A 112,172-nucleotide genomic window follows, 5' to 3' on the forward strand; every position below is an offset into this window, starting at 1 on the left:
CGCGAAAATTGCGTGCAAAGCACCCCATGAAAAAGCGCAAGTCTTCGTCCTCCCCTTCAGCCTCGTCCTCGACCCCCTGCATCCGCGTTTCGCAAAGCGGCATCCATGGGCTCGGCGCCTTCGCCACCCGCAACCTGCCGGCCGAAGCCTTCCTCGGCCTCTACGAAGGGCGCCGCTACACGCCCGCGCAGATCGCCGCCAAGGACTGGAACGACCAGCTCACCTACCTGTTCAACCTGTCCAACGACGAAACCATCGACGGTGCCAAAGGCGGCAACGCGACGCGGCACCTCAACCATTCGTGCGACCCCAACTGCGAGGCGGTCGAGGAATACGACGAGGCCGGCGAGCTGGTGCTCAAGTTCCAGACGCTGATGGCGGTCGAGGCCGGCGACGAGCTGTTCATCGACTACGGTCTCACCGCCGACGAGCGCTCGCTGGCCAGCGACTACGTCTGCCACTGCGGGGCTGCCAACTGCCGCGGCACGATGCTCGCGCCGCCCGAGACCGTGCCCGACGATGCCTCCCTGCCCGCAGCCGAGCTCTAAGATCGCGCGCATGACCGCTCCCGTTTCCCCCGCCGCGCCGCGCCGCTTCTGGTCGCAGCTGACGACCCGCGATTTCGCGGCGCTCGACCCGGCGGCCACCGTCGCCGTGCTGCCGCTGGGAGCCACCGAGCAGCACGGGCCGCACTTGCCGCTGGGCGTCGATTCGGTGCTGGTCGACGGCATCGTCGCTGCCACGCTGCCGCTGCTGCCCGCCGAACTGCCTGCACTCTTCCTGCCCAGCCAGCACATCGGCCTGAGCCCCGAGCATGCGAACTTCCCGGGCACGATCACGCTGTCGGCCGAGACGCTGATCCGGCTCTGGCGCGAGATCGGTGCCGGCGTGGCGCGCGCCGGCGTGCGCAAGCTGGTGCTGTTCAACGCGCACGGCGGGCATGTCGGGGCGATGGACATCGTGGCGCGCGAGCTGCGCGCCGCGCACGGGCTGATCGTCTACAGCGTGAGCTGGTTCAACCTGCCGCTGGGCGAGGCGGGCGCGCAGTTCAGCGCCGACGAACACCGCTTCGGCGTGCATGCCGGCGAGATCGAAACCTCGATGATGCTGGCGCTGGCCCCCCATCAGGTCGCGATGGCGGCGGCGCGCGACTTCGGTTCCACGTCCCGCGAACGTGCGCCCGACTACGCGTTGCTCGGCAACGGCCGCAGCGCGAAGCTGGGCTGGGCGATGGAGGATTACAACGCCGACGGCGCCGCCGGCAACGCCGCCGCCGCCACGGCGCCGCGCGGGCAGGCGGTGGTCGATGCAGCCGCCGGTGCGCTGGCGCGGCTGCTGGCCGAGGTGTCGCGCCTGCCGCTCTCGATGCTCGGCACGCCGAACAACGGCTGAGCCGTCAGCCGGCGATCACCGGCCCGGCCGGCACACCTTCGTCGATGCGGATGGAACCGTCGGGCCGCTCGCAGGTGCCGATGAGCAGGCCGCTGGCCATCGCATGTTCGCGCAGCGCATCCACCACCTCGTCGCGCCCCGGCGTCTCCGAGAAGACCGGCACGGCCCGCAGCGCGTAGAGCTGGAATGCGTAGCGGTGCACGCCATGTCCCGGCGGCGGATCCGGCGGCAGCCAGGCCGCCTGCAAGTACGAGTTGCGCCCGACGTGCAGGCCGGCGCCTTCGTTGTCGGCGCTCGGCATCGCGCCCTCGGCCAATGCGCCGTCGCCCGTGGGGAGGCCAACGACGATCGCATGCACCAGCGGGCTAGGCGTCGGCGAATCGGCGTCTTCCACCAGCAGCACCAGCGACGCGGCGTCGGCGGGCACGCCGGTCCATTGCAGCGAAGGCGACAGCCCTTCGCCGTCGGCCGTGTAGCGCGCGGGCAGCGGCGCGTGGTCGGCAAAGGCGAGGCTCGTCAGCGCGAGCGACGCCATGCCCTCGCGAAGGCCCAGCGTGTTGAAGACGATTTCGTCGAGGCCGGCGCGCACGCCGTGCAGCGCATGGCCGATGACATCAGGGAGTTTTTCAAGCATGCCGACGGTATAACGCGCTCTTCTCCGTCAACGTGTAGGACGCTGCAGGACAGCCAAGCGCAGCTCGCGGCTGCAGAATCTGCGCTCACTCTGCGGTCATCCTGACCATTGCCCTGCACATGCCCGACGCGCCGCCCTCCACGACCCCAGATCATCCCGCTCACCACGCGCAGCCCCGTGCGAGGACCGGCATTTCCGGGCTCGACACCGTGCTCGGCGGTGGGCTGCCCCGCGGCCATCTGTACCTGGTGGAAGGCACGCCGGGGGCCGGCAAGACGACGCTCGGACTGCAGTTCCTGCTCGAGGGGCGTGCGCTGGGCGAGAAGGGGCTCTATGTCACCTTGTCCGAGACGGCCACCGAGCTCGGCATCGTGGCGCAGTCGCACGGCTGGATGCTCGACGGCATCGAGGTGTACGAGCTGGTGAACGAAGAGGGCCTCAGTGCGTCGGCCGAACAGTCGATCCTGTACCCCGCCGAGGTCGAACTGGGCGAGACGACGCGCGACGTGATGGCCGCCGTCACCCGGCTGTCGCCGACGCGTGTGGTGTTCGACAGCCTGTCCGAGATGCGCCTGCTGGCGCAGGACCCGTTGCGTTATCGCCGCCAGATCCTCGCGCTCAAGCATTTCTTCGCATCGCGCGAGTGCACGGTGCTGATGCTCGACGACATCAGTGCGCAGGGCGGCGACCTGCAACTGCACAGCATCGCCCATGGTGTGCTGGGCCTTGACCAGGCCATCGGAGAGTACGGGCCGGTACGGCGGCATCTGCGCATCGTCAAGATGCGGGGCGTGCGCTACCGCGGCGGCGAGCACGATGTTCTTCTCGATACCGGCGGCCTGCAGGTGTACCCACGACTGATCGCCGGCGAGCATCACAGCAGCTTCGAGCCTGCAAACGTCTCCACCGGAACGCATGCCTTCGACCTGTTGCTCGGCGGCGGGCTGGCCCGCGGCAGCAACACGTTGTTCATGGGCCCCTCCGGCGTCGGCAAGACGACGACTGCCATGTCGTCGGTCGTTGCCGCCTTGCGGCGGGGCGAGAAGGCGTCCTACTACCTCTTCGACGAGGGCATGGGCACGTTGCTGCTTCGCTGCCGGGCCCTGGGGCTTGGATTGGACGGATTCATCGACAACGGGCAGCTTGAAATCCGCTCGCTCGATCCGGCCGAGATGTCGCCCGGGCAGTTCTCGAACATGGTCCGGATGGCGGTGCAGGATCGAGGGGCCAGCACGATCGTGATCGACAGCCTGAACGCGTACCTGCAGGCGATGCCAGGCGCCAAGTTTCTGCTGATGCAGATGCACGAACTGCTGAGCTTCCTCAACCAGCAGGGCGTCGTGACGCTGATGGTGCTGGGCCAGCACGGCATCGTCGGCGACGTGCGCAGTGATCTCGACCTGTCGTACCTGTCCGATTCGATCGTGCTGTTCCGCTTCTTCGAGTCGCGCGGCAGCCTCCTCAAGGCGGTGTCGGTGGTCAAGAGCCGCACCAACGAGCATGAACTCAGCATCCGCGAGTTCCGTCTGGGCGAGCAGGGCGTGGAAGTCGGCCCGGCGCTGACGGATTTCGAAGGCATCCTGGGGGGCGTGTCGACTTACCGTGGCGACATCCCGCTCCTGGGTGACGCATCGCTCATCGCCAAGGCCTGAGGTGGAGCGCCGGGTTCTCATCCACGCACCACGGGGGCGTGACGCTTCGGTCGTGCAGCAGGTGCTGCAGGACATCCAGCTGGTGGCGGTCGTCTGCGAATCCGCCGACGCCATGCTCTCCGACCTCGACCGGGGTGCAGCGGCGGCCATCCTGACCGAGGAGTCGCTGGTGCAGGTGCCAGAGGCGCCGCTTCGCGCCTGGCTCATGGCGCAGCCGAGCTGGTCGGACTTTCCCTTCATCGTGCTGGCCTCCCGCGACGCCGGCGGCCGATCGCGACAGGCGCTCGCGTTGCTCCAGACGCTCGGCAATGCCTTTGTGCTGGAGCGCCCGGTGCACACCGAAACGCTCGCGCGCGCCGCCGATGCGGCCGTGCGCGCGCGTCGTCGCCAGTACGCCACCCGGCTGCACCTGCAGCAGCTCGAAGACACCCGCGCCGAGGTCGAGCGCCTCAACACCGAACTCGAAGTGCGCATCGCCTCGCGCACCCGTGAACTGGCTGGCGCCAACGACCGGTTGATGGCCGAGATCGCTGAGCGCGAGCGGGCCCAGGCGGCGCTGATCCAGGTGCAGAAGATGGAGGCGATCGGCCGGCTCACCGGCGGCATCGCGCACGACTTCAACAACCTGCTGCATGTGGTGAACATGAACCTCGACCTGGTCGCACGCGTGGCCAAGGACGAGAAGGTGCTGGGCATCGCCTCGCGCGCCAAGGGCGCGGTGGGGCGGGGCGCCAAGCTCACCGGGCAACTGCTGTCTTTCGCGCGCAACCAGTCGCTGCTGCCGCGCCTGACCGATGTCAACGCACTGCTCGAAGGCATGCGCGAGCTGGTCGGGGTGTCGGTGGGGCCGTCGGTGCAGGTCGAGCTCGCGCTGTGCGCTGAGCCCGCCTGGGCCGTGCTCGATGCCAACCAGCTCGAGATGGCGGTCCTCAATCTGGCGGTGAACGCCCGTGACGCCATGCCCGGCGGCGGCGTCCTCTCGATTGCCACCCGGCTGTGCGGCGGTGTCGGCGAACTGCTGCCCGGCGACTATGTCGCTGTGTCGATTCGCGACGACGGCGTGGGCATTCCGGCGCACCTGCTCACCAAGGTGTTCGACCCCTTCTTCACGACCAAGGCGGTCGGCAGCGGTACCGGCCTGGGGCTGAGCCAGGTCTACGGCTTCGCGCGCCAGTCGGGTGGGCTCGCCACGTTGCGCAGCGAGGAAGGCCACGGCACGCAGGTCGAGATGGTGTTTCCCGCGTCGCGCGAGCGAGAGACCGCGGGCTGCGCGGCAGCCCCCGCCGAACCGCAAGACCAGGCATCGCGCCGCCAGCGGGTACTGGTGATCGAGGACGACGCCGAGGTCCGCCGCGCGATCGTCGAGAGCCTGTCGATGCTCGGCTACGTGGTGAGCGAAGCCGCCGATGGTGCGGCTGGCCTGAGCGCGTTGAGCGCGGCACCGCAGGATCTGCTGGTGGTCGACTACGCCATGCCCGGGCTCAACGGCGCCGAGGTCATTGCCCGGGCGCGCGAAATGGTCGGCGACATCCCCGTCATTCTGGCGACCGGCTATGCCGACATGGCCGAGGTCGGACGGGTGCTCGGCACCCAGTCGATCCTCATCAAGCCCTTCGACATCTCGACGCTGGCGAGCGCCGTCGCAAAGGCGCTGCCGCAGCCCGCCCCGATATCATGAGCCGGCGGCCCGGCCATCACTTTTTTCACTCCGCCCACCGCTTCACTTCAAGGGAATCACCATGAGCATCGTCTGGACCATTCTGATCGGCTTCGTCGCAGGCCTCGTTGCGCGTGCGCTCAAGCCGGGCAACGACTCGGCCGGCTTCATCGTCACCACGCTGATCGGCATCGCCGGCTCGTTGATCGCCACCTACCTGGGCCAGGCGATGGGCTGGTACACGGCGGGGCAGGGCGCAGGCTTCATCGCGTCGGTCGTCGGCGCGATCGTGCTGTTGTTCATCTGGGGCATGCTCAAGAGGAAGTAGCCCACCCCCGAAGCGCCTGCGGCGCCTCCCCCTCAAGGGGGCGATACCAGCGGCCCGGCGAAGCCGGTTCCGCGGTATCCCTGGCTCATGCGGGGCCTATCGGATCGCTGAATGGCACGGCGCCCGCACTACCACGTCTATGTCGTCGCCCTCGACGATCAGGTGTGGAATGCCGCGCGCTTCCGCCGGGCCAACCCTGGCTATGTGCTGGGCAAGCCCTTCGTCTATGTCGGCATGACCGGGCTCGATCCGGACATGCGCTTCGACAAGCACAAGGCCGGGCTGCAGGCCAATCGCTTCGTGACCGACCACGGGCTGCATCTGCTGCCGGCGCTCTACGAACGCTACAACCCCATGCGTTACGACGAGGCGAGATCGATGGAAGTCGAGCTCGGCATTCGCCTGCGTTCGCTCGGTTACGGGGTCTGGCAGGCGTAGCGGCGGCGCGTCACGCGTAGCTGACCATCTCTTCGTAATCCGGCCCGTCGAGGTGCGGCAGGGTGTTGAAGGTCAGCAGCATGTGCCGCTTGGGCGTGAACACAAACTCCGTCACGGCTGTGTTGCGGATGCGCATGTTCAGCTCGATCGTCGTCTCTGGGCGGGTGCCCAGCACATGCCCGACCGCGGTGCTGATCGGCCCGCCGCTCGACACCACCAGCACCTTCGCGCCATGGTGCTCGGCGCGCACGTGGTCGAGCGCCGTCGTCACCCCGGCCAGGAAATCCACATAGCTCGGCATGCCGACCGGGGCGGTGCGGCCCTGCATCCAGGCGCCGAGGCCGTCGCGCAGCAGTCGAAAGTGGTGGCGGTAGAGCTCGGGCGTGTCGGGCTTCTGCAGCTTTTCGGGGTGAATGGTGGCGATCACCGCCTCGCTGTCGTACTCGTTGAGCCCTGGCCAGGGCAGCACGTCGTGGGTGTCCAGGCCGAGCCCCTCGGCAATGCCTTCCCAGGTCTGCCGGTGCCGCTTCAGCGTGCCGGTGATCACCGCGTCGAAACGCATGCCGCGCTCCCGCCAATAGTGGCCCAGCCGCACGGCCTGGCGCCGGCCCAGTGCACTCAATTGGTCGTAATCGTCGGCACCGAAGCTGGCCTGCCCATGGCGCACGAGGTAGAGATGTCCCATGCGGCGATTGTGGCCAGAACGTTCGCCTGCCACGTCACGGCGGCGACCGCTGCTATCGCTTCGGGAGCAAGCGCTCGCAGGAGGTCTGTGACCTTGGTGCGACATTGTCGTGACAAATGTCACGCGATGGTGCGCAGAAGCACCTTCGATACGAGGACCAAAGTATTAACTATGAAAGAATTGAACACTTTCGTATAACAGTGTTCCTTCGGTTCTGCACCGTCATGGGGCGCGCTTCAAAGAAGAGTCTACCGTGAACAAGTCTTATCGCAGTGTTTGGAACCGCGCCCTCGGCGCCTGGGTCGCCGTGTCCGAAGTCGACCGTGCACGCAGCGGCCGGGGTGCCTCCGTCGTGGTGCTGGCTGCGGCCCTGCTGAGCGCCGGCGGCGCTGCCGTCGCGCAGCCTGTCTATGCCGATGGCGATAACAACACCAACCCCCTGACCCTGGCGCCGGGGAATACCAGCCTGAACGTGGCCACCGGCGTGGCGACGCAGTCGGGGGTCATCGACGGCATCGGCGGGGGCTTTACCAAGACCGGTGACGGTCTGCTGATTCTCGGCAACCGCCTGTCGTTGACCGACCCGGAGATCGTGAATACCTACACCGGCAGCACCACGCTGGAGCGCGGTGCGCTGGAAGTGACCTCCGGCGGTTCGCTCGGCACAGGCACATTGACGATCACTGGCGGCACCCTGCGCGGTGGCGTCACGCTGAACAACGCCGTGGTGGTCAATGGCGACTTCACCGTCGATCCGCTCGACACGATGGCCAACTCGCCCAACCCGGCCTTGAACTCCCAGCCGCCTTCGCGCGAATACGGCCTCACTCTCGCCGGCCCGGTCACCCTGAACACCGACGCGACCATCGGTTTCGGCGGCCCGTCCTCCGTGGCTTACCTGCTGCGCATCGGCGGTGTCATGTCGGGCAACCACAGCGTGATCTTCGAGGCGCCGACCAACCCGAACTACTGGGGTGATGTCGACTTCGTCGGCAGCCAGTCGAACACGTACAGCGGCCTCACGACGTTGCGCGGCAACCTGGTGATGGGCCTGTTGCGCACCGGTGGCGCCACGTCCATCGCCGGCGACCTGACCGTGGAAAACAGCGCGACCGCCGCCATCGGCGTGAGCGAGCAGATCGCCGACACCTCGATCGTGACGGTGAACAGCACCAGCGGCCCGACCGTGAACGGCGTGCTGCTGCCAGGCCTGGCATTCATCAACCCCAACCTGACCGAAACCGTCGGCACGCTGAACGGCGTCGGCACCATCGGCCTGGGGTCCAGCACGCTGCGCACCGGTGCCGGCGACTTCTCCGGCACGATCTTCGACGGCGGCGTCGCGGGCGGTGACGGCAAGATGGTGAAGTACGGCCCCGGCGTCTTCACGCTGTCGGGCGTCAACACCTATGCCGGTGGCACCACCGTCGAAGGCGGCACGCTGCGCGTCGCCAACAACAGTGCGGTCGGCACCGGCGCCGTCTCGCTGGCCGGCGGTACCACGCTGGCCTACGACAGCACGCGCATGACCCAACTCGCGAACGCCATCACGCTGACCGGCAACGCCGCGCTCGACGTCGCGAGCGGCAACGTGCGCCAGAGCGGCGCCATCGGCGAAAGCGGTGGTCGTCGGTCGTTGACCAAGACCGGCGCCGGCACGCTCGAACTCACGGCCGCCAACACCTACAGCGGCGGCACGGTCGTCCAGGGCGGCGTGCTCGACATGAACGGCGCCAGCGCGCTGGGCAGCGGCGCGGTCCAGGTCGACGCCGGCGCCGGCCTGCGCATGAGCAATGCGGCCACGCTGGCCTCGCAGGCGGTGACCAACCAGGGCAGCGTCGACGTGTCGAACGTCACGGCGGCCACCGCCATCGGCTCGCTCAACGGCAATGGCGACGTGCGTCTCGGCGCCCGCACCCTCACGGTCGGCGGCCTGAACTTGAACGACACCATCAGCGGCGTGATCCAGGACGGCGGCGTCGTCAACGGCACGGGCGGCAACTTCGCGAAGACCGGCACCGGCACGTTGACGCTGACGGGCGCCAACAGCTTCACCGGCAGCACCACCGTGGCCAGCGGCACGCTGCGCACCGGCGACGTCAACACACTGAGCGCGGCCTCGGCGCACACCGTGGCCGCAGGCGCCACGCTCGACCTGGCCGGCGCGAGCCAGACGGTCGCATCGCTCGCCAACAGCGGCACGGTGTCGCTCGTCGGCACGGCGCCCGGCACGCGGCTGACCGTCACCGGCGCCTACGTCGGCAACGGCGGCACGCTGCGCCTGGGCACCGCGCTCGGCGACAGCAACAGCGCGACTGACCGCCTGGTGCTCAACGGCGCGGGCGCCAGCGCCAGCGGACGCACCACGGTGCAGGTGACCAACCTCGGCGGCCTGGGCGCACGCACCACCGGCAACGGCATTGAAGTGGTGAGCGCGCTCAACGGCGCGACGACCACCGCGCAGACCACGAAGAGCGCGTTTGCGCTGGCGGGTGGACATGTGGATGCGGGTGCTTTCGAGTACACGCTGCACGCGGCGGATGCCAATGGAGCCGGCGAGAACTGGTATCTGCGTACGAAGGCGGCTGCTGCTCCAGCATCGCCGGTTCAGCCGATCGAAAATCTACCCGTCAGCGAAACTGTCCCTGAGGTCAACCCCTGCAAGCTGGCAGACTGCCGTGTCGAAGTCCCGCTTTTGGCCGCGCTCCCGCAGCAGTTGCGCCAGGCCGACTGGGCGATGCTCGGCAACCTGCACCAGCGCATGGGCGACGAGCCGGTCGCCGGCGCCGCCAGCGGCGGCACACGCAACGCCTGGGGCCGCGTCATCAGCACCGGGATCGAGGTCAAGCAGCAGGGCGATGCGTCGCCCGACAGCAAGGGCCGCCTCGACGGCTTCCAGGTCGGCACCGACCTGTGGGCCGACGGCAACTGGCATGCCGGCATCTACGTCGGTCAGCTCGATGGCGACATCAGCGTGAACGGCTTCGCCAGTGGTGTGCAGCGCGGTGTTGGCCGCAATGACCTGCGCTCGCGCTACCTCGGTGCTTATGCGACCTGGTACGGGAACAACGGTTTCTACGCCGACGCTGTGCTGCAGGCCGGCGACCATCGCTACACCGCGCAACCGCAAGGCAACCCCTTTGCCTCGGGCAAGGGTGACAGCCAGACCGCGTCCATCGAGATTGGCCAGTCGCTCGCGCTGGGCCAGGGCTGGACCATCGAGCCGCAGCTGCAGCTCATCTACCAGCGCGTGGACCTCGACGACGTGTCGATCTCCGATGGCGGGGTGCGGCAGGACAGCGACAACGGCTGGGTCGCCCGCGCCGGCGTGCGGGTGAAGGGCGCGATGAGCACCTCGCTGGGCGCCCTGCAGCCCTATGGCCGCCTGAACTTGTACCGCGCCTCGAGTGGCACAGACATCACGACCTTCACGTTCCTGGACAGCAAACCCACCGACATCGCCACCCGCACCGGCGGCACCTGGGGCGAAGTGGCCGGCGGCCTGACGCTGGCCCTCAACCCGACCTGGAGCGTCTACGGCGAAGTCGGCCAGATGTTCGCCGTCGGCGGCGACGCGCGCATCAAGAGCGGCGTGCAGGGCTCGGTCGGCGTCAAGGCGCGCTGGTAAGCACGGGGGCGTCAACGGCGGCGGTCGCCGGTCAGGGCTGCCGCCGCCGGACGTCCGTTCGTAAGTTCACGCGTATCAGCGCAAGCCCACCTGCCGATCCGCCATGTTCACCAGTTGCACCAGCGTCGGGCCGATCGTCTCCAGCAGATCGGCAGGCTTGGCGCGATAGCCGGGCACGGCGCAGTTGAAGAGCAAACGCCGCGACCCGTAGCGAATGTTCGAGGCGACACCCACCGCCAGAACCCCGAGCCCCGCGTCGCCCATGTTGATGGCGAAGCCGCGCTTGGCATGGTGGGACAGGCTGTCTTTCAGCCCCTGACTGCTGCGCGCGTATTCGTCCGCTCGCGCCTGCTTCGTGCGTGCAAGGAACCGGTTGCGCTCGACCGCGGTGAGTTGCGCCAGCCAGGCGCGGCCCATGGCCGTCTCCACGATGCCGCGGACAGCGCCGACGCCGGGACGCTTGAGCGTGCCGTGCTCGTGCGCGCAGGTTTCCACGTACACCACGTCCAGGTCCATGGCCACGCCGACCGATACAGCCCCCTCGAATCGATCCGCCGTGGACTGTAGGGCGGGCCGTAGTTGCGCGAGCAGCGGCGTATTGATCACATAGGGGTAGCCCAGGGTGACCGCCGCCGGCCCGATGAAGTAGCGGTCCAGACGATCGTCGTGGTCGAGAAAACCGAGCGCCTGCAGGCTCCGGCAGAGACGGCTGACGGTGGGCCGGGGCAGGCCCAGGCGTTCGGCGAATTCGCTGTTTGCATGGGCCCGCGGGTCGCGCACGAAGCACTGCAGGATCATCAGACCCTTGGCGAGGGTGCCCGAGAAGTCGGGGTCTTGCTCCCGCACGCGTTGCAGATCCTGCTGGTCCTTGAGCTGATGCACGGGTCGGGTGTGTCGCATCGCAAGATTGTCGGCGCATCGTGCCGCAAAGAATCGTCGTTCCGATATATGGAATGCGTGTTCGGCCTTCGAGGCGGTCGCCCTACAGTCCGCCGCATGATTCGCCAACCTGCCCAGCTCGACGCCCTGCTTGCCGACACACGTGCCTTCGTGCGCGAGCGGTGGCATCCGCTCGAAGATGAGATCGATCTCGCCGGCGAGATTCCGCCCGCCGTCGTCGACGAACTGCGCGCCAGGGGGTTCTTCGGCTGGAGCATTCCCGAGGCCTACGGGGGAAGGGGCCTCACGGCCGAGGAACTGGTGCTGTGCGCGATGGAGCTGTCGCAGTCCTCCGTGGCACTGCGTGCGCGGGTCGGGACCAACACCGGCATCGGCTCGGAGGCCTTGGTGGCCGACGGCACCGAGGCCCAGAAGGCCCGCTGGCTGCCGCGGATGGCGCGCGGCGAACTGACCGGCTGTCTGGCGCTCACCGAGCCCGATGCGGGCTCCGAGGCCACCAACATCCAGACCACCGCCCGCAGGGAGGGCGATCACTATGTGCTCGACGGCCTCAAGCGCTACATCACCAACGCGCCCGTGGCGGACGTGTTCACGGTGATCGCCCGCACGGCGGAGGGCACGCGCGGCAACAAGGGCCTGACGGCTTTCCTGGTGGAGCGCGGTCCGGGCCTGCGCACCGGGGCGCCCTACCGGAAGATGGGGCAATCCGCATCGCCTGTCTCCGATGTCGTCTTCGAGAACTGCCGCGTGCCGGCGGACCAGGTCATCGGCGAAGAGGAGGGCGTCGGCTTCCAGACGGTGATGAAGGTGCTGAACAAGCAGCGGCTCCACCTGGCTGCGTTGTGCACCGGCCCGGCCATTCGCATGCTGGAGCTCGCCATCGAGCACACCACGCGCCGGCAGCAGTTCGGACAGCCGGTCGCCAGCTTCCAGCTGGTGCAGGCCATGATCGCGGACTGCCGCACGGAGATCTTCGCGGCCCGCTCCATGATTCTCGAAGCCGCGCGCGCGCGCGACCGGGGAGAGGACGTCGCGCTCTCCGCGTCGATGTGCAAGTACTTCGCCTCCGAGATGTGCGGCCGTGTGGCCGACCGGTGCGTGCAGATGTTCGGCGGCGCCGGCTACATCGCCGACTTCAGCCCCATCGAGCGCTACTACCGTGATGTCCGCCTGTTCCGTCTTTACGAAGGCACCAGTCAGATCCATCAGCTCAACATCGCGAAGCTCGCGTTGCGTGAGCATCAGGGTGACGCGGCATGAAGCTGATGGAGGCGGAGCGCGACCCCGTCCTCGCTGTGCTGCGCGAGCGCGTGCGGCACTTCGTGGAAACGCATGCGATACCGAGCGAGACGAATGCGCACGTGGGCGACCCACCGAGCCTGGATGCCGCGCTCGCTCGATTGCGGCCCGTCGCCCGTGCGCTGGGGCTCTACCTGCCGCAGTTGCCGCAAGAGCAAGGCGGCATGGGCTTGACCTGGGTGCAGCGCACCGTGGTGCTGGAAGAGGCCGGCCGCAGCTACCTCGGCCCGGGCGCACTCAACTGCGCCGCCCCTGACCAGCCGAACATGATCAGCCTGCTGCGCCAGGGTACCGCCGCGCAGCAGCGCACCTACCTGGCGCCGCTTGCCGCCGGAGAGATTCGCTCCTGCTTCGCCATGACGGAGCCACCGCCCGGTGCGGGGTCGGACCCCTCGATGCTGCTCACCCGCGCGGAGCGACGGCCCGGCGGCTGGGTCATCGATGGGCGCAAGTGGTTCATCACCGGCGCGGTCGGCGCGCGCTTCGCCATCGTGCTGGCGAAGGCGACCGAAGGGCCGACGCAGTTCATCGTGGACACCTCGAACCCGGGCTTCCGCCTGCTGCGCGCGATCCCCGGCATCGACCCTTTTGCCATCGGAGGCCACGGCGAGATCGAGTTGAAGGACTGCTTCGTGCCCGACGAGGCGGTCTTGGGCGACGTGGGCCAGGGCTTCGTCTATGCCCAGCAGCGCCTGGAGCCCGCACGGCTGTCGCATTGCATGCGTCTGCTGGGGCGTGCGCGACGGGCGCTCGAGCTGGCGCAGGCCTACGTCGGCGAGCGCCGTTCCTTCGGTGCGCGGCTGGCCGATCTGCAGCAGGTGCAGGCGATGGTGGCGGATTGCCACATGGACCTGCACGCCAGCCGCCTCATGACGCTCGACTGCGCTGCGCGCATGGATGCCGGGCTGCCGGTCAAGACGGAATCGGCGATGACGAAGGTGTTCGTCTCCGAGGCCCTCTACCGCGTGGCCGACCGGGCGGCGCAATTGATGGGCGCGCTCGGCATGTCCGACGACACGCCGGTCGCGCTCATCCTGCGCGAACTGCGCCCGTTCCGCATCTACGACGGTGCCTCCGAATTGCACCGCGCCACGCTCGGGCGCCGATTTCTATCCACCACAACAGGAGACATCCCATGAACAGCCCCCTCTTTCTGCGCACCGCCCTCGCGCTGGCCGCCGCACTCGGCGCCGGCGCGAGTCTCGCGGCCTATCCGGATCAGCCGATCAAGCTGATCGTGCCCTTCCCGGCGGCAGGGAGCACCGACCTCGTGGCCCGCACGGTGGCGGTCGATCTGGGGGCGGCGCTCGGTCAATCGGTCGTGGTGGAGAACAAGGCGGGCGCCGGCAGCCTCATCGGGTCGGAGTTCGTGGCGAAGGCCGCGCCGGACGGCTACACGCTGCTGATGGCCGGACTGACCAACGTGTTCCTTCCCTACGTCCATCGCGAGCTGAAATGGAACCCGGTCGACGACTTCGTCGGCATCGGGCTCGTGGCCGACCTGCCCAACGTCATCGCGGTCAACGCCAAGACGCCTTACCAGACGTTCTCCGACCTGGTGGCGGCCGACAAGGCCAAGCCGGGCTCCCTGTCCTTCGGCTCGGCCGGTGTGGCCACGCCATCGCACCTGGTGTGCGAGATGGTGTACCACCGGATCAAGACCAAGCTGCAACACGTTCCCTACAAGGGCAATGCGCCCGCCGTCAACGACCTGATGGCCGGCCACATCCCGGTGATGTGCAACAACCTGGGCGGCACGCTCCCCTACATGCAGAGCGGGCAGATTCGCATCCTTGCGCAAACCGGCAAGACACGCTCGGCCTCGGTGCCCGACGTGCCCACCTTCACCGAGGTCGGCCTGCCCGGTCTGGATGCCGGCTTGTGGGTGGGGCTGGTCGCCCCCAAGGGCACCCCGAAGGATGTGATCGACACGGTCAACCGCGCGCTCGTCAAGGTGCTGGCCACGCCTGCCATGAAGGAGAAGCTCGCCAAGCTCGGCGCGACCACGCTCAACCCCAGCGCTGCCGCGTATGAAGAGCGCATCAAGGCCGATCGGGCGGCCTGGGATCCGGTGCTCAAGTCGATGGACCTGCGGACCAACTGATGCAGCAGACCGGCTACCCCCTGCGCGGCACCCGCATCCTGGACATGGCGACGGTGCTGGCGGCTCCCTTCTCGGCCACGCTCTGCGGCGACATGGGCGGCGAGGTCGTCAAGCTGGAACTGCCCCGTGGCAACGATGCCCTGCGCGGTCTGGCCCCGGTGCACGAAGGCCATGCGTTGTTCTGGAAGACGGCCAACAGGGGCAAGAAGGGCATCTCGCTGGACGTGCGCAAGGCCGAAGGTCGTGACCTGTTTCTGCAACTGATCGAAGGCTTCGACGTGCTCGTGGAGAACTTCCGCACCGGCACGCTGGACGGCTGGGGGCTCGATCTCGCGACACTGCACGCACGCAACCCCCGCCTGATCGTCCTGCGGCTCACGGGTTTCGGGCAGACCGGGCCGTATGCGCGCAAGCCCGGCTTCGCCCGCATCTTCGAGGCCATGAGCGGCTTCGCGCATCTCACCGGCGAGTCGGACGGGCCCCCGCAGCACATGAACTATCCGCTGGGGGACGCCGTGGCGGGTCTGTTCGGCGCGGTCGCCATCGCCACCGCACTGGCCGAGCGCAACGCCGTGCCGCGCGATCAGCAGCGCGGCGTGGAGATCGACCTGTCGGCGACCGAGGCCATGATGCGCCTGCTGGACCCACTCGCCGCAGAGTACCGGTTCTCCGGCGTGGCGCGCGAGCGCACGGGCTCGCGCGCCGGGTACACGGCACCGTCCAACGTCTACAAGACCGCCGACGGCGCGTGGGTGACGCTGGTCGGTTCGTCCGACCCGATCTTCGTGCGCCTGGCGACGGCGATGGCGCAGCCGGCGCTGGCCACGGACCCGCGCTTCACGACCAATGTCGAACGCACGCGCCACCATGCGGCGATCGACGACATCGTGGCCGCGTGGTGCGCGGGGCTGTCTCTGCAGGCGCTGTCGGCCGCGCTCGAGCACCACGAGGTGCCGTTCAGCAAGGTCTACTCCATCGCCGATGTGGTGGAGGATCCGCATTACCGCGCGCGTGGTGCGATGGTCGAGCTTCAAGACCCCGAACTCGGCGCGATTCCCGCGCCCGCCGCGGTTCCCCGCTTCGTGGGCCGGACGGCGGAAACGCCCACCGTGGGGCCGCGTACCGGCCAGGATAACGAGGCGGTGTTCGGCGAGGTGGGTGTGACGCCAGACCGTTTGATCCGCCTGCAGGCGGATGGTGTGATCTGACGGGGGAGTGAACTGCCTGCCGAATCTACAAAGCACGGTTGCGGGCGCTAGGTGCCTTTGGATTCGAGCGTGACGGTGCCGCGCGGCGTCTGCAGCACAGCCACGAGGTTGGGCGGGCCGGCCTTCACCGGCACCTGCGTCAGCCCCATGGCCGCGTGCGCGGCCTGCAGCATCTCCGGGCGCGGGTGCGTCGCATGCAGGCCGGTCAGCGTGACGCCCGACGGCGGCATCGTGTCGGCCGGATGCACGGGCCCCCACTCGATCACCGTCGGCAGCGCGCCATAGAAGAGGCGCTGGCCGTCGTCGCGCACGCTGATCTTCCAGTCGAGCCGGCCGGCCGCCGTGTCGCGCGAGGCTTCGACGAGCGGGCCACGGTCGATGGGCGTGGGGCCCGCGGCGAGCGCGTGCAGCGCCGCGGCCGCATCGGGCACGCGGGCGACGAAGTGGATCAGCCGCGGCCCGTGCTGCGCCAGGTCCGCTTGCAGCGCGGCGTCGTCGAGGTCGAACCAGCGATGCAGTCCATCGCCGCGCGTCGGTTGCTTTGCTGGGTCGATCGCGAGGACCTCCAGGTAGACCTGCGGAAACGCATCGGTCGCCACCGAGATCAGCCGGTTGTGCGTGCCCATCAGCGGGTGCGCGCCGCCGGGGCCGGGCGTTACGCCCAGCGTGGCCTCACACCAGGCCACGCCCTCGTCGAGCGTGCGGGCCGCGACGACGAGGTGGTCGGTCTGCGCGCGGTCGTGCGATGTCCTCACAGGTGCACGCTGCCTTCGATGCAGGTCACGGCATCGCCGCCGACCCACACCTGGCCATCGGCGTCGCGTTCGATGTGCACCCGCCCGTCGCGGCCCATGCACTGACCCTGGCCGGCGACGTAGCGCTCGGGCACGTGGCCGTCGGCGATGAGCCACTGCGCGATGCTGGCGTTGAAGCTGCCGGTGACCGGGTCTTCCTCGACGCCGATGGGCGCCGCGAAGGCGCGCACCTCGAGGCCGACCGGCGCGGGCTGCGCGCGGGCGCCGAAGGCGCGTGCTTCGCGGTTGGAGCGGCCGATGAGCGCGGGCGCTTCGTCGGGCGCGTTCGGCACGGCGGCCACGCCGACCTTCTGCCGCAGTTCCTTGAGCGCGCGGTGGTCCGGCTTGAGCGCGAGCACGGTGTCGACGTCGTCGAGCAGCAGGCCCAGCCAGACCGGGCCGTTGTCGAGCATCTGCGCCCCGCGGATCTGCGCCGCCTTCAGGCCGAGCGCGGCGGCCACCCGCGCCAGCACGCTCGGGCTCGGTGCGCTGCGCGTCACCGGCGGCGCCGCGAAGGCGAGCCGCTCGCCGTCACGGCGGATCGCCACCAGGCCGACGGCGCTCTGCTGCACGATGCGGTCGCCCGACTTCGGCTGGCCGCCAGCGCGCAGCCAGGCATGGCAGCTGCCGAGGGTCGGGTGGCCGGCGAAGGGCAGCTCGCTGCCGGGCGTGAAGATGCGCACGCGGTAGTCCGCGGCCGGGTCGGTCGGCGGCAATAGAAAGGTGGTTTCCGACAGGTTGGTCCACTGCGCGAAGCGCTGCAGCTCGGCGTCGTCCAGGTCCGTGCCGTCGAGCACCACCGCGAGCGGGTTGCCGCGGTAGGGGACGGCGGTGAACACGTCGACTTGCTGGAAGGGGCGATGCTTCATAGGACTGGATAAAAAAGAGGAAGAGCCCGCCGCCGGGCCGCCCCAAGGCGGGCTGCGGCCCCCTCGGGGGGCAGCGAGTACACGCAGTGACGGAGCGTGGGGGTCATGTCATTCCAATGGGAGGTCGAGCACGCCGCGTGCGGCGGAGCGTGCCTTCAGGTCGGCGAACCAGCGCTCGACGTTCGGCCAGACAGGCCGGGTGTACTCGGTGGGCGGCAGGCCGAACCATCGGTGCGCCTCGCAGCCGAGCGGGATGTCGGCCATGGTGAACGCGTCGCCGAGCATGAAGGCGCGCGTGGCCAGGTGCGCGTCGAGCAGCGCGAACAGCGGCTCGGTGGCGCGCACCGAGCGTTCGATGACCGCGCTGTCGCGTTCGGCCACGGGCGTGCGGATCCATTGCTTGAAGGCGCCGGCGCTCACCGGGTTCAGCGCGGTCTGCTGCCAGTCCATCCAGCGTTCGGCGTCGAAGCGCTGGGGCAGCGGTTCGGGGTAGAGCGTGCCCGATGCGTGCTTGGCGCAGAGGTAGCGCACGATCACGTTCGACTCCCACAGCACCACGCGTGCCTCGCCCTCGCCGTCGTCGATGCAGGGCACCAGCGCGTTCGGGTTGAGGGCCAGGTAGTCGGGCGTCTGCACCACGCCGAACTTTCCGCCGGCCTCCGTGCGCTGGAAGTCGAGCCCCAGCTCCTGCGCGCACCAGACCACCTTGCGCACGTTGATCGAACTGATGCGGCCCCAGATGTTGAGCATGTGCGTGTTCCTCAGGTGGCCGCGAGTTCGCGCTGCACGCGGGCCGCGGCATCGTGCGCCAGCTGCTCGCGCAGGGTCGCCGCCAGGGCGGCGATGGCGGTGTCGATCTCGTCGACGCTGGCCGTCACGAAGGACAGCCGCAGCGTGCGCGGGTCGCCCTGGCCGTCGGCGTAGAAGGGCGCGCCGGGCACGAAAGCCACGCCGCGCTCCACCGCCTTGGGCAGCAGCTTCACGGTGTCGATGCCCTCGGGCAGGCGCGCCCACATGAACATGCCGCCGATGGGCGCGTTGAACGTCACGTCCAGGCCCTTCATCTCACGCGTGAGGGCCGCGGCCATGGCGTCGCGCTGGCGCTTGTACAGCGCGCGAATGGTCGGCACGTGGCGCGCCAGGAAGCCGTCCTTCATCACCTCGACCACCATGCGCTGCGTGAAGATCGGCGTGTGCAGGTCGACCGCCTGCTTGGCCTGCAGCAGCTTCGGGTAGATCGCCTTCGGCGCCACCAGGAAGCCCAGGCGCAGCCCCGGCGCCAGCACCTTCGAGAAGGAGCCCAGGTAGATGCAGCCCTCGGGGTTGCGCGCGGTCAGCGGCAGCGGCGGCGCTTCGTCGAACCACAGGTCGCCGTAGGGGTTGTCTTCGATGATCGGCAGGTTGGCGGCTTTCGCGGCGGCCGACACGGCGGCGCGGCGCGCCTCGCTCATGGTGCGGCCGGTGGGGTTCTGGAAGTTGGGCAGCAGGTAGATGAAGCGCGCGTCCTTGGCTTTGGCCACCAGGTCATCCACGATCACGCCTTCGTCGTCGCTCGCCACGCTCACCGGCGTCGGCTCCATCGGCCCGAAGGCCTGCAGCGCGCCGAGGTAGGTCGGCGTCTCGACCAGCACGCGGCTGCCCGGGTCGATCAGCACCTTGGCCACCAGGTCGAGGCCCTGCTGCGAGCCGGTGGTGATCAGCACCTGCGCCGGGTCGACGTTCCAGGGCAGCATGTCGGCCACCGCCTGGCGCAGCGGGCCGTAGCCTTCGCTCGCGGCGTACTGCAGCGCGGCTGCACCGTCGTTGGCCAGCACGTGGGCGCAGGCCTCGGCGAAGGCGTTGATCGGGAAGGTCTTGGGCGAGGGCAGGCCGCCGGCTAGGCTGATGATGCCGGGCTGGTCGGTCACCTTGAGGATCTCGCGCAGCACCGAGGGGTTCATCTTCTCGGCGCGGGCGGCCATCTTCCATGTCGTCATGTTGCTTCCTTGGATGCAGAGCGTTGTCGTTGTCTGGGGCTGAACTGAAAAGTGTGCCGCGTCAGCGCGCGGGCTGGGAGAGTTTCTTGCCGATCAGCACGGTGGCGACCACGGCGAGCGCAAAGCCGAGCGTGACCACGTCGAGCGGTTCGCCGAGCAGCGGCACGGCCGCGAGGATCGACAGGAAGGGTTGCAGCAACTGCGCCTGGCTCACCCGCAGCGCACCGCCCATGGCGAGCCCGCGGTACCAGGCGAAGAAGGCGATCCACATCGAGAACACGCCGACGTAGGCCAGCCCCGCCCAGGCCGTCCACGCGACCGGCTGCGACGGCCAGGTGAGCAGGGCGCCGGGCAGCGTCACCGGCAGCGCCATCACGCAGACCCAGCAGATCACCCGCTCGGCGCCGAGCGCGGGCGTGACCTGCGCGCCGTAGATGTAGCCGAAGGACGCGGCGAGCACCGCGCCCACCAGCAGCAGGTCGGCCCATTCGAAGCCGAAGCCGTGGCCCTGCTGCCAGGCCCGCAGCAGCGAGAAGGCCACGACCAGCCCGCTGCCGATCACGGCGCAGACCCAGAAGCCCAGCCGCGCCCGCTGGTGCAGCACCCAGGCCGCGATGGCGGCGGTGGCCAGCGGCAGCAGGGCGGTCACCACGGCCGCATGGCTGGCGGTGACGGCGCGCAGTGCATAGCCGAGCAGCAGCGGGTAACCGATCACGTTGCCCAGCACGGCCATGCCGAGCGGCTTCCATTGATGGCGCTCGGGGCGCGGCGCGCGCATCGCGCCCAGCACGAGGATCGACAGCACGCCCGCCAGCGCCGCGCGCCCGAAGGTCACGAACCAGGGCGAGAGCTGCGGTGCCGCCTGGGTGCCGGTGGCCATGCGGGTCATCGGCAGCGTGACCGCGAAGAGCGCCACGCCGAGCACGCCCAGCCACATGCCGAGCGTCTCGCGGCGCATGCCGAGGGGGCGGTCTTCCACCGGCGTCGCGCTCATGCGTTCACCATCCACGCGGCCGTGAGCACGAGCAGCGCCGCCATCGCACGGTTGAACCACAGCAACCGGCTTCCTTCGGCCAGCCAGCCGCGCAGCAGCGAGCCGACCAGCGCATAGACGAAGTTGCTCGCCAACGCATACACCACCATCACCGGCGCGACGATCGCGTAGCGGTGCCATGCATCCGGATGCCCCGCGATCCAGCCAGCCACCAGCGTCAGCGCCAGCAGCCAGGCCTTCACGTTGAGGAACTGCAGCATCACGCCCTGGCCGAAGCCGACCCGCACCGAGGCGTCGCCGGTCTGGCCGAGCGCGCCGCTGCGGCTCAGCTTGAAGGCCAGCCACAGCAGGTAAGCGATGCCGAGCGCCTTGATCACCCACTTGAGGGCCGGCTCGGCCATCACCAGGGCGCCGACGCCCGCGGCGCAAAGCGCCAGCAGCAACGACCAGCCGACCGGCACCGCCAGCACGAAGCGCATGGCCCGCGGCAGGCCGCCGTTGGCCGCGAGGGTGGTGGACAGCGTGGTGTTGGGCCCGGGCGAGAAGCTCATCGCCGCGGCCATCACCAGCAGCGCCGTGAATTCTTGCCAGTTCATGGCACACACTCTAGACTGATGACCATTACAGTGCCGGTACAGTTATGCAGACATGGATGTCGACTGTATCGGCCGGTTGCACGACACAGAGCCTGCGATGCTGACACGAACCTCCACCCAGTCCCTGACCAGCCAGCTGGCCGACCGCTTCGCCGAGCGCATCCGCACCCGGCTGCTGCCGCCCGGCGCGCGCCTGCCGTCGGTGCGCGAGTGCGCGCGGCAGCAGGGCGTGAGCCCGCACACCGTGGTGGCCGCCTATGACCAGTTGCTGGCGCAGGGTCTGGTGGAAGCAAGGCGCCAGCGCGGTTTCTTCGTGCGAGACGCGGCACCGGCGCCGGCGGCATCGGCGTCCGCGATGGCGCCGCGGCCCGCGCGCGACGGCATGCCCGTCAGCACCGTCCGGATGGGTGGCGTGCCGGCCGACGCCAGCTCGCTCATCCGCGGCATGTTCCACCGCCAGAGCGACAAGCCGCAGCCCGGCATGGGCGTGTTCCCGCCCGATTGGATGGACTCGACCTTCATGCCGACCTCGCTGCGGCGCCTGACCGGCACCCGCGCGCTGCAGGAGATCTCGCTGCAGTACGGCGAACCGGCGGGCGACAGCGCGCTGCGCCGCAGCCTGTCGCAGAAGCTGATGGGCATCAACATCCCGGCGGCGCCCGAGCAGATCCTCACCACCATCGGTGCCACGCATGCGCTCGACATCGTGAGCCGCACCCTGCTGCGCGCCGGCGACCCGGTGATGGTCGAGGAGCCCGGATGGGCCATCGAGTTCGCCCGGCTCGAGGCGCTGGGCATGCGCATCCTGCCGGTGCCGCGACGTGCCGACGGGCCCGACCTGGCGGTGATGGCGCAGTACTGCGAAACCCACCAACCCAAGCTTTTCGTCAGCGTGAGCGTGCTGCACAACCCGACCGGCTACAGCCTGTCGCCGGGCAGCGCGCACCGGGTGCTGCAACTGGCCAACCACCACGACTTCCACATCGTCGAGGACGACACCTACAGCCACCTCGCGCCCGAGCACGCGACTCGCCTGTGCGCGCTCGACGGGCTGCAGCGCACGATCTACGTGAGCGGCTTCGCGAAGATCCTCGCGCCCAACTGGCGCATCGGCTATCTGGCGGCCGCGCCGGCGCTGTTCGGCCGCCTGCTGGAAACCAAGCTGCTGGCCACGCTCACCACACCGGCGCTGTTCGAGCGGGCGCTGGCCTGGTGCATCGACCAGGGCCAGCTGCGGAGGCACGCCGAGCGGGTGCGCCTCCGGCTCGACGGCGCTCGCGCCCGCACGGTGAAGCTGGCGCTGGCGCACGGCTGCCGTTTCGAATCGGAACCGGCGGGGCTGTTCGGCTGGGTCGACACCGGCGTCGACACCGACGCGCTGACCCAGCGCATGCTCGACGAGGGCTACCTGCTGGCGCCCGGTTCGCTGTTCCATGCGCGCCGGCCGCCGAGCACGCTGATGCGCATCAACTTCGCGACGGCGCAGGACGCCACCTTCTGGAAGGTGTTCGCGAAGGTGCGTGGCTGAGCCGCTGCGGAACGATCAGGTGCGGATGCGCCCGTCGCCCGTGATCATCGACAGTTCGACGAACTTCGACGCCACGTGGTTCTTCGGCGAGAAGGACACCTCGAAGCCGCCGAACTGCTGGCGGTCGATGGTCTCCAGGCCCTGGATGAGGCCGTCGCGGCTGAGCTTGCCCGGCGCGCGGCGCAGGCCTTCGGTCAGCACCTTGGCGGCCAGGTAGCCTTCCATGCTCGAGAAGTTCGCCTTGGTGGCGCCGCCGCTCTTCTTCGCGGCGTCGCTGAATTCGCGCGTGATGGCGTTCGCCGGGCTGTACGGCGAGGGCACCACCTGCGTGACGACGACGCCGGCACCGTCCTTGCCGAGCGCATCTGCCAGCGCCTGGGTGCCGACGAAAGACACGTTGTAGAAAGTGCCGCCGTAGCCCGACTTGCGGGCTTCGCGGATGAAGGCCGCGCACGAGTTGTAGGCGCTGACCTGGATCACCGCGTCGGGCTTGGCGGCGGTGATGGTCTTGACGGCAGCGGCCACGTCGACCGAATTGCGCTCCACCGTCGCCAGGGCGGCAGGTTGGAGGCCGAGCTGCGTCAGCGCCAGTGTGGCGCCGTCCAGGCCGGCCTTGCCATAGGCATCGTTCTGGTAGAAGACCGCGATCTTCTTCAGGCCCAGGTTGGTGAGCTGCTTGACGATCAGCGCGGTCTCGTCGTTGTACGAGGCGCGCAGGTGGAACACGTTGCGGTGGAACGGCTCGCGCAGCGCCATGGCGCCGGTGAAAGGCGCGATGAAGGGCACGCGGTCCTTCACGGCCAGTGGCAGGGCGGCCAGGCTGGTCGGCGTGCCGATGTAGCCGAACAGCGCGAAGGCGTCGTCAGCGATCAGCTTCTGCGTGTTGGCGGCGGTGCGGTCGGGCTCGTAGCCGTCGTCCAGGAACTTGATCTCGACATCGCGGTGACCGGGCACGGCGTTGTACTGGTCGAGGTACAGCTTGGCGCCCTGGTAGAACTGGATGCCCAGTTGTGAGGCCGGCCCGCTGAACGGGGCCGACTGGCCCAGCACGATCGGCATCTCGCTCTGCGCGCGTGCCAGCTGAAAGCCACCGAGTGCGGCCGCACCGGCTGCCACCGAGAAATGTCTGCGATTGATCATCGAAACGAACCTCCGCGCGTGCTCGCGCCAATATCAAGGACTGGAACTAGACTCGGCCGATGGTCGCTGCCACCGCTTCTTCTTCGACGTCTCCCACAACCGCCATCACCGTGCTCGGCGCTTGTCCGCACGACTGCCCCGACACCTGCGCGCTGGTCACCACCGTGCAGGACGGCCAGGCCATCAAGCTGCAGGGCAACCCGGACCATCCGCACACCGGCGGCGTGCTGTGTACCAAGGTGTCCCGCTACCTCGAGCGCACCGCCCACCCCGACCGGCTGCTCTACCCCATGAAACGCGTCGGCCCCAAAGGTGCCGGCCAGTTCGAGCGCGTCGACTGGGACAGCGCGCTCGACGACATCGCGCGCCGGTTGCAGAATCTAACAGAAGGTAACAGTTCAGAAACGATTTTGCCCTACAGCTACGCCGGCACCATGGGTTTGGTGCAGGGCGAATCGATGGACCGTCGTTTTTTCCACAAGCTCGGCGCCTCGCTGCTGGACCGCACGATCTGCTCCACCGCAGGGGGTGAGGCCCTAAGTCTGACCCTGGGGGGCAAGGTGGGCATGCGGGTCGAGTTCTTCGCCGAGGCGAAGCTGATCCTCATCTGGGGCAGCAACTCGATCGCCAGCAACCTGCACTTCTGGCGCCACGCGCAGGCGGCGAAGCGCGCCGGCGCGAAGCTGGTGTGCATCGACCCGCGCAAGACCGAAACCGCCGACAAGTGCGACGAGCACATCGCGCTGCTGCCGGGCACCGACGGCGCGCTGGCGCTCGCGCTGATGCACGAGCTGATCGTCCACGACTGGCTCGACCACGACTACATCGCACGCCACACCGTCGGCTGGGATGCCCTGCGCGAGCGCGCCCTGCAATGGCCGCCGGCCCGCGCCGCCGCGGTGTGCGGCGTGCCCGAGGCGCAGATCGTGGCGCTGGCCCGCGACTACGGGCAGACGAAGCCCGCGGCCATTCGTCTGAACTACGGCATGCAGCGGGTGCATGGCGGCGGCAATGCGGCACGCGCCATCGCCTGCCTGCCGGCGCTGGTCGGCGCCTGGCGGCACCGCGCGGGCGGCCTGCTGCTGAGCAGCTCGGGCCTGTACCCGATCGACCGCGCCGCGCTGCAGCGGCCCGACCTGCTGGCTGGCCGCCGGCCGCGCACCATCAACATGGTGCGCATCGGCGATGCGCTCACCGGCGACGCGCCTGCGCTGTCGAACGGCCCGCCGGTGAAGGCCGTGGTGGTCTACAACAGCAACCCGGTCGCGGTGGCGCCGGAGTCGGGCAAGGTCGCCGCCGGCTTCGCGCGCGACGACCTCTTCACCGTGGTGCTGGAGCAGTTCCGCACCGACACGGCCGACTACGCCGATTACCTGCTGCCGGCCACGGTGCAGATCGAGCACTGGGACATCCACACCAGCTACGGCCACACCGACGTGCTGCTCAACCGCCCGGCCGTGGCGCCGCGCGGCGAGGCGCGCAGCAACGCCTGGGTGTTCCGTGAGCTGGCACGTCGCATGGGCTTCGACGAACCCTGCTTCTCCGACGACGACGAGGCGCTGTGCGCCGCCGCCTTCGCGCCGGGTGCGATCGACGTCGCGCAGTTGCATGCGCAGGGTTTCACGACGCTTCGCCTGCCCGACGCGCCCTACGCCGAGGGCAACTTCCCGACGCCCTCGGGCCGTTGCGAGTTCTTCAGCGAACGCCTCGCCGCCCAGGGCCAGGATGGTCTGCCGAACCATGTGCCCAACCACGAGGCAGTGGGCAGCTCGACGCAGTTCCCGCTCGCGATGATCTCGCCGCCGGCGCGCAACTTCCTCAACTCCACCTTCGTCAACGTGACCAGCCTGCGCGCCATCGAAGGCGAGCCGCTGCTGGAGATACACGCCGACGACGCAGCCGCTCGCGGCATCGCCGACGGCGCGATGGTGCGCGTGTTCAACCAGCGCGGCGAGCACCGCTGCCGCGCCGAGGTGTCGCGCCGCGCGCGGCCGGGCGTGGTGCATGGCATGGGCATCTGGTGGCGGAAGCTCGGCTTCGACGGCACCAACGTCAACGAGCTGACGAGCCAGCGCCTGACCGACATCGGGCGCGGACCGACCTTCTACGACTGCCTGGTTGAAGTCGAACAGTCCGATGCCAGCTGAGGCGATGGCGCGTCGCGTTGCCGCTGCTCTCATGCTGGGGGCTGCCAGCCTGCTCGCCGGCTGCGCCGACCTCGGCTACTACTGGCAATCGGCCAGCGGCCACCTCGACGTGATGCGCGCCGCGCGGCCGGTGCCGCAGTGGCTCGACGACCCGACCACGCCCGCCGCGCTCAAGACCAAGCTCGAACTCACCCAGCGCATCCGCCGCTTCGCCGTGACCGAACTGCACCTGCCGGACAACCCCAGCTACACCGGTTACGCCGACCTGCACCGCAACGCCGCGGTGTGGAACGTGGTGGCCGCGCCGCCGTATTCGCTCACGCTCAAGACCTGGTGCTTCCCGGTCGCGGGTTGCGTGGGTTACCGCGGTTATTACGACGAGGCGCAAGCAAAGGCCGAAGCCGACGCGCAGCGCGCGCAGGGGCTGGAGGCCGCCGTCTACCCGGTGCCGGCCTACTCCACGCTCGGCTGGCTCAACTGGGCCGGCGGCGACCCGCTGTTGAGCACCTTCATCGGCTACCCCGAAGGCGAGCTGGCGCGGCTGATCTTCCACGAGCTGTCGCACCAGCAGCTGTACGTGGCGGACGACACGCTCTTCAACGAGTCCTTCGCCACCGCGGTCGAGAGCATCGGCGGCGCGCGCTGGCTGGCGACGCAGGCCAGCGACGCGGCGCGCGCCGAATACGTGCAGTACGACGCGCGGCGCCAGCAGTTTCGTGCGCTCACCTTCGCGACGCGGCGGCGGCTGCAGGCGGTCTACACCTCGCCGCAGGCCGAGGCGAAGGATTGGTCGGCGGTGGAGGCCATGAAGCGCGAGGCGATGGCGGCCTTCCGCGCGGACTTCGCGTCGCTGCGCAACGGCTGGCCGCCGCAGCGACAGGCCGCATACGACGCCTGGGCCGCACGTGCCAACAACGCGACCTTCGGCGCCCAGGCCGCCTACGACGACCTGGTGCCGGGCTTCGAGGCGCTGTTCGAGCGCGAAGGCCGCGACTGGCCGCGCTTCTACGCGGCGGTCAAGAAGTTGGAGTCGCTGCCGAAGGACGAGCGCCACGCCGCGCTGCAGGCGGTGGCTCCGCCGGCGCACACGGCCGACATGGCCAACAGGGCGAGGCCCTCAGCCGCGCAGTGACTCGATCAGCTCGACGTACTTCTGCTTCGCATCGTCGGCCGACAGGCCCTTCTGCGCTGTCCAGGCGTCCCATTTGGCGCGCGCCACCACGTCGCTGAAGCTCGGGCGCTTGGCGGCGTTGTCGCCTTCGGTCGCCTGCTTGAACAGGCCGTAGATCTTCAGCAGCGTCGGGTTGTCCGGGCGTTCGGCAAGCAGCTTGGAGTTGGCCTGGGCGGCCTCGAAAAGGGAGTTCAGGTCGGACATGGGCGGGCGTTGGCGAATGGGCTGGGCATCTTAAGTGACGCCCACCGCGCGCTGCCGTCAGTCGGTCAGCCCGGCGCGGGCGAGCTCGACATCCAGCCGCTCGCGCGCGTCGGCCGGCACCACCGCCGCGGCGCGTTCGTAGAGGTTCATCGCGTCGACCAGCCGCCGATCGCCCTGCAGCATCAGCAGGCCCCGCGCGTATTCCATCCAGCCGCTGGCCGACGACGGATTCAGGGCCAGTCCGCGCTCGAACAGCGCGAGCGCGGCCTCGGCGCTCACGTCGTAAGTCATGCGGCCCACCAGCGCACCGACCTTGTCGATCACCTCGGCGTGGAAGGCGCCCAGCGCGATATGGGCGTCGGCGTGATGCGGCTCCAGGGCGATCACGCGCTCCAGCACCGTCTTCACGCGCGTGCCCAGCCCCTGCGCCAACGCGCGCGCCACGCTGATGCCCTGGGCATAGCGCCCCAGGGCATAGGCTTGCCAGAACAGTGCGTGGGCGTTGTGCGGCTCGACGGCTGCCTGCCCGGCGGCGCGCTCGGCCACCTGCAGGAAGAGCGCGAGCCGCACGGCTTCGCGCGGTTCGACGTAGTTGGCATAGATCGCGGTGGCCTGGTTGGCCAGCATCAGTCCTTCGGCGCCGTGCTGCAGCCCGATCGCGGCGGCGCGCTCGAACTCGCCGTTGTGGTAGCAGACCCAGCCCTCGGCCAGCGGCCCCGGCGCAGGCGGCGGCAGCGGGTTGCCGGCATGCAGGCGCGGCCAGGCGGCGAGCAGGCGCGGCGTGTCGAAGCACGGCAGGTCGGCGTAGGGCAGCGGTGCCCACCGGCCGGCCTGCGCGGTGGGCGCATGGCAGCCGGGCGGGAGCAGCGACACGGGGCGCAGATCGGGAGTCATGGTGTCGTGCTCCTGGTGGGGGCGGGTGGGGCGTGTGGGTCGCGGCCGGTCAGGCGGCCATCGCCAGATCGTCGCGCTCGTAGGCGCTGCTCAACGTTAAGAGATGCCGCCGCTGCTCGGGTGCGAGGTAGGGCGCCATCAGGTGCAGCGTGTGGTGCGCGCCGCGCATCAGCGCGCTCTGCGCATGGGCCGGCTCGAGCGCCTCGCGCGGATTGCGCACGTACTCGTAGCTCAGCCAGTAGGTCAGCACCACCACCATGCTCTGCGCAAGCGTGTCGACCTCGCGCGGGTCGATGTCCAGGTGCCCCGCCGCGCCCAGGCCGGCCAGCAGCGTGCGGATGGCCGCGGCCTTCTTCTGCAGCACGAGCTGGAACTGCGTCTCCAGGTGGCGGTTGTTGCTCAGCAGGTCGTTGAGGTCGCGGTAGAGGAAGCGGTAGCGCCACAGTAGCTCGAACAGGCTGTGCATGAAGAACCAAGCGTCTTCCACGTCGTGCACGCCTTCGCTCGCGTGCAGCAGTTCTTCCAGCTCCACTTCGTACTGGCTGTAGAGCCGGTTGATCAGCTCGTCTTTGGCGGGGTAGTGGTAGTAGAGGTTGCCGGGGCTGATGTTCAGTTCACCGGCCACGAGCGTGGTCGACACGTTCGGCTCGCCGAAGCGATTGAACAGGTCGAGCGCTGCTTCAAGGATGCGCTCTGCAGTGCGGCGCGGCGCCTTCTTGGCCATGTGGGAGCCCCGGTTGTCTCTTCAGGGCCACTCTAGCGCAAAGGGGCCTATGTGGGCATGCGGGTCGTGCCCCCTAATCAGGGCCAGCAGAGGCTGGATCAGGGTTTGTCTGCACGCGGCGCGCGGCGGCGCGACGGCTTCGCGGCCTTGGCGGCTGCAGCACCGGCCTTGGCCGTGCCGCGGCTCGGTGGCTTGCGCGACGCTGCCGCCGCGGGCTTCTGCGTGGCCAGCCGTGCCTCGAGCGCTTCGACGCGGGCCTGCAGCGCCGCGAATTCGGCCGCCGAGGGCGCGCCCAGATGCGCCAATGCCCGTGCCACGCGTTCTTCGAAGATGTTCTCGAGTTTGCCGAAGCCGCCACTGGCCTTCGCGCCGAACTCACTGGCCAGCCCGGCCATGCGGGTCTGGGCCTGGCTCATCGTTTCTTCGGCCGCCTGCTGCGTCTTCTTCTGAAGACCGGCGCCGTCCTTCACCAGCGCCTCGAAGGCCTTGCTGCCCTCTTGCTGCATCTTGGCGAAGGCGCCCAGCCCGGCCAGCCAGATCTGCTGGGCCGAGTCCTTGATGGGGTCCTTGGGCTTGTCGTCCTGGGTGGCCATGGGAATGCCTTCAGTCTTCGCGGCTGACCGCCACGCTGTAGCCGTGCTTCTTGAGCAGCGAATGCTGGCGCGCGGCCTCGAGGTCGTTGGCGACCATCTCGCTGATCATCTCGTCCAGGGTGATCTCGGGGATCCAGCCCAGGTCCTGCTTGGCAAGGGCCGGGTCGCCCAGCAGCGTCTCGACTTCCGCCGGGCGGAAGTAGCGCGGGTCGACCGACACGATCACGTCGCCTGGCTTCACGCCGGGCGCGTCGGCGCCCTCGATGCTGCGCACCACGGCCTTCTCTTCGACGCCCGTGCCAACGAAGTCGAGCGTGATCCCGAGTTCGGCCGCCGTCTTGCGCACGAAGTCGCGCACGCTGTACTGCACGCCGGTGGCGATCACGTAGTCCTTGGCGGCGTCCTGCTGCAGCATCATCCATTGCATGCGGACGTAGTCCTTGGCATGGCCCCAGTCGCGCAGCGCGTCGAGGTTGCCGACGAACAGGCACTGCTCCAGGCCCTGAGCGATGTTGCAGATGCCACGGGTGATCTTGCGTGTCACGAAGGTCTCGCCGCGACGCGGGCTCTCGTGGTTGAACAGGATCCCGTTGCAGGCGTACATGCCGTACGCCTCGCGGTAGTTCTTCGTGATCCAGTAGGCGTACAGCTTGGCCACGCCATAGGGGCTGCGCGGGTAGAAGGGCGTGCTCTCGCGCTGGGGGATTTCCTGCACCAGGCCGTACAGCTCGCTGGTGCTGGCCTGGTAGAAGCGGGTCTTGTCCTGCATGCCGAGCAGGCGCACCGCTTCGAGCAGGCGAAGCGTGCCGATGGCGTCGACATCCGCGGTGTATTCGGGCGCCTCGAAGCTCACCGCCACATGGCTTTGCGCGCCCAGGTTGTAGATCTCGTCGGGTTGCACCTGCTGCACGATGCGCGTCAGGTTGCTGGTGTCCGTCAGGTCGCCGTAGTGCAGATGCAGCTTGCGGTTCTTCTCGTGCGGGTCCTGGTAGAGATGGTCGATGCGATCGGTGTTGAACGACGAGGCCCGGCGCTTGATGCCGTGGACCTCGTAGCCCTTTTCCAGCAGAAATTCGGCGAGGTACGAGCCGTCCTGGCCGGTGATGCCGGTGATGAGTGCTTTCTTTGCGGTCATGGCTAACGTTATTTGGTTTTGGCGGTGATGGGGGTGACACGGCCGTAGGTGTCGTCGAAGCGGACGATGTCGTCTTCGCCGAGGTAGCCGCCGGACTGCACTTCGATCACTTCGAGCATGATCTTGCCGGGGTTCTCCAGCCGGTGCACCGTGCCCAGTGGGATGTAGACCGACTCGTTCTCGCGCACGAGGATCGTCTCGTCGTCGCGCGTCACCTTGGCGGTGCCCTTGACCACCACCCAGTGTTCCGCGCGGTGGTGGTGCATCTGCAGCGACAGCTTGGCGCCTGGCTTGACCGTCAGTCGCTTGACCTGGAAGCGCTCGGCCGCGTCGACGCTGTCGTAGGCGCCCCAGGGGCGGGCCACGCGGCGGTGCTCGGTCGCTTCGAGGCGGCCCTCTCGGTTGAGCATGTTCACCACATCCTTCACCTGTTCGGCGCAGGCGGTGCTGGCGACCAGCAGGGCGTCTTGCGTGTCCACGATGATCAGGTCTTCGGTGCCCAGGGCGACCACGGGCCGGATCGGCGCATGCACGAAGGTGTTGTGCGCATTCAGGGCGCTGGCCATGCCGCTGAGCCGGTTGCCGTCGTCATCGGCCGGGTACAGGTCGGCGACGGCGTTCCAGCTGCCCACGTCGCTCCAGGCGCCGGCAAACGGAATCACGGCGATGTGGGTGTGCTTTTCGAGCACGGCGTAGTCGATGCTGTCGCTGCGGCAGGCCTCGAAGGCTTCGCGGTTCAGGCGCACGAAGCTGCCGTCGACGTCCGGTGCGGTGGTCGCCTGCTGGCAGGCGGCCAGGATGTCCGGCGCGTGCTGGCGCAACGCGTCGATCAGCACGCGTGCCTGCACCAGGAAAATGCCGGCGTTCCAGAAATAGCCGCCCTTGAGCAGCAGGGCCTGCGCCACATCGGCGGTCGGCTTCTCGACGAAGCGAACCACCGCGCGCCCGACGCCATCGGCTGCACCACCAGCCAGCGCCGCGCCGGACTCGATGTAGCCATAGGCCGTGCTCGGGAAGCTCGGCACCACGCCGAAGGTCACGATGTGGCCAGCCAGCGCCGCATCGATGCCGCTGCGCACCGTCTGGGCGAAGAGGGCGGCGTCGGGGATGTGGTGATCGGCCGGCGCGAAGAGCAGCAGGTCGTCGGCGTCTGCGAGCAGGGCGGCTGCAGCCATCGCGGCCGCGGTGTTGCGCGCCACGGGTTCGAGGAGCTGCTTGCCCTGGACTTTGGCGGCGTCCAGCGCCTCCTGCACCAGGAAGCGATGCTCGTCCGACGCCACGCAGCAGATGTCGCTGTTGAGTTCGCGCAGCCGCTCCAGGGTGAGCTGGAGCAGGCTCTTGTTATCGATCAGCGGCGCGAACTGCTTGGGCAACGCCTTGCGCGAGAGGGGCCAAAGCCGGGTGCCGCTGCCGCCGCACAGGACGACAGGATGAATGGAGATGGTCATGGTGTGAGCCTGGGCTCGCAGGCCCTGGAAACGCCGGACGGGATCGTGGAGTCACGATGCACCCGATGGCGGGATTAAAACTAAAGCTAACAGACTGTAGCGCGGGATTGTTTCCAATCGTATTGGCCGTGGGGTCGAGGATGTCGCATTTTCGTGGCTTTGTACCCAAATCACGGGGCTTGGCGGGGGCGTTTCTTTCGGCTACACAGATGTAACGGTCGGCACGCCGCACCTGTCATGTGTCCGTCATGCCCCATGGATAATCGCGAGCTGCCCGGGAACGGGCTTCATCAACGGACCAAGACCTCCCACATGATCCTCGTCACCGGCGGCGCCGGCTTCATCGGCGCCAACTTCGTACTCGACTGGCTTGCACAAAACGACGAGCCGATCGTCAATCTCGACAAGTTGACCTATGCCGGCAACCGCGAGACGCTGGCGTCGCTCGTCGGTGACGCCCGTCATGTCTTCGTGCAGGGCGACATCGGTGACAGCGCGCTGGTCGACCAACTGCTGGCCACGCACCGCCCGCGTGCCGTTGTGAACTTCGCCGCCGAGTCGCATGTGGACCGCTCCATCCACGGGCCCGAGGATTTTGTCCAGACCAATGTGCTCGGCACCTTCAGGCTGCTGGAATCGGTGCGCGGACACTGGAATGCGCTCCCTCCGGACGAAAAGGGCGCCTTCCGCTTCCTGCATGTGTCGACCGACGAGGTGTACGGCTCCCTGTCGGCCACCGATCCGGCCTTCACCGAAGAGAACAAGTACGAGCCCAACAGCCCCTATTCGGCCAGCAAGGCCGCCAGCGACCACATGGTGCGCGCCTGGCACCACACCTACGGGCTGCCGGTGGTGACGACGAACTGCTCGAACAACTACGGCCCCTACCACTTCCCCGAAAAGCTCATTCCCCTGATGATCGTCAACGCCCTGGCCGGCAAGCCCTTGCCGGTGTACGGCGATGGCATGCAGGTGCGCGACTGGCTCTACGTGAAGGACCACTGCAGCGCCATCCGCCGCGTGCTCCAGGACGGCCGGCTGGGCGAGACCTACAACGTCGGCGGCTGGAACGAGAAGCCCAACATCGAGATCGTCAACACCGTCTGCGCGTTGCTCGACGAACTTCGCCCCCGCACCGACGGCAAGAGCTACCGCGAACAGATCAGCTACGTGACCGACCGCCCCGGCCATGACCGGCGCTACGCCATCGACGCGCGTAAGCTCGAGCGCGAGATGGGCTGGAAGCCCGCCGAAACCTTCGACACCGGCATTCGCAAGACGGTTGAGTGGTACCTGGCCAACGGCGAGTGGGTGGCCAACGTGCAAAGCGGGGCTTACCGCGACTGGGTGCAGAAGCAGTACGAGGCGCCTTCGGCCAGGGCGGGCGCATGAAGCTGCTGTTGCTGGGCAAGGGCGGGCAGGTCGGATGGGAGCTGCAGCGCAGCCTGGCACCGCTGGGCGAACTGGTCGCCCTCGATTTCGACAGCACCGACTTGCACGCCGACTTCAGCCGGCCTGACCTGTTGGCCGACACTGTCCGCAAGGTGCGCCCCGACGTGATCGTGAACGCCGCGGCGCACACCGCCGTCGACAAGGCCGAAAGCGAACCCGAGTTCGCGCGGACGCTCAACGCCACGTCGCCAGGCGTCGTGGCCCAGGCCGCCCATGAGGTTGGCGCGCTGATGGTCCATTACTCGACCGACTACGTCTTCGACGGCAGCGGCAGCGCGCCGCGAACGGAAGACGACCCGACCGGCCCGCTGAGCGTGTACGGGCGAACCAAGCTGGAAGGCGAGCAGTTGGTCGCGCAGGCCTGCCCACGCCACCTCATCTTTCGCACCAGCTGGGTCTACGCCGCACGCGGCGGCAACTTCGCCAAGACCATGCTGCGCCTGGCCAAGGAGCGCGACCGGCTCACCGTCATCGACGACCAGTTCGGTGCGCCGACCGGTGCAGAGCTGCTGGCCGACGTCACGGCCCACGCGATTCGCGCCACCGTGAACGACGCGGGGAAAGCCGGTCTCTATCACCTCGTCGCCGGCGGCGAAACCACCTGGCACGGCTACGCACGTTTCGTGATCGAGCACGCCCGCGCGGCCGGCGTCGACATCAAGGTCGCTGCCGATGCGATCGCGCCGGTGCCCACCACCGACTTTCCGACGCCGGCCCGGCGGCCGCTCAACTCGCGGCTGACCACCACCAAACTGCAGTCGGCCTTCGGGCTGGTGCTGCCGGCGTGGCAGACGGGCGTGGCGCGGATGCTGCAAGAAACTCTCGGATAACAAGGGACATCACGAATGACAAAACGCAAGGGAATCATCCTGGCCGGCGGCTCCGGCACCCGACTGCACCCGGCCACGCTGGCCATGAGCAAGCAATTGCTGCCGGTGTACGACAAACCCATGATCTATTACCCCCTGAGCACGCTGATGCTCGGCGGCATGCGCGACATCCTCATCATCAGCACCCCGCAAGACACGCCGCGCTTTCAGCAATTGCTGGGCGACGGCAGCCAATGGGGCATGAACCTGCAGTACGCGGTGCAGCCGAGCCCGGACGGGCTGGCGCAGGCTTTCCTGATTGGCGAGGACTTTCTTGCGGGCGCGCCGAGCGCGCTGGTGCTGGGCGACAACCTGTTCTACGGACACGACTTCGCCCAACTGCTCTCCGACGCAGACGCCCAGCCTTCGGGTGCCACCGTGTTCGCCTATCACGTGCAGGACCCGGAACGCTACGGCGTGGTCGCGTTCGACATCGGTGGCAGGGCCAGCAGCATCGAAGAGAAGCCCACCCACCCCAAGAGCAGCTACGCCGTGACGGGCCTGTATTTCTATGACAACCAGGTCGTCGACATCGCCAAGGCCGTCAAGCCCAGCGCGCGCGGTGAGCTGGAGATCACCGCCGTCAACCAGGCGTACCTGGACGCCGGCGCGCTCAATGTTCAGATCATGCAGCGTGGCTATGCGTGGCTGGACACCGGCACCCACGAGAGTCTGCTGGAGGCCGGCCAGTTCATCGCCACGCTGGAGCATCGACAAGGCTTGAAGATCGCCTGCCCGGAAGAGATTGCTTGGCGCGCCGGGTTCATCGACACCGAGCAGCTTCGCAAGTTGGCTGCACCGCTGCAGAAGAATGGCTACGGCAAGTACCTGAACCATCTGCTGGCAGAGGGGGTGCGTTCGTGAGGATCGTCAACACATCGATCCCTGATGTATTAATCATCGAACCGAAGGTTTTTGGTGACGCCAGAGGCTTCTTCTTTGAAAGTTTCAATCAGGGATTGTTTGAAGAAGCTGTTGGAAAAAAAGCGGATTTCGTTCAGGATAATCATTCCAGATCTTCCAAAGGTGTGCTCAGGGGGCTGCATTACCAAATCAAAAAGACCCAAGGCAAATTGGTTCGGGTGACGAGCGGTTCGGTCTTCGATGTGGCTGTTGACATCAGGCGATCATCATCCACATTTGGCCAATGGGTTGGCGCTGAGTTAAGCGAGCAAAACCACAGGCAGATGTGGGTGCCCCCGGGGTTTGCTCACGGATTTTTGGTGTTGTCCAATACGGCCGATTTTCTCTATAAAACAACTGATTACTACGCCCCCGAATATGAAAGATGCATCATTTGGAACGATGGCGATCTCAATATCGATTGGCCTAATCTGGGTGGCGAGCCAGCGCTCTCGAAAAAAGACAGTGTAGGAGCGCCCTTCAAGCAAGCGGAGGTCTTTGACCGTATTCCATAGGGCTCTCAAGTGCGTGTAAGCCTTTCGGCTGAGAGCGCTTTCGAAGTTTTTCCGACGAAGATTGATCCCGTATGCGCTCTCGAAGAAAATAATGAATCCGAGAACAAAATTTGGTGAGTGGCTGCGAACGATTCGCGAGCATCGTTACAGATCTCTGCTCAAGCAATCACACCTGTTCGATGCTAAATGGTATCTAGAACAAAACCCGGACGTGCCTGAGAATGATGCGTTCGGTCATTATCTTCGATATGGCGGCAGGGAGGGGCGGGCGGCCAGCGCGGAATTTGACTCTGCTTGGTATATGAGGCACTACGAGGATGTCAGATCAAGTGGAATGAACCCGTTGATTCACTATCTGGTCCGGGGTGCGAGCGAGAATCGGAAAACTCGCGACGGTCGGGGGAGCGCTGAAATTCCCAATCCATACGCAGTAGAATCAAATGCGCCCTTAAGTGAGCAAGAACTTCGAGACATTGAAACGCTGAAAAATACTGAGCTGTTTGACCCAAGGTATTATTTGGATCAAGTCTCCGGCCGTGAAGGTCTGGACCCGTACCTTCACTTCTTGCGTTACGGCGGGTTTGAAGGGCTAAAGGCTAGCGAAAATTTCGACTGTGGGTGGTATAACGCGATATACCCGGACGTGGTTTTGCACAAAGTTAATCCTTTGCTTCACTACATTAATTACGGGATTAAAGAAGGCCGTTTGAACGGAATATCGCCTAGGACTGCTGCTGTCGTTAGGCGAACTGTCAGTGAGCTAACGCCGCTTGATCCCGAAATCGAGTCATGTCATCCACTTCATGAAAAGTACCTGCGACTTTGGCAGAATTTCAGTATCCCATCTGACGAGTTCACAGCTGTATGGAGTCAGATATTTCATGATCTGCCGAGTGGAATCCGGCACATTCTATTTATGCCGTGGTTGGTAAAGGGAGGCGCTGACTTGGCTGGCGTCAATATGCTTCGGGCAGCTCAGGAAGCCTTGGGGACCGATGCTACGCTGTTAGTGCTAACCGACTATCCCAACATCGATGCTTTCGATTGGCTTCCCTCCGGGTCTCAAGTGCTTGTCTTGTCCGACTACGGCGAAAAAATAAGCGAACGAAATAGGCAAAGAATTGTCGAGGCGCTGATCTTTGTTTTGCGACCTGCGTCAATCATGAACGTCAATAGTCGCGCTTGCTGGGATCTAATCGTTGAAAAGGGCAGAGCGATCCGCACGATTTGCCGCGTTTATGCGGCGTTGTTCTGTCGGGATTTTACCGCGGATGGAAGAGGCGCTGGGTACGCGGATACGCATCTGCGCACCGCTATTAAAAACATCGATGCGATCTACTTCGATACAAAAGTTTTTATTGAAGAAATTATTACTCGATATGGCTTGCCCAAATCGATTTGGGCGAAACTTCAATTTCTGCCTCAGCCTGCACTGAGCGACTTGGGGGATTTTTCAGCGAGCGCGATCGCTGGTTCTTCTGGCAAGCTGTTGTGGGCGGGCCGCTTTTGCTATCAAAAAAACACTGAACTTCTCGGTCGGATTATCAAGACGTTGCCGGATATTTCGCTAGACATCTATGGGGTAGGCGAGATCGATCGGGAGGAAGAACTCAAAAAATTAGCCAACCGGAACCCAGGCGTGAGCGTTCTGGGGGAATTTGCTTCCTTCAGCAGCCTCCCGCTCGAAAAATATTCTGCTTTCATCTTTACCTCGCGCTTTGAAGGAATGCCTACGGTGCTCATCAATGCTGCGTCTGCTGGAATTCCAATCATAGCGAGCAATGTAGGTGGCGTGTCTGAACTGGTGACGAATGAGACCGGATGGTTAATCGACGCAATAGAGGACGAGAATGCGTATTGCAACGCGGTAATTGAAGTTACGTCCAATCCATTAGAAGTCGCCCGCCGGCAGTTGGCAATGCGCGAAAAGCTTGGCTCGGAACGCTCGTGGAAGAGTTTTAAGTATAAACTCACTTCTTCGGTTTTTAATGCGGAGCCTCACCGTCATGCATAAGGTCGACGTTACCGCCATCGTAAATGCTCACAGAGAGGGACTGTTGCTCAAGCCAGCGCTGGAAAGCGTCCGCACTTGCTTTAAGTTGGCGCGACAAAGCGGCGTCACAACTGAACTGTTGATTGCGATGGACCGTTCCGATCAATTCAGTGTAGAGGTTGTCGAGAATTGTGTATCTGATATTGAAAACTCTCGGATAGTGCCGATGGACTATGGCGACGTAGGCCATTGCCGGAATGAAGCTGCAATCTTGGCGAACGGCGAATACGTCGCCTTTTTGGACGGGGATGACTTATGGGGGGGGAATTGGTTGACCGACGCGCTTTCAATGGCGCGTTTAGATGGTCGAGAGTTGGTGCTCCATCCAGAGGTAAATGTCTACTTTGGACATGACCCTCATGTCTTCGTTCACGTCGACTCTGAGAGTAGTGCGTTTAGTATCGGGCCGCTGGCGTTGGTGAATTACTGGACATCGTTGTGCTTTGTACGAAGGAAATTTTTAGTCCAACATCCTTATCCCGAAACTAACTTGGTCGCACAAATCGGTTATGAGGATTGGGGTTGGAATTTGAAGACGATGTCGGCGGGGGCAATTCACAAATGTGTCCCTGAAACAGGTCATGCTATACGGATGAAGCAGATTTCTTTGGTGCGGCAAACAACCTCTGCTGGATGTATCGCCGCACCAAGCGAGATTTTCGAGCAGTACCTTCAGCGAACAAAAAAAAATGCTCAGAGCAAGCTTCGTGTTGCAGTCTGAGCCAAGCGAAAACCATTCGAAATTGGATTGCAATGAATAGCCTGAAAGGTGTTGAACTTGTGTTCTGGGATCGTAGGAGTGTGAGGCTCCTGCTTATAGTTTTTGCCATCGCAGTGCTTTCGAAGGGAGAAGTTCTTTCTCGAGGATTTGCAGTCGATGACTACGTTTTTGCGCAGGGTCTAAAGCAAAGCGACTTTAATTTCCTTTTAACGCAGGGTCGATTCTTACTGGGGGGCTTTGCAAGGTTAATCGACTCCCTCGGTGCAAACCTGAGCGATCTTTATTTTTCCTTTGGATTTCTAGCACTACTTCTTCAGTCGGCGTTGGTCGTGGCGATTTTGAGGTTTGTCGGCGTCGTAAATTCGCCTGCTGCAGTGCTGGCAGGTCCGTTGATGGTGGCGCATCCTTATTTAGCCGAAATTCTGACTTTTCGGATGGTTCTGCCAGGGTATTGCATCGCTGCGGCGCTTTCGATTTTGGCATTTGAAATGGCTGCCGACTGCAGGTCGGACGCCAGACGGTACTTGACTTCATTTCTCGCGGTGTCGGGAATGCTTCTAATTTACCAAGGGTTTTTGAACTATCTCGCAGCTGCTATTGCGTTTTGCTTTTTGTTTGGGGCATTTGAGAGGGCGCGTATTGGACGTAATGCGGCCTCGGCAGCTGAGCATTATCGGCGGGCATTCGCTTTGTCCGTTATATGCGTTGCAAGTGCTGCATTCTTCCTCTTGGCGATCTATATCCTAAAGCGGCTTGGAGTCATGGAGCCGACCGGAAGAGCGAATTTTATCGGTTGGAAGGAGGTGCCGTTGCGTCTCGAACTGATTGGCGAACTTCTGGCGCGCGTCTATTGGAAGGGTGAGCCAATTTTTCCGCGGTGGCTAAAGGCCATTGCTTTGCTAGGCATCTTCGCATCAGGGATCTGCGCTTTGTATGTTTTTTCTAAAAGTGTCATCTCGCGGCAGGATGGTTTTAAGAGCGCGCTCGCATTATTGTTGTCAATTCTGCTTCTTATCCCGGTAACGGTTGGTGTGATTGCCCCTTTCAAAGAGTGGTGGCCTGTGCCTAGGGTTCTGCCGCAAGTTCCAGTAATTTACGGGCTATTGCTCGTCTTTTTGTATCCGGGAGTTATTGAAATTGCCAAGATTGTTGGCTCCAATCTCTCCACAAAAGCTTTTTTTGTTGTCGCGGTTGTTCTCGTTGCGTCGTTCGTGGTCATCAACAATCAAATATTCGCCGATCAAAAAAGATTGAATGCGTGGGATGGTTTTGAGGCGAACAGGGTTGTCGCTAGAATCGAGCGGCTGACTGGGTTCAAATCGGATTCACAGCCGATTTACGTTGGCGGCGGCAGTTGGCGACACTCGGCAACGCTAAATACAATTCAAGGGGATATGAATATCTCTGCGTTTGCTCCGGAAAACTCGAAAGTCCCATTGTTGATTGAAGTTTCGGGCTATAACTTCAAATCGGCTTCAGGTGACGAAATCGTTGCTGGCCGTGAGCACTGTGCACGTGCTCGCGCTTGGCCACATGAGGAATCTATCTCTGCGATTAATGGGTTGGTAGTCGTTTGTTTGCCGCAGTAGATCGAGTGGTTGAGTTTATCGTGCGTGGTCGTGCGCGCATCTGCGTGATGCGATTTGTGTAAATTCGGACTCACAATTAATGGTTTGTAATGATTGCTCCGCAAAGAATTTCCGTTGTTATTCCCGTTTATGGTGGCGAGAAAACACTCCCTGTGCTAATCTCCGAACTTCGAGCTTTGACGGAATTGCAGGTTACGGCAGATGGAAACAGATTTTTTCTATGCGAAGTCCTGTTGGTTCATGATTGCGGACCGGATCGGTCGGACATAGTCATATCGGAGTTGGAAGGGGAGCATGATTTCGTGCGCGCTATTTGGTTGTCGCGGAATTTTGGCCAGCACGCTGCGACGATGGCTGGAATGGCTAGCGCCACGGGCGATTGGGTTGTCACGATGGACGAAGATGGACAACAGGATCCGCTCAGCATTGGGGCATTGCTAGATCACGCCACGCGCGAGGCGCTTCAGTTGGTTTATGCACAACCGCTTAATTCGCCGCCGCACGGCAAATTGCGCAACTTTTTCAGCGGCGTAGCAAAGATCATCAGCTCAAGGGTACTAGGAAATCGGAAAATTGGACGCTTTAATAGTTTCAGGTTGATCGATGGGGAAATTGCTCGAACTCTTTCTGCGTATTGCGGCAATGGCGTGTATCTCGATGTCGGGCTTTTCTGGATAGCTGGGCGCGTCGGCCACAGCCCTATTCTTCTAAGGCGCGAGTTTGAGCGCCCTTCCGGCTATTCATTCTTCTCTTTGGTTAGGCATTTCTGGAGTCTTGTGCTGACCACCGGGACGCGTCCGCTGCGGTTAATAACAATAGTCGGATTCTTTTCGGTGCTTCTTGCGATTGGATTTGTGGGTTATGCAATTTACGAGAAATTCACTGGGAGGGTGTCCGTCAGTGGCTGGACTTCTCTTGCGGTGGTTGTGGCATTTTTCTCAGGCGTGATCTTGATGGCCTTAGGTGTCATAGCTGAATATCTAGCGGTAACGATGGGGATTGTGATGGGGAAGCCGCTTTATGTCGTCACATCCAAGCCGAGTCGCGGGAGCCGTTCTTGATAGCTGCTTGGGTCCTGGGGGCGGGGGGTCTTCTCGGGTCCGCGCTATCTCGTGCGCTTTTAGGTGATGGGGTGAAGCCGTTTTCACCAGCTGAGCGCTTCAACTGGGTCGACGAAGTGGCCCTTCGATCTCAATTGTCAGCGGCCGTAACTCGGTTCTCTTCCGCGGCGATGGGTGCGAGCGTGTGGCAGATTTATTGGGCTGCTGGAGTTGGAACAATGAATGCTACCGAGGACGCTCTGCGTTCAGAGACCTGCGCTCTTGCGTGCCTCTTGGAGTTAATTGGTGCGGACAGAAGGCTAATGCACATGAAGGGCGTATTTATACTTGCAAGTTCCGCGGGTGCTATATATGCTGCGTCGAAAGATGAATTGATCACTGAGCTTTCGGTGCCGGCGCCAAATAGTGCGTACGGCTTTGCGAAAATACGGCAGGAGAATTTGGTCAGCGCGTTTTGCGCGGGCAAGCCAAAAACAACAGCTCTACTTGCTCGAATTTCAACATTGTATGGTTCGGGTCAGGCGAGAGATAAATCTCAAGGGCTGTTGACTCATATTGCGCGCAGCATTATCTGTAACAAACCTGTAGGTATCTACGTTCCGATTGACACGATAAGGGACTACATTTCGGTTGACGATGCGGCTGAGGCGATAGTGCAAACAATTCCAGCCTTGGACTGTTTGGGCGATGCAAATGTTAAGGTTGTTGCGTCCGAATGCCCTACTACGATAGCGGAAATAATATCAATATTCAGAAGGCTTTGTAGAAAGTCTCCGAGGATTACTACCGGTATAAATCGGAGTGCCTCTCTCTACTCCCGGCGCGTGCAGTTTCGCTCCGTGGTTCTGAATCAGCGTGGAAGAAAGATCCGGAGCTTGACTGTCGGAATCGCGGAGTTGCTTAATGCTGAACGCATCTCATATGCTAATCCGGCTGCGCCGATCTCTAAGTCGGTCGGTTAAGAATTATCGACGCTTGCCATTTATGCAGTTTGTTGCATTTTTATTGGTTGGCGCGATCAATACGCTGCTCGGTCTGCTGATAATATTTGCTGCGAAGTTCTTGTTTGGCGCAGGTGATATTGTCGCAAACGGCTTGGGTTACGGGATAGGACTGTGCGTCAGTTTTTTTTTGAATGGGCGCTTTACTTTTTCCAGTGTCGGTGAGTTTGCGCCAGCGTTTAGGCGATTTGTGCTGGCCGCTGCGATTTCATATTTCTTGAACCTCGCTGTCGTCATGTTGGCGATTGATCAATTCTACTTGGATGGTTATCTTGCGCAGGCGATCGGTGTCCCGGTATATACGATATCTTTTTATTTTCTTGCGAAGCATTTTGTCTTCCGTTAAAAATGGATTGCGGCTGTGGATGCTTGTAGGTCAGCGAAGAGCGTTGACGATTTCGTGATCGCTGTGAGGCAGCTTGCGCGCGATGTGCTCTTGCTGAAACTCTATTTGAGGGGCCTTGTGTGAGTCGCGCGACGCCTTAGGATCTTTGGCGCATTGCGCTTGAGGCTTATCTAATTTGCCGGCCGTGAGCAAGCCGTTTTTTAACCGCGCACGAATTAAGTGTGGTTCTCTCTGCCGCAGAGCGTCCCTGCAACGACACTGGAAGTCTGTTGAGTCGGGCACGAAGTGGCCCCGCTTCGCCGAGATCCGCCTCAAGTTGTGCTGGGCGCCAAGGATCACCGCATGCAGCGCATCGCCCAACGTGCCCTTGAACGGGATCGACCTAAACGCTCATGCATCTTCATTTGCTCGATTGTTGGCTCGATGGCGCTGCGGTGATAAGGCATTGCCTCGAAGTCGTCGCGATGCACGCCTGCACGCCGAACTTGTAACGCGTTCGGGCCGTGCGCTTGCTCATGCATTCGACCGCGGACGGAAACAGCGGCTAGCTTGTTCTTGTCTATCGTTCGCTCGGTGAGGATGTGGCCTTTGCGCACCAGCAGGTCGTTTTGCCTAGCCTGCGCCTGCTCGGGCAACGCGGAGCGTTGGCGCGCCTCCGGCGCGGCACGCGACTTGCCGGTGCGCAAGTCATACGGCCTTGCGCAGGCGGTTGAACCGCTTGGCGTGTGCAAAGCGGCCGATCTGCGCGGCTAGCCTTGGGGCCGTACGGTTGTAGGTGCTAGGGCAGGGCAACGCGGCATTCCTCCGCCACCTTCGCGTGGTGCTGGCGATTCCTCTTCTGCGCGCGGCTGTCCTTGGGGTGCGAAATGGCTTTGGCATGCAACGGTGGTTTTGCCGATGACGAGATCCACGCTGAGGTGCCGGGATCGACCGGCGCGCCCGGCCTGCCGCGACGACGGCAGCCACCTCCGGCGTGATCCCGGCAGTGCCAGCACCCGCACTGGCGCTCAACCCACCGTCTCCTGCAGCGCCGCCACCTCCCCCGCCACAACTGGCCAGCATGGCCACCGCCCCCACGAACATGCCGGTGCGCGTCCACCAGCGCGCGCCAGCGCTACGCGTCGATCACAGGAGGCCCTCAAGAGGCAAACGCGCTGGGCCGCCTCAATGGCGGCTATCAGCAGGTCTCCAAGCTCTTTCACCGATGCGCTTCCTGCAGAGCGTGAGGCTTCTAATTCACGCGGGGAAGGCTTGGGCGATATCTCGTTTAACCCTCGTAGGAGTTTGCAACGAAACTGCGTTCTGCAACGATCTCTCACGCAGGTGGTGCGCCACAGAAATCCCCGTAATCTAATAAAAGCTCGATGGTATTGCGCCTTGATTAGGGAGGGCTATTCACCAAACCTCATCTAATCACGAGATGCTAAACGTGCTTTAAACCTGAGGGCGAGATCCTCGGATCCAATACTGCCCACCCAACGGCAACCAGCCCAACCGAGATTCAAGCCATGCCAAACGTGAAAATGCAGGTGGAACAAATAAGCAATAAGAGGCGCCGGCCACTTCAAACGAGGCGCGGCGCAGCATTGACTTCAACTCGGAGGGCCTAAGTAGAACTGCATCAGCATCATAGGGGCAACGGCTGACGATGCGGCGAGTAATTGGATTATAGGGATTGTGCTCGAAAATGCATACCTCTCCGCCGGGCTTGAGGCGCGAAAAGAGCATTCTCGTCACTGCATCGCGTTCTTTGAGCGGAATGTGATGGTAGACGCTTGCGACGAAGACTAAGTCGAAGGGATCTCCACTCCAATTGTCGTCCTCTAGAAAGAAATTTATCCCAGGATTATTCTTCTTTGCTATTGAGAGGCTCTCTGGGGCAATGTCTGAGCCCTCGATTTCAGAGCTTGGAAATGCCTCTACAAGGAACGGGATATTGCGGCCAATGCCGCACCCATATTCAAGAATTCGCGTCGGTTTCGCGGCTGCTGCCTTACGTACAATTTCTGTTTTATAGCGGGCGAAATAAGCTTCGTCTTCCGAGAAAAAGCCCACGCTTTCTCTGAGAAGATTATTGTAGTTGTCCTTGTGGTCGTCGAAATCCACTTTGATTGTCATGCAGTGCCTTTGGTTTCGGTCGGAAATTGCTGGAGATTGTAGCCAAGTACAGCCTGGAGAAAATCTATACGAATTGTGCTGCCGCTGTCGGTTTTAATGTAAATGTTTCGGCTGAAATGCGCAAATTAAATTTGCCGTACGCGCACATGTCTATCTATAGTGGGTGCGGTTGGTAAATTATTTTTTTCCGCAAAGAGCGCAAGTCGATTGTCGCGATAAGATGCTTGAGTGCTGTTGATTGCGCTGTGAATTTTTTTGTGTCCTGATGCGGCTCTCTTAAAATTGTCGAATTGCATTAGTAAACGCGAATTAGTCCCGGGTCTACTTTGCTAGTAAGCCTAAAGAGGCTCAGGAAGTGCGCTCTGTAGTTGCGGATGAAATCTTAAATCTCAGCGCCTTCTTTTCAATTGCGTGCCAACTCACAAATGCTAGTGGCAGTGTCGCCGCAATGGAAAATGAAAGAAGAACAAAGAAAGGGCGGTCCTTGCCGAAAAGGTAAATGCCGGACTGCTGTACCGGCCATGCCCACAAATAAATGCCATACGATAGATCGCCGAAGCGCGAACTGTTCTTCAGCAGTGAAGATGTGGCCTCGCCAAGTGAGATTATAAGCGGTGGGGCTGCGAGCATGAGGCCTAAAGATGGTTTTCCGCTCGCAATGAATACGCCTCCGGCCGCAACCATCCACCATCGTTTTGACATTAACTTCGGACAAGTGCGAAGCAATGAGGCTGTAAGGAAAACTCCCAAGAGCCAAGGGGTTAAAGTGGGATTCCCCATTTTCTCAGCGAGACCTCGCAACTGAGTCTCGCTGTAAATTGTCAGCAAGATTGATACGATCAGGCTGCGCAATTATGCATATTGTCGTCAAAGTAACTACGCACACAGCAAGTGCTGGCCATATTCTCAAAAGACGCTTCTTGGTGAATGAGAAAAGGTGCGGATCACGAAGCCAGCTTCCGGCAATTAAGTAGCCACTGAGAGAAAAAAACACCAATACGCCTAGCGTGCCGTAGGTAAATCTGCCGATGGCGAGCGGCTCGGAGCGGCCGGAGAGCACGAATTGATGGCTAACTAAGACCATCAACGACGCAATCAGTCTCAGTCCATCAAAATTGTTTTGTCTGTTGGGAAGCTGCATGCCTGAATGCTAGCTCAGTGGCTTCCTCACTGGGGCTAGTGCGCACACGTCATGAGCTGGCGCAGCCGTCGATGTCATCCGAGGTGTGGGTGGCTGCCGTCCGGGCTTAGTTCTGCAAGGGCAGTCCCGTGCAAAATTCCTGCGATATGGACGGCAGGCGCACTTTCCCAGGCGAGGTTGGGTTCCTGTAGCGCTTGAGGGCGTAGTGGTCGGTCACCCCGATAATCCTTCCATACATATAGAAAACCCCAGGGAGGGGCTTCCAAGATGGTGGATGAATCCAACACCGGCGCACCCGTGGTGGTGGCGACGGGGGTGCGTGCGACTGCTACTTCGACCGTAAGCCTGACATCGGCGTTACTGGCGGTCGCGCTCAGTTCGCCCTCGAGGCGCTGCACTTCCGACCGCAAGGCGCTCAGGTGCTGCTGCGCAGCGTGTTGCGCCATCTGCGCGGCATCGGTGCGTCGCTCGGCATCGCCCTGTGCTCCACCCAGCACTGCAGCCGGTCGTATCCCCATGTCATGGGCTCGGCCTTTGACGCGCGACTTGCAAGCGCCCAGGTTGGCCGTCGTCATTCATTTGCACTTCGTCGAGTTCGCCAATGAGTTCTTGGGGTACCTGCAGTGCTTGCGGGAGCCGGCCGATGTGTATGTATCGACCTCCAGTGAGCGCGACGCCGAGATTGTCAGATCGGCATTTGCGCTGTGGACCGGTGGTGTCACACAGGTGCGGGTGCTTCCCAATCGAGGACGGGATATCGCGGCCAAGCTGGTCGGCTTTGCTGACGTGTATGCCCGCTACGAGTACGTGCTGCAGTTGCACGGCAAGCCGCTCGACGCACGCATCGGTCCTGGCGCCTTGGCGCCAGTTCCTGGTCGAAACCCTGGTGGGGGATGGCGACGGGGCCCGCAGCGCATTGGCCGTGCTCGACTTCGAGCCGCAGGTCGGCATGATCGGGGTGCAGCATTTCGAACCCATGCGCCAGTGGGTCAATTGGGGCGGGAATTTCGAGAGATGCCAGCGGCTGGCGTCCCGCATGGGGTTTGCGCTCGACCCCGACGCGCCGCTGGATTTTCCGTCCGGCTCGATGTTCTGGGCGCGCACCTCGGCGCTGAGGCCGCTGCTGGACCTGGGCCTGACCTTCGACGACTTCGAGCCCGAGCAGGGCCAGATCGACGGAACGCTGGCGCATGCGATCGAGCGCCTTTTCTACTTTGCGTGCGAGCACGCTGGGTTCGCCTGGGTGAAGGTCGCGCGACCCGAGTTCTACCTCGATACCCCACGCATCGAGAAGGCGGACACGGAAGCGGCCCTCCATGCGTGGGTCGAGCGCAACTGCTTCAGCCTGCTGTCGCCTGGGCGTGAGCGACCCCGCGTCGCGCCGCCGCTTCCCGTTCCGGCGCCGTCACCGGCCTTCGTGCGCAGCGTGCAGCGCAAGGCCATCGGGGTGCGCGACACGGCAACAGCGCGCCCCTCGGGCCACGTGGCGATCGGCGTCGTCACCTTCAACAATCCAACCACCGAAGTGAGGCGGTCCTTGGGCGCTGCGCGGGCAGCCTTGGAGAACCATTCGAGCGGCAGTGGCGTCGTGTACGTCCTCGAGAACGGCGCGGTAACCGACGACGCATGCCTGCAGGCGCCGAGGGTTCGCGTGTGCGACTCCACCGGAAACATCGGCTTCGGCGCGGCACACAATCGACTGATGTCGCAGGCGTTCGAGGCCGGGGCGACCCATTACATGGCACTCAACCCCGACGGGGTGCTGCACCCCGGTGCGGTTCGGGCCATGATGAACATGATGGCGGTCAACCATGATCGCGCGTTGATCGAGGCCATCCAGTTTCCGCGTGAACACCCGAAGCCTTACGACCTGACCAGCTTCGAGACGCCCTGGGTTTCCGGGGGGTGCGTGCTCATCCCGCGCCTTGCCTTCGATCGCCTGCGGGGCTTCGATGAACAGTTCTTCATGTATTGCGAAGACGTCGACCTGTCGTGGCGAGCGAAGGCCCATGGGTTCGCACTCAAGACCTGCCCGACCGCGCTTTTCCTGCATGCGGTCACGAATCGCCTGCGCAGCGAAAGGACCATTGCCATGATCTACCAGTCGGCGTTGATTCTGGCGAGAAAGTGGGCCGCACCGGCTGCATTCGACGCCTGGCTTCTTTCAGAGATGAAGGCGCACGCCATCGCCGTCCCCGACACCGTGCCGGAGCTTGTCCCGGCCGATTGGCGGCACTTGGCGAATTTCGAACACCGCACTCTTTTCGCGCCTGCGCGCTGGCTCTCCGATGATTGACACACAGATCGACTGCATTGTTCGGCTCCATGACAGCCGGCGTTTACTTGAGCTGGAGCGATGCATCTTCTCCTTGGTCGGGCAGCGCTACAGGCCGCTGCGCATCGTCCTGGCCACACAAAGATTCACGCGCGACGAGCAGCGACAGGTCCATGAGGTCCTTGCGCCCTTGTTGGCGCTCCCCGACGCGCCCGAACTGGTTCTCTGCAACTGGGAAAGCCCAAACCCACCCGACGCCCGCACCGAACTGCTCAACCTGGGCCTGGAGGCCGCGACAGGGCGGTACGTGGCCTTCCTCGACTACGACGACACGCTGTTCCCCGAAGCCTACGAGCTGCTGATGTCTCGCCTGCGCGACAGCGGTGCGTCTGTCGCGTTCGCCTCCGTCCGCACGGTCGGGGCCGACGTGCATGCCGACTTCGTGCATGTCGCCAGGCACGTGCCCTCGCCTTTCAGCGGGGCGGGGCTGGCGGATCTGTTCCGGGGCAACTTCTGCCCGATTCACTCCTATCTCATCGACCGGGCGGGCTTGCCCGACGGCCTGCTTCGCTTCGACACATCGCTCGTCTGGGAGGAAGACTACGACTTGCTCCTGCGTCTGTGCTCGGCCGTCAGTGCGGATTTCCAGGCGCTGCCGCATGTCATCGGCGACTACTACTTCAAGACAGACAACAGCAACACGATCTGGTCTGCGCCGGTGTTGTCGGTCGAAAAGGCCAAAGCCTATGAAGACGTCGCAGCGCGCATCGAAATGCGCAGACTGCTGACCGTGGTTGCTCCCGAGGTTCAGCGCGGCCTGCTCGCCGCCGACCCTGACCCGGCGCTGAGCATTCGCGGGCTGCTCGACGCGTTGGACCGTGCAGCGGATCACTCGAAGCCGGGCGTGGCATGATCCAAGCCGACCGCCGCCCACAAGTGGCGGCGCCCGCATGCGACCTCCATGGATGCACCGGCCAATGAGACCGCCGGGCGGCCGCGAACTTGGGCTCCTGTTCTCGCTCTTGAGCGTTCCGGTGGCAGCTGACCCTGGCCCTGAAAATTGCGCCGCGTGCTGCACGGGGTCTCTGCTTCAAAAGTTGCGTACTCGTCGAACCTCCGATCGCATGACACTTACTTCGCTCCACGACATTTTTCGCTTCCACGACGGCAAGGTTGCCGACAAGTGGTCCCTGTATCTGGATGAATACGCCAGATTGTTCGAGCACCTCCGGGCGGCGCCTATCCGCCTGTTGGAGATCGGCGTACAAAACGGCGGCTCGCTGGAGGTGTGGGCCAAGTACTTCGACCAGGCGGTGTCCATCGTCGGCTGCGACATCGATCCGGCGTGTGCCACGTTGCGCTTCAGCGACCCACGCATCCACGTCGTGATCGGGGATGCCGGTACACCTGCGGTCGCACAGGCGCTGAGCGCCCTTGGCACGTCCTTCGATATCGTGATCGACGATGGCTCGCATAAGTCGGGCGACATCATTCGCTCGTTTGCGCGCTACTTCGGTCGTGTGAGCCCCGGTGGCATGTACATCGCCGAGGACCTGCATTGCAGCTACCGCAAGAAATTCGAAGGCGGGCTGTTCGAGCCCACCTCCTCGATGGCGTTCTTCAAGCAACTGGCGGACGTCCTGTCGCATGAGCACTGGGGGCGAGGGATGGCCCGCAAGGAGTGGTTGCAAGAGTTCTCTCTCGTTCACGGCATCGACCTCGACGAGGAGGTGCTGGCCCAGGTGCATTCGGTGGAGTTCCTGAACTCCATTTGCATCGTGCGCAAGGAGCTGACCGGCACGGCGCTCCTCGGGCCCCGTACGGTATCGGGGACGGTCGCGTCGGTGGTGCCCGGGGTGCAGATGATCGACCCGAACGCCCCTGCGCTTCCGGCACACGACATCGACGTTGCGTTGGAGGAGTCGTCATCGCTCGAGGCGCTTCGACGCGCCAGCCTCGCGCTGCAGGCCGAAGTGGACAGGCAGCGTGAGCAGCTGGGCGCAGTCGAGGCCCGGCTGTCCGAAGCCAGCGCGGAGAAGTACCGGCTCGGGTCGCGGGTGGCGGACCTCGAGATCGAAAACCGCAAGGCCTTGAAGGCGCTCGCCAGCGCGACAGCAGCGCACACCGCGCAGATCGAGGCGCTCCAACAGTCCACCAGCTGGCGTCTGACCGCGCCTCTGCGTCGCGTCAAGACGGTCGAGCTCAAGGCTCGCGCTACCGCGCAGCGGCTTCCGGCGGCGATCCTTCGGCACGGCGGCGTCTGGCGCGCCTCGCGCCGCGGCTTCGAGATTTTTCAGCAGTCGGGCTTGGCAGGGTTGCGGCGGTCCACCAGCGACGCACTGGGTCTGACGCAGGACTACGGCGAATGGGTCCGTCGCTACGACACGCTCGACGCCGAAATGCGCGAAGGCCTGCGCCAGCGCCTCGAGGCCATGCCGAACAAGCCGTTGATATCGATCGTCATGCCGACCTACAACCCCAACCCTGTGTGGTTGGAAGCGGCCATCGCGTCGGTTCAGGCTCAGATCTATCCCTTCTGGGAACTGTGCATCGCGGACGACGCCTCGCCCGATCCGAGGTGTCGCGAGGTCCTGGAGCGGCTGGCCAAGGCCGACAACCGCATTCGATTGGTGCTCCGTGAAAAGAACGGCCACATCTCGGCGGCGTCCAACAGCGCGTTGGAGATTGCCACGGGGCAATTCGTTGCCCTGATGGACCATGACGACGTGCTGCCCGAACACGCCTTGTTCTGGGTTGCCGACGCGATCAACAGGCATCCCGATGCGCGCCTGATCTACTCGGACGAGGACAAGATCGACGCCGATGGCGTGCGTGTGGGGCCCTATTTCAAGCCGGACTGGAATCTAGACCTGTTCTATTCGCAGAACATGTTTTCGCACCTGGGGGTCTACGACGCGGCGCTGCTGCGCCAGATCGGTGGCTTTCGGTTGGGGCTGGAGGGTTCCCAGGACTACGACTTGGTCCTGCGCTGCATCGAGCTGATCGAGCCGACGCAGGTGGTACACGTCCCGCGCGTGCTCTACCACTGGCGAGTGCATGCCGAGAGTACCGCGAGCGCGACCGATGCCAAGCCCTACGCCCAGATCGCAGGTGAGCGTGCCTTGAACGAGCACTTCCAGCGAACCGGCGTCAAAGGGCGTGTTGAATACATCGGGCAGGGCTATCGCGCACGCTACGACCTGCCGGTGCCTGCACCTTTGGTATCGCTCGTCATCCCGACGCGCAATGCAGAGGCGTTGGTGCGCCAATGCGTCGACAGCATTTTTGCGCTCACGACCTATCCGAACTACGAGGTCGTCCTCGTCGACAACGGGTCGGATGATGCATCGGCCATCGCCTATTTCCAGTCGCTCTCGCTGCGCCCTGGCTTTAAGGTGATTCGAGACGACAGCGAGTTCAACTACTCGGCGCTGAACAACAAGGCGGTGGCCCAGGCGTCCGGCGAGGTGATCGGGCTCATCAACAATGACATCGAGGTGATCTCGCCGAACTGGCTGTCCGAAATGGTGTCCATCGCCCTCCAGCCGGGCGTCGGTGCGGTGGGGGCCAGGCTCTGGTACCCCGATGGGACGCTCCAGCATGGCGGGGTCGTGCTGGGGGTGGGAGGCGTGGCCAATCATTCACACAAGCACCTCCCGCGGGGCCACCGCGGGTATTTCGGCCGTGCAGATTTGATCCAGTCGTTCTCGGCCGTGACCGCTGCATGCCTCGTCGTGCGCAAGGACCGGTACGAATCGGTGGGGGGGCTCGACGAAGTGCACCTGAAGGTGGCTTTCAACGACGTCGATTTCTGCCTGCGCCTGCGTGAGTCGGGTCTGAGGAATGTCTGGACACCCTACGCCGAGTTGTTCCACCACGAATCTGCAACGCGCGGCACCGATGTCGCACCGGAAAAGCAGGCCCGCTTCAACAGCGAGGTCGACTACATGATGAAGACGTGGGGCAAGCACCTGCTCGTCGACCCGGCGTACAGCCCCAATTTGACACTCACCCACGAAGACTTCCGGCTCGCATGGCCTCCTCGAATCTAGTCTCTGCCGCAGTTGCGCGGCTTGTCCCGCGCGCTCAGTGGCTTCGGTATGCGGTCTTGGTCCTTGTCTGCGGCGCGGTGTATGTCGGGCAGCATTGGTCTCCCTCGTCGTACGGCATCGTGCTTCGGCAGTTGGGCGTGCAAGACACGGGACTTGTTTTCGGCGAGCCGCGCCCCATTCGGTCGGACGAGTGGGCGGTGGTGACGCCACTGACCCAGGCGACCGTCAACAACGGCTTCGAGCGGACGAACAAGACCTCGTTCTACAAAGAAGACCTCCGCATCAACTACGGGATGCCGATCTTCGACTGGGGTTTGATCTTCAAGCCCACGATGTGGGCCTACCTTGTGGTCGATGCGGCGCGCGCCTACTCGTCTCACTGGTTCGCCGTCACAGCCCTTTTTATCGTCGGCCACGCGCTGCTGTTTGCGCGGCTGGGTCTGGGTCGAGGCGCGGCCATCTTCCTCGCGATCGGACTCTATTTCACCGGCTTCGCGCAGTTCTGGTGGAGCGAAAAGGGGCCCGTCTTCGCGTTGTTCCCCTGGACGGTGTGGGTGCTGCTGACTTCAGGGCCGGTCGCGATGCGGCTGGCGCTGTTCTACTGGCTCAGCGCGTCTTGGTTGATCACCAACTTCTACCCGCCGCTTTTTCTCTCGCTGGCCTTCGTCGCCGCGACGATCCTGCTCGCTTTCGGCCGTGAGTGGCTGCAACCGCGGCGCTTGCTTGCGCTCCTTGTCACCACCGCACTCGCGGGCGCCACGGCGGCGCTCTATCTGGAAAGTTACCTGCGCAAGACGGCCACGACCGTTTACCCGGGGCATCGAAGTGCCGGTGGGGGCGCCGTGCCGTGGTCGGAATGGTTTGCGCAGTTCTTTCCCTTCGGAACCTTCGATTGGAACTACCAAAGCGTGATCGGACAGAACACCAGCGAAGTGGGCTGCGTCGGTGCCGCGTTCCTGCTGATGATTCTCTGCTTCCGGGACTACGGATCACGCCACGTGGCCGCCACAGACCAGGTCGCGCGTCGACGCATCGTGCCCCTTGTCGGCGGCTTGGCGCTGATGTACGCCTGGATGCTGCTGCCGCTGCCCTCGTGGGCGGGCGCTCCCCTCTTGTGGAACCATGTTCAGCCGGAGCGCATGGAGTACGCGGCGGGACTTCTCCTGATGTTGGTTGCGGCGCTGTGGGCCGGCTCGGCACGCTTTATGGTGACGCCTTTGCGCTTCACGACATGGGCAGTCGTCGTCGTTGCCGGCTGGGTTCTGTTCAAGGGCATTCGGTTGGACGGTGCGGACGGATGGAATGCGGTCGTCCTGCGGTCCAATGATCTCGTCGTGGTACCTGTCCTGCTGGTAGCACTCGCGCTGGCAAAGCGCTTCGGCTGGCCGGTGTTCGAGGCGATGCTGGGGGCGTCCGCCGTCAGCGGCGCGCTGGTATTGATCGGGTTCAATCCGATCCAGTCCACGGTCCCGATCTTTGCGCGCCATGACACCCCGGTGACCCGCTCCCTCGACGAGGAAGCGCGGGCATTGGGCGGAACCTTGGCGATCGCGGGCATGCCGGGGGCGGTATTCAACGGACTTGGCTACGCTTCGGTCGCTCATGTGACGGCGGTACCGGCGCTCGACTTCTGGCGCAGCCGCTATCCGGCGATGCCGGAGGACGAGTTTCTTCAGGTCTTCAATCGCTATTCGCATGTTCATCTGGAAAACGTTGCCCGACCTTCGACGCCGTCGCCGGATGTCGTGGACGTCCCGATCGGGGCGTTCTGGCCGGGACGCGTCGAGATTCCTGACGCCGCGGCGGCACCAACGCGGCCCCTCTGGTTCCGGCAAGGGCAGAAGGCCGAGGGGGCCCTGGTGTCCCCGCGGGCAGGACGCATCTCCGATGTGGCGGTGTTGATCGGCACAGGCGGGGGCGTGGCCGATGGCGTGCTGAAGATCCGGCTGTGCAGCGAGCTTGCGTTGGCGTGCGCAGACGCCAGCCGCCCGCTTGTTGAAGCCATGGACAATGCTTACTTGTCCTTCACGCTGAAAGAGCCTTTGACAGTGAACTCGAACGACCGTCTTCGGTTCGAGATTTCGCTGGACGATGGGGCAAACGCCGTTGCGTTCTGGACGCACGACGTGCCGTCCGAGGACTCGCTGCTGCGTGTGGATGGGTCGCCTGAAAATGCACGGCTGCAATTTCGGATGGGTTTCCAATGAGGGAGAAGGAAGTGTCAGATTCAGAAGCCCGGATGCGTGCCGGCGTCGAGCGCTATCGCGGCCAGCGAGTGGCGCTTATCGTGCCCTGCTACAACGAACAGGAAGCGATCGATGCCGTGATTCGCGCGTTTCGTTCGGCGATGCCGCAGCTCGCGATCTACGTGTTCGACAACGCATCGACCGATCGCACCAGCGAGGTCGCGAGGTCGGCGGGTGCCGAAGTGGTTCGTGTCTCGCTGCGAGGCAAAGGCAATGTCGTGCGCCGCATGTTTGCCGATGTCGAAGCGGACGTCTATGTCATGGTCGATGGCGATGCAACCTACGATGCGGCGAGCGTGCACCGCCTCGTGGACAAGCTCATCGATGATCGGCTCGACATGGTGGTCGGTTGCCGTCAGACCGAGCAGGTCGATGCAGGGGCTGCATACAGACGCGGCCACCAATGGGGCAACCGGTTGTTGACCGGCGGTGTGGTGAGGATCTTCGGCGGGGAGTTCACCGACATGCTGTCGGGCTACCGTGCCTTCTCCCGGCGCTATGTCAAATCCTTCCCGGCTGTTTCCCATGGCTTCGAAACCGAGACCGAGCTGACGGTGCACGCGCTCGAGTTGCGAATGCCTTATGGCGAGATCGTGACGCCCTACGGGTCGCGTCCGGCAGGGTCCGAAAGCAAGCTGTCGACGTATCGCGACGGCTGGCGCATTCTGAGGACGATTGCCAGGCTCTATCTGAGCGAGCGGCCGTTGGCGTGCTTCGGTGGTGCCGCTGCCCTGTTGGCGCTTCTCTCGGTGGGCTTGGCCTTTCCTGTCGTGGTCGAGTACTTCGAGTCAGGCAAGGTCCCGCGTTTGCCCACGGCGGTGTTGTCCGCCGCGATCATGATCTCGGCAATGCTGTCGATGTCTGCTGGCTTGGTACTCGACAACGTGACCCGCGGGCGCCATGAAGTGCGGCGTCTCGCCTATCTCGCCATTGCGGCAACCGCCGCGCTTTGCTGAGCGCCCGCGCGGCTGCCGGCCCGGCGTTCAGCGTTGCAGCGGTCCCGCAGCGCCGCGGACGCCGTCGTACAGGCCACGCGTCATGGCGCGCAGGTAGGCTCGTCGTGGCGCAATGCACGTGGCCGTGCCAAAGAACTTGAGGATGAGTCGCGGGATGTCTTGTGCGATCCAGGCGATGGGTGTTTCTTTTCGCCCATAGAGCAAGACGCGGTTGCGCATGATGTAGTAGAGCCGCAGCGGCTGATGCACCATGATGCCGGCCCGCTTGAAGCGCGACGGCCTCAGCGAGTCGCCGATGCTGTGGCTCATGCGCGCATCGCAAATGCCATACAAGGCCATGCCGTGGTGACGCGCCCTGAAGCACCATTCGAGATCGACGTTGTCGATGAAGAGGCTTTCGTCCATGCCGCCGACGGTGGCTATGACCTCGAGCGGGAGCAGGGTCCCTGAGGAGATCAAGAAATCGCACGCCACACGTTCACCCGGCCCGCCCGGCAACTTCTGGCTGAAAGGAAATCTGACCTTCACGAAAGGTGCGACATATCCGCTGCGCCTGTCCCTGAACTGCGGCCCGACGGCAGCCACAGGCTCGGCCCGTTGCAAGTCCTCAAGGGCAGCTTTCAATGTCGCGACCATGTCGGGATCGGGCAGGCTGTCTTGGTCCAAGAGCAGCAGAAAGCGGAAGCCCTGCTGTTTGGCGTAGTCCGCAGCGCGGTTCATCGCTGCGCCCAGTCCCACATTGGCGGGTGAGCGCATCACGACGAACGAGATGCCGTCGGCCTCGTCCAGATACCGGTCCAGCGCTGGGTCGGTCGTCGCGTTGTCGAACAGCAGCAGCGTGCCCACTTGCGGTAGAACGCTGCGGACGACCTGCTCAAGCACCGTGAGATCGGGCCGATAGGTGATCACCACCGCGCAGACATCGGACGTTGGGATGCGGTCGGCCATCGCAGCGGGGAGAGGGTCAAGCGGCCGCAGGCGCCGGCAAGTCATAGGCCTCGGCGATCCGGCCATGCTCGAGACGAACCACTCGATTGCATTCCTTGCGGATCAAGTCCATGGAGTGCGAGGCCAGCACGAGAATTCCGGACTTCGAGACGACGTCCCGCATCCGTTGCTCTGCCTTCTCCGTGAATTCCGCATCGCCGACCGAAAGCCATTCGTCCATGAGGAGGATGTCCGCTTCGACACTGGTGGAAATGGAGAAAGCCAGTCGCATCATCATCCCGGTGGAATAGGTGCGCACGGGCATGTTGACGTATTCGCCCAAGCCGCTGAATTCGCAGATCTGCGGCGTCATGTCGTCCACCTGCTTCTTGCTCATCCCCATGACCAGGCCGCGCAGCATGATGTTCTCGATGCCGGTGGCATCGGGTTCGATGCCGAGCGACGGATCGATGAGGCTCGCGACCGAGCCATAGCGAACGAATTCGCCCGCGGAAGGCTCATAGACGCCGGCGAGGGCGCGCAGCAAGGTCGACTTCCCGGCACCGTTGTGCCCGAGCAGTCCGAGGCGGTCGCCGCTCTTCAACTCGAGATTGATGTTGCTCAGCGCTTCGACGACGTTGACGCCCGTCTCCTTGCCGAACCGGCCGCCTGTGACCGACGCCGCCAGTGTTTTCTTCAGCGAAGCCGAGCCCGCCCCGTAGATGGGGAAGCTGACAGACACGTTTTTGAGAGAGATGGACGTCATCTTCAAAGCCAGTAAACAACACGACGGCGATATTTCGCGAACAGCAAACCCGACGTGATCAGGATAGCGATCGTCCAAACCGCAATGCCGATCCAGTTGTGTGCGTCGGCGACGCCGCCCATGAGCGGTTGGCGAAGCAATTCCAGCATTTGCGCGAGAGGGTTCCAGAGAATGTATCGGGCTCGCCCAGGCAGGTTCTCGGGCAGCCAGAACACGGGGGTCAAGAACATCAGCATCTGCATCACGCTCGTGACGATCTGCGTGACATCCCGAAAGCGGGTGCATACCAGTCCCAATGCCAGCCCCAGGGCGTGCGCATTCACGAGCAGCAGGAGAAAAGCCGGAATGATCAACAGTGCCGACCAGGACAGCGAGATGCCCGCCCACAGGGCCACCGGGATGTACAGCACGATGTGGTGGGCGAACTGGATGACGTTGCGCGACAGTCCTCGCCAGACGAAAAGGCTGATCGGAAAGTAGCCTTGCTTGAGGTAGTTGCTCGAGCCAACGAAAGCGTTGCACGATTCGGTCACCATGCTGGCGAGCAAGCTCCAGAAAATGAGCCCCAAAGCCAAATGCGGGAAGAACTTGGACAGTTCGGTGCCGAAGAGTGAGCTGTAGAGCGGCCCCATGCCGCCGATCATGGCGCCCATGCTCAAGGTGATCCAGAGGGGGCCCAACATCGAGCGGCGATACCGCAGCACGATGTCGAACCAGGCAAGCGTCCACCAGATGTCGGTACGGCGCGTGCCTTCCCACCAGTCGGCCCAGGCGCTTCGATGCAGGTTGGAGTGTGCTTGGCTCATGGATGGTGACCCGCGGTTGTCGTCGCCTTGCGGATCGTTGAAGACAAGAGCTTCATTTCGACGAAGGTCATTGCGTTGTAGGGGGAGGGCACTTCGTGATGCCGAAGTGCGTGTGGTTGTTTGTGAGCTGCGGACCTGATGTCGCGGACTCGGTGCGGGCTGCGATTTTACCGGTCGCGGAGTGCCCGGTATTTCCAGAATGCCGGCGAGGTCCAAACGCGCAACAAACTGGCGATATGCCAGCGCAGATGCTGATGGCTCCCATGGCTGGCTCGCCGCGCATCGTGCAACGCCACCAGGTCCTCCCCCACCTGCAGCCGCCACCCCGCCAGCCGCGTACGCGCGCAGATGTCGAAGTCTTCGCCATACATGAAGAACCGCTCGTCGAAGCCACCGATCGTCGCGTAGGTCTCGGCACGAAAGAGCATGAACAACCCCGGGATCCACGCCGGCACGGCCGGCCGCACGTAGCCCGGCCGGCGGCGCGTGAGGATCTCCAGCGGCGTGATGATGGCCCGGTGCTGCTCCGGTTCGCTCTTGCCGGGCTCGAGGATGCGCGGTGTGAGCAAGCCGCAGTCGGCGGATGCAGCGGCGACCAGCGGCGCGAGCACATCGCGGTCGAAGCGGATGTCCGGGTTCAGCACCAGAAACCACGGCGTCGTGCAGCGCTGGAAGGCCTGGTTGTGGTTGGCGCCGAAGCCTTTGGGCGCCGCGTTCTCGATGCGCTCGATCGGGAACCGGAAGCGCGCATCACCGAGCACATCGGCCTCTGAAATGTTGATCGTGAGGACGACCTTGTCGACCATGGCGCTGCTGAAGCGGTCGAGCTGTTCGAGCAGTGGCCGGATCAGGTCCAGCTGCCCATGGCTCACGATCGAGACGGTGACGGGGCGCGCGATTGGCGAGAGGGGCGGGGAAAAGGGCATGGTCTAATTTCGCTCGGGAATTCTAGGTTCCCCGAACCTTCCCTTTTTCTCATGATTGCCCTGATCGTCATCAGCTTCGTCTTTTCCGCCTTGGCCGTGCTGGTGGTCATGCGGCGTGCCCGCAAGCATGCGCGGCGCTACGCGGCGGACATGCCGCAGCGGTTCCACAAGGGCCATGTGCCGCGCCTGGGGGGCGCGGGCGTCTTCGTCGGCACGGGGCTGGCATGGCTCTCGGCCGGCTGGTTCGGCGATCCGTTCAATGTCGGCTGGCCGGCCACGGCCTCGGGCCTGGTGCTGCTGTGCATCGCGCCGGCGGTGCTCAGTGGCATCACCGAAGACGTGACGCAGCGCGTGCCGGTGCGCTACCGCCTGGCCTTGACCATCGGGTCGGCGCTGCTGCTGTGCTGGGTGCTCGGGCTCGGGGTGCACCGCACCGGCTTCGTGCTGGTGGATGGCTGGATGCGCGCCGCGCCCATCTTCGCCGTGCTGCTGGCCGTGGTCGCCATCGGCGGGCTGCCGCACGCCTTCAACATCATCGACGGCTACAACGGGCTGGCCGGGACGGTGGCGGTGCTGGTCTGCCTGGCGATCTCGCACGTGGCCTTGCAGGTGGGTGACCGGCAACTGGCCGCGATGGTCATCTGCCTGGTGGGCGCCACGCTCGGCTTCCTGATGTGGAACTACCCGAGCGGCAAGATCTTCGCGGGCGACGGCGGCGCCTACGTCTGGGGCATGGTGATCGCGGTGGCCTGCGTGTCGCTGGTGCAGCGGCACCCCACCGTGTCGCCGTGGTTCCCGATGCTGCTGCTGATCTACCCGGTGTGGGAGACGGTGTTTTCCATCTACCGCAAGGTGGCGCGCGGCCAGTCGCCCGGCATGGCCGACGCGCTGCACTTCCATCAGCTGATCTTCCGGCGCATCGTGCGGGTCGCCTTCAGCGACGACGAGGCACGCCAGCTGCTCGCGCGCAACAACCGCACCTCGCCCTACCTGTGGATGTTCGCCGCGCTGTCGGTGGTGCCTGCCGTGCTGTTCTGGAACAACACGCTGGTGCTGATGGGGTGCTGTCTGTTGTTCGTCACGACTTACGTGATCGCCTACTTGATGATCGTCCGCTTCAAGGTCCCGCGCTGGTTGCGGCCCTGAGCCGCGATCGCGTCGCCGGCTGTTGATGTCCCTGCGAAGCAACGCGCTCTGGAACCTGGCGGGCGCCGGGTTCCCGCTGTTAGTTGGCGCGGCGCTCTTCCCCTATCTGGTCCGGAGCATCGGCGTCGAAGCCTTCGGCGTGCTCACGCTCATCTGGGCGCTCATCGGCTATTTCAGCCTGTTCGACCTGGGCGTGGGGCGCGCGCTGACGCAGCAGGTCGCGCAGAAGCGCGTGGCCGGCCGCGGGGCCGAGGTGCCGGCGCTGGTGAAGACCGGGCTGCTCTTCGCCGGAGCGATGGGCGTGCTGGGTGGCGTGCTGCTGGCGCTGGCGGTCGAGCCGCTCGCCGCGCGGGGCCTGAAGGTGTCGCCGGCCCTGCATGCCGATGTCGCGCAGGCCCTGCTCATCGCGGCGGCCGCCGTGCCCTTCACCACCGTCACTGTGGGGCTGCGCGGCGTGCTCGAGGCCTACGAGGACTTCCGCGCGGTCAACCTGTTGCGCATGGCGCTGGGCGTGGCCACCTTCGGCCTGCCGGCGTTGAGCGTGCTGCTGTTCGGCCCGTCGCTCACGTGGATCGTCGCGTTGCTGATGGCTGCGCGGCTGGTGTTCGTCGCGGCGCACTGGGTGTTCGTGCGCCGGCACCTGGCCAGCGACCTGGGCGCCGCCCGCGCGGGGCGCCACGAGCTGCGCCAGCTGCTGTCCTTCGGCGCCTGGATGACCGTGTCGAACATCATCAGCCCGCTCATGGTCACGGCGGATCGGTTCGTCATCTCCGGCGTGCTGGGCGCGGCCGTGGTGGCGTACTACACCGTGCCGTCGGAGCTGTTGCTGCGTGTGCTGATCCTCCCCGGTGCGCTGACCACGGCGCTGTTCCCGCGGCTGGCCTCGCTGATCGCCACCGACATCGCCGGCGCCGCGCGGCTCTACCGGCGCTCGCTCCTGCTCGTGACCGCCGTGCTGGTGCCGATCAGCCTGCTACTGGCCTTCGGCGCGCACTGGGGCATCTCGCTGTGGCTCGGCGAGGCCTTTGCCGACCGTGCTGCGCCGGTGGCGTCCATCCTCGCGCTCGGCCTGCTGTTCAACGGCATGGCCTTCGTGCCCTTCGCGGCGGTGCAGGCGGCGGGCTTGGCGCGCATCACGGCGCAGTTGCACGTGGCCGAAGCCTTCGTCTACTTCCCGCTGCTGATCGTCGGGCTGCATGAATTCGGCCTGGCCGGCGCAGCCTTCGCGTGGACGGCGCGCGTCGGCATCGACCTGGTGCTGCTGCTCGTCGTCGCGCACCGCTCGGTGTTCCGCCGACCGCCCGACACGCCCTTGCGGCACAATTTGCCCACCTCTGAACCGGAACGTCCATGACCGACCCTGTCCTCAACATTCCTCCCCGCGACAAGGCCGAGATCCTGGCCCAGGCGCTGCCTTACATCCGCAAGTTCCACGGCAAGACCATCGTCATCAAGTACGGTGGCAATGCCATGACCGACCCGGCCCTGCAGGCCGACTTCGCCGAAGACGTGGTGCTGCTCAAGCTGGTGGGCATGAACCCGGTCGTGGTGCACGGCGGCGGCCCGCAGATCGAAGCCGCGCTCAATCGCCTGGGCAAGAAGGGCAGCTTCATCCAGGGCATGCGCGTGACCGACGAGGAAACGATGGAAGTCGTCGAATGGGTGCTCGCCGGGCAGGTGCAGCAGGACATCGTGGGGCTGATCAACCAGGCCGGCGGCAAGGCCGTGGGCCTGACCGGGCGCGACGGCGGCCTGATCCGCGCGCAGAAGCTCAAGCTGGCCGACCGCACCGACCCGTCGCTGATGCATGACGTCGGCCAGGTCGGCGACATCGTCTCGATCGACCCGAGCGTGGTCAAGGCGCTGCAGGACGACGCCTTCATCCCCGTCATCAGCCCCATCGGCTTTGGCGAAGAGAACGAGAGCTACAACATCAACGCCGACGTGGTGGCCGGCAAGCTGGCCACCGTGCTCAAGGCCGAGAAGCTGATGCTGCTGACCAACACGCCCGGCGTGCTCGACAAGGCCGGCAACCTGCTGACCAACCTGAGCGCCCGCGAGATCGACGAACTGTTCGCCGACGGCACCATCTCCGGCGGCATGCTGCCGAAGATCGAAGGCGCGCTCGACGCGGCCAAGAGCGGCGTGAACGCGGTGCACATCATCGACGGCCGCGTGCCGCACGCGATGCTGCTCGAGATCCTGACCGACCAGGCCTACGGGACGATGATTCGGGCGCGCTGAGGCTCAGGCACCGGCGCAGAACATGTGAAGGACCCGTCGCGAGCGCCCCGAGCTTGCGTCGAGGACCGGAGCCGCACGCCCGTGCGGTGAGGACCGCAGATGCGAGATCGGGGTGCGCAGCAGGTTCATTCGCATGTTCTCACTCGTAGCCGCGCGGGTTGCCCTGCTGCCAGCGCCAGCTGTCCGCGCACATCGCGTCGAGCCCGCGCCGGGCGCGCCAGCCCAGCGTGGCCTCGGCCAGCGACGGGTCGCCCCAGTAAGCCGGCACGTCGCCTGCGCGGCGGGGCCCGATGTCGTAGGCAATCGGCTTGCCGCACGCGCGCTCGAAGGCCTTCACCACGTCGAGCACCGACGCGCCCGTGCCGGTGCCCAGGTTCAGCGTGACCAGGCCCGGCGCCTTCTCGGCATGGCGCAGCGCGGCGACGTGGCCTTCGGCCAAGTCCATCACGTGCACGTAGTCGCGCACGCCGGTGCCGTCGGGCGTCGGGTAGTCGCCGCCGTGCACCGCTAGCTTCTCGCGCAGCCCCACGGCCACCTGGCACACGAAGGGCATCAGGTTGTTGGGCTTGCCCTGCGGGTGTTCGCCGATGTGGCCGCTCTCGTGCGCGCCCACCGGGTTGAAGTAGCGCAGCAGCGCGATGCGCCAGTCGGGTTGCGCGAGCTGCAGGTCGATCAGTGCCTCTTCGACCATGCGCTTGGAGCGGCCGTAGGGGTTGGCCGGGCGGCAGGGCGCGTCTTCGGGGATGGGTGAACGCTCGGGCTCGCCATACACCGTGGCCGACGACGAGAAAATCAGCGTCTTCACGCCCGCGGCCTGCATGGCGGCGGTCAGCACCCAGGTGCCGTGAACGTTGTTCTCGTAGTACGTGATGGGGTCGGCCACCGAATCGCCGACCGCCTTGAGGCCGGCGAAGTGGATCACGCCGGCGATGTCGTGCGCGCTGAACACCGCGTCGAGGACCGCTCGGTCGCGCACGTCGCCTTCGATGAAGTCGGGCTTGTGGCCAGTGATGATGGCCAGCCGGTCGAGCACGCGCAGGTCGCTGTTGCCGAGGTTGTCCAAAATGATCGGCACGTAGCCCGCCTCGATCAGCGCCACGCAGGTGTGGCTCCCGATGAAGCCTGCGCCGCCGGTTACCAGAATGTTCTTCTTGTTCATCGGATTCGTGATTCGCTGTCGAAAAGTGCGTATTTTGCGCGAGAGGTCACGCGCCTCGCGCCTGATGCATTCGCGATCGGTTGGCATGCACTCACGTCGCTGTGCGAGAATCATTTTTTTACATATGCGCACGCCGCCCATGGAAAACGAAGAGTTCAGCGCGCCAGCCCCTGACGCCGCTTCGACGCCCGATGCACCAGCCCCGGCCGTCCGCAAACGGCCCAAGCCGGGCGAGCGGCGGGTGCAGATCCTGCAGACGCTGGCGGCCATGCTGGAGCGCCCCGGCGCCGAACGGGTGACCACGGCGGCGCTGGCGGCCCAACTGGAGGTCAGCGAGGCCGCGCTCTACCGGCACTTCGCCAGCAAGGCGCAGATGTTCGAAGGCCTCATCGACTTCATCGAGCAGAGCGTCTTCACGTTGGTCAATCAGATCGTCGAGCGCGAAAGCGACGGCAAGGAACAGGCCGCGCGCATCGTCACCATGCTGATGCAGTTCGCCGAAAAGAACCCCGGCATGACCCGCGTGATGGTGGGCGACGCGCTGGTCTACGAGAACGAGCGCCTGCAAAGCCGCATGAACCAGTTTTTCGACAAGATCGAGTCGACGCTGCGCCAGGCGCTGCGCGGGGCCGTCATCGCCGACGGGTCGGACACGCCGACCGTCGATGCGCAGGTGCGCGCTGGTGCGCTCACCGCCTTCGTCGCAGGGCGGCTGCAGCGCTACGCGCGCTCGGGCTTCCGGCGCCTGCCGTCGGAGCATCTGGACGCTGCAATTCAGCTGATGCTCTGACGGGGCGCCCGGCGCCTGGCATGCGGGTGCCCGTGTAACAGGCAATGTGGCGGAAAGCCTTGTGGCGTCAGGCTTTGCGCAGCGTGGTCCCGCGACTGCGCACAGTGTTATCCACAGAAACGCGGAACAACTTCACGAAACTGTCAAACCGACTTTTTGGCCGGCTTCGACGATTTCGGCCCAGGTCGCGTCGTCGATCTGGATGCCGTCGCGCTCCCGCGCAGCGCGGGCGCGTCGCTCCGGTTCGCCGGCGATCTGCACGACGTCGAAACCTGCGCCCGGGGGGCTCTGGCGCAGCCATTCGACGAAGCCGTTCGCTTCCGCTTCGAAGCTGGCTTGCGTCCCGAGCTTGGCGGGGTCGATCAGCACCGTCAGCATGCCGTTGAAGACCGAACGCGCTGTGTCGGCCGGCCGGTGCCAGGTGCCACCGCCGGTCAGGGCGCCGCCGAGCAGTTCGCAGGCCACGGCCATGCCGTAGCCCTTGTGCTCGCCGAAAGTCATGAGCGCGCCGAAGAGGCCGTTCGGTTGCGGCACCACGACCACGCCGGGGTCGTCGGTCGGCCGCCCTTGTTCGTCGATCAGGTAGCCGGGCGGCACGCGCTCGCCCTTGTTGTGCGCGACGCGCATCTTGCCCTGCGCCACGCGGCTGGTGGCGAAGTCCAGCACGAAGGGTTCCGCGCCCGCCAGCGGCACACCGATGCAACACGGGTTGGTGCCGAAGCGCCCGTCGCCACCGCCCCATGGCGCCACCACCGGCCGCGACAGCACGTTGACGAAGTGCATCGCCACCAGGCCCTGCGCCGTCGCCATCTCGGCGAAGTGGCCGATGCGGCCGAGGTGGTGCGCATGCGCCAGCGTGAAGATGCAGCTGCCGTGCTGCTTCGCACGTGCGATGCCCATCTCCATCGCCTGCACGCCGACGATCTGCCCGTAGCCGCCCTGGCCGTCGAGGGCCAGCAGCGTGCCGATGTCGGCCGTCACCTTGACCGACGCGTTCGGCTTCAGGCCACCCTCCGCCACCGCGTCGACGTAGCGCGGCACCATGCCGACGCCGTGGGAGTCGTGGCCGCTCAGGTTGGCGAGCACGAGGTTGCCGGCGACCTGGTCGGCCTCGGCGGGGGAACTGCCGGCTGCAGCGATGACGCTGGCGACCTGGGCGCGAAGACGGGATGCTTGAAGTGTTGTCGACATGAGGTTCCTGTGCGTCACATGACCGCGCCGACTTGCCACGGCACGAATTCGTTCTGGCCGTAGCCGTGTTGCTCGCTTTTCGATGGCGTGCCCGACGCGGTCGCCAGCACCATGTCGAAGATGCGCTGGCCCATCTCCTGAATGGACACCGTGCCGTCGACGATCTCACCGCAGTTGATGTCCATGTCCTCCTCCTGCCGCTTCCACAGCGCGGAGTTGGTTGCGAGCTTGAGTGACGGGGAGGGCGCGCAGCCGTAGGCGGAGCCGCGGCCGGTGGTGAAGCAGATGACATTGGCGCCGCCGGCCACCTGGCCCGTGGCGCTCACGGGGTCGTAGCCCGGCGTGTCCATGTAGACGAAGCCGTGCGCCGTCACTGGCTCTGCGTATTCGTAGACCGCTTCGAGATTGCTGGTGCCGCCCTTGGCGACGGCGCCCAGCGACTTCTCGAGGATGGTCGTCAGGCCGCCCGCCTTGTTGCCCGGCGAGGGGTTGTTGTTCATCTCGCCCTGGTTGATGTCGGTGTAGTGCTCCCACCAGCGGATGCGCTCGACCAGCTTCTCGCCGACCTCTCGCTTCACCGCGCGGCGCGTCAGCAGGTGCTCGGCGCCGTAGACCTCGGGCGTCTCGCTCAGGATGGCCGTGCCGCCGTGCGCCACCAGCAGGTCGACCGCCGCGCCCAGTGCCGGGTTGGCGCTGATGCCCGAATAGCCGTCCGAGCCACCGCACTGCAGGCCGATGGTGATGTGCGCCGCGCTGCAGGGTTCGCGCTTGACGGCGTTAGCGCGCGGCAGCATGCCGTTGATGAGGGCCACGCCCTTCTCGACGGTCTTGCGCGTGCCGCCCGTGTCCTGAATGTTGAAGGTTTGGAAGTTCTCGCCTTCAGCCAAGTGCCCGGTCGTGAGCCAGGCGTTGATCTGGTTCGCCTCGCAGCCCAGGCCCACCACCAGCACCGCCGCGAAGTTGGCGTGCGTGGCGTAGCCGGTCAGCGTGCGCTCGAGGATCTGCATCCCCATGCCCTGCGTGTCCATGCCGCAGCCCGTGCCGTGCGTGAGCGCGACCACGCCGTCGACGTTCGGGTAGTCGGCCAGCGCCGACGGGTTGGTCTTGCGCGAGAAGTGGTCGGCGATCGCGCGTGCGGCCGTGGCCGAGCAGTTCACGCTGGTCAGCACGCCGATGTAGTTGCGCGTGGCCACGCGGCCATCGGCACGCTTGATGCCCATGAAGGTGGCTTCGCGTTGTGCAGGCGCGGGTTTCACATCGGCGCCGAAGGCGTAGTCGCGCTCGAAGTGGCCTTTGTCCGGGCCCATGTCGAGGTTCTGCGTGTGGACGTGCTCGCCGGGTGCGATCGGCCGGCTGGCGAAGCCGATGATCTGGTTGTAGCGGCGCACCGGCTCACCCGGCGCGATGGCGCGCATCGCGACCTTGTGGCCGGCTGGGATCAGGCCGCGTACCGCCACGCCTTCGACCGTGGTGCCGCCCACCAGCTGGGCGCGCGCGATCACCACGTCGTCGGCGGGATGGAGGCGAATGAAGGGAGTCATCGTGGTTCTCTTTGTGTATGGGCGATCAGAAGAACATCTTGGGCAGCCACAGTACCAACGACGGCACATAGGTGATCACCGCCAGTGCGACGAGCAGCGGCACCAGCCACGGCAAGATCGCCATGGTCGTGCGCTCGAAGCTCAGGCCCGCCACGCGCGCCAGCACGAAGAGCACCATGCCCATGGGCGGATGCAGCAGGCCGATCATCAGGTTGAGCACCATCACCAGGCCGAAGTGGATCGGGTCCACGCCCAGCTGCAGGGCGATCGGCAGCAGGATCGGCACGAGGATGGTGATGGCGGCCGTCGGTTCCAGGAAGCAGCCGACAAACAGCATCAGCAGGTTCGCCAGCAGCAGGAACACCCAGGCTTCCTTCGTGAAGCCGAGCACCCAGGCGGCGATGTCGGTGGTCACGCCGGTGGCGGTGAGCATCCAGCCGAAGATGGACGCAGCGGCCACGATGAAGAGCACGGTCGACGTGGTCTCGATCGTGTCGATGCAGACCTTGACGAACATCTTCCACGACAGCGTCTTGTACCAGGCGAAGCCGAGGATCAGCGCCCACACGCAGGCCGCGATCGCGCCTTCGGTCGGCGTGAACAGGCCCGTGCTCATGCCGCCGATGAGCAGCACCGGCGTCATGATGGGCAGAAGCGCCTCGAACTTGAAGATCTTGTCGAGCACGAACAACGAGGCCAGGCCCGCGAACACCGTGAGCTGCGGCGGTGTGCCGAGCTTGGCGACCAGCAGCCAGATCAGCAGCGGCCAGCCGACCACCACGGCCAGCTCGGTCAGCGCCTTGAACAGGCGCGTGCTCGAGAACTTGATGTCGCCGCCCCATTTGTTCTTGTGCGCGAAATAGGCGACCGTGATCATCATCAAGATGGCCAGCATCACGCCCGGCAGGATGCCCGCGAGGAACAGCGCACCGACCGACACGTTGGCCATCATCCCGTAGATCACGAAGGGCAGGCTCGGCGGAATGATCGGCCCCAGCGTGGCCGACGCCGCCGTCACGCCCACGGCGAACTCGGTCGAGTAGCCGTGTTCCTTCATCGCCTTGATCTCGATGGTGCCGAGGCCCGCGGCGTCGGCGATGGCGGTGCCGCTCATGCCGGCGAAGATCACCGAGCCGAGCACGTTCACATGGCCGAGCCCGCCCTTCATCCAGCCGACGAGTGCCAGCGCGAAGTTGTAGATGCGGGTGGTGATGCCGGCGTTGTTCATCAGGTTGCCGGCCAGGATGAAGAAGGGCACGGCCAGCAATGGGAAGCTGTCGATGCCGCTGACCATGCGGTGGATCACCACGAAAGGCGGCAGCGTGCCGCTGGTCAGGATGTAGACCAGCGACGCGCCGGCCATGGCCACGGCCACCGGGATGCCGCCCGCCATGAAGAGCAGGAAGAAGACTTTCAACATGTGGGGAACTCGCTCAGTGGTCGCTCAAGGTGGATTCGGGACGCTCGAGCACGCTGTAGCCGCGGCGCCAGTGGGTGCGTGCGACCTGCGCCGAACGGAAGGTCATCGCAGCGAAGCCGAACAGGCACACGCCATAGACGATGTTCATCGGCGCATCGACGATGGTCATGCGCGTCTGGTTGCCGATCTTCTCCATCATCTGCCAGGTCATGAACACGGCGGCGGCGAAGAAGGCGGTGCGCAGCACGTCCACCGCGCGCGACAACCATCGGCCCATGGCCTCGGGCATGTGGCGGTAGAAGAAGTCGACCTGGATCTGGTTGTTCTTGGCCACGCCGATGGCGGCGCCGACGAACACCACCGCCACCAGCATGTAGCGCGCGATCTCCTCCGTCCACGCGGCAGAGTCGTTCATCACGTAGCGCGTGACGAACTGGTAGAAGACCGTCAGCCCCAGCGCCCAGAAGAGCGCCAGTGCGATCCAGCCTTCGGCGATGGTGTCCGACAGGTCCACCACCTCGTCCTCCGCGTGGAAGTGGCCCTCGTCGTCGATGATCTTCGCGTCGCTCACTTGATCGCCACGATGCGGTCGTAGTCGGCTTGGCGGTAGCCGTGGTCGGTCGGCTTGGTGTTCTTCAGCACCGCCTCGCGGAAGGCCGCCTTGTCTACCGTGATGACGTTGTTGCCGCGCTTCTTGAATTCCTCGACCAGGCGCGTCTCGGACGCGATGATCTCGCGACCGGTCTTGTCGGCGGCCTCGACCATCACCTCGGAGAACACCTTCTTCTCGTCGGCCGACAGCTTGCCCCACAGCTGGCCCGACACCACCGTCAGCAGCGAGTCGACGATGTGGCCGGTCAGCGAGATGTTCTTCTGCACCTCGAAGAACTTCTTCGCCTCGATGGTCGGCAGCGGGTTCTCCTGCGCATCGACGGTGTTGTTCTGCAGTGCGAGGTACACCTCGGCGAAGGCGATCGGTGTGGCGTTGGCGCCCAGCGCCTTGGGGAAGGCGAGGTAGGCCGGTGCGTCGGGCACGCGGATCTTCAGGCCCTTCATGTCTTCCGGCTTGCTCACCGGCTTGGCGGCACTGGACGTGACATGGCGTGCGCCGTAGTAGTTGAGCGCGGTGATGTGGTTGCCGGTCTTGTCGTCGTAGCCCTTGGCCAGTTCCTTGAAGACGTCGCTCTTGGCGTATTTCAGCTGGTGCTCCGCGTCGCGGAAGATGAAGGGGAAGTACGAGACGGCCAGCGGTTGGTAGCTGCGGCCCGCGAAGCTGGCGCCGGTCAGCACGATGTCGACCGTGCCGAGCGTCAGGCCCTGGTTGATGTCCGCTTCCTTGCCGAGGCTCGAGGCCGGGAACACCTGGATGTCGTACTTGCCGTTGGTGCGCTTCTTGATCTCTTCGGCGGCCCACACCGAGTACTTGTGGAAGGGCTCCGAGGTTTCGTAGACGTGCGCCCACTTGAGCTTGGTCTGCGCGTTGGCGATGCCGACCGCACCGAGGGCGGTGGCGGCCATGGCGCCGAGCACCAGGGTCTTCAGGGCGAGTCGCTTGCTCGTGGTCTTGGGGTTCATCGGTTTGTCTCCGTTGTGGCTGAAGGGAAAAGAAAGAGAAGTGCTGGCGCGTCGTCAGGCGGTTCTTCTCGCGCGGCGCCAGCTCGCGCTGAATCGTTGGTGGGCCTTGTCCATGTGGTCGTGCATCGCCGCGCGGGCGGCCGTCGCATCGCGGGCGGCGACCGCGTCGCGCACCGCTTCGTGTTCGACGATGGCTGCGCGCCACGAGGGCACGGTCTCGAAGTGGCCGCCCAGGCGCGAGAAGATCGGGCCCTTGCGCGAGTCCCAGAAGCCCTGCACCGTTTCGCTCAGCACCGCGTTGTCGCAAGCCTCCACGATGGCCAGGTGAAAGGCGCGGTCGCCTTCGAGCGGCATGACGTTCTGGTCGGCCAGCGCGCGCATCTGCCCGATGGCCTGCGTCATCGCGTCGACGTGCTTGCGGCGGCCCAGCGTGGCGGCCAGCGCCGCGGTCTCGCCTTCGACGACACGCCGCGCGCGGATGAGTTCGAGCGGTCCCCATTCGTGGGCCGCGACCGGCGCCGGCTGGCGGTGCGAGCGGTCCTGCACGTACACGCCTGAGCCGGTGCGCACCTCGACCCAGCCTTCGACCTCGAGCGCGATCAGCGCTTCGCGCACCGAAGGCCGGCTCACGTTGAACTGGCGCGCCAGGTCGCGCTCGGCCGGCAGGCGCGCACCCACGGCGAATTCGCCCTGCGCGATGAGCGCGCGCAACTGCTCGGCGATCTGCCGGTACAGGCGCTGCGGTTCGATGGATTGCACGGGCACGGGAGGACTCGGAGGGCTTAAGGGTTGTCCTGAATTGGACAAGTGGTCAGGCCAATTCAGAATACGTTCGACGTTGCGCAGCCACCATCCGGCGAAACCCTCAACGCCTCGGCCGCGTCGGCCGACCCCACAGGACACCCCATGAGACTTCAAGGAAAGACAGCCCTCATCACTGCGGCCGGGCAGGGCATCGGCCGCGCCACCGCGCTCGCCATGGCCGCCGAAGGCGCGCAGGTGTGGGCCACCGACGTCAATGCCGCGCTGCTCGACAGCTATGCCGGCACGCCCAACATCCAGACCGCGGTGCTGGACGTGCTCGACAAGCAGGCGATCCACGACCTGGTCGCGCGCATGCCGGCCGTCAACGTGCTGTTTAACTGCGCCGGCGTCGTGCACAACGGGCCGATCCTGAGCGCGACGGACGACGACCTCGACTTCGCCTTTCGCCTGAACGTGCGCGCGCAGTTCTGGGCCATCCAGGCGGTGCTGCCGCGCATGCTGGCGTCGGGTGGCGGCAGCATCATCAACATGGCGAGCGTGTGCTCGAGCATCAAGGGCCTGCCCAACCGCAACGTCTACGGCACCACCAAGGCGGCCGTGCTGGGGCTGACCAAGAGCGTCGCCGCCGACTACGTGACGCAAGGCGTGCGTTGCAACGCGGTGTGTCCCGGCACGGTCGACACGCCCTCGCTCGGCGAGCGCATCAACGCCAACCCCGACCCCGTGGAGGCGCGCAAGGCCTTCATCGCGCGCCAGCCCATGGGCCGGCTCGCGCAGGCGCACGAGATCGCGCCGGTGGTCGTCTTCCTGGCCAGCGACGAATCGATCTTCGCCACCGGCCAGGCCTTCTCGGTCGATGGAGGGATCACGATATGAACCAGCTCGATTTCAACGGCCGCCATGCGGTCATCACCGGTGGCGCGACCGGCCTGGGCTACGCCATCGCGGCGCGGCTGCTGGCCTCGGGCGGCAGCGTCACGCTCTGGGACCGCGACCTTGCCGCGGCCGAGGCGGCCGCCGGCCGTCTCGGTGCGGGCGCGACGGCGGTGGGCGTCGACGTGAGCGATGCCACGGCCGTGGCGCAGGCGGTGCAGGCCACGCTGTCGCAGCGCGGCGCCGACGCGGGTGTCGATGCCCTGGTCAACTGCGCCGGCATCACCGGGCCGAATACCAAGCTGGCCGACTACCCCGTCGACGCCTGGCAACAGGTCATGGCCGTCAACGTCAACGGCGTCTTCCACTGCTGCCGCGAATGGACGCCGCACCTCGCGACGCGGCCCTGGGCGCGCATCGTCAACATCGCGTCGGTGGCCGGCAAAGAAGGCAACCCCAACGCCAGCGCGTACAGCGCCAGCAAGGCGGCGGTGATCGCGCTGACCAAGTCGCTCGGCAAGGAACTCGCCACCGGCCCCGTGCGCGTGAACTGCGTGACGCCGGCCGCGGTGAAGACCGCGATCTTCGACCAGATGACGCCCGAGCACATCGCCTTCATGCTGTCGAAGATCCCGATGGGCCGCTTCGGCACGCCCGACGAGATCGCGGCGATGGTGGCCTGGCTCTGCACCGAAGACTGCGCCTTTTCGACCGGCGCGGTGTTCGACCTCTCCGGTGGCCGTGCGACCTACTGACGCCGACCCGCGAGAATCCCACGTTCAACTGAAAGGAAGCTACCCATGAAACTTGTGCGCTATGGCAACCCCGGCAAGGAAAAGCCCGGCCTCATCGACGACAACGGCCAGCTGCGCGACCTGAGCGCGGTGGTCAAGGACCTGGGCCCCGATCAACTCGGCGATGCCGCGCTGGCCAAGCTGCGCAAGCTCAAGACCGACAAGCTGCCGCTGGTGCGCGGCAAGCCGCGTTTCGGCAGCCCGATCGCCAAAGTCGGCAAGTTCATCGCCATCGGCCTGAACTACGCGGACCACGCCGCCGAGTCCGGCATGCCGATCCCGAAGGAGCCGGTGGTGTTCACCAAGGCCACGAGCTGCATCCAGGGCCCGAACGACCCGGTCATGCTGCCGAAGAACTCGGTCAAGTCCGACTGGGAAGTCGAACTCGGCGTGGTCATCGGCACGCGCGCACGTTACGTGTCGCAGAAGGAAGCGCTCGACTACGTCGCCGGCTACTGCGTCATCAACGACGTGAGCGAGCGCGAATGGCAGATGGAGCACGGCCTGACCTGGGACAAGGGCAAGGGCTTCGACACCTTCGGCCCGCTCGGCCCCTGGCTCGTCACGCGCGACGAAGTGCCGAACCCGCAGAAGCTCGGCATGTGGCTCGACCTGAACGGCCAACGCGTCCAGACCGGCAACACCAAGACCATGATCTTCAACGTGGCGAAGTTGGTGAGCTACGTGAGCCAGCTGAACACGCTGATGCCCGGCGACGTCATCACCACCGGCACGCCGCCCGGCGTCGGCATGGGCATGAAGCCCCAGCTCTTCCTCAAGAAGGGCGACGTGATGACGCTCGGCATCGACGGCTTGGGCGAACAGCGGCAGGACGTCGTTAGCTTCAAGCGCTGAGCACCACGCTGGGGCGTCGGTCGGCCCCTGTTTGTCCTCCCTTGCCGTCGGCGTCGATGTCGGCGGCACCTTCACCGACCTCTTCGTGCTCGACCACGCCAAGGGCACGGCCCGCATCGGCAAGGTGCCGTCCATGCGCGGCGAAGAAGCGCGCGGCTTCATGAACGGCGTGGCGCGCGTAGCCGGTTCGCCCGTCGTCATCGTCACCATCGTGCACGGCACCACCGTCGGTACCAATGCGCTGCTCGAGCGCAAGCTGGCGCGCAACGGCATCATCACCACGCGCAGTTTTCGCGACGTGCTCGAGATGCGCCGCCGTGCCGCCTGCAGGCTCTCCAGAACGAGAAAGAAGAGCGTCCCAAGATGAAGCCGGGACGACGCTGTGCAGCGCCGTCGAACTTGGTCGCCGCCGATGCGGCGAGAACCCTGCGATCGCCATGCCGCTAGGGTGCACCGATGTGCCGTGTGCCGTGTGCCGTGTGCCGTGTGCCGTGCGCCGTCGCGGGGGGGGCGTGGCAGTCCTGCTCGACCCATCAGGGCGCTCGTTCGGTTGCGACCACTGGGAGCTGGTAGCACCGGGCAACAGACTTTTAGACTGATATTCATTCGAAGATTCGCGAATGAAGTGCGGGTCCCTACTTTCTGGCGTGTCGCAACAACCCAGTGCGCCGCCGCCCTATGTGTTGCGAGCTCGCTGCGGTCGCGACATCTCAACCTCCTCTGAGAATTGCACGACCGATCGCGCGGGACTAAGATGGCTCAGTGCGAGATGCCGCACGCTCTACCTTCCAATTTCCATGTTGAAACTCACCGCCATTTCTGCACGACGTCGGACCGATTCGGGTCTGCGTGGCATGGCGCGTCTGGCGACATGCTTGCGCTGCTCGGTCGTCGTCTCGAACCGGACCATAGCGGTAACGCCCGCTACGTTCTCCGCCGTTTTCCCGTCTTGAGGAGCTGATGCACCGGCTCCTTTCAGGAGCCGAGCATGAGCCGCCTTCAAACTTCAGAATCTCCCGGATACCGTCTCTACTCCTTCCCGGAGCTCGGCGCTGATGCCGATGTTCTGCTTCCGTACGACCTCGTCGATCAACTCGAGCTCGAGCAGATCGAGCGGGAGACAGCTCGGCGGGAGGAGTTCAAACGGTCGCTCGCCGTCGAAGAAGAACAGCGCATCGCGCGGGAGCGGGCGCGCGCCAGTGGGAGTCAGCTTCCTCCACCGCCGCCGGGGAGACCCTTGTCGCCGCTGGAAGCAGCACGGGTGCTGACGGTCCCGGGCTATGTTCCCCAGCCATCCTCGGACACGATCGCCGCCTTCGACTGGGGCGCGGCCCAGAAGCGCTTCCACGCGCTCAAGAACGCACCGATGACTGCTGACAAGGACCTTCTGGCCAGGGATCTGCGGCACTTCGCCAAGGCGATGGCCCATGGGCCGTGGCGCTCTGTCGCTCGGCCGGAGGGATGGCGGGACGCGCTCGCGTCGCTCGCGGCAGAAATGCCCAACTTCGCTGTGGTCGTCGAAGCTGTGCAGCGGGCCATGGCCCTGGCAGATTTCACGGGTCAGCCGCTGATGCTTCAGCCGATCCTGCTGCTCGGCGAGCCCGGTGTCGGGAAGACGCATTTCACGCAGCGATTGGCGGAGGTTCTGCAAACACCGATCCACCGGCAGGCGTTCGACAACGCGCAGACCAACTCCGGCCTGAGAGGCTCTGACCGCCACTGGGGCAACACGGCCGTCGGGGCGCTGTGGGAGCTCATCGTGCTCGGCAAACATGCGAATCCTGTCGTGCTCCTCGACGAACTCGACAAAGGCGAGCGGGGCGGCAACAACTATCGCCCGGTCGATGCGCTGCTGTCGCTGTTGGAGCCGGTCACGGCCACCAAGGTGAAGGATCTGAGCATCGACTTCGAGTTCGACGCCAGCAGGGTGCTCTACATCGCGACGGCCAACGATGCCGATCGGGTCAGCGCGCCCGTGCGCTCGCGCTTTCTGGAGTTCTTCATCGAGGAGCCGGACATCGACGGCCGCCTGGTCCTGGCTCACAGCATCTTCCAGGCGACGCTCGAGCGCATGGTCCCGCAGGAGTATCTCAGGGCGAAACTGACGCGTCCGACGGACCTCCAGATCGTCCGCCTGGCGTGGATGACGCCGCGGCAGATCCGCATGGCCAGCGAGCGCGCGCTGGGCGCGTTGGTCTATGCCGGGCGTGACCATTTCCTGGACAGCGATTTCGACGTCGTGAAGGCTCAGAAGTCGCGTGAGAAGAAGTCCGGACCATCGCGCGGCGCAGAAGGTCACGGCGGAAACGACGGTGAAGATCCTTTTCCGGTTGGAGATGGGAGGCGCTGATGCATCGTATGGACAACCCCGCGCTCATGTTCTTTGGCGACCCGCACGGCGATTTCGTCCCTGTGATCGCTGCTGTCGAGCGCTTCCGGCCCGAGGCGATCGTGCTGCTGGGCGATATCCAGGCGCGCCAGCCTCTGCACGTCGAGTTGGCCTCCATCCTGGACAAAACCGAGGTCTGGTTCATCCACGGGAATCACGACACGGACACGGACGAGGACCACGACAACCTGTGGGGATCGGAACTTGCGCATCGCAACCTCCACGGACGCGTCGTCGAGATCGCCGGGTACCAGGTCGCGGGCCTGGGCGGCATCTTTCGCGACAAGATCTGGAATGCGGGGCGGCCGATCGAGGAGGCGGCTTTCGCCTCGGCCGACGCCCTGTGTCGGACCATGCGCCCCGAGGTGCGGTGGAGAGATGGCATTGCCCGCCGGCACCGTTCCAGCATCTTTCCGGAGGACTACCTGCAGCTGCTGCAGGGCCCGTCCGCCGACATCTTGGTGACGCACGAAGCGCCGGCGGCGCACCTGTACGGCTGGCGGGCGATCGACGAGCTTGCCGAAGCGCTCGGCGTCCAGTTGGTGGTCCACGGCCACCACCATCGGGACATCGACTACGTCGGCGAGGGCCTGCTGAGCGCTGCAGCACCATTCCGTGCATTCGGTGTCGACATGGGCTCGCACCTGGCATGGCCGCGGGATCCAAAGGGGGAGGCCGGGTTGGGATGTGTTCCACAAGACTTGGCGATCTCGCAGTCCAGGTGCTCGGCGCAGAAGCTCAGGCCTGGGTAAACAAGCCGCACCAACTGCTCGGCGGCCAATCGCCCGCAGCGTTCGCCCTCGGAGGCGGCTCGGACAAGGTTCGATCGATGCTCAACGCTATTCAGAACGGCGGTTTCGTATGAGAACCGATAAGAATCGATTGAGGGGCGAGGATGATCCTGTTCATGGACTTCGACTGCGTTCTGCACCCCGAAGGCGAAGGCCACCTGTCCAGCGACGGAACGGACTTTTGCTTCCTGCCACGGCTCGAGGCACTGCTGCGCGAGTTCCCGAACGTCAAGATCGTGATCAGCTCGTCCTGGCGCGAGCAGCTTCGCTACGAGACTTTGCTCAAGCCGTTCTCCGATGACATCCGGGCTCGAATCATCGGAGCGCCGCCACCTCGCGAATTCGGTCCCCCCACCCGTTCGCCTACCGCGAAGGAGAGATCCTCGCCCGGCTGCAACTTCACGATGCGGTCGATGAGCCCTGGGTGGCGCTCGACGATGCCGAATGGCAGTTCGACCGCTGCAAGGACCATCTGGTGGTGTGCGGCTCGTTTGTCGGCTTCGACGACAAGGCCAGCGCCGACCTTCGCAGGCACTTCGAAGGAGCACTTTGATGAAAGCACTGATCCTTTCCGACCTCCATCTAGAGTTCGCGCCCTTCGCGTCCACACCTGATCTTGAGTTCGACGTTGTCATCCTCGCTGGCGACATCCATTCGCCGGCCAAGCGTGCCGTCCAGTGGGCGGCGGACACGTTTCGCGGCAAGCCGGTCGTTTATGTGCCGGGCAACCACGAGTACTACGACGGACGGTTGGATACGACGCTGGCCGAAGCACGTCGCACGGCCGAAGGTACCAACGTTCATCTGCTCGACGGCGACGAGGTCGTGATCGACGGCGTGCGTTTTCTCGGAGCGACGCTCTGGACTGATTTCGAACTCGCCATTGAGACACCTGAGGGTCCGGTCAGCGATCTCGGGCGGGCAATGAGGATGGCGACCAACCTGTTGAACGACTACGCGCTGATCCGCACAGTCGACGAGTCGGCAGAGGCCGGCGCATCGCGCTACAAGCAAGGCAGAAAGCTTCGAGTGGCCGACACTGCGCGACTTCATCAGGCGCAACGAGCTTGGCTACGCGAGAAGCTTTCAGAACCGTTTGCTGGGCCCACGGTGGTGGTGACGCACCATGCACCTCATCGAGGTTCGCTTTCAGCGCGCTATGCCGATGATTGGGCCTCAGGCGCTTTTGTCACTGAGCTACCGGATGCGTTCTTTGACGTGCCCCTACTCTGGGTGCATGGCCACACTCATCAGCAATTCGACTATCGGGTCCGTTCTTGCCGGATCGTGTGCAACCCGCGCGGCTACTTGAACTGGAGCGGCAAGATCGAGAACAACGCATTTGATCCAGCACTGGTCATCGATGTTCCAACTCTTGCAAAAGGGAGCGAAGCTTGAAGCTGTCCGTTTAATAGTGGTCAACTTGACAAGAATGGGGAAAGCCGCTGGATTTCTGAGAATGGCCAAAGTGATACCGGTCGATCTCTCTGCTCCGGTCCCCACTTTGTTCCATTGCCCATCGCTTTATTCCCCAGTCCACAGCGTTGGGCCAAGCTGGCAGCTGGGGGAAAAGCCCGCAGAAGCCGTTTTGCATGTTCCGCTTTGCGTCCGCAAAGAAAGACAAAGCGAAACATGGGTGGCTTGTCAGGGGGCGGGTAGATCGGGCTGGCCTGGCGAGCTGGGTGTCTCACCTAAAGTCATCAACGTTGGTCCGGCTGGCACGGTCGGGCCGCTTCTAAGTTCTGCCTGGTCGCGCTGGTTCTGTGTGTCTGCGAGCGCTGGCGAAAACTTCCCTGCGCGGCTGAAAGCGCGATCGGCACCCGCGTAGTTCTCCTTGATCGTTCGCTTGCGCTTCTTGTAGTGGCCCATCACCAGCGCCGCGCGGTCTGCGCCCATTGACGCCTGCATGTTGGCGGCCGCCGTGGAGCGTGTGTCGTAGAGCGAGTACATGCGTCCGTCTGGAAAGGCGCGCTTGCACGCGGCCGCCAGCGCAGCCCGGCAGCCGTTGAACAGGCGCTGGAAGGTCCGATCGCCTCCTCCGGCCAGGTAGTCCCGGATGTGGGTCATGTGGGCGTTGACTGCGCCTACCCATCGTGCCGGGACCTCGATGTCGCGCCAGGCCAAGCTCGCGTTGTGAAGCTCCCAGGCGCGCAGGCGCCGCAAGGTATCCAGGGCCATCCCATTGCTATGGGCGGTCGACGACTCCACCGCATCGAAGAACCGAATGTTCCGCTCGAACTCGTCGATGTGGCCGGCCGCGTCTTCGGAAGGGCTCAGCTCGTCGGATGAAGCCTTTCGAACAAGGTCGGACTCGGCGCGGGACATGAGTCGTGCGGGAACATACGACCAATTGAAGGGCGCTTGCTTTTTGAGCTTTGAATTCGGAAGCCGCAGAATCCGTCTATCGAAGTCGAGCCAGTACGCGGTTTCCCATTCGTTTGGCCGGGCGCCAGTGGCGATCCCGGCGTTCAACCAGGTGGTGGTCTTTGCCGCCCACTGGGTGCTGGTGATCTTCGCCGACAGAAGCGCATTGAGGAGGGGGCCCAGATCCTCTTCGGGGATTGACCGGGCGCGCGTTCTGTAGCGCCGCGTGGCGAGGTCTGGGATGTCGCTTGTGGAGCGGCTCAGCCGCGGTCGAAAGGCACGAACGGCCTTCAGGCCCTCCAGCCGATCATCCTCATCGAACTCGAACCCCGATCGCTCGAGCGCCCAGACGACCGCCGACCGGTATGTATTCTTGGTTCCCACAGCGATCGTTGGGTCGCTGTCGATCTCGGCAACGATGGCAGCTGGCGTGATGAAAGCGGGGTCGGTCCCCAGGTGTTTAGCGGCTCTGTCCATCAGCATGACGTAGTACTGCCGGTACTTCGTCGCGGTGTATTCGGTGACCGGTTCGCTGGCCTTCTCAGCCCAGGTTGTCAGATCGTTGGCGGCAGGAGGAGTGGCAACTTCGCTCGCGCTGGCTTCCTGCAAAAGGATTGGGCTCGAGTCGGGAAAATTCTCGGGAGGGATGGTGTTCGACATGGGATCAGCTCGCTGGAGCGGGGGGAGGCGAAATGCTCGGGGGTGGGAACTCGCCCTGGACGATCGATGGAGCCGCTCTAGTCCAGCGCTGGGCCAAGGGTGGTCTTGGGTTCGTCCATCTCCGGATTTGGCTCGAGTCGCGACGCAAGACCGCGGGGTTGCTGGACGTCGTGCCAGGACCGTTAGAGGTGCCTTCTTCCCAAATGGCCGATAGCTGCGAAGGAATTGAGTAACATTTGCCAGAGCTGCTTAAAAAATCAGCAATGTGAGGCATCGACACTGAACTGCGAATAGCCAGTACTACTCGCAGTTCAGTCGCCTGGTGGCACAAAAGTGGCGCGTAAACCACGGGGATGGCCCGCAGCCGACCAAATGAAAACAAACTGCGAGTAGTACCGACTATTCGCAGTTCTCGGCGGAAGAAACTGCGAGTAGTACCGGCTATTGGCAGTTTGCGCCTCATTGAACTGCGAGTAGTACCTGCTACTCGCAGTTCTCGCCGATGAAGATGGCGACCACTCCGGCTCAACGGTGGTCGTTCAACTTGCTCGACGGCTAGTTCGGCCGACGACTGCACGGCCTGCCTTGCCTTAGTCATTGGTGTAGCCACCCAGCACGCGGCGCGTGCCAGAACCGGTTACGCGCGATGGCGAGCGGCTTTCTTCGATCGGGAGAGTAGACGCCGCGTCGACGGTCGCCGGTAGGCTCGAGCGAACTGGCGGGGGCTCGACGGCAGGTTCCCCGGCAGCGGGTTCGGCCGCGGCGTTCTGCGCAGGCGGCCCAGCGGCAATGACTTGGCTGGTGGGCGCGGGGGCGCTCATCACGGCGCTCACGCCGGCTCCAGCCCCGCTCAGGTGATCGCCCAAAGCCGCGGCGAGCCCGCCCGCGGTGCGCGTGGAGACGCCCGGTTCGCGGCGCATACGCTCCTCATGGACCATCAAGCCGACTTCGGCCAGCTGCTTTATGAAGCCGTTGCGCAACCCTACGCCTGGCCCGGCCTCGAGCTCCGACACGGCCTTGAACAGGAATGGGTTCTCGGCCAGGGTGATCCGTAGTCGAACGTTGATGGTGTCGTCGCTGCTGCGCATCGCGACCTCAATTGACCGCGGCCGCGTCTGCCTCAGAGCAGGCCTCGCCGATTGTCTTTGAGCCGCATAGCAAGTGGATGACAATGAGGACTTTTGCATCAAAACTGGGATCCTTTATTTGTTTAGGCGTTCATGTCGTTAAAGATTGACATATCCGCAAGTGCACCGTCAAGGATGAGTTAAAAAAAATAATTTCTTGACTGATCACACCTAGTTCCGCGCTAGCCTCAAATGGACCGGGCCAAGATTGCTGGGGCCGACATGGCTTTGAAAAGAGGTTGCCCGGCGCGAATTGGATCGAAACTCTTCCAATTCCAATGCGGTCGGATCGCAGTTGATAGTGCTTGGGCGGTAGATCGCCCAGTCTTGGATCAGACTTGCAGAAACTGATCTTCTCGCCGTAACGCCGGGAATGAAGACCGGCGGAAGTTGGCAAAAGTCTCGGCCAGTCAAAGCCGAGACTTCGGCCGTTAACTTTGATTGAAGCAGCCCACCTTGAGCCTTGCAGTGGAATAGCCTTGGACGAGATCTGTGCCAAATCGAGCCATCGGCGAAGTGCTGCCGCTACGGGTTTGGAGGGAGCCTAGCGTCACCCCCCGGTCTTTTGGGGTGCTGTGCTCTGATGCGCGCTGGCAGTGGATGCGGTCTGATAAGTCCCGCCGCTTAGTCAGGAATAAGACTTCCAGTCGCCCCCGAACTCCTGCAAAATAGAACGACCGTTCGTTTTTGCAGAGTTGCCATGTCCACCACTGCGTCTATTGCCAAGTCCGCCCGCAGCGCCCAGAAAGGCCAGCAGACCAAGGCCGTCATCATCGACGCGGCCTTGGGCTTGGCCGCGCAGATCGGGCTCGAGGGCTTGTCGATCGGTGCCATCGCCGAGATGACACAAATGAGCAAGTCGGGCGTGTTCGCCCACTTCGGCTCGCGTGAAGAGCTTCAGCTGTCGGTGGTGCGCGAGTACCACCAGCGCTTCGAGCAGGAGGTGTTCTTCCCCGCGCTCGACGCACCGCGAGGTCTTCCGCGGCTGCGCGCGATGTTCGACAACTGGATGAAGCGCACCTCCGCCGAAATCGACTCGGGCTGCATCTACATCAGCGGCGCCGTCGAGTTCGACGACCGTCCCGGGCCGGTGCGCGACGCGCTGGCCCAGTCGGTCAACATCTGGCTCGCGGCCATGACCCGGGCCGTGGTGCTGTCGATGGAAGAAGGCCACCTGAACGCCGACGCGGACGACAAGCAGATCGCCTTCGAGATCCACGCGCTCATCCTCGCGCTGCACTACGAAGCCCGCTTTCTGCGGCTGCCCGGCTCCATGGAGCGCGCCCGCCTGGGCTTCGAGAACATCCTCGCGCGCCATGGCGCCGCCACCGAAGCGCCGCCGCCCGCCGCGTGGCGCCTCAAGCCGGTCCGCTGACCGCGTCCCTTCTTTTTTTTCTCTTCGTTCTTCTTTTCTTTCGGAGTCATCGATGCCGCTCTACACCCCGCCGCTGCGCGACATGCAGTTCGTCCTGCACGAAGTCCTTCGCGTCACCGACGAATTCAAGGCCATGCCGGCCCATGCCGAGACCGATATCGATACGGTCAATGCCGTCATCGAGGAAGCCGGCAAGTTCGCGGCCGAGGTGACCTTCCCGTTGAACATCACCGGCGATGAAGAAGGGTGCGTGCTCGACAAGGAAACGCACGAGGTGAAGACGCCCGCCGGCTTCAAGGACGCCTACGCGAAGTTCGTCGAGGGCGGCTGGGCCGCACTGTCGTGCAAGCCCGAGTTCGGCGGCCAGGGCCTGCCCTTCGTGCTGAACCAGTGCCTCTACGAAATGCTCAACAGCGCCAACCAGGCGTGGACGATGTACCCCGGCCTCTCGCACGGCGCGTACGAGGCGTTGGTGGCGCACGGCACTGACGAACAGAAGAAGACCTACCTGCCCAAGCTCGTCACCGGCGAATGGACCGGCACGATGTGCCTGACCGAAGCGCATTGCGGCACCGACCTGGGCCTGCTGCGAAGCAAGGCCGAACCGCAGCCCGACGGCAGCTACCGGCTCACCGGCAACAAGATCTTCATCTCGGCCGGCGAGCACGACATGGCCGCCAACATCATCCACCTGGTGCTGGCCCGCCTGCCGGACGCGCCGAAGGGCAGCAAGGGCATCAGCCTGTTCGCGGTGCCCAAGTACATCGTGAAGGCCGACGGCTCGCTGGGCGAGCGCAACCCGATCTACTGCGGCGGCCTCGAGCACAAGATGGGCATCCACGGCAACGCCACGGCGCAGATCGTCATGGACGGCGCGGTGGGCAGCCTGGTGGGCGAGCCCAACAAGGGCCTGGCCGCGATGTTCGTGATGATGAACGCCGCGCGCCTGGGCGTGGGCAACCAGTCGCTGGGCCTGACCGAGGTGGCCTACCAAAACGCGCTGGCTTACGCGAAAGACCGCGTGCAGATGCGCTCGCTCTCGGGCGTGAAGGCCAAGGACAAGGACGCCGACCCGATCATCGTGCACCCCGATGTGCGCAAGATGCTGCTCACCGCCAAGGCCTATGCCGAAGGCGGCCGGGCGCTGCAGATCTTCTGCACGCTGCTGCTCGACAAGGAGCACCACCACCCCGACGACAAGGTGCGCAAGGACAGCGGTGAACTCGTGGCGCTGCTCACACCCATCGTCAAGGCCTTCATCACCGACAACGGCCATATCGCGACCAACGCCTGCATGCAGGTCTTCGGCGGCCATGGCTTCATCAAGGAATGGGGCATGGAGCAGTTCGTGCGGGACAACCGCATCAACATGATCTACGAAGGCACCAACACCATCCAGTCGCTCGACCTGCTGGGCCGCAAGGTGCTGGGCAACAACGGCGCCACGCTGAAGAAGTTCGGCAAGCTGGTCGGTGCGCTGGTCGCCGAAGAAGGCGTGAACGAGAAGATGAGCGAGTTCATCACGCCCGTCGCGGTGCTGGGCGAGCAGCTCACCAAGTTCACGATGGAGATCGGCTTCAAGGGCTCGCAGAACCCCGACGAAGTGGGCGCCGCGGCGGTCGACTACCTGCGCGTCGCCGGCCACTTCGTGTTCGGTTACCTGTTCGCCCGCATGGCGCAGGTCGCGTTGCGCGAGATCGCTGCGGGCAACACCGACCCGTTCTATGTCGCCAAGCTGCAGACCGCGCGCTTCTACGTCGCCAAGCTGCTCCCCGAGACCGCGACGCTGATGCGCACCGCGCGTGCCGGCAGCAAGCCGCTCATGGACACCGACGCGGCGCTGGCCTGACGCGCGGCGACGACGACAACGACAAATACAACGGAGACACCATGAAAGCCTTGGTCGCAAGCATCGCCCTGTTCGCCGCCGCCACGTCGGCGATGGCGCAGATGAGCCCCGTGGGCCTCTGGCGCACCATCGACGACAAGACGGGCGAGGCCAAGGGCGAGATCCGCGTCACGGCATCGGGTGGTGTGCTGGCGGGCCGCCTCGAGCGCTCGCTCAAGAAAGACACCCAACCCGACGCCACCTGCGACGAGTGCCCGGACGACCGCAAGGGCAAGCCGATCACCGGCCTGGAGATCATCCGCGGCGGCTCCAAGGTTGAAGGCAAGGACGTCTGGGAAGGCGGAAAGATCCTCGACCCCGAGAACGGCAACGAATACCGCGCCAGCTTCACGCCCATCGACGGCGGAAAGAAGCTGCAGGTGCGCGGCTACCTCGGCCCCTTCTGGCGCACCCAGACCTGGAACCGTGTGCAGTAACCCATTCGAGAACAACCCATGTCCCGATTCAATGTGAAGAAAGTCGCCGTGCTCGGCGCCGGCGTGATGGGAGCGCAGATCGCTGCGCACCTGGTCAACGTGCGCGTGCCGGTGGTGCTGTTCGACCTGGCGGCCAAGGACGCGACCGGAGCTGTCGCTCAAGGTGCAGCGAAGAACGGCATCGTCCTGCGCGCCATCGACAACCTCAAGAAGCAGAAGCCCGCGCCGTTGGGCGACGTCGCCGACGCGTCGTTGATCGAGGTCGCGAACTACGAGGACGATCTTGCCAAGCTGGGCGATTGCGACCTGGTCATCGAGGCCATCGCCGAGCGCATGGACTGGAAGCTCGACCTCTACAGGAAGATCGCGCCGCACGTGTCGAAGAACGCCATCCTGGCTTCGAACACCTCTGGCCTGTCGATCACGAAGCTCAGCGAGGCGCTGCCCGAAGCCTTGAAGCCGCGTTTCTGCGGCATCCACTTCTTCAACCCGCCGCGCTACATGGTCCTGGTCGAGCTGATCGACACGCCGACCACGCAGCCGCAGGTGCTCGACCAGCTGGAGGCCTTCGTCACCAGCACGCTCGGCAAGGGCGTGGTGCGCGCGCACGACACGCCCAACTTCATCGCGAACCGTGTCGGCATCGCCGGCATGCTGGCCACGCTGAAGGAGGTCGAGACCTTCGGCCTGACGCCGGATATCGTCGACGACCTCACGGGCAAGAAACTGGGCCGCGCGAGCTCGGGCACCTTCCGTACGGCCGACGTCGTGGGCCTCGACACGATGGCGCATGTCGTGAAGACGCTGCAGGACAACCTGAACGCCGAGACCGATCCGTTCTATGGCAACTTCGCGACGCCGCCGGTGCTCGCCAAGCTGCTCGAGCTCGGCAACCTGGGCCAGAAGACCAAGGCGGGTTTCTACAAGAAGGTCGGCCGCGACATCCTGCGCTTCGACCTCAAGAGCGGCGACTACGTGCCCGGTAGCGAGAAGGCCGACGAGGTGTATGGCCGGATGCTCAAGCGCCCGGCGGCCGAGCGGCTGAAGCTGTTGCGCGAAAGCGAAGGCCCGCAAGGCCAGTTCCTCTGGGCCATCCTGCGCGACGGCTTCCACTACGCGGCCGTGCACCTGGCGACCATCGCCGAAAGCGCGCGCGACATCGACTTCGCCATGCGCTGGGGCTTCGGCATGCAGCAGGGGCCGTTCGAGCTCTGGCAGGAAGCCGGTTGGGCGCAGGTCGCCACCTGGGTGCAGGAAGACATCGACGCGGGCAAGGCGCTGAGCACCGCGCCGCTGCCGAAGTGGGTGTTCGAAGGCCCTGTGGCCGACGCCGGCGGCGTGCACACGCCGGAAGGCTCATGGAGCGCGTCGCTCGGCAAGTTCGTGCCGCAGCGCCAGCTGCCGGTGCATGCCCGCCAGCTGTTCCCCGAAAGCGTGCTGGGTGCGAAGGCCGTCGATCCGACCACGGCTGGCACCACGCTCAGCGATGAAGGCGATGTCCGCGTCTGGACGCTCGACGGCGAGGTGCTGATTGCCAGCATCCATTCGAAGATGAACGCCATCAGCCCGGACGTGGCCGAGTCGCTCGCCGCCGCGGTCGACTTGGCCGAGGCCGAGTACCAGGGCCTCGTGATCTGGTCGCCCGACGACAAGTTCTCCGTCGGCGCCGACCTGCAGGCGATGCTGCCGGCCTTCGTGGTCGCGGGCATCGGTGCGGTCGAAGGCGCCGAGGAAGAGCTGCAGAAGCTGATGCTGAAGATGCGCTACGCCAGCGTGCCGGTGGTCTCGGCCATCCGCGGCCTGGCGCTGGGCGGCGGCTGCGAGCTGGCCGTGTATTCGGCCAGGCGCGTGGCCGCGATGGAAAGCTACATCGGCCTGGTCGAGGTCGGCGTGGGCCTGGTGCCCGGTGCGGGCGGCCTGACCTACATCGCCCGCCGCGCGGCCGAGAACGCGGCCGCCTCGACCGGCACCGACCTGCTGCCCTTCCTCACCGAAGGATTCACCGCCGCGGCGATGGCCAAGGTCGGCACCGGTGCGCTCGATTCGAAGAAGCTGGGCTACTTGCTGCAGGGCGACGTGATCGTGCCGAACAAGGACGAACTGCTCTACGTCGCGCTGCAGCAGGCCAAGGCGATGGCGGATGCCGGCTACCGGGCGCCGCTGCGCCGCAGCTTTCGCGTCGCAGGCCGCTCTGGCGCGGCAACCATCAAGGGCCAACTGGTGAACATGCGCGACGGCGGCTTCATCAGCGCGCACGACTTCCACATCGCCAGCCTCATCGCCGAGGTGGTGACCGGCGGCGACATCGACGCGGGCTCGCTCGTGACCGAGGAATACCTGATGGCGCTGGAGCGCAAGGCCTTCTGCTCGCTCATCGTGCACCCGAAGACGCAGGAGCGAATCATGGGGATGCTCTCCACCGGCAAGCCGGTCCGGAACTGAAGGAAGAACACATCATGAGCAAGCAAGTTCAAGACGCCTACATCGTCTCCGCCACGCGCACGCCGATCGGCAAGTCGCACCGCGGCTACTTCCGCAACTACCGCCCGGACAACCTGCTGGCGACCACGCTGCGCGCGGCGCTGGCGGCAGTGCCCCGTCTCGATCCGAAGGCGATCGAAGACATCATCTGCGGCTGCGCCATTCCCGAAGGCAGCCAGGGCCTGAACATCGCGCGCATCGGCGCGGTGCTGGCCGGGCTGCCCAACAGCATCGGCGGCATCACGGTCAACCGCTTCTGCGCCTCGGGCCTGTCGGCCGTGCAGATGGCGGCCGACCGCATCCGCGTCGGCGAGGCCGACGTGATGATCGCCGCAGGCGTCGAGAGCATGAGCATGGTCCCGATGATGGGCAACTCGCCCTCGCTGTCACCCTCGATCTTCGAGCGCGAAGGCGACGTCGGCATCGCCTACGGCATGGGTCTCACGGCCGAGAAGGTCGCGCAGCAATGGAAGGTGAGCCGCGAGGCGCAGGATGCCTTCGCGCTGGCGTCGCACCAGAAGGCGCTGGCCGCGCAGAAGGCCGGCGAGTTCGCCGACGAGATCACGCCCATCGAGGTGACCGACCGCACGCCGGACCTGGAGACCGGCGAGTCGATCGCGACCACGCGCACCGTGAGCCTCGACGAAGGTGCGCGGCCCGACACCAGCCTCGAAGGCCTGGCCAAGCTGCGCACCGTGTTCGCCGCGCGCGGCACGGTCACCGCGGGCAACAGCTCGCAGACCTCCGACGGCGCGGGCGCGCTGATCCTGGCCAGCGAGCGGGCCTGCCAGCAGTACGACCTGACGCCGCTGGCGCGCTTCGTGAGCTTCGCGAGCAAGGGCGTGCCGCCGCACATCATGGGCATCGGCCCGATCGAGGCGATTCCCGCCGCGCTGCGCTACGCGGGCCTCAAGCACCAGGACATCGACTGGTTCGAGCTGAACGAGGCGTTCGCGGCGCAGTCCCTGGCGGTGATCAACACCCTGGGTCTCGACCCCAGCAAGGTGAACCCGATGGGCGGCGCCATCGCGCTGGGCCATCCGCTGGGTGCGACCGGGGCTATCCGCTCCGCGACAGTGGTGCATGCCTTGCGGCGCAAGAATCTGAAGTACGGCATGGTCACGATGTGCGTGGGCATGGGGCAGGGCGCAGCAGGCATCTTCGAGCGGGTGTGACGAAGGAATCTGTTGCGCGGGGTACATGAGTCTGAGGAGACCGGCAGTGACGCAACACATCTTCGACAAGGCGCTCGCGCTGCACCACAGCGACATCCGCGTGGGCCACTTCACCGGCATGACGAGCCCGGATTACTGGAACATGGTCGGCCCCTTCGGCGGCACGACGGCGGCGGTCGTGCTGCAGTCGGTGCTGCGGCATCCCGACCTGCTCGGCGCGCCGATCGCGCTCACGGTGAACTACGCCGCCGCCATCGAGGCCGGCGCCTTCGACGTGCAGGCGACCGCCGTGCGCACCAACCGCTCGACCCAGCACTGGACCGTGCAGATCACGCAGGCGGGCGCCAGCGGTGCGCCGCAGGTGACGACCACCGCCACCGTGGTGACGGCCGCGCGCCGCGAGACCTGGAGCACCAACGACCTGCCGATGCCGCCGGTGCCCGGCCCCGAGCAGACCGAGCGCATGACCATCGGGCCCAAGGGCGTCGCGTGGATCGGCCAGTACGACATGCGACCGGTGCGCGGCAGCATTCCCACGCAATGGGACGGCGGCGGCGAGCACAGCGAGACGATGCTCTGGCTGCGCGACGCCGACCCGCGCCCGCTCGACTTCCCCGCGCTGGCGTCGATGAGCGACATGTTCTATCCGCGCGTCTGGTTGCGGCGCGCCAAGCCGGTGCCCGCCGGCACGGTGTCGATCACGACCTACTTCCATGCCGACGCATCGCACCTGGCCGAGGTCGGATGCGGCTATCTTCTCGGGCGTGCCGTGGGGCAGCAGTTCCAGAACGGCTTCTTCGACCAGAGCGCCCAGCTCTGGAGCCAGGCCGGTGCGCTGCTCGCCACGTCCAACCAGATCGTCTATTTCAAGGAATGACCATGAGCGACATCCTCGTCCACACCGAAGCCGGTGTGATGACCCTCACCTTCAACCGCGTCGCCCGCAAGAACTCCATCACCGGCGCGATGTACGACGCGCTCTCGGCGGCGCTCGACCAGGCCTCGGGCGACGCCGCCGTGCGCGCCGTGCTGATCCAGGGCGACCCGACCATCTTCAGCGCGGGCAACGACATCGCCGACTTCATGGCGGCGGCGGGCGCACCGGCCGACACGCCGATGAAGGCGTCGCCGGCGATCCGCTTCCTGCGCACCATCGCGGCCTTTCCCAAGCCGGTGATCGCCGCGGTCTGCGGCCCGGCCGTCGGCATTGGCACCACGCTGCTGTTCCACTGCGACCTGGTCTACGCGGGCGACAACGCCGCCTTCTCGATGCCCTTCGTCAACCTCGGCCTGGTGCCCGAAGCCGCGTCGAGCCTGCTGGCGCCGCGGATGTTCGGCTACCACCGCGCGGCAGAGGCGTTGATGCTGGGCGAGCCCTTCATGGCCGAAGCCGCCCTCGAAGTGGGCCTGGTCAACCGCGTGGTGCCGCCGACCGAATGCAACGCCATCGCCCAGGGCCAGGCCCGCAAGCTCGCGGCCAAGCCGATGTCCGCGCTGGTCGAGACCAAGCGCCTGCTCAAGATGGCGCAGCAGCCGGCGGTGCTGGAGCGCATCGATGCGGAAAGCGTGAGCTTCGGTCAGGCGATGCGTTCGCCGGCAGCGAAGGAAGCCTTCAGCGCCTTCATGGAAAAGCGCAAGCCGGACTTCAGCCAGCTCTGAACGGTTCGGCCGTCGCTATTCCACGCCCAGCAGGTCGTACACGCGCCGCACGTAGCCGCCGAACTCTGGGCTCGTCTTGAGGTGCAGACGCCGCGGGGCCGGCAGGTCGATGGCGAAGAAATCCGCCATGCGCGCCGGCCCCGCGGTCAGCACCGCGCAGTGCGTGCCGAGAAACACCGCTTCCTGGATGCTGTGCGTGACCACCACGAACGTCTTGCGCGTCTCTTCCCAGATGCGCAGCATCTCGAGGTTCATCTTCTCGCGCGTGAGGGCATCGAGCGCACCGAAGGGCTCGTCCATCAACACCAGCTTGGGGTCATGGATCAAGGCCCGCGCGATGGCCGCGCGCTGCTGCATGCCGCCCGACAGCTCGTAGGGCAGCTTGTCAGCGAAGCCGGTCAGGCCGACCATCTCGAGCAGTTCGTGCGCGCGCGCCTTGGCGGCCTTGCGGTCGAGGCCGAGGATGTCGGCCGGCAGCAGCACGTTGTCCAGGATGGTGCGCCACTTGAGCAGCACCGGCTGCTGGAACACCATGCCGATGTCGCGCCCGGCCTCGAAGGCCCGGCCGCCGCCGATCTGCAGCGTGCCGCCGTCATGCCCGTGCAGGCCGGCCAGAATCTTCAGCAGCGTCGACTTGCCGCAGCCCGACGGGCCGACCAGCGACACCATGTCACCGTCGTGGATGTCCATCGACACGTCGGAGACGGCCAGAAATTCCTCCGTCTTGCTGCCGACCTTCTTGCGATAGACCTTGCGCAGCTGCTGCATCCGGATCAACGGATCGGTCATGCGAGCCACCGCGACAGGTTCTCGCGCACGAAGGCGTCGTCGCCCAGGTCGCCGTGGGCCCGGTAGACCCGGTCGATCTCCTCGGCCTGGCCGCGCCCGAGCCCTTCCTCCGGGTCCAGGCACCAGATGCCGTCGAGCAGGCCCTGGCGCCGCAGCACCTCATGACAGCCGGCGATGCAACCGTGGAAGTTGTTCTTCACGTCGAAGAAGGCCGCGTTGCAGTCGGTCACGCGTGCGTCGAGCGCCAGCAGCGCCGGGCTCAGCGCGCCGCCGTCGGCTGCGAGCGCGGCCTTGATCTGTGTCAGCTGCTGCACGGCCTTCGACGTCCACACCGACCAGTGGCCCAGCAACCCGCCACGGAAGCGCACGTCGACCTGTGCGCCGTCGCGCATCGCGGCGAAGGGCAGGGCGAGGTCGAGCACGATGTGGTCGTCGTTGCCGGTGTAGAGAAACACGCGCTCTTCCGCCCGCGCGTCGACCACGCCGCGCACCACGTCGATGGTGCGGTAGCGGTTGAAAGGGGCGACCTTGATCGCCAGCGCATTCGGGATCAGCGCGAAGCGGCGCCAGAAGTCGCTCGACAGCACCGGCCCGCCGACCACCGTCTGCAGGTAGAAGCCGATCAGCGGAATCTCCTGCGCCACGGCCTCGCAATGCGCGATGAGTTCGTCCTCCGACGCCGAGGCCACGGCCGCGAGGCTCAGCAGCCCTGCGTGGTAGCCCAGCCCGACGGCGGTCTGCGCCTCGGCGCGCGCCTGCGCGGTCGGGCCGCAGAGGCCGGCGATCATCGCCATCGGTCGCGAGGTCCAGGCGGCGCGGTCTTCGGCGGCGGCGCGCAACACCGTTTCGTACAGGCCGCGTTCGCGGATTGCGAACTGCGTGGTGTGCACGCCGACCGCCAGACCGCCTGCGCCGGCATCGACGTAGTAGCGCGTCAGCGCGCGCTGGCGGCGGCGGTCGAGCTGCCGGTCGGCGTCGAGCGCCAGCGGATGCGCGGGGATCACCGTGCCCTGCGCCAGCAGCGCCAGCACGTCGGCGGGAAGGTCGGATCGTTGCAGGGCCATCGAAACTCCAGGAAAAAGGGGGCGCTCAGCCGTACTCGGGGCCGGCGATGGCGTGGATGAAGGCGGTCTGCCCGCGTGGCACCGGCTCGCCGAGCGCCATGCGCACGAAGCCGCGCTGGGGCACGAAGCCGTCGGCGACGAGTTGTGCGCGCAGCAGCGGGCGATCGTCGGGGACATCGATGAACAGCGGGCCGGGCTCGCTGCGGGCGATGTTGGCCAGCAACGCCGCCGCGCCCGTCTCGTCCGTCGCGATCAACGGCCCGATGTGGCGGGCGATGCGCCCTGCGCGCACGGCCGCGAAGCCTTGCACCTGGCGAACCATGCGGGAGCCTGGGCGATCGGCCAGGTGCTTCAGCACCTCGGCGCGTGCGAAGCCGAGCGCCTCGGCGTCCAGCGCGGCGAGCAGGTCGAGCTTGCCGCGCGCCGAGTGCTCGACGGGGATCGCAACCGCCTGGACGCCGCGCTGCCAGCGCGTCAGGCGCCACAGTGGCGTGAAGCCGTACTGTGTGTAGAGCCGCTCGCCGGCGGGCGTGGCGTCGAGCAGCGCACAGCGCCCGGTGCGCTGCACCTGCTGCAGGCACTGCGCGAAGACGGCGCGGCCCACGCCGTGCCCGCGCACCGCGGGATCGACCAGGATCATGCTGATCCAGGCGGCGGTCTCGCCCATCGGCAGCACCGCGCCGCTGGCGACGAGGCGGCCGCCGGCGTCGCGCACCACGTGGAGCGTGCCGAGCGTGGCGAACAGGGCCCAGTCTTCGGCGGTCTGGTTCCAGCCGCTCTGCGTGACCAGCGCGCCCAGCATGTCGGCGGTGTCCGCATCCAGTGCGCTCAACACCTCCACGTTGCAGGCCACGGGAAGGCCCGCTTCAATACTTGCCATCGCGCGATTCGAACTTGGTCGGCTTGCCATAGAGCCGCTGCTCGCGCGCGATCCAGTCGGCCACCCAGCCGATCAGCCGCGAGAGCGGTACCTGCGGGTAACCGAAGAGGCGTTCGGCTTCGCCGGTGTTCATGAGCCAGGCGGTGGAGGCTTCGGCGCCGGTGATCTGCACCGGCTTGCCGAAGCGGCGGCCGAACTCCTCGGCCAGCCAGCGGATCGAGGTGGTCTCGGGGCCGCTCACGTTGAGCGGCGAGGTCGGCACCGTGGCCACGGCCAGGCAGCGCAGTGCCTGCGCGTTGGCGTCGCCCTGCCAGATCACGTTGACATGGCCCATCGTGACGTCCACCGGCTCCCCGCGCCACACCTTGACGGCCACGTCGGCCAGCACGCCGTAGCGCAGGTCGATGGCGTAGCTCAGCCGGAACAGGCGCCCCGGTGTGCCGTGCTGCTGCGAGAAGTACTCGAACATGCGCTCGCGCCCGACGCACGAATTGGCGTATTCGCCGGGCGGGCTGGGCGGCAGGTCTTCCGCGGCACCCTGACCGGTGACCGGCACGAAGGGGTACACGCAGGCCGTCGAGAAGGCGACGATGCGCGACGCACTGAAGGCCTGCGCGACCAGCGCCGGCACATGAACGTTCATCGCCCAGGTCAGCGGATTGTTCGCGTCGGCGCCGAACTTGCGCCCGGCCATGAAGACCACGTTGGCGCACTTGGGCAGCGCGGCGACGGCAGCGGGGTCGAGCAGGTCGCAGACGAGGGTCTCAATGCCGTGGGCATGCAGCGATTCGCGCACGCCTGCTTCGCTGAAACGCGCCACGGCGATCACGCGGCGATCGGGCGGCATCGCGTTGCGCGCCAGGCGGGCCAGCGTCGGCCCCATCTTGCCGCCGACGCCGAGAATCATCAGGTCGCCGTCCAGACGCGCCAGGTCGTCGACCAGTTCGCGCGAGGGCAGGGCCAGAAAGTCCTCGAGCGCTTCTTCGGTCTCGAAGTGGGTCGGGAAGGCATGCACGTCGAGCGTGCGGGGGCGGTAGGGGGCGGTCATTGGATGCGGGCGTCCTGGGTGATGAAGAGGCGCTCGAGCAGCAGGACGAGCAGGTAGAGCAGCACACCCAGCGCCGTGATGATCAGCACCGCCATGAAGACGGCGGGCGTGTCGAGCGAAGCCTGCACCTGGATCATCAGATAGCCGAGCCCCTTGTCGGAGGCGATGAACTCACCCACCACCGCACCGGCCACGGCCAGGATGGTGGCGACCTTCATGCCCGAAAACACATAGGGCAGCGACCCCGGCAGCTGGATGTAGCGGAACAGCTGCCAGCGCGAGCCCTTGAGCGCGCGCACCAAATTCAGCAGGTCGGGCTCGGTCTCGTTCAGCCCGCGGATGGTGGTCAGCAGGATGGGGAAGAAACACAGGCTGAAGGTGATCAGGATATTCGGCCCGATGCCGTAGCTGAACCACACGATGACCAGCGGCCCCATCGCCACCTTCGGGATCATGTTGAGCGTGACCAGCAGCGGGAAGGCCAGAAGCATCAGCCGGCGGCTGGTGATGAAGAGCAGCGCGCACAGAATGCCGAGCACCAGTGCCAGCGCATAACCCCCGAAGATCTCGAGCGCGGTCACGCCGGTGTTGGCGAGCCACTTGTAGTTGTCGTTGGACAGCGTGGCCAGCACGCGCGAGGGCGCCGGCAGGATGAAGGTCTGGATCGCGAAGACGCGGACCGCGGCTTCCCAGAGACCCACGGCGACCAGATGCACCGCGACCACTGCGGCCCAGCGCTGCCAGGCGGCCCGCTCGACCGCGGGGAGCGGCAGGCCCGGTGCCGTGGCACCGGTATCGAGAACCGTCATGTCGAAACTTTCCTGGTGAGCCGTCGTTGCGAAATCATAGAAGTCGCCGGGCGACCAGTCAACCAGATGGTTGATAAATGACCGGTGCAGGCGCCCTCCGGCGCGGCATCAGCCGGGCCGCAAGGCGTTCAGTGCGAACGCGATGACATGTCGGCGGCGCTGGGCAAGCGCACCGCGCAGGCCCAGCGACTTGCCGAAGATCGCCGAGAGCGTGTGGTTGTTCGAGAAGAAGAAGTACGAGATGCCGGCGATCGAGATGTAGACGTTGATCGCGTCGAAGTCGCGTCGAAAGACGCCTTGTGCGGCACCGCGCTCGAGCGTCGCCTCGAGCATCTCGATGAAGGGCGAGTGCATCTGCTGCAGCCGTTCGGATTCGAGGATATGGCTGCCCTGGTGGCGGTTCTCGTCGGTCAGCAGCGCGATGAACTCCGGGTGTTCCGCCAGGTAGTCGAAGGAGAAGCCGATCAGCTGTGTCATGGCCTCCACCGGCTCGAGCTCGCCGAGCGACAGGCGTTGCTCCTTCTCCCGGATAGCCGCGTACACGGACTCCAGCGCAACCAGATAGAGCCCCTGCTTGTTCTCGAAGTAGTGGTAGACCAGTTGCTTGTTGACGCCGGCGCTGCGGGCGATCTCGTCGACCCGGGCGCCGGCGAAGCCGTTGCGCGAGAACTCCGCCACCGCGGCGGTAATCAGCGCCTCGCGGGTGGCAGCGGCGTCGCGCCGGGCGGGCGCGACCGCCGCAGCCTTCTTGCGCGCAGCAGGTAGGGGCCTGGAAGCCATGGCGTGCGGAGCCTCTTCAAATGGTCGGAGTCGTGTCGGTTGCGAGTCAACCAAACAGTTGGTAATATGAATTCTAGTCCCGGTTCATCCCTCTCATTCTGGAGCGATCCCATGCGTACACGCGTGCCTTCCGTCCTTCGTCCTCTCCTGTGCGCCGTCGGGCTCGCCGTCGCCGGCAGTGCCGCATCGGCCGCCGATGCGATGAACCTGATGCTCAACTGGACGCCCACCGCCGACCACGCGCCCATCTACTTCGCCAAGGCCAAGGGCTGGTACACCGAGGCGGGCATCGACTTGAACATCGAGGCGGGCAAAGGCTCGGCCCTGTCGTCGCAGCGGGTGGGGTCGGGTGGCGCCAACCTCGGCATTGCCGACCTGCCGACCGCGATCCAGGCCGTCGGCAAGGGGGCCGACCTGAAGGCGATCATGGTCATCTACGCCAACAGCCCGCAGGGCTTCTACTGGCTGAAGTCGTCGGGCATCGGCGGGCCCAAGGATTTCGCCGGCCGCAAGATCGGCAACCCGCCGGGCGATGCCGCCCGACTCATGTGGCCGGCCTTCGCGAAGAAGACGGGCATCGACCCGGCTGGGGTCAACTTCGTCAATCTGAGCCCGCAGGCGAAGGTCGGCGCGCTCAAGAGCAAGGCGGTCGACATCATCAGCGACTTCTACAACGAGCACGACCTGAAGGTGAAGGAGTTCGGTGCCGACCTCGGCTTCGTGGCCTGGCGCAGCGTCGGCGTCAACGTCTACGGCAACTCGATCGTGGTGAACGGCGCCTATCTCAAGGCCAACCCGGAGCGCGTGAAGAAGTTCGCGGCGGTGACGCAGCGTGCGTATTCGGCCTGCGTCAAGGACTTCGCCCCCTGTCTGGATGCACTGTCCGCCAGCGTCAGTGGGCTGAGCCCCGACAACCAGCGCGATCAGTGGGAGCGCATCAAGCAACTGATGCGCGACGACACGACCACGCAGGTCGCGCTCGGCGCCTTCGATGGCGCGCGCGTCAAGTCGGACTACGAACTCGTGAAGGACATGATCGGCATCGAGAAGGCCTACGACCCGGCGACGTTGTTCACGAACGACTATCTCGACAAGGCCACCCGCATGCCGAAATAAGGCCGCGGGCGCACGGTTTCAGCGCGCCGTCTCGATGGCGCGCGGCCGGCCGCTGTCGTCGATGGCGACGTAAGTGAAGGTGGCCTGGGTCACCTTGATGTACTCGCCCTGCGCCTGGAAGCGCTCGGCAAAGACTTCGACCGTCACCGTGACCGAGGTGCGGCCCAGACGCTCCAGCTTCGAATAGAAGGACAGGATGTCGCCGATGCGCACCGGCTGCTTGAAGATGAACTCGTTCACCGCCACGGTCGCCATGCGGCCCCGGGTGTAGCGCGCCGGAATCACCGAGCCGGCCAGGTCGCACTGGGCCATCACCCAGCCGCCGAAGATGTCGCCGTTGGCGTTGCAGTCGGCGGGCATCGGGATGACCTTGAGCACCAGCTCCATGTCGATGGGCAGGCTCTTGAGGACGGCGGCCGCGTTGGCACTCGGAGAATCGGACATGGGCACAATCGAAGGCAACAACAGCCACGATTGTCTCCCATGCGCCGCAGCGGCGAAGCCCTTTCCTCCCCCCACCATGCGCCCGGCGGCGCCCCCGCGCGCAGCGACCGGTCCGACTGGGCCACGCTACGCCGGCTCTTCCCTTACCTGTGGGACTACAAGTGGCGCGTGCTGGCCGCCCTGACCTTCATGATCGGCGCCAAGGTCGCCAACGTGGGCGTGCCGGTGCTGCTGAAGAACCTGGTCGACACCATGACGCCGAAGCCCGACGTGGCCCAGGCGTTGCTCATCGTGCCGATCGGCCTGCTGGTGGCCTACGGCCTGCTGCGCCTGTCGACCTCGCTCTTCAACGAGCTGCGCGAGCTGGTGTTCGCCAAGGCCACGGAGGGCGCGGCGCGGCGCATTTCGTTGGAGGTGTTCCGCCACCTGCACGCGCTGAGCCTGCGCTTCCACCTGGAGCGCCAGACCGGCGGCATGACGCGCGACATCGAGCGCGGTACGCGCGGCGTGCATTCGCTGATCTCGATGTCGCTCTACAGCATCGTGCCGACCATCGTCGAGCTGGTGCTGGTGCTGACTATTTTGGGCGTGAAGTTCGACGCGCTCTTCGTCTGGATCACCGGCGCCGCGCTGGTGCTCTACATCACGTTCACCGTGACGGTGACCGAGTGGCGCACCCAGTTCCGCAAGACCATGAACGAGCTCGATTCGGTGGCGCAGAGCCGCGCGGTCGATTCGTTGCTGAACTACGAGACGGTCAAGTACTTCAACAACGAGGAGTTCGAGGCCGGCCGCTACGACGCCAGCCTCGACCGCTACCGCAAGGCCGCCATCAAGAGCCAGCGCACGCTGTCCCTGCTCAACACCGGCCAGCAGCTGCTGATCGCGGTGAGCCTGGTGCTCATGCTGTGGCGCGCGACGGCGGGCGTGGTCGAAGGCCGCATGACGCTGGGCGACCTGGTGATGGTCAACGCCTTCATGATCCAGCTCTACATCCCGCTGAACTTCCTCGGCGTCATCTATCGCGAGATCAAGCAGAGCCTGACCGACCTCGACAAGATGTTCGTGTTGATGGAGAAGGAGCGCGAGGTGCGCGATGCGCCCGGCGCGCAGCCGCTGGCCCATGCCGAGGGCGCTGTGCGCTTCGAGGACGTGAGCTTCGCCTACGAGGCCGCGCGGCCGATCCTGAAGCAGGTGAGCTTCGAGATCCCGGCCGGCAAGACGGTGGCGGTGGTCGGGCCATCAGGCTCCGGCAAGTCGACGCTGGCGCGCCTGATGTACCGCTTCTACGACGTGCAGGACGGCCGCATCACCATCGGCGGCGAGGACATCCGCGCCGTGACGCAGGCCAGCGTGCGCCAGGCCATCGGCATCGTGCCGCAGGACACGGTGCTGTTCAACGACACCGTCGAATACAACATCGCCTACGGCCGACCGAACGCCACGCGCGAGGAAGTAGAAGGCGCGGCGAAGGCGGCCCGCATCCACGACTTCATCGCCGCCACGCCCAAGGGCTACGCCACCACGGTGGGTGAACGCGGGCTGAAGCTGTCGGGCGGCGAGAAGCAGCGGGTGGCGATCGCGCGCACGCTGCTGAAGGACCCGCCGATCGTCATCTTCGACGAGGCCACCTCGGCGCTCGACTCCGCCAACGAGCGCGCCATCCAGTCCGAACTCAAGAGCGCGGCGCGCAACAAGACCACGCTGTTGATCGCGCACCGGCTCTCGACCGTGATCGACGCGCACGAGATCCTCGTGATGGAGGGCGGCGTGATCGTGGAGCGTGGCACGCACGCGGCACTGCTCGAGCGGCAGGGGCGCTATGCCCAGATGTGGACCCTGCAGCAGATCGAGGCGGCGCCGGCGCTTTAACGCGGGCCACCGCACATGCATTTTTCAGAACCGATTCAGGAGCGATTCGAATGACCGGGAAGATTCCCCTGCTGGTGCTCAACCTGCAGACCGACGAGCACCTCGCACTGTTGCGCGAACATTACGACGTGACCTACGCCATCGAGCCGGCGAGCCGCGCCGCGGCCGTCGCGCGCAAGGGCGCGGTCTTCCGGGTCGTGCTGACCAACGGCGGCACGGGCGTGACGGCCGAGGAGATCGACGCCATGCCCCGGCTCGAGCTGATCTGCGCCATGGGCGCGGGCTACGAGAACGTCGCGCTGGCGGCGGCGCGTGCCCGCGGCATCGCAGTGGCCAACGGTGCGGGCACCAACGACGACTGCGTGGCCGACCATGCCTTTGGTCTGCTCATCGCCGCGGTGCGCGGCATCGTGAAGCTCGACCGACAGTGCCGCGACGGCGTTTGGCGCGACGTGATCCCGTTCCCGCCGAACGTGTCGGGCCGCAGGCTCGGCATCGTCGGGCTCGGCACCATCGGCCAGAAGATCGCCAAGCGCGCCGGCGGCTTCGACATGGACATCGGTTACCACAACCGGGGCCCAAAGGAGGGCGTGGCGCACCGCTACTTCGACCGCCTGATCGACCTCGCGACCTGGGCCGACTTCCTGGTCGTGGCGACGCCGGGCGGCGCGGGCACGAAGCACCTGGTCGACCGTGGTGTGCTGGACGCGCTCGGCCCGCGCGGCGTGCTCGTCAACATCGCGCGCGGCAGCGTGGTCGACACCGAGGCGCTGGGCGAGGCGCTGCGCGACAAGCGCCTGGGCGGCGCTGGCCTCGACGTGTACGAGAGCGAGCCGCACCGCCCCGAACCGCTGGTGGGCCTGGACAACATCGTGCTGACGCCCCACGTCGCGGGCTGGTCGCCGGAGGCCGTCACCGCATCGGTGAACCGCTTCCTCGCCAATGCCGAGGGGCATTTTTCGGGGCGCGGCCTGGTCTCGCCGGTCCCATAATCCCCGCCCATGGAAACCAAGTGGCTCGAAGACTTCGTCAGCCTCGCTGAGACCCGCAGCTTCAGCCGCTCCGCGCAGTTGCGCCACGTCACGCAGCCGGCCTTCTCGCGTCGCATCCAGGCGCTCGAAGGCTGGGCCGGCACCGACCTGGTCGACCGCTCGTCCTACCCGACGCGCCTGACGTCGGCAGGGCAGACGCTCTACAGCCAGGCCATCGAGATGCTGCAGGGCCTGCAGAGCACGCGCGCCATGCTGCGCGGCCACTCGGCGGCGGCGCACGACGTGATCGAGTTCGCGGTGCCGCACACGCTGGCCTTCACCTTCTTTCCGGCCTGGGCGACCACGCTGCGCGAGCACTTTGGCCCGCTCAAGAGCCGGCTCATCGCGCTCAATGTGCACGACGCGGTGCACCGCCTGGTCGAGGGCAGCTGCGACGTGCTGATCGCCTACCAGCACCCATCGCAGCCGCTGCAGCTGGACACCAACCGCTACGAGATGGTGTTGCTGGGCCACGAGGTGGTGGCGCCGTGGGTCAAGCCCGACGCCGAGGGCGCGCCGCGCTACCGGCTGCCCGGGCGCCCCGGCCAGCCGCTGCCGTACCTGGGGTACGCGCCGGGCGCTTACCTGAGTGGCGTGGTCGACCAGCTCATCAAGGATTCGGAAACGGCCATCCACCTCGATCGCGTCTACGAGACCGACATGTCGGAGAGCCTCAAGGCCATGGCGCTCGAAGGGCACGGCATCGCCTTTCTGCCGCAAAGCGCCGTGCGCAAGGAGGTGAAGGCGCGCCGGCTGGTGAGCGCGCTGCCGCCCGAGATCGACAGCCTCGAGGCCACGATGGAGATCCGCGCGTACCGCGAGCGCCCGATGGCGCCGGTCGCCACGCCGGCGAAGGGCGCCAGCCGTGGCACCAAGGCGAGCAGTGACGCGGCGCAGAGCAAGCGCTCGGTCGACGCGTTGTGGGCCTATCTGGTCGAGACGCAGCCCAACGTGAAGTAAATCACGCGCTCGCGGTATGACGTCCGCGCATGAGAACCAACGCATACGGCATCGGTTTCGATGGCGCCGGGCACAAAGGCTGCTTACTCTCCCTCGAATGACGAAAGTCCGACGCGGCGCACCAGCGTGGAGCGGGTGTTTTCCAAGGGAGAATCCGCTGCGTGGTGCGCGATGCACCGGGTTGGCACGGGTGCTGCCTGCGACGTGTGTGCCTAAAATTTCGTTATGTCCCTCTCAGTCAACTCAGGAGTTTTCCGTATGAAGAAGCAAGTACTGGCACTGTCGATCCTGGCGCTCGCCGCCGGCGGCGCATTCGCGCAAGCCAACGACACCCTGGCCAAGATCAAGGCCTCGGGCGTCATCACCGAAGGCGTTCGCGAATCGTCGGGTCTGTCGTACACGCTGGGCAATGGCCAGTACACGGGCTTCCACTACGACATCTGCGCCAACATCATCAAGGACCTGGAAAAGGTCGCGGGCAAGAAGCTCGAGACCAAATACCAGCCGGTGACCTCGCAGAACCGCATTCCGCTGGTGCAGAACGGCACCGTCGACATCGAATGCGGCTCGACCACCAACAACGCGACCCGCCAGAAGGACGTGGCCTTCGCTGTCACGACCTACGTGGAAGAAGTGCGCATCGCGGTGAAAGCCAACTCGGGCATCAACGGCATCAAGGACCTGAACGGCAAGACCGTCGCCACCACCACCGGCACCACGTCCGTGCAGACGCTGCGCAAGAACGAACGCGCCGGCGGCATCGACTTCAAGGAGCTGTACGGCAAGGACCACTCCGACAGCTTCCTGCTGCTCGAATCGGGCCGCGCCGACGCCTTCGTGATGGACGGTTCCATCCTGGCCTCGAACATCGCCAAGTCCAAGGCCCCCGCCGACTACAAGATCGTCGGCGAAGTGTTGAGCGTCGAGCCGATCGCCATCATGATCCGCAAGGACGACCCGGCCTTCAAGAAGGCGGTCGACGACAGCATCAAGGCGCAGATCAAGTCGGGCGAGCTGAACAAGCTGTGGGACAAGTGGTTCCTGCAACCGATCCCGCCGGCTAACGTGAAGATCGGTCTGGCGCTGTCGGACGCTACCAAGAACGCTTGGGCGAACCCGAACGACAAGCCGATGGAAGACTACGCGGCCAAGAAGTAATTCGACGCCGGTCAGTACGCCAACGCCCGCCACTTTCGGCGGGCGTTTGTTTTCGCGAACGACCCGGCACGCATAACAACAGTCGACGAGAAGGAGAAACCCGATGGGATCGAATTGGGATTGGCAGGTCTTCATGCAAGACCCGGGCGGGAAGTTCCCGACCTATTGGCAATGGATGCTTTCGGCCTGGGGCTGGACGCTGTCGGTGGCGATGCTCGCGCTGATCGTGGCGCTGGTGCTCGGCTCGCTGATCGGCATCATCCGCACGCTGCCCGACAGCCCCTGGCTGGTGCGCCTGGGTAACGCCTGGGTCGAGCTGTTCCGCAACATTCCGCTGCTGGTGCAGATCTTTCTCTGGTACCACGTCATCCCGGCGCTGGTTCCCGTGATGAAGGGCGTGCCGAGCTTCGTGCTGGTGGTGCTGGCGCTGGGCTTCTTCACCTCGGCGCGGATCGCCGAGCAGGTGCGCTCAGGCATCCAGGCGCTGCCCAAGGGCCAGCGCTACGCGGGCATGGCGGTGGGCTTCACCACCTTCCAGTACTACCGCTACGTGATCCTGCCGATGGCCTACCGGATCATCATTCCGCCGCTCACCAGCGAGACCATGAACATCTTCAAGAACTCGTCGGTCGCGTTCGCCGTGTCGGTGAGCGAACTCACGATGTTCTTCATCCAGTCGAGCGAAGAAACGTCTCGGCCCATCGAGATGTTCCTCGCTGTGACGGGGCTGTACATCATTTCTGCTTTTGCGATCAACCGCGTGATGGCGTTCATCGAGAAGAAGACGCGCGTGCCGGGCTTCATCGTCTCGGCCAGCGGCGGGGGACACTGACATGACCGGTCTCGACCTATCGTTCTACAACTGGGACGTCATCAGCAAGTTCGTCTTGAACGGGCTGTACTTCAGCGTCATCCTGACGGTCGTCGCGACGATCGGCGGCATCGTCTTCGGCACGATCCTGGCGCTGATGCGGCTGTCGGGCAAGAAGTGGCTCGACGCGCCTGCGGCCATCTACGTCAACGGCATGCGCAGCATCCCGCTGGTGATGGTGATCCTGGGCTTCTTCCTGCTGGTGCCCTTCGTCATCGGCCGTCCGATCGGCGCCGAGGGCTCGGCGGTGATTACCTTCATCGCCTTCGAGGCGGCCTACTTCAGCGAGATCATGCGGGCGGGCATCCAGTCCATCCCGCGCGGTCAGGTCTCCGCGGGCATGGCGGTGGGCATGACCTACGGCCAGAACATGAAGCTGATCATCCTGCCGCAGGCCTTTCGCAACATGCTGCCGGTGTTGCTCACGCAGACCATCATCCTGTTCCAGGACACCTCGCTGGTCTACGCCATCGGCGCCTACGACCTGCTGAAGGGCCTGGAGACCGCCGGCAAGAACTACGGCCGTCCGATCGAGGCCTACCTGCTGGCCGCCGTCGTCTATTTCGTGATGTGCTACACGCTGTCCTACTTCGTGAAGCGCCTGCACAAGAAGATCGCCATCATCCGTTGAGGAGAGATTGAAATGATTGAAATCAAGAACGTTTCCAAGTGGTATGGCCCGGTCCAGGTGCTCAACGATTGTTCGGTGAGCATCAAGAAGGGCGACGTCGTCGTGGTCTGCGGCCCCTCGGGCTCGGGCAAGTCGACGCTCATCAAGACGGTGAACGCACTCGAGCCCTTCCAGAAAGGCGAGATCACGGTCAACGGCATTCCGCTGCACGACCCCAAGACCGACCTGCCCAAGCTGCGCTCCAAGGTCGGCATGGTGTTCCAGCACTTCGAGCTGTTCCCGCACCTGTCGGTGACCGAGAACCTCACGATCGCGCAGATCAAGGTGCTCGGCCGCAGCGCCGACGAGGCGAAGACCCGCGGCCTGAAGATGCTCGACCGCGTGGGCCTGATGGCGCACAAGGACAAGTTCCCCGGCCAGCTGTCCGGCGGCCAGCAGCAGCGCGTGGCCATCGCCCGCGCGCTGAGCATGGACCCGATCGTCATGCTGTTCGACGAGCCCACCTCGGCCCTCGACCCCGAGATGGTCGGCGAAGTGCTCGATGTGATGGTGGCCCTGGCCAAGGAAGGCATGACCATGATGGTCGTGACGCACGAGATGGCCTTCGCCCGCAAGGTCGCGAGCCGCGTGATCTTCATCGACGTCGGCGGCCGCATCCTGGAAGACTGCCCGAAGGACGAGTTCTTCAGCCACCCTGAAAACCGCCAGCCGCGCACCAAGGATTTCCTCAACAAGATCCTGCAGCACTGAAGACTGCGCCACGAACGACAAAGCCCCGCACCGCGGGGCTTTATTTTTGGCGAACCCGCATGGCCCGCAGGTGTATGCGTGCCGCCGGCGCCATCCCGGCCTACCATGGTGGCATGCGCTCCTTCGCGTCCTCCCATGCCTGCGTTCTCGCGGAGCGGCTTCTCGCAAGCCGGTCTGCGGTGCGCCAGCGCGCGGAGCTTCGCCGCATGCCGGGCCGACGTGCTGCTGCACGCTCCTGAGCCCGGCGATCCCTTCCCTCCTTTTCATCGCGCCACTGGATCACCGGGCACCTGCTGTCCCGGCGCTCGTCTTTTTCAGGAGCGATTCTTCATGACCCCCGATTCCATCGCGGTGCTCGCCACCCGTACCCTCACCGAACTCGACCACGCTCGGCTCGCCAAGTACGCCGACGGCCTGCCGGCCAGTGCCATCCAGAACGTGCTCGACAACGCCGAACTCGTCGCGCCCAGCGAGATCGGCGGCGACGTCGTCACGATGCGCTCGCGCGTGCAGGTCGTCGAGCCTGCGGGCGAGCGCCAGCGGCGCACGTTGACGCTGAGCTACCCGTCGGATGCCGACCCGGCCACCGGCTGCATCTCGGTCCTGTCGCCAGTCGGCACCGCGCTGCTCGGGCTGCGCGTCGGCGACGTGGCGAACTGGGTGGCGCCCGACGGCACGGGCGGGCAGCTGCAGATCGCCGCCATCGCCTACCAGCCGGAGGCCAGCGGCGAGCACCTGCTGTAGATCAGGGCTGCTTGCGCGCCGCGATCGCCTTCTCGGCCTTCTCCACCAGCGCATTGCCGATGGTCGGCTTCCACTTCGCGTAAACCGGGCGCGTTGCCTTCACGAAGGCCTCGCGTTCGGCCGGCGACAGCTGCGTCACGGTCACGCCCATGCCGGCGATGTCCTTGAGCACGGGCTTGTCGGCTTCGACCAGGCCCTTGCGTGCGATGGCAATCTCCTGCTTGCCGGCGTCGATGGCGGCCTGCTTCACGATGGCCTGGTCGGCCGGCGTCCACGAGGCCCAGATCTCCTTGTTGACCACGAAGATCAGCGGATCGGCGACGTAGCCCCAGGTGGTCACGAACTTCTGGCCGACGTTCTGCATCTTCAGCACGGTGAAGAGGAAGAGCGGGTTTTCCTGGCCGTCGACCGCGCCGCTGGCGAGCGCGGGCTGCGCATCGGCCCAGCTCATCTGCGTCGGGTTGGCGCCCAGCGCCGTGAAGAGGTCGGCGAAGAGCGGCGAGCCGACCACGCGGATCTTCATGCCCTTCAAGTCGTCGGGCGACTTGATGGCGCGCTTCGAATTGGTGAGCTCGCGGTAGCCGTTCTCGCCCCAGGCCAGCGGCACGACGCCGGCCTTGTCGATCACGCTGAACAGTTCCTTGCCGACTTCGCCTTGCGTGAGCGCATCGATGGCGGCGTAGTCGGGCATCAAGAAGGGCATGGAGAACAGGTTGAGCTGCTTGACCTGCGGCGACCAGTTGATGGTCGAGCCCACGGCCATGTCGATCACGCCCTGGCGCAGCGCACTGAACTCGCGTGTCTGGTCGCCCTGGATGAGCGACACGCCGGGGTACAGCTTGATGTTGATGCGGCCCTGGGTGCGCTCCTTCACGAGATCGGCCCAGATCTTCCCGGCCTGGCCCCACGGCGTCGGCGGGCCGAGCACCAGGGACATCTTGTATTCGGGTTTGTAGGCGGCCTGCGCCATCGCGCCGGTGGTGAAGCCGAGGGCGGTGGCTGCCAGCGCGAGGCCGAGCAGAGTGCGACGGAATTTCATGACCTTGTCTCCTTGTTGTGAACGAAAGCGAATCAGTAGCCCAGGCGGGCCGGCAGCCACAGTGCGAGTTGCGGCCACGCGATGACGGCGACCATCACCAGGAACATCGCGAACAGCATCCAGCCGACCCAGCGCACGGTCTCTTCCATGCGCACGTTGGCGATGCGGCACGACACCATGAGGTTGACGGCCAGCGGCGGCGTGAACTGCCCTAGCGCCACCTTCAGCGTGAGGATGACGCCGAACCACACCGGATCCCACTTGTAGAACTGCACGATGGGCCAGAGCAGCGGCACGAAGATCAGGAAGATCGACACGCCGTCGAGGAACATGCCCACCGTGATGAGCATGACGATCAACAGCCCCAGCACACCGTATTCGCCCAGCCCCGAGTTGGTGATGGCCTTGGCCACCGGGTCGATCACGCCGAGCGTCGAGAGCGAGTACGCAAAGATGCCTGCGAGCGACACCACCAGCAGGATCACCGCCGACAGCTCGCCCGCCTCGCGCAGGATGACGAACAGGTCGCGCACCTTGATCGTCCGGTAGATCACCATGCCGACGAAGAGCCCGTAGAACACCGCGACCACCGCAGCCTCGGTCGGCGTGAACCAGCCCGCGCGCATGCCGCCGAGGATCAACACCGGCGCGGCCAGGCCCCAGGTGGCTTCACGGAAGCTCTTCCAGAACGCGGGTCGCGGCATGCTGGCCTCGAGCGCGCCCATCTTGTGCCTGCGCGCCATCCACACCGCCGGGATGATGAGCGCCAGCCCGGCCAGGATGCCTGGGATCATGCCGGCGGCGAACAGGGCCGGCACCGACGCGCCGGGCACCAGCACGGAGTACACGATGAACGCGACCGAGGGCGGAATCAGGATGTCCGTCGCCGCCGCCGCGCCGACCACGCTGGCCGAGAAGGCGGGCGGGTAGCCGGCGCGCGACATCGCCGCGATCATCACGGCGCCCACCGCGGCCGCGTTCGCCGGGCCCGACCCCGAGATGCCGCCGAGGAACATCGCCACCAGGATGGCGACCATCGGCAGCATGCCCGGCCCGCGGCCCACCATCGCCACCGCGAAGTTCACGAGCCGTAGCGCGACGCCGGAGCGGTCGAAGATCGAGCCGACCAGCACGAACATCGGGATGGCCAGCAGCGGGTACTTGCCCAGGCCCGCATAGAAGTTCTGCGGCACGGCCAGCAAGCCGAACCATTGCGCATCGGCATTGGCCAGCGCGATGCAGGCCGCACCGGCCAGGCCCAGCGCCGCGCCGATCGGCACGCCGACCAGCATCAGCACCACGAAGGCGACGAACAGCAGCGTCGCGATCATTCGGCGCCCCGGTCGTCACGCCGACCACGGCGGACGAAGAGCCCGATGGCTCGCAGCGCGATGGCGGTCGACACGATCGGCAGCCAGATCGAATACCACCAGGCCGGCACGCCGATGCCCGGCGAGGTTTCGTCGAAGCGGTAGTCGTCCCAGACCATGCGCACGCTGAGCCCGGCGATCAGAAAGAACAGGGCCGCCACCAGCACCGCGCCGAACTGCGACAGGCGCTTCTGCCGCGCCATGGAGCCGCTTTCGGAGAAGTACTCGATGCGGATGTGCCGGTCGCGCGCCACCGCGGCCGAGCCGGCGACCATGGCCAGCAGGATCATCAGGAAGACCGAGAACTCCTCGGTCCAGGCGAAGGACGAGTCGGTGAAGTAGCGCACCAGCACATTGGCGAAGGTGATGCAGGCCAGCAGGCCCATGATGACCACCGTGGCCCAGTCCTCGATGGCGAGGGGGACCTTGGCCGGTTCGTCGGCAGCGGGGAGCTCGGTGGGAAGAGGGCTGGCGGCGTCCAGCGTGGGGCCGGACTCGGGGGGGGAAGACATCGGGAAGGAGCGCGAAAGCAGCACGGAGCGGGCTGCGGCGATCCTAGCCACTTGTGGCCGTACGCCTCATGGGGGTTTTCCGGGGACGGCGCCCCAGCGCCGCCCTGCCGAGAGGCGCTAGGCGGCGATCCGTTCGGCCAGCGCGACCAGACCGCGGTCGCTGCCGGCCGGGCCGAGCAGCGAAATGCCCAGCGGCGCGCCGTCGCGCTGTGCGAGCGGCATCGAGAGCTGCGGGAAGCCGCTCAACCCCGCCACGCACAGCATGCGGATCGAATCGTTGCGGTAGTCCTCAAGCGTGTTGTCGGCTGCGCTGCGCAGTGGCGCGATGTCGGGCATGGTCGGCATCAGCAGCACGCCGTCGTCGCCGAGCAGCGCGGCGAGCTTCTCGCGGAAGGCGATGCGGAAGGCGCGCGCGGTGTTGACCTGCGCGTCGGTCACCTCGCGCGACCACGCGAATCGCTCGGCCACGCCGGGGCCCAGCGGCGGTGCGAAGCGCTCGATCATCGGGCCGTCGGTGAGCCACGATTCGCGGCCCTGGATGTAGCGGAAGTTCCAGTACATCGCATCCCATGACTCGAGCGCGATCTGTTCGACCGGTGCCGCCTGGCCCAGCACCGACTGGATGCGCTCGGCCGGTGCCGCCAGCGCCTGCGTCACCGGCGCGCTCAGCATCGCCCAGATGTCCTGTGGCCACAGCAATCGCGGCTTCGCAGGCAGCGGCTTGGCGTCGGCGCCCAGCAGCACGTCGGCCACGCGCGCGAAGGTGCCGATGTCGCGCGCGAACCAGCCGCAGGTGTCGAGGCTGGGCGCCAGGTCGAGCACGCGTTCCAGGCTGATGCGGCCGTGGGTCGGGCGCAGGCCGTACAGGTTGCAGTGGTTGGCCGGTGCGCGCACCGAGCCGCCGGTGTCGCTGCCCAGCGCGAAGTCGCACAGGCCCGAGGACACGGCCGACGCCGAGCCCGACGACGAGCCGCCGGTGATGCGGTCTTTCGCGGCGCCGTTGATCGGCGCGCCGAAGTGGGCGTTGTTGCCGGTCATCGAGAAGGCCAGCTCGTCGGTCACGGTCTTGCCGACGAAGTGCGCGCCGGCGTCGAGCAGCGCCTGCACCGCGGGCGCGGTCTGCGTCTTGATGCCCGACATCGCCAGCAGGAAGGGGCTGCCGCCGCCGGTCGGGTAGCCGGCCACGTCGAACAGGTCTTTCGCGGCGAAGCGCAGGTCCGACAGCGGGCCGGTCGCGGCGGTCTTCACCGGCACGTCGGGGTAGGGGACGAAGGCGTGGGCGGGGTCGTGCAGATGCATGGAGTGTCTCGAAACGGAGGGGTGAAAGGGCGGCGCGGCGCCTTGCAGATTACGCGACCAGCACCGGCGCGATGGCTGCCGCCGCATCGGTGCGGATGCAGCGGGCGCGATGGCCCGGCGCCAGTTCGATCGCCGGCGGCTGCTCTGCGCGGCAGGCGTCGACCGCCAGCGCGCAGCGCTCGGCGAAGGCGCAGCCCGGCGGCAGCGCCGAGAGGTCGGGCGGCGCACCGCCGATGGTCTCCAGCCGCGTGCCGCGCGCCATCGCGCCGTGCGCACGGCTCTTGAGCAGGGCGATGGTGTACGGGTGGCGCGGCGAGCGGATCAGTTCGCGCGCCGTGCCTTCCTCGACGATGCGCCCGGCATACATCACGGCGATGCGGTCGGCCACCTCGACGGCGGCGCCGATGTCGTGCGTGACGAACACCACCGACAGGCCGAGGTCGCGTTGCAGCTCGCGCAGCAGCAGCAGGATCTGGATCTGCACCGTCGCGTCTAGCGCGGTGGTGGGCTCGTCGGCCAGCAGCAGTTGCGGCCGGCAGGCCAGGGCCAGCGCGATCATCGCGCGCTGCCGCATGCCGCCCGACATCTCGTGCGGGTAGGCCTGCAGGCGGCGCTCGGGGCTGGGGATGCGCACGCGCTCGAACAGCTCGAGCGCGCGCTTCTGCGCTTCGGCGGCCGTGACCTTCTCGTGGCGGCGGATCGACTCGACGATCTGCGCGCCGACCGAATACACCGGGTCGAGCGCCAGCAGCGGCTCCTGGAAGATCATCGACGCGACCTTGCCGCGGAAGTCGTTCAGCTCGCCCTGCGACATCGCCAGCACGTCGCGCCCGGCCACATGCACCTGGCCGCCCATGCGGGTGCGGCGCTCGGGGTGCAGGCGCAGCATCGTGCGCATGGTGACGCTCTTGCCGGAGCCCGATTCGCCGATGAGTGCGACCACTTCGCCGCGCTTCACGTCCAGGCTCACGCCGCTGACCGCGTGCACGGGTTTGCGGCCACCGGTGAAGGTGACGCTGAGGTCTTTGAGGGAGACCATGGGTTCGTTGGCGTCTGTGCTCATGGTCGTCTAGTGCGTTGAGGTTGGGGCGCCGCGGCAGGCGGGGCGATGGTGCATGACTCACCAAGACCGGCACCGTTTGTCCCGCAAAGGCGTGTGCTGGCCCTGCGCAGCGCGCCTCCGTGGCGCCGAGAAGCGCAGGGCGGCCGGGCGCGCGTGCCGAAGGACACGCGCTTCGTCGTCTGGCTCGTCGCAGCTGTCCGAGCGCAGCGGCCAAAGGCCGCGTAGCGAGTTCTGCGACGGCCCGGTTGTCCGAGCATCGCAGGGAAGTCGTAGCGAGGCGCAGACCGCCATGGTGAAGCGTTGCGCAGGGCCAGCACACGCCTTTGCCACGCGCAGCCTGCGACGACCAAGCTTTGACCCAATGACGGCATCGAGTTCACCCTAAGCCGCCTTCGCCAGCGCCATTGCATTCGGATGCCCACTCCCCGGCTCGTACATCAGGCAGCTCACGGCCTGCTGCGCGCCCGCCAGCACCCGCGCCGGCACGCGCTCGATGCATACCGGCGCGGCCATGGCGCAGCGCGGGTGGAAGCGGCAGCCCGAGGGCGGGTTGATGGGGTTCGGTGGGTCGCCCGCGAGCGCGGCTTCTTCGGTGCGGTTGTCCGGGTCCATCGACGGCATCGACGACAGCAGCGCGCGCGTGTACGGGTGGGCGGGGTTCTCGTAGAGCGCATCCGACGGGCCGATCTCCGCCACCTGCCCCAGGTACATCACCATCACGCGGTCGCTCATGTAGCGCACCACGTTCAGGTCGTGGCTGATGAAGACGTAGGTCAGCCCGAACTCCGCCTTCAGGTCGAGCAGCAGGTTGATGACCTGCGCCTCCACCGACTTGTCGAGCGCCGACACCGCCTCGTCGAGGATCACCATGCGCGGCTGTAGCGCGAGCGCGCGTGCGATGTTCACGCGCTGGCGCTGGCCGCCCGACAGCTCGTGCGGGTAGCGCTCCGCGAAGCGCTGGGGCGCGAGGCCGACGCGTGCCAGCAGATCGCGGGCGCGTGCGACCGATTCCTTCTGCGAGACGCCGTGCACCTGCGGGCCGAAGGCCACCGAGTCCTCGATGGTCAACCGGGGGTTGAGCGAGGCGTAGCTGTCCTGGAACACCATCTGCACCTGGCGGCGAAATTCCTTGAGCGGCAGCTCGCGGCCACCGACGAGCCGGCCGTCGTAGACGACCTCGCCAGCGGTCGGGTCGATCAGCTGCATCAAGAGGCGGGCCGTCGTCGACTTGCCGCAGCCCGATTCGCCGACCACGCCAAGCGTCTCGCCCTTGAGGACTTCGAAGTCCACGCCGTCGACTGCGCGCACCACGCCGCCGCCGCGGCCGAAGGGGTCTTTCTTGAGCGGGAAGTGCTTCGTCAGGCCGCGGATGGTGAGCAGCGGCTGCGCCGGTCCGCCGATGTCGTCGTGTTGGCTCATGACTTGTTGTCCATCGCAGAACGCAGCCCGTCGGACAACAGGTTGAAGGTGATTGAGGTGATGAAGATCATCAGCCCCGGTAGCGCGGCGACCCAGGGCTGCACGTAGATGGCGGTGCGCAGCGTGTTGAGCATCAGGCCCCACTCGGGTTCCGGCGGCTTCACGCCCAGGCCGAGGAAGGACAGGCCCGAGGCCAGGATCATCGACACCGCGATCAGGCTGGTGGCGTAGACGAAGATCGGGCCGAGCACGTTGCCCAGCACGTGCACCCGCACGATCGTGAAGGCGTTGGCGCCCGAGGCGCGTGCCGCTTCGACATAGTCGCGACCGCGCACCTGCGTGGTCACGCTCTCGGCGACCCGCGCGATCTGCGGGATGAAGACGATGGTCAGCGAGATCAGCGAATTGAAGATGCCCGCGCCCAGCACGCCCGACAGCGCGATGGCCAGCAGCACCGACGGGAAGGCGTAGAACACGTCGATGGTGCGCATGATCAGCGTGTTGACGATGCCGCCGGCATAGCCCGCGACGATGCCGATCACCGAGCCCGCCACGAAGGCGCAGATCACCGGCGTGATGCCGATGAAGAGCGACAGCCGCGCACCGACGATCAGGCGCGACAGCATGTCGCGGCCCAGTTCGTCGCTGCCCAGCGGCAGCCCGTCGGTGCCGATCGGCTTGAGCCGCTTGAGCATCGACGACTGGTACGGGTCGGCCGGCGCGAGCCAGGGGCCGAACACTGCCAGGCCGATCAGCAGCAGCACGACGAAGGCCGCGCCCATCGCGACCGGGTCGCGCGTGAAGCGCAGCATGGCCGAGGTCCAGTAGCCGCGCGATCGCTGCGCGGGCAGCGGCGCCACGTCGGCCGGCGAAGCAGTCAGGGTGGCCATGCGTCAAGCCCTCGCAATGCGCGGGTCGAGCAGCGTCTGCAGCACGTCGACCAGCAGGTTCAACACGACAAAG

107 protein-coding genes and 3 pseudogenes (2 of these 110 only partly in view) are annotated in these 112,172 nt (G+C 65.5%); 61 read left to right on the top strand and 49 right to left on the bottom strand.

All coding sequences use genetic code 11. The features are described from left to right. The 3 genes in view from ACSFA0_RS03940 to ACSFA0_RS03950 are tightly spaced (at most 10 nt apart) and all read left to right on the top strand, a layout consistent with a single transcriptional unit that may run on beyond the window. On the top strand, positions 1-30 hold the final stretch of the coding sequence (locus ACSFA0_RS03940) for a LysR family transcriptional regulator (RefSeq protein ID WP_435448924.1). 900 nt of this gene lie to the left of the window's left edge; 30 of the gene's 930 nt are visible here — the last part of the coding sequence; the start codon falls outside the window, past its left edge; its stop codon occupies positions 28-30. After that, entirely contained in the window at positions 27-548 is a 522-nt protein-coding gene (locus ACSFA0_RS03945; RefSeq protein ID WP_435448925.1) for an SET domain-containing protein, read from the top strand. Before ACSFA0_RS03940 ends, ACSFA0_RS03945 begins: the two co-directional genes overlap by 4 nt. 10 nt (positions 549-558) lie before the next feature. Next, the gene (locus tag ACSFA0_RS03950) at positions 559-1,392 is read left to right on the top strand and encodes a creatininase family protein (protein WP_435448926.1); all 834 of its coding nucleotides are present in this window, start codon (positions 559-561) and stop codon (positions 1,390-1,392) included. 4 nt (positions 1,393-1,396) lie between these two features. Here the strand turns inward: ACSFA0_RS03950 and ACSFA0_RS03955 are convergent, their stop codons facing one another. Beyond that, positions 1,397-2,026 carry a YbhB/YbcL family Raf kinase inhibitor-like protein gene (locus tag ACSFA0_RS03955; protein ID WP_435448927.1) on the bottom strand — a complete coding sequence of 210 codons (630 nt, stop codon included), beginning with the start codon at positions 2,024-2,026 and terminating at the stop codon, positions 1,397-1,399. A gap of 119 nt (positions 2,027-2,145) precedes the next feature. Here ACSFA0_RS03955 and ACSFA0_RS03960 point away from each other — a divergent pair, with 119 nt between their 5' ends. From ACSFA0_RS03960 to ACSFA0_RS03975, 4 genes are all read left to right on the top strand, one after another. Next, positions 2,146-3,678 carry an ATPase domain-containing protein gene (locus tag ACSFA0_RS03960; protein WP_435448928.1) on the top strand — a complete coding sequence of 511 codons (1,533 nt, stop codon included), beginning with the start codon at positions 2,146-2,148 and terminating at the stop codon, positions 3,676-3,678. 1 nt (position 3,679) lies between these two features. Next, entirely contained in the window at positions 3,680-5,356 is a 1,677-nt protein-coding gene (locus ACSFA0_RS03965) for a response regulator (protein ID WP_435448929.1), read from the top strand. A gap of 61 nt (positions 5,357-5,417) precedes the next feature. Beyond that, positions 5,418-5,663, top strand: a complete 246-nt coding sequence (locus ACSFA0_RS03970) for a GlsB/YeaQ/YmgE family stress response membrane protein (protein ID WP_435448930.1) — start codon at positions 5,418-5,420, stop codon at positions 5,661-5,663. Positions 5,664-5,774: 111 nt separating this feature from the next. Beyond that, positions 5,775-6,101, top strand: coding sequence for a hypothetical protein (locus ACSFA0_RS03975; protein WP_435448931.1), 327 nt, complete (start codon positions 5,775-5,777; stop codon positions 6,099-6,101). Between the two features lie 10 nt (positions 6,102-6,111). Here ACSFA0_RS03975 and ACSFA0_RS03980 read toward each other — a convergent pair whose 3' ends face one another. After that, positions 6,112-6,786: a histidine phosphatase family protein gene (locus ACSFA0_RS03980; RefSeq protein ID WP_435448932.1), complete on the bottom strand. Its 675-nt coding sequence runs from the start codon at positions 6,784-6,786 to the stop codon at positions 6,112-6,114. A gap of 253 nt (positions 6,787-7,039) precedes the next feature. Between ACSFA0_RS03980 and ACSFA0_RS03985 the strand changes: the two genes are divergently transcribed. Continuing rightward, positions 7,040-10,414 carry an autotransporter outer membrane beta-barrel domain-containing protein gene (locus ACSFA0_RS03985; protein WP_435448933.1) on the top strand — a complete coding sequence of 1,125 codons (3,375 nt, stop codon included), beginning with the start codon at positions 7,040-7,042 and terminating at the stop codon, positions 10,412-10,414. 75 nt (positions 10,415-10,489) lie between these two features. On the opposite strand, the gene ACSFA0_RS03990 is transcribed toward ACSFA0_RS03985, so the two are convergent. Further along, positions 10,490-11,296 carry an IclR family transcriptional regulator gene (locus ACSFA0_RS03990; protein WP_435448934.1) on the bottom strand — a complete coding sequence of 269 codons (807 nt, stop codon included), beginning with the start codon at positions 11,294-11,296 and terminating at the stop codon, positions 10,490-10,492. 114 nt (positions 11,297-11,410) lie between these two features. On the opposite strand from ACSFA0_RS03990, the gene ACSFA0_RS03995 reads away from it, so the two are divergent. Genes ACSFA0_RS03995 through ACSFA0_RS04010 form a run of 4 tightly spaced genes read left to right on the top strand, consistent with a single transcriptional unit; the run spans position 11,411 to position 15,925 of the window. Beyond that, positions 11,411-12,574, top strand: coding sequence for an acyl-CoA dehydrogenase family protein (locus ACSFA0_RS03995; RefSeq protein ID WP_435450886.1), 1,164 nt, complete (start codon positions 11,411-11,413; stop codon positions 12,572-12,574). Continuing rightward, on the top strand, positions 12,571-13,752 hold the full coding sequence (locus ACSFA0_RS04000) for an acyl-CoA dehydrogenase family protein (RefSeq protein WP_435448935.1): 1,182 nt from the start codon (positions 12,571-12,573) through the stop codon (positions 13,750-13,752). The genes ACSFA0_RS03995 and ACSFA0_RS04000 overlap by 4 nt, the downstream gene beginning before the upstream one ends. Then, positions 13,749-14,717, top strand: coding sequence for a Bug family tripartite tricarboxylate transporter substrate binding protein (locus ACSFA0_RS04005; RefSeq protein ID WP_435448936.1), 969 nt, complete (start codon positions 13,749-13,751; stop codon positions 14,715-14,717). The genes ACSFA0_RS04000 and ACSFA0_RS04005 overlap by 4 nt, the downstream gene beginning before the upstream one ends. After that, positions 14,717-15,925, top strand: coding sequence for a CaiB/BaiF CoA transferase family protein (locus ACSFA0_RS04010; protein ID WP_435448937.1), 1,209 nt, complete (start codon positions 14,717-14,719; stop codon positions 15,923-15,925). Before ACSFA0_RS04005 ends, ACSFA0_RS04010 begins: the two co-directional genes overlap by 1 nt. A gap of 47 nt (positions 15,926-15,972) precedes the next feature. Here the strand turns inward: ACSFA0_RS04010 and ACSFA0_RS04015 are convergent, their stop codons facing one another. The 6 genes from ACSFA0_RS04015 to ACSFA0_RS04040 all read right to left on the bottom strand — a co-directional run bounded on the left by ACSFA0_RS04015 (position 15,973) and on the right by ACSFA0_RS04040 (position 21,154). Further along, positions 15,973-16,680 (bottom strand): VOC family protein, encoded by a 708-nt coding sequence (locus ACSFA0_RS04015; RefSeq protein WP_435448938.1) that lies wholly within the window; start codon positions 16,678-16,680, stop codon positions 15,973-15,975. Next, the gene (locus ACSFA0_RS04020; protein ID WP_435448939.1) at positions 16,677-17,588 is read right to left on the bottom strand and encodes a PhzF family phenazine biosynthesis protein; all 912 of its coding nucleotides are present in this window, start codon (positions 17,586-17,588) and stop codon (positions 16,677-16,679) included. Before ACSFA0_RS04020 ends, ACSFA0_RS04015 begins: the two co-directional genes overlap by 4 nt. Before the next feature lie 108 nt (positions 17,589-17,696). Next, positions 17,697-18,338, bottom strand: coding sequence for a glutathione S-transferase family protein (locus ACSFA0_RS04025; protein ID WP_435448940.1), 642 nt, complete (start codon positions 18,336-18,338; stop codon positions 17,697-17,699). A gap of 11 nt (positions 18,339-18,349) precedes the next feature. Continuing rightward, positions 18,350-19,564 carry an aminotransferase-like domain-containing protein gene (locus ACSFA0_RS04030; RefSeq protein WP_435448941.1) on the bottom strand — a complete coding sequence of 405 codons (1,215 nt, stop codon included), beginning with the start codon at positions 19,562-19,564 and terminating at the stop codon, positions 18,350-18,352. A 61-nt stretch (positions 19,565-19,625) separates the two neighbouring features. Next, positions 19,626-20,558 (bottom strand): DMT family transporter, encoded by a 933-nt coding sequence (locus ACSFA0_RS04035; RefSeq protein ID WP_435448942.1) that lies wholly within the window; start codon positions 20,556-20,558, stop codon positions 19,626-19,628. After that, positions 20,555-21,154, bottom strand: a complete 600-nt coding sequence (locus tag ACSFA0_RS04040; RefSeq protein ID WP_435448943.1) for a LysE family translocator — start codon at positions 21,152-21,154, stop codon at positions 20,555-20,557. Before ACSFA0_RS04040 ends, ACSFA0_RS04035 begins: the two co-directional genes overlap by 4 nt. 97 nt (positions 21,155-21,251) lie before the next feature. Between ACSFA0_RS04040 and ACSFA0_RS04045 the strand changes: the two genes are divergently transcribed. After that, positions 21,252-22,682, top strand: coding sequence for an aminotransferase-like domain-containing protein (locus tag ACSFA0_RS04045; RefSeq protein ID WP_435448944.1), 1,431 nt, complete (start codon positions 21,252-21,254; stop codon positions 22,680-22,682). Between the two features lie 15 nt (positions 22,683-22,697). On the opposite strand, the gene ACSFA0_RS04050 is transcribed toward ACSFA0_RS04045, so the two are convergent. Beyond that, on the bottom strand, positions 22,698-23,822 hold the full coding sequence (locus ACSFA0_RS04050) for an ABC transporter substrate-binding protein (protein ID WP_435448945.1): 1,125 nt from the start codon (positions 23,820-23,822) through the stop codon (positions 22,698-22,700). A 59-nt stretch (positions 23,823-23,881) separates the two neighbouring features. Here ACSFA0_RS04050 and ACSFA0_RS04055 point away from each other — a divergent pair, with 59 nt between their 5' ends. Together ACSFA0_RS04055 and ACSFA0_RS04060 are read left to right on the top strand one after the other, a co-directional pair. Continuing rightward, entirely contained in the window at positions 23,882-25,969 is a 2,088-nt protein-coding gene (locus tag ACSFA0_RS04055; protein WP_435448946.1) for a molybdopterin-containing oxidoreductase family protein, read from the top strand. A 31-nt stretch (positions 25,970-26,000) separates the two neighbouring features. Beyond that, positions 26,001-27,101 (top strand): aminopeptidase, encoded by a 1,101-nt coding sequence (locus ACSFA0_RS04060; protein WP_435448947.1) that lies wholly within the window; start codon positions 26,001-26,003, stop codon positions 27,099-27,101. Here the strand turns inward: ACSFA0_RS04060 and ACSFA0_RS04065 are convergent. The 6 genes from ACSFA0_RS04065 to ACSFA0_RS04090 form a co-directional block, all read right to left on the bottom strand. Further along, complete coding sequence (locus ACSFA0_RS04065; RefSeq protein WP_435448948.1) at positions 27,087-27,344, bottom strand: acyl-CoA-binding protein; 258 nt, start codon at positions 27,342-27,344, stop codon at positions 27,087-27,089. The genes ACSFA0_RS04060 and ACSFA0_RS04065 overlap by 15 nt on opposite strands. A 57-nt stretch (positions 27,345-27,401) precedes the next feature. Then, the gene (locus ACSFA0_RS04070; RefSeq protein WP_435448949.1) at positions 27,402-28,238 is read right to left on the bottom strand and encodes a tetratricopeptide repeat protein; all 837 of its coding nucleotides are present in this window, start codon (positions 28,236-28,238) and stop codon (positions 27,402-27,404) included. Positions 28,239-28,287: 49 nt separating this feature from the next. Continuing rightward, the gene (locus ACSFA0_RS04075; RefSeq protein ID WP_435448950.1) at positions 28,288-28,962 is read right to left on the bottom strand and encodes a TetR/AcrR family transcriptional regulator; all 675 of its coding nucleotides are present in this window, start codon (positions 28,960-28,962) and stop codon (positions 28,288-28,290) included. 98 nt (positions 28,963-29,060) lie between these two features. After that, positions 29,061-29,555, bottom strand: coding sequence for a phasin family protein (locus ACSFA0_RS04080; RefSeq protein WP_435448951.1), 495 nt, complete (start codon positions 29,553-29,555; stop codon positions 29,061-29,063). 10 nt (positions 29,556-29,565) lie between these two features. Then, positions 29,566-30,690 carry a GDP-mannose 4,6-dehydratase gene (gene gmd / locus ACSFA0_RS04085; RefSeq protein ID WP_435448952.1) on the bottom strand — a complete coding sequence of 375 codons (1,125 nt, stop codon included), beginning with the start codon at positions 30,688-30,690 and terminating at the stop codon, positions 29,566-29,568. 8 nt (positions 30,691-30,698) lie between these two features. Further along, entirely contained in the window at positions 30,699-32,138 is a 1,440-nt protein-coding gene (locus tag ACSFA0_RS04090; protein ID WP_435448953.1) for a mannose-1-phosphate guanylyltransferase/mannose-6-phosphate isomerase, read from the bottom strand. A 312-nt stretch (positions 32,139-32,450) separates the two neighbouring features. Between ACSFA0_RS04090 and rfbB the strand changes: the two genes are divergently transcribed. The 10 genes from rfbB to ACSFA0_RS04140 all read left to right on the top strand — a co-directional run bounded on the left by rfbB (position 32,451) and on the right by ACSFA0_RS04140 (position 42,648). Further along, positions 32,451-33,530 (top strand): dTDP-glucose 4,6-dehydratase, encoded by a 1,080-nt coding sequence (gene rfbB, locus ACSFA0_RS04095; RefSeq protein ID WP_435448954.1) that lies wholly within the window; start codon positions 32,451-32,453, stop codon positions 33,528-33,530. Beyond that, the gene (gene rfbD, locus ACSFA0_RS04100) at positions 33,527-34,420 is read left to right on the top strand and encodes a dTDP-4-dehydrorhamnose reductase (RefSeq protein ID WP_435448955.1); all 894 of its coding nucleotides are present in this window, start codon (positions 33,527-33,529) and stop codon (positions 34,418-34,420) included. The genes rfbB and rfbD overlap by 4 nt, the downstream gene beginning before the upstream one ends. A 15-nt stretch (positions 34,421-34,435) precedes the next feature. Beyond that, positions 34,436-35,323, top strand: a complete 888-nt coding sequence (gene rfbA / locus ACSFA0_RS04105) for a glucose-1-phosphate thymidylyltransferase RfbA (protein ID WP_435448956.1) — start codon at positions 34,436-34,438, stop codon at positions 35,321-35,323. Further along, positions 35,320-35,877, top strand: a complete 558-nt coding sequence (gene rfbC / locus ACSFA0_RS04110; protein WP_435448957.1) for a dTDP-4-dehydrorhamnose 3,5-epimerase — start codon at positions 35,320-35,322, stop codon at positions 35,875-35,877. Before rfbA ends, rfbC begins: the two co-directional genes overlap by 4 nt. Positions 35,878-35,968: 91 nt before the next feature. Beyond that, the gene (locus tag ACSFA0_RS04115) at positions 35,969-37,891 is read left to right on the top strand and encodes a glycosyltransferase family 4 protein (RefSeq protein ID WP_435448958.1); all 1,923 of its coding nucleotides are present in this window, start codon (positions 35,969-35,971) and stop codon (positions 37,889-37,891) included. Next, positions 37,884-38,651, top strand: a complete 768-nt coding sequence (locus tag ACSFA0_RS04120; RefSeq protein ID WP_435448959.1) for a glycosyltransferase family 2 protein — start codon at positions 37,884-37,886, stop codon at positions 38,649-38,651. The genes ACSFA0_RS04115 and ACSFA0_RS04120 overlap by 8 nt, the downstream gene beginning before the upstream one ends. Positions 38,652-38,683: 32 nt before the next feature. Continuing rightward, positions 38,684-40,240 carry a glucosyltransferase domain-containing protein gene (locus ACSFA0_RS04125; RefSeq protein ID WP_435448960.1) on the top strand — a complete coding sequence of 519 codons (1,557 nt, stop codon included), beginning with the start codon at positions 38,684-38,686 and terminating at the stop codon, positions 40,238-40,240. Between the two features lie 89 nt (positions 40,241-40,329). After that, positions 40,330-41,301 (top strand): glycosyltransferase, encoded by a 972-nt coding sequence (locus ACSFA0_RS04130; protein WP_435448961.1) that lies wholly within the window; start codon positions 40,330-40,332, stop codon positions 41,299-41,301. Next, a complete protein-coding gene (locus ACSFA0_RS04135; RefSeq protein ID WP_435448962.1) occupies positions 41,298-42,263 on the top strand; it encodes an NAD-dependent epimerase/dehydratase family protein in 966 nt (321 codons plus the stop codon). Before ACSFA0_RS04130 ends, ACSFA0_RS04135 begins: the two co-directional genes overlap by 4 nt. Continuing rightward, positions 42,205-42,648, top strand: a complete 444-nt coding sequence (locus ACSFA0_RS04140; protein WP_435448963.1) for a GtrA family protein — start codon at positions 42,205-42,207, stop codon at positions 42,646-42,648. Before ACSFA0_RS04135 ends, ACSFA0_RS04140 begins: the two co-directional genes overlap by 59 nt. A 335-nt stretch (positions 42,649-42,983) precedes the next feature. On the opposite strand, the gene ACSFA0_RS04145 is transcribed toward ACSFA0_RS04140, so the two are convergent. The 5 genes from ACSFA0_RS04145 to ACSFA0_RS04165 form a co-directional block, all read right to left on the bottom strand. After that, positions 42,984-43,334 carry a hypothetical protein gene (locus ACSFA0_RS04145; protein ID WP_435448964.1) on the bottom strand — a complete coding sequence of 117 codons (351 nt, stop codon included), beginning with the start codon at positions 43,332-43,334 and terminating at the stop codon, positions 42,984-42,986. Between the two features lie 748 nt (positions 43,335-44,082). Further along, positions 44,083-44,766, bottom strand: coding sequence for a class I SAM-dependent methyltransferase (locus ACSFA0_RS04150; RefSeq protein WP_435448965.1), 684 nt, complete (start codon positions 44,764-44,766; stop codon positions 44,083-44,085). Positions 44,767-45,114: 348 nt separating this feature from the next. Then, positions 45,115-45,618: an acyltransferase family protein gene (locus tag ACSFA0_RS04155; protein ID WP_435450983.1), complete on the bottom strand. Its 504-nt coding sequence runs from the start codon at positions 45,616-45,618 to the stop codon at positions 45,115-45,117. Then, the gene (locus ACSFA0_RS04160) at positions 45,551-45,907 is read right to left on the bottom strand and encodes an acyltransferase family protein (protein ID WP_435448966.1); all 357 of its coding nucleotides are present in this window, start codon (positions 45,905-45,907) and stop codon (positions 45,551-45,553) included. Before ACSFA0_RS04160 ends, ACSFA0_RS04155 begins: the two co-directional genes overlap by 68 nt. 74 nt (positions 45,908-45,981) lie before the next feature. Continuing rightward, positions 45,982-46,482 (bottom strand): hypothetical protein, encoded by a 501-nt coding sequence (locus tag ACSFA0_RS04165; protein WP_435448967.1) that lies wholly within the window; start codon positions 46,480-46,482, stop codon positions 45,982-45,984. Here ACSFA0_RS04165 and ACSFA0_RS04170 point away from each other — a divergent pair. The 6 genes and pseudogenes from ACSFA0_RS04170 to ACSFA0_RS04195 form a co-directional block, all read left to right on the top strand. Beyond that, positions 46,424-46,675: pseudogene (locus ACSFA0_RS04170) on the top strand (rhamnan synthesis F family protein); the annotation flags it as partial. The gene ACSFA0_RS04165 and the pseudogene ACSFA0_RS04170 sit on opposite strands and share 59 nt — an antisense overlap. 22 nt (positions 46,676-46,697) lie before the next feature. Next, positions 46,698-48,203: a glycosyltransferase family 2 protein gene (locus ACSFA0_RS04175; RefSeq protein WP_435448968.1), complete on the top strand. Its 1,506-nt coding sequence runs from the start codon at positions 46,698-46,700 to the stop codon at positions 48,201-48,203. Further along, the gene (locus tag ACSFA0_RS04180; RefSeq protein WP_435448969.1) at positions 48,196-49,095 is read left to right on the top strand and encodes a glycosyltransferase family 2 protein; all 900 of its coding nucleotides are present in this window, start codon (positions 48,196-48,198) and stop codon (positions 49,093-49,095) included. The genes ACSFA0_RS04175 and ACSFA0_RS04180 overlap by 8 nt, the downstream gene beginning before the upstream one ends. A gap of 1,375 nt (positions 49,096-50,470) precedes the next feature. Further along, complete coding sequence (locus ACSFA0_RS04185) at positions 50,471-52,234, top strand: glycosyltransferase family 2 protein (RefSeq protein WP_435450887.1); 1,764 nt, start codon at positions 50,471-50,473, stop codon at positions 52,232-52,234. Continuing rightward, entirely contained in the window at positions 52,216-54,441 is a 2,226-nt protein-coding gene (locus tag ACSFA0_RS04190) for a DUF7657 domain-containing protein (protein ID WP_435448970.1), read from the top strand. The genes ACSFA0_RS04185 and ACSFA0_RS04190 overlap by 19 nt, the downstream gene beginning before the upstream one ends. A 32-nt stretch (positions 54,442-54,473) precedes the next feature. Next, entirely contained in the window at positions 54,474-55,436 is a 963-nt protein-coding gene (locus ACSFA0_RS04195) for a glycosyltransferase (protein WP_435448971.1), read from the top strand. Between the two features lie 27 nt (positions 55,437-55,463). On the opposite strand, the gene ACSFA0_RS04200 is transcribed toward ACSFA0_RS04195, so the two are convergent. The 4 genes from ACSFA0_RS04200 to ACSFA0_RS04215 form a co-directional block, all read right to left on the bottom strand. Next, a complete protein-coding gene (locus tag ACSFA0_RS04200; RefSeq protein ID WP_435448972.1) occupies positions 55,464-56,384 on the bottom strand; it encodes a glycosyltransferase family 2 protein in 921 nt (306 codons plus the stop codon). Between the two features lie 16 nt (positions 56,385-56,400). Next, on the bottom strand, positions 56,401-57,129 hold the full coding sequence (locus ACSFA0_RS04205; protein ID WP_435448973.1) for an ABC transporter ATP-binding protein: 729 nt from the start codon (positions 57,127-57,129) through the stop codon (positions 56,401-56,403). Positions 57,130-57,131: 2 nt separating this feature from the next. Next, a complete protein-coding gene (locus ACSFA0_RS04210; RefSeq protein ID WP_435448974.1) occupies positions 57,132-57,935 on the bottom strand; it encodes an ABC transporter permease in 804 nt (267 codons plus the stop codon). A 167-nt stretch (positions 57,936-58,102) separates the two neighbouring features. Next, positions 58,103-58,861, bottom strand: coding sequence for a glycosyltransferase (locus tag ACSFA0_RS04215; RefSeq protein WP_435448975.1), 759 nt, complete (start codon positions 58,859-58,861; stop codon positions 58,103-58,105). A gap of 51 nt (positions 58,862-58,912) precedes the next feature. On the opposite strand from ACSFA0_RS04215, the gene ACSFA0_RS04220 reads away from it, so the two are divergent. From ACSFA0_RS04220 to argB, 3 genes are read left to right on the top strand one after another with little or no spacing between them, the layout of a single operon-like run. After that, positions 58,913-60,007, top strand: a complete 1,095-nt coding sequence (locus tag ACSFA0_RS04220) for a glycosyltransferase family 4 protein (RefSeq protein WP_262076667.1) — start codon at positions 58,913-58,915, stop codon at positions 60,005-60,007. Between the two features lie 25 nt (positions 60,008-60,032). Continuing rightward, positions 60,033-61,361 (top strand): flippase, encoded by a 1,329-nt coding sequence (locus tag ACSFA0_RS04225; RefSeq protein ID WP_435448976.1) that lies wholly within the window; start codon positions 60,033-60,035, stop codon positions 61,359-61,361. Continuing rightward, positions 61,358-62,251: an acetylglutamate kinase gene (argB, locus tag ACSFA0_RS04230; protein WP_435448977.1), complete on the top strand. Its 894-nt coding sequence runs from the start codon at positions 61,358-61,360 to the stop codon at positions 62,249-62,251. Before ACSFA0_RS04225 ends, argB begins: the two co-directional genes overlap by 4 nt. A gap of 139 nt (positions 62,252-62,390) precedes the next feature. Here argB and galE read toward each other — a convergent pair whose 3' ends face one another. Next, positions 62,391-63,410: a UDP-glucose 4-epimerase GalE gene (gene galE, locus ACSFA0_RS04235; RefSeq protein WP_435448978.1), complete on the bottom strand. Its 1,020-nt coding sequence runs from the start codon at positions 63,408-63,410 to the stop codon at positions 62,391-62,393. A gap of 139 nt (positions 63,411-63,549) precedes the next feature. Between galE and slmA the strand changes: the two genes are divergently transcribed. Then, positions 63,550-64,200 carry a nucleoid occlusion factor SlmA gene (slmA, locus tag ACSFA0_RS04240; RefSeq protein ID WP_435450888.1) on the top strand — a complete coding sequence of 217 codons (651 nt, stop codon included), beginning with the start codon at positions 63,550-63,552 and terminating at the stop codon, positions 64,198-64,200. Between the two features lie 132 nt (positions 64,201-64,332). On the opposite strand, the gene ACSFA0_RS04245 is transcribed toward slmA, so the two are convergent. From ACSFA0_RS04245 to ACSFA0_RS04270, 6 genes are read right to left on the bottom strand one after another with little or no spacing between them, the layout of a single operon-like run. After that, positions 64,333-65,391 carry a malate/lactate/ureidoglycolate dehydrogenase gene (locus ACSFA0_RS04245; RefSeq protein ID WP_435448979.1) on the bottom strand — a complete coding sequence of 353 codons (1,059 nt, stop codon included), beginning with the start codon at positions 65,389-65,391 and terminating at the stop codon, positions 64,333-64,335. A gap of 14 nt (positions 65,392-65,405) precedes the next feature. Continuing rightward, positions 65,406-66,932, bottom strand: a complete 1,527-nt coding sequence (locus ACSFA0_RS04250; RefSeq protein WP_435448980.1) for a UxaA family hydrolase — start codon at positions 66,930-66,932, stop codon at positions 65,406-65,408. Between the two features lie 25 nt (positions 66,933-66,957). Continuing rightward, positions 66,958-68,352, bottom strand: a complete 1,395-nt coding sequence (locus ACSFA0_RS04255) for a TRAP transporter large permease (RefSeq protein ID WP_435448981.1) — start codon at positions 68,350-68,352, stop codon at positions 66,958-66,960. Positions 68,353-68,365: 13 nt separating this feature from the next. Continuing rightward, positions 68,366-68,923 (bottom strand): TRAP transporter small permease, encoded by a 558-nt coding sequence (locus ACSFA0_RS04260; RefSeq protein ID WP_435448982.1) that lies wholly within the window; start codon positions 68,921-68,923, stop codon positions 68,366-68,368. Continuing rightward, entirely contained in the window at positions 68,920-69,927 is a 1,008-nt protein-coding gene (locus ACSFA0_RS04265; protein ID WP_435448983.1) for a sialic acid TRAP transporter substrate-binding protein SiaP, read from the bottom strand. The genes ACSFA0_RS04260 and ACSFA0_RS04265 overlap by 4 nt, the downstream gene beginning before the upstream one ends. Before the next feature lie 54 nt (positions 69,928-69,981). Beyond that, on the bottom strand, positions 69,982-70,692 hold the full coding sequence (locus tag ACSFA0_RS04270) for a FadR/GntR family transcriptional regulator (protein ID WP_435448984.1): 711 nt from the start codon (positions 70,690-70,692) through the stop codon (positions 69,982-69,984). 141 nt (positions 70,693-70,833) lie between these two features. Here ACSFA0_RS04270 and ACSFA0_RS04275 point away from each other — a divergent pair, with 141 nt between their 5' ends. The 10 genes and pseudogenes from ACSFA0_RS04275 to ACSFA0_RS04320 all read left to right on the top strand — a co-directional run bounded on the left by ACSFA0_RS04275 (position 70,834) and on the right by ACSFA0_RS04320 (position 77,792). Continuing rightward, complete coding sequence (locus tag ACSFA0_RS04275) at positions 70,834-71,568, top strand: SDR family oxidoreductase (RefSeq protein ID WP_435448985.1); 735 nt, start codon at positions 70,834-70,836, stop codon at positions 71,566-71,568. Beyond that, a complete protein-coding gene (locus ACSFA0_RS04280) occupies positions 71,565-72,320 on the top strand; it encodes an SDR family NAD(P)-dependent oxidoreductase (protein ID WP_435448986.1) in 756 nt (251 codons plus the stop codon). Before ACSFA0_RS04275 ends, ACSFA0_RS04280 begins: the two co-directional genes overlap by 4 nt. Positions 72,321-72,365: 45 nt before the next feature. Continuing rightward, a complete protein-coding gene (locus ACSFA0_RS04285; RefSeq protein WP_435448987.1) occupies positions 72,366-73,214 on the top strand; it encodes a fumarylacetoacetate hydrolase family protein in 849 nt (282 codons plus the stop codon). Between the two features lie 31 nt (positions 73,215-73,245). After that, positions 73,246-73,575 (top strand): annotated as a pseudogene (locus ACSFA0_RS04290) (hydantoinase/oxoprolinase N-terminal domain-containing protein); the annotation flags it as partial. A gap of 627 nt (positions 73,576-74,202) precedes the next feature. Beyond that, a complete protein-coding gene (locus ACSFA0_RS04295) occupies positions 74,203-75,564 on the top strand; it encodes an AAA family ATPase (RefSeq protein ID WP_435448988.1) in 1,362 nt (453 codons plus the stop codon). 8 nt (positions 75,565-75,572) lie between these two features. Beyond that, complete coding sequence (locus ACSFA0_RS04300) at positions 75,573-76,355, top strand: metallophosphoesterase family protein (RefSeq protein WP_435448989.1); 783 nt, start codon at positions 75,573-75,575, stop codon at positions 76,353-76,355. Next, positions 76,289-76,468, top strand: coding sequence for an antitoxin Xre/MbcA/ParS toxin-binding domain-containing protein (locus ACSFA0_RS04305; RefSeq protein WP_435448990.1), 180 nt, complete (start codon positions 76,289-76,291; stop codon positions 76,466-76,468). Before ACSFA0_RS04300 ends, ACSFA0_RS04305 begins: the two co-directional genes overlap by 67 nt. A gap of 42 nt (positions 76,469-76,510) precedes the next feature. Next, positions 76,511-76,672, top strand: a pseudogene (locus ACSFA0_RS04310) (HAD domain-containing protein); the annotation flags it as partial. Between the two features lie 113 nt (positions 76,673-76,785). Next, positions 76,786-76,947 (top strand): HAD domain-containing protein, encoded by a 162-nt coding sequence (locus ACSFA0_RS04315; RefSeq protein WP_435450889.1) that lies wholly within the window; start codon positions 76,786-76,788, stop codon positions 76,945-76,947. Then, positions 76,947-77,792: a metallophosphoesterase gene (locus ACSFA0_RS04320; RefSeq protein WP_435448991.1), complete on the top strand. Its 846-nt coding sequence runs from the start codon at positions 76,947-76,949 to the stop codon at positions 77,790-77,792. The genes ACSFA0_RS04315 and ACSFA0_RS04320 overlap by 1 nt, the downstream gene beginning before the upstream one ends. A 246-nt stretch (positions 77,793-78,038) precedes the next feature. Here ACSFA0_RS04320 and ACSFA0_RS04325 read toward each other — a convergent pair whose 3' ends face one another. Then, complete coding sequence (locus ACSFA0_RS04325) at positions 78,039-79,418, bottom strand: hypothetical protein (protein WP_435448992.1); 1,380 nt, start codon at positions 79,416-79,418, stop codon at positions 78,039-78,041. A gap of 590 nt (positions 79,419-80,008) precedes the next feature. After that, entirely contained in the window at positions 80,009-80,506 is a 498-nt protein-coding gene (locus tag ACSFA0_RS04330; protein WP_435448993.1) for a hypothetical protein, read from the bottom strand. Between the two features lie 739 nt (positions 80,507-81,245). On the opposite strand from ACSFA0_RS04330, the gene ACSFA0_RS04335 reads away from it, so the two are divergent. The 7 genes from ACSFA0_RS04335 to ACSFA0_RS04365 are packed head-to-tail and all read left to right on the top strand — an operon-like array spanning position 81,246 to position 89,560. Beyond that, positions 81,246-81,920, top strand: coding sequence for a TetR/AcrR family transcriptional regulator (locus ACSFA0_RS04335; protein WP_435448994.1), 675 nt, complete (start codon positions 81,246-81,248; stop codon positions 81,918-81,920). Between the two features lie 52 nt (positions 81,921-81,972). Continuing rightward, entirely contained in the window at positions 81,973-83,769 is a 1,797-nt protein-coding gene (locus ACSFA0_RS04340) for an acyl-CoA dehydrogenase C-terminal domain-containing protein (protein WP_435448995.1), read from the top strand. A 41-nt stretch (positions 83,770-83,810) separates the two neighbouring features. After that, a complete protein-coding gene (locus ACSFA0_RS04345; protein WP_435448996.1) occupies positions 83,811-84,245 on the top strand; it encodes a DUF2147 domain-containing protein in 435 nt (144 codons plus the stop codon). Positions 84,246-84,263: 18 nt separating this feature from the next. Next, entirely contained in the window at positions 84,264-86,687 is a 2,424-nt protein-coding gene (locus ACSFA0_RS04350) for a 3-hydroxyacyl-CoA dehydrogenase/enoyl-CoA hydratase family protein (protein ID WP_435448997.1), read from the top strand. A gap of 14 nt (positions 86,688-86,701) precedes the next feature. Further along, positions 86,702-87,901: an acetyl-CoA C-acyltransferase gene (locus ACSFA0_RS04355; RefSeq protein WP_435448998.1), complete on the top strand. Its 1,200-nt coding sequence runs from the start codon at positions 86,702-86,704 to the stop codon at positions 87,899-87,901. 25 nt (positions 87,902-87,926) lie between these two features. Beyond that, a complete protein-coding gene (locus ACSFA0_RS04360; RefSeq protein ID WP_435448999.1) occupies positions 87,927-88,778 on the top strand; it encodes an acyl-CoA thioesterase in 852 nt (283 codons plus the stop codon). Positions 88,779-88,780: 2 nt separating this feature from the next. Beyond that, positions 88,781-89,560 (top strand): enoyl-CoA hydratase, encoded by a 780-nt coding sequence (locus ACSFA0_RS04365; protein ID WP_435449000.1) that lies wholly within the window; start codon positions 88,781-88,783, stop codon positions 89,558-89,560. 15 nt (positions 89,561-89,575) lie between these two features. Here the strand turns inward: ACSFA0_RS04365 and ACSFA0_RS04370 are convergent, their stop codons facing one another. The 6 genes from ACSFA0_RS04370 to ACSFA0_RS04395 all read right to left on the bottom strand — a co-directional run bounded on the left by ACSFA0_RS04370 (position 89,576) and on the right by ACSFA0_RS04395 (position 94,930). After that, positions 89,576-90,349, bottom strand: a complete 774-nt coding sequence (locus ACSFA0_RS04370) for an ABC transporter ATP-binding protein (RefSeq protein WP_435449001.1) — start codon at positions 90,347-90,349, stop codon at positions 89,576-89,578. Further along, positions 90,346-91,413: a dihydrodipicolinate synthase family protein gene (locus ACSFA0_RS04375; RefSeq protein ID WP_435449002.1), complete on the bottom strand. Its 1,068-nt coding sequence runs from the start codon at positions 91,411-91,413 to the stop codon at positions 90,346-90,348. The genes ACSFA0_RS04370 and ACSFA0_RS04375 overlap by 4 nt, the downstream gene beginning before the upstream one ends. 25 nt (positions 91,414-91,438) lie before the next feature. Next, positions 91,439-92,293 carry a GNAT family N-acetyltransferase gene (locus tag ACSFA0_RS04380; protein ID WP_435449003.1) on the bottom strand — a complete coding sequence of 285 codons (855 nt, stop codon included), beginning with the start codon at positions 92,291-92,293 and terminating at the stop codon, positions 91,439-91,441. Beyond that, positions 92,280-93,341 (bottom strand): NAD-dependent epimerase/dehydratase family protein, encoded by a 1,062-nt coding sequence (locus ACSFA0_RS04385; RefSeq protein WP_435449004.1) that lies wholly within the window; start codon positions 93,339-93,341, stop codon positions 92,280-92,282. The genes ACSFA0_RS04380 and ACSFA0_RS04385 overlap by 14 nt, the downstream gene beginning before the upstream one ends. Beyond that, on the bottom strand, positions 93,338-94,150 hold the full coding sequence (locus ACSFA0_RS04390) for an ABC transporter permease (RefSeq protein WP_435449005.1): 813 nt from the start codon (positions 94,148-94,150) through the stop codon (positions 93,338-93,340). The genes ACSFA0_RS04385 and ACSFA0_RS04390 overlap by 4 nt, the downstream gene beginning before the upstream one ends. 108 nt (positions 94,151-94,258) lie before the next feature. After that, positions 94,259-94,930, bottom strand: a complete 672-nt coding sequence (locus ACSFA0_RS04395) for a TetR/AcrR family transcriptional regulator (RefSeq protein WP_435449006.1) — start codon at positions 94,928-94,930, stop codon at positions 94,259-94,261. 111 nt (positions 94,931-95,041) lie between these two features. On the opposite strand from ACSFA0_RS04395, the gene ACSFA0_RS04400 reads away from it, so the two are divergent. Further along, entirely contained in the window at positions 95,042-96,046 is a 1,005-nt protein-coding gene (locus tag ACSFA0_RS04400; RefSeq protein WP_435449007.1) for an ABC transporter substrate-binding protein, read from the top strand. Positions 96,047-96,064: 18 nt separating this feature from the next. Here ACSFA0_RS04400 and ACSFA0_RS04405 read toward each other — a convergent pair whose 3' ends face one another. After that, the gene (locus tag ACSFA0_RS04405) at positions 96,065-96,490 is read right to left on the bottom strand and encodes an acyl-CoA thioesterase (RefSeq protein ID WP_435449008.1); all 426 of its coding nucleotides are present in this window, start codon (positions 96,488-96,490) and stop codon (positions 96,065-96,067) included. Positions 96,491-96,529: 39 nt separating this feature from the next. Between ACSFA0_RS04405 and ACSFA0_RS04410 the strand changes: the two genes are divergently transcribed. The 8 genes from ACSFA0_RS04410 (at position 96,530) to ACSFA0_RS04445 (ending at position 104,507) form a co-directional block, all read left to right on the top strand. Continuing rightward, positions 96,530-98,362, top strand: a complete 1,833-nt coding sequence (locus ACSFA0_RS04410) for an ABCB family ABC transporter ATP-binding protein/permease (RefSeq protein ID WP_435449009.1) — start codon at positions 96,530-96,532, stop codon at positions 98,360-98,362. A gap of 50 nt (positions 98,363-98,412) precedes the next feature. Continuing rightward, on the top strand, positions 98,413-99,354 hold the full coding sequence (locus tag ACSFA0_RS04415; protein ID WP_435449010.1) for a 2-hydroxyacid dehydrogenase: 942 nt from the start codon (positions 98,413-98,415) through the stop codon (positions 99,352-99,354). 9 nt (positions 99,355-99,363) lie between these two features. Then, positions 99,364-100,353 carry a LysR substrate-binding domain-containing protein gene (locus ACSFA0_RS04420; RefSeq protein ID WP_435449011.1) on the top strand — a complete coding sequence of 330 codons (990 nt, stop codon included), beginning with the start codon at positions 99,364-99,366 and terminating at the stop codon, positions 100,351-100,353. Positions 100,354-100,611: 258 nt separating this feature from the next. Then, positions 100,612-101,511 (top strand): amino acid ABC transporter substrate-binding protein, encoded by a 900-nt coding sequence (locus tag ACSFA0_RS04425; protein ID WP_435449012.1) that lies wholly within the window; start codon positions 100,612-100,614, stop codon positions 101,509-101,511. Between the two features lie 103 nt (positions 101,512-101,614). After that, complete coding sequence (locus ACSFA0_RS04430; RefSeq protein ID WP_435449013.1) at positions 101,615-102,343, top strand: amino acid ABC transporter permease; 729 nt, start codon at positions 101,615-101,617, stop codon at positions 102,341-102,343. A gap of 1 nt (position 102,344) precedes the next feature. Beyond that, positions 102,345-103,013, top strand: coding sequence for an amino acid ABC transporter permease (locus ACSFA0_RS04435; RefSeq protein ID WP_435449014.1), 669 nt, complete (start codon positions 102,345-102,347; stop codon positions 103,011-103,013). A gap of 12 nt (positions 103,014-103,025) precedes the next feature. Beyond that, complete coding sequence (locus ACSFA0_RS04440; protein WP_435449015.1) at positions 103,026-103,763, top strand: amino acid ABC transporter ATP-binding protein; 738 nt, start codon at positions 103,026-103,028, stop codon at positions 103,761-103,763. 330 nt (positions 103,764-104,093) lie between these two features. Continuing rightward, positions 104,094-104,507, top strand: coding sequence for a GreA/GreB family elongation factor (locus ACSFA0_RS04445; protein ID WP_435449016.1), 414 nt, complete (start codon positions 104,094-104,096; stop codon positions 104,505-104,507). Position 104,508: 1 nt separating this feature from the next. On the opposite strand, the gene ACSFA0_RS04450 is transcribed toward ACSFA0_RS04445, so the two are convergent. The 8 genes from ACSFA0_RS04450 to ACSFA0_RS04485 all read right to left on the bottom strand — a co-directional run. Next, on the bottom strand, positions 104,509-105,546 hold the full coding sequence (locus ACSFA0_RS04450; protein ID WP_435449017.1) for a DctP family TRAP transporter solute-binding subunit: 1,038 nt from the start codon (positions 105,544-105,546) through the stop codon (positions 104,509-104,511). Between the two features lie 32 nt (positions 105,547-105,578). Beyond that, positions 105,579-106,877, bottom strand: coding sequence for a TRAP transporter large permease (locus ACSFA0_RS04455; protein WP_435449018.1), 1,299 nt, complete (start codon positions 106,875-106,877; stop codon positions 105,579-105,581). Then, entirely contained in the window at positions 106,874-107,428 is a 555-nt protein-coding gene (locus ACSFA0_RS04460; protein ID WP_435449019.1) for a TRAP transporter small permease, read from the bottom strand. Before ACSFA0_RS04460 ends, ACSFA0_RS04455 begins: the two co-directional genes overlap by 4 nt. 117 nt (positions 107,429-107,545) lie before the next feature. Continuing rightward, a complete protein-coding gene (locus ACSFA0_RS04465; protein ID WP_435449020.1) occupies positions 107,546-108,727 on the bottom strand; it encodes an amidase in 1,182 nt (393 codons plus the stop codon). A gap of 49 nt (positions 108,728-108,776) precedes the next feature. Beyond that, positions 108,777-109,766: an ABC transporter ATP-binding protein gene (locus tag ACSFA0_RS04470; RefSeq protein ID WP_435449021.1), complete on the bottom strand. Its 990-nt coding sequence runs from the start codon at positions 109,764-109,766 to the stop codon at positions 108,777-108,779. A 405-nt stretch (positions 109,767-110,171) separates the two neighbouring features. Continuing rightward, positions 110,172-111,209, bottom strand: coding sequence for an ABC transporter ATP-binding protein (locus ACSFA0_RS04475; RefSeq protein ID WP_435449022.1), 1,038 nt, complete (start codon positions 111,207-111,209; stop codon positions 110,172-110,174). Continuing rightward, complete coding sequence (locus ACSFA0_RS04480; RefSeq protein WP_435449023.1) at positions 111,206-112,099, bottom strand: ABC transporter permease; 894 nt, start codon at positions 112,097-112,099, stop codon at positions 111,206-111,208. Before ACSFA0_RS04480 ends, ACSFA0_RS04475 begins: the two co-directional genes overlap by 4 nt. A gap of 3 nt (positions 112,100-112,102) precedes the next feature. Beyond that, positions 112,103-112,172: the 3' portion of an ABC transporter permease gene (locus tag ACSFA0_RS04485; RefSeq protein WP_435449024.1), read on the bottom strand. 884 nt of this gene lie beyond the right edge of the window; only the last 70 of its 954 coding nucleotides appear in the window; its start codon lies off the right edge, out of view; its stop codon occupies positions 112,103-112,105.

This window comes from Variovorax restrictus, from assembly GCF_051216715.1.
GTDB lineage: Bacteria > Pseudomonadota > Gammaproteobacteria > Burkholderiales > Burkholderiaceae_C > Variovorax.

Bases quoted from the DNA above. Each gene is read 5' to 3' on its own strand.
- ACSFA0_RS03945 (WP_435448925.1), top strand. From the start codon at position 27: ATGAAAAAGCGCAAGTCTTCGTCCTCCCCTTCAGCCTCGTCCTCGACC.
- ACSFA0_RS03950 (WP_435448926.1), top strand. From the start codon at position 559: ATGACCGCTCCCGTTTCCCCCGCCGCGCCGCGCCGCTTCTGGTCGCAG.
- ACSFA0_RS03955 (WP_435448927.1), bottom strand. From the start codon at position 2,026: ATGCTTGAAAAACTCCCTGATGTCATCGGCCATGCGCTGCACGGCGTG.
- ACSFA0_RS03960 (WP_435448928.1), top strand. From the start codon at position 2,146: ATGCCCGACGCGCCGCCCTCCACGACCCCAGATCATCCCGCTCACCAC.
- ACSFA0_RS03970 (WP_435448930.1), top strand. From the start codon at position 5,418: ATGAGCATCGTCTGGACCATTCTGATCGGCTTCGTCGCAGGCCTCGTT.
- ACSFA0_RS03975 (WP_435448931.1), top strand. From the start codon at position 5,775: ATGGCACGGCGCCCGCACTACCACGTCTATGTCGTCGCCCTCGACGAT.
- ACSFA0_RS03980 (WP_435448932.1), bottom strand. From the start codon at position 6,786: ATGGGACATCTCTACCTCGTGCGCCATGGGCAGGCCAGCTTCGGTGCC.
- ACSFA0_RS03995 (WP_435450886.1), top strand. From the start codon at position 11,411: ATGATTCGCCAACCTGCCCAGCTCGACGCCCTGCTTGCCGACACACGT.
- ACSFA0_RS04000 (WP_435448935.1), top strand. From the start codon at position 12,571: ATGAAGCTGATGGAGGCGGAGCGCGACCCCGTCCTCGCTGTGCTGCGC.
- ACSFA0_RS04005 (WP_435448936.1), top strand. From the start codon at position 13,749: ATGAACAGCCCCCTCTTTCTGCGCACCGCCCTCGCGCTGGCCGCCGCA.
- ACSFA0_RS04010 (WP_435448937.1), top strand. From the start codon at position 14,717: ATGCAGCAGACCGGCTACCCCCTGCGCGGCACCCGCATCCTGGACATG.
- ACSFA0_RS04020 (WP_435448939.1), bottom strand. From the start codon at position 17,588: ATGAAGCATCGCCCCTTCCAGCAAGTCGACGTGTTCACCGCCGTCCCC.
- ACSFA0_RS04025 (WP_435448940.1), bottom strand. From the start codon at position 18,338: ATGCTCAACATCTGGGGCCGCATCAGTTCGATCAACGTGCGCAAGGTG.
- ACSFA0_RS04030 (WP_435448941.1), bottom strand. From the start codon at position 19,564: ATGACGACATGGAAGATGGCCGCCCGCGCCGAGAAGATGAACCCCTCG.
- ACSFA0_RS04035 (WP_435448942.1), bottom strand. From the start codon at position 20,558: ATGAGCGCGACGCCGGTGGAAGACCGCCCCCTCGGCATGCGCCGCGAG.
- ACSFA0_RS04040 (WP_435448943.1), bottom strand. From the start codon at position 21,154: ATGAACTGGCAAGAATTCACGGCGCTGCTGGTGATGGCCGCGGCGATG.
- ACSFA0_RS04045 (WP_435448944.1), top strand. From the start codon at position 21,252: ATGCTGACACGAACCTCCACCCAGTCCCTGACCAGCCAGCTGGCCGAC.
- ACSFA0_RS04050 (WP_435448945.1), bottom strand. From the start codon at position 23,822: ATGATCAATCGCAGACATTTCTCGGTGGCAGCCGGTGCGGCCGCACTC.
- ACSFA0_RS04055 (WP_435448946.1), top strand. From the start codon at position 23,882: ATGGTCGCTGCCACCGCTTCTTCTTCGACGTCTCCCACAACCGCCATC.
- ACSFA0_RS04060 (WP_435448947.1), top strand. From the start codon at position 26,001: ATGCTGGGGGCTGCCAGCCTGCTCGCCGGCTGCGCCGACCTCGGCTAC.
- ACSFA0_RS04065 (WP_435448948.1), bottom strand. From the start codon at position 27,344: ATGTCCGACCTGAACTCCCTTTTCGAGGCCGCCCAGGCCAACTCCAAG.
- ACSFA0_RS04070 (WP_435448949.1), bottom strand. From the start codon at position 28,238: ATGACTCCCGATCTGCGCCCCGTGTCGCTGCTCCCGCCCGGCTGCCAT.
- ACSFA0_RS04075 (WP_435448950.1), bottom strand. From the start codon at position 28,962: ATGGCCAAGAAGGCGCCGCGCCGCACTGCAGAGCGCATCCTTGAAGCA.
- ACSFA0_RS04080 (WP_435448951.1), bottom strand. From the start codon at position 29,555: ATGGCCACCCAGGACGACAAGCCCAAGGACCCCATCAAGGACTCGGCC.
- gmd (WP_435448952.1), bottom strand. From the start codon at position 30,690: ATGACCGCAAAGAAAGCACTCATCACCGGCATCACCGGCCAGGACGGC.
- ACSFA0_RS04090 (WP_435448953.1), bottom strand. From the start codon at position 32,138: ATGACCATCTCCATTCATCCTGTCGTCCTGTGCGGCGGCAGCGGCACC.
- rfbB (WP_435448954.1), top strand. From the start codon at position 32,451: ATGATCCTCGTCACCGGCGGCGCCGGCTTCATCGGCGCCAACTTCGTA.
- rfbD (WP_435448955.1), top strand. From the start codon at position 33,527: ATGAAGCTGCTGTTGCTGGGCAAGGGCGGGCAGGTCGGATGGGAGCTG.
- rfbA (WP_435448956.1), top strand. From the start codon at position 34,436: ATGACAAAACGCAAGGGAATCATCCTGGCCGGCGGCTCCGGCACCCGA.
- ACSFA0_RS04115 (WP_435448958.1), top strand. From the start codon at position 35,969: ATGAATCCGAGAACAAAATTTGGTGAGTGGCTGCGAACGATTCGCGAG.
- ACSFA0_RS04120 (WP_435448959.1), top strand. From the start codon at position 37,884: ATGCATAAGGTCGACGTTACCGCCATCGTAAATGCTCACAGAGAGGGA.
- ACSFA0_RS04125 (WP_435448960.1), top strand. From the start codon at position 38,684: ATGAATAGCCTGAAAGGTGTTGAACTTGTGTTCTGGGATCGTAGGAGT.
- ACSFA0_RS04130 (WP_435448961.1), top strand. From the start codon at position 40,330: ATGATTGCTCCGCAAAGAATTTCCGTTGTTATTCCCGTTTATGGTGGC.
- ACSFA0_RS04140 (WP_435448963.1), top strand. From the start codon at position 42,205: ATGCTGAACGCATCTCATATGCTAATCCGGCTGCGCCGATCTCTAAGT.
- ACSFA0_RS04150 (WP_435448965.1), bottom strand. From the start codon at position 44,766: ATGACAATCAAAGTGGATTTCGACGACCACAAGGACAACTACAATAAT.
- ACSFA0_RS04160 (WP_435448966.1), bottom strand. From the start codon at position 45,907: ATGCAGCTTCCCAACAGACAAAACAATTTTGATGGACTGAGACTGATT.
- ACSFA0_RS04165 (WP_435448967.1), bottom strand. From the start codon at position 46,482: ATGACGACGGCCAACCTGGGCGCTTGCAAGTCGCGCGTCAAAGGCCGA.
- ACSFA0_RS04175 (WP_435448968.1), top strand. From the start codon at position 46,698: ATGCCCGCTACGAGTACGTGCTGCAGTTGCACGGCAAGCCGCTCGACG.
- ACSFA0_RS04180 (WP_435448969.1), top strand. From the start codon at position 48,196: ATGATTGACACACAGATCGACTGCATTGTTCGGCTCCATGACAGCCGG.
- ACSFA0_RS04190 (WP_435448970.1), top strand. From the start codon at position 52,216: ATGGCCTCCTCGAATCTAGTCTCTGCCGCAGTTGCGCGGCTTGTCCCG.
- ACSFA0_RS04195 (WP_435448971.1), top strand. From the start codon at position 54,474: ATGCGTGCCGGCGTCGAGCGCTATCGCGGCCAGCGAGTGGCGCTTATC.
- ACSFA0_RS04200 (WP_435448972.1), bottom strand. From the start codon at position 56,384: ATGGCCGACCGCATCCCAACGTCCGATGTCTGCGCGGTGGTGATCACC.
- ACSFA0_RS04205 (WP_435448973.1), bottom strand. From the start codon at position 57,129: ATGACGTCCATCTCTCTCAAAAACGTGTCTGTCAGCTTCCCCATCTAC.
- ACSFA0_RS04210 (WP_435448974.1), bottom strand. From the start codon at position 57,935: ATGAGCCAAGCACACTCCAACCTGCATCGAAGCGCCTGGGCCGACTGG.
- ACSFA0_RS04215 (WP_435448975.1), bottom strand. From the start codon at position 58,861: ATGCCCTTTTCCCCGCCCCTCTCGCCAATCGCGCGCCCCGTCACCGTC.
- ACSFA0_RS04220 (WP_262076667.1), top strand. From the start codon at position 58,913: ATGATTGCCCTGATCGTCATCAGCTTCGTCTTTTCCGCCTTGGCCGTG.
- ACSFA0_RS04225 (WP_435448976.1), top strand. From the start codon at position 60,033: ATGTCCCTGCGAAGCAACGCGCTCTGGAACCTGGCGGGCGCCGGGTTC.
- argB (WP_435448977.1), top strand. From the start codon at position 61,358: ATGACCGACCCTGTCCTCAACATTCCTCCCCGCGACAAGGCCGAGATC.
- galE (WP_435448978.1), bottom strand. From the start codon at position 63,410: ATGAACAAGAAGAACATTCTGGTAACCGGCGGCGCAGGCTTCATCGGG.
- slmA (WP_435450888.1), top strand. From the start codon at position 63,550: ATGGAAAACGAAGAGTTCAGCGCGCCAGCCCCTGACGCCGCTTCGACG.
- ACSFA0_RS04245 (WP_435448979.1), bottom strand. From the start codon at position 65,391: ATGTCGACAACACTTCAAGCATCCCGTCTTCGCGCCCAGGTCGCCAGC.
- ACSFA0_RS04250 (WP_435448980.1), bottom strand. From the start codon at position 66,932: ATGACTCCCTTCATTCGCCTCCATCCCGCCGACGACGTGGTGATCGCG.
- ACSFA0_RS04255 (WP_435448981.1), bottom strand. From the start codon at position 68,352: ATGTTGAAAGTCTTCTTCCTGCTCTTCATGGCGGGCGGCATCCCGGTG.
- ACSFA0_RS04265 (WP_435448983.1), bottom strand. From the start codon at position 69,927: ATGAACCCCAAGACCACGAGCAAGCGACTCGCCCTGAAGACCCTGGTG.
- ACSFA0_RS04275 (WP_435448985.1), top strand. From the start codon at position 70,834: ATGAGACTTCAAGGAAAGACAGCCCTCATCACTGCGGCCGGGCAGGGC.
- ACSFA0_RS04280 (WP_435448986.1), top strand. From the start codon at position 71,565: ATGAACCAGCTCGATTTCAACGGCCGCCATGCGGTCATCACCGGTGGC.
- ACSFA0_RS04285 (WP_435448987.1), top strand. From the start codon at position 72,366: ATGAAACTTGTGCGCTATGGCAACCCCGGCAAGGAAAAGCCCGGCCTC.
- ACSFA0_RS04295 (WP_435448988.1), top strand. From the start codon at position 74,203: ATGAGCCGCCTTCAAACTTCAGAATCTCCCGGATACCGTCTCTACTCC.
- ACSFA0_RS04300 (WP_435448989.1), top strand. From the start codon at position 75,573: ATGGACAACCCCGCGCTCATGTTCTTTGGCGACCCGCACGGCGATTTC.
- ACSFA0_RS04305 (WP_435448990.1), top strand. From the start codon at position 76,289: ATGTGTTCCACAAGACTTGGCGATCTCGCAGTCCAGGTGCTCGGCGCA.
- ACSFA0_RS04320 (WP_435448991.1), top strand. From the start codon at position 76,947: ATGAAAGCACTGATCCTTTCCGACCTCCATCTAGAGTTCGCGCCCTTC.
- ACSFA0_RS04325 (WP_435448992.1), bottom strand. From the start codon at position 79,418: ATGTCGAACACCATCCCTCCCGAGAATTTTCCCGACTCGAGCCCAATC.
- ACSFA0_RS04330 (WP_435448993.1), bottom strand. From the start codon at position 80,506: ATGCGCAGCAGCGACGACACCATCAACGTTCGACTACGGATCACCCTG.
- ACSFA0_RS04335 (WP_435448994.1), top strand. From the start codon at position 81,246: ATGTCCACCACTGCGTCTATTGCCAAGTCCGCCCGCAGCGCCCAGAAA.
- ACSFA0_RS04340 (WP_435448995.1), top strand. From the start codon at position 81,973: ATGCCGCTCTACACCCCGCCGCTGCGCGACATGCAGTTCGTCCTGCAC.
- ACSFA0_RS04345 (WP_435448996.1), top strand. From the start codon at position 83,811: ATGAAAGCCTTGGTCGCAAGCATCGCCCTGTTCGCCGCCGCCACGTCG.
- ACSFA0_RS04350 (WP_435448997.1), top strand. From the start codon at position 84,264: ATGTCCCGATTCAATGTGAAGAAAGTCGCCGTGCTCGGCGCCGGCGTG.
- ACSFA0_RS04355 (WP_435448998.1), top strand. From the start codon at position 86,702: ATGAGCAAGCAAGTTCAAGACGCCTACATCGTCTCCGCCACGCGCACG.
- ACSFA0_RS04360 (WP_435448999.1), top strand. From the start codon at position 87,927: ATGAGTCTGAGGAGACCGGCAGTGACGCAACACATCTTCGACAAGGCG.
- ACSFA0_RS04365 (WP_435449000.1), top strand. From the start codon at position 88,781: ATGAGCGACATCCTCGTCCACACCGAAGCCGGTGTGATGACCCTCACC.
- ACSFA0_RS04370 (WP_435449001.1), bottom strand. From the start codon at position 90,349: ATGACCGATCCGTTGATCCGGATGCAGCAGCTGCGCAAGGTCTATCGC.
- ACSFA0_RS04375 (WP_435449002.1), bottom strand. From the start codon at position 91,413: ATGGCCCTGCAACGATCCGACCTTCCCGCCGACGTGCTGGCGCTGCTG.
- ACSFA0_RS04380 (WP_435449003.1), bottom strand. From the start codon at position 92,293: ATGGCAAGTATTGAAGCGGGCCTTCCCGTGGCCTGCAACGTGGAGGTG.
- ACSFA0_RS04385 (WP_435449004.1), bottom strand. From the start codon at position 93,341: ATGACCGCCCCCTACCGCCCCCGCACGCTCGACGTGCATGCCTTCCCG.
- ACSFA0_RS04390 (WP_435449005.1), bottom strand. From the start codon at position 94,150: ATGACGGTTCTCGATACCGGTGCCACGGCACCGGGCCTGCCGCTCCCC.
- ACSFA0_RS04395 (WP_435449006.1), bottom strand. From the start codon at position 94,930: ATGGCTTCCAGGCCCCTACCTGCTGCGCGCAAGAAGGCTGCGGCGGTC.
- ACSFA0_RS04400 (WP_435449007.1), top strand. From the start codon at position 95,042: ATGCGTACACGCGTGCCTTCCGTCCTTCGTCCTCTCCTGTGCGCCGTC.
- ACSFA0_RS04405 (WP_435449008.1), bottom strand. From the start codon at position 96,490: ATGTCCGATTCTCCGAGTGCCAACGCGGCCGCCGTCCTCAAGAGCCTG.
- ACSFA0_RS04410 (WP_435449009.1), top strand. From the start codon at position 96,530: ATGCGCCGCAGCGGCGAAGCCCTTTCCTCCCCCCACCATGCGCCCGGC.
- ACSFA0_RS04415 (WP_435449010.1), top strand. From the start codon at position 98,413: ATGACCGGGAAGATTCCCCTGCTGGTGCTCAACCTGCAGACCGACGAG.
- ACSFA0_RS04420 (WP_435449011.1), top strand. From the start codon at position 99,364: ATGGAAACCAAGTGGCTCGAAGACTTCGTCAGCCTCGCTGAGACCCGC.
- ACSFA0_RS04425 (WP_435449012.1), top strand. From the start codon at position 100,612: ATGAAGAAGCAAGTACTGGCACTGTCGATCCTGGCGCTCGCCGCCGGC.
- ACSFA0_RS04430 (WP_435449013.1), top strand. From the start codon at position 101,615: ATGGGATCGAATTGGGATTGGCAGGTCTTCATGCAAGACCCGGGCGGG.
- ACSFA0_RS04435 (WP_435449014.1), top strand. From the start codon at position 102,345: ATGACCGGTCTCGACCTATCGTTCTACAACTGGGACGTCATCAGCAAG.
- ACSFA0_RS04440 (WP_435449015.1), top strand. From the start codon at position 103,026: ATGATTGAAATCAAGAACGTTTCCAAGTGGTATGGCCCGGTCCAGGTG.
- ACSFA0_RS04445 (WP_435449016.1), top strand. From the start codon at position 104,094: ATGACCCCCGATTCCATCGCGGTGCTCGCCACCCGTACCCTCACCGAA.
- ACSFA0_RS04450 (WP_435449017.1), bottom strand. From the start codon at position 105,546: ATGAAATTCCGTCGCACTCTGCTCGGCCTCGCGCTGGCAGCCACCGCC.
- ACSFA0_RS04455 (WP_435449018.1), bottom strand. From the start codon at position 106,877: ATGATCGCGACGCTGCTGTTCGTCGCCTTCGTGGTGCTGATGCTGGTC.
- ACSFA0_RS04460 (WP_435449019.1), bottom strand. From the start codon at position 107,428: ATGTCTTCCCCCCCCGAGTCCGGCCCCACGCTGGACGCCGCCAGCCCT.
- ACSFA0_RS04465 (WP_435449020.1), bottom strand. From the start codon at position 108,727: ATGCATCTGCACGACCCCGCCCACGCCTTCGTCCCCTACCCCGACGTG.
- ACSFA0_RS04470 (WP_435449021.1), bottom strand. From the start codon at position 109,766: ATGGTCTCCCTCAAAGACCTCAGCGTCACCTTCACCGGTGGCCGCAAA.
- ACSFA0_RS04475 (WP_435449022.1), bottom strand. From the start codon at position 111,209: ATGAGCCAACACGACGACATCGGCGGACCGGCGCAGCCGCTGCTCACC.
- ACSFA0_RS04480 (WP_435449023.1), bottom strand. From the start codon at position 112,099: ATGGCCACCCTGACTGCTTCGCCGGCCGACGTGGCGCCGCTGCCCGCG.